Genomic DNA, 108596 nt, shown 5'->3' with positions numbered 1-108596 from the left:
GGGTGTCCGCCAGGTGCCCGGCGATCCTCCTTTTTTGTCATTTTTGGACCAACCCAAATAATTCGGGGGGGGCCCCTTTCTTCCCCGGGGGCGTTTAATAAAGGCCCACAGCACTTGGGGTTACTTGTCGTGAATGATCACGCCACGGATGTTCTTGCCGTCACGTAGATCCTGGTAGCCCTTGTTGACGTCTTCGAGGCTGTAGGTGTTGGTGATCAGTTCGTCGAGCTTGAGCTGACCGGCATCGTAGAGACGCAGCAGTCGCACGATGTCGTACTGCGGATTCATGGACCCGAACAGCGTGCCCTTGATCGTCTTCTGATTCAGCGTCAGGTCGGTACCCGACACGTGAACGGTCAGCTTGGCGGGGTCGGCGAGTCCCGTGATCACCACGGTGCCACCCTTGCCAATCACTGCCGTCGCTGCACTGACCACGTCCTCGTCGACGGTGCCGACAAGGATGAGCGCAGCGTCGGCACCCTGTCCCCACGTCAGCTCGTTGACCTTGGCAGCAGCGCTCTCGGCGTCTGCAAAAGCATGGGTTGCACCGAACTTCAGTGCGGTCTCACGCTTGAGAGCAACCGGATCGACCACAACGACGTACTTGCAGCCGGCCGAAACGGCGCCCTGGACGGCGTTGATGCCGAGACCACCGATGCCGTAGATCACAGCGGTGTCACCGGCGCGAAGGTTACCGGCATTTACTGCCGTTCCCCAACCCGAAGGCACGCCGCAGCCGACGACCACCGCTGTCTCCAAGGGAAGCCAGTCGTCGATCTTGACTACCGAGTGCTGAGAAATGGTGGCGCGCTCGGAGAACGTTCCCAACATGCACATTCCGCCGAAATCCATTCCGTTGCCGTGGAAACGGAAGGAACCGTCGGGCATCGAGCCTTCGAGGATGGTGGCACCCATGTCGCAGAGGTTCTGGCGACCGGTCGAGCAGTAGCGACAGGTGCCGCAGTTGGGGATGAAGCTACACACGACATGGTCGCCCGGCTTGACCTTCGTGACGCCTGGGCCGACCTCTTCGATGATGCCCGAGCCTTCGTGTCCGCCGACGATCGGGTAACGCGGCGGGAGATCACCGTCGGTCAGGTGCAGATCCGAATGGCACAGTCCGGCAGCGGTGTACTTGATCAGTACCTCACCCACACCCGGGCCGTCGAGGTCGAGTTCCATGATCTCGAAAGGCTTTCCGGGCTCGAGCAGTACAGCAGCTTTGGTCTTCACTGGTGATCTCCTTGATTGTCGGACGAGAGAATGAGCGATGGGGTCGGTCAGAGAGCGATGTTGACGGCCTTGGTCTGGGTGTAGAGATCGATAGCCGAAGCGCCGAGCTCGCGGCCCCAGCCGGACTGCTTGTATCCACCGAAGGGCATTGCAGTGTCGAAGCCGTTGTACTGGTTGATCCATACCGAACCGGCCTTCAAGCGCTTCGCCGTGCGGTGAGCCTTGGAAATGTCCCGGGTCCAGATGCCGGCGGCCAAGCCGTAGATGGAATCGTTTGCGGCAGTGATCGGTCCGTCGTCCCCATTGAACGGCAGCGCCGCCACGACGGGTCCGAAGATCTCCTCCTGAACGATGGAGAATTCGGGCTTGACGTCAACGAAGACGGTCGGCTCGACGAAGTAGCCCTGATCGCCCCAGCGGTTGCCGCCCGTCAGTGCACGTGCGCCGTCGGCGATTCCCTCACGCAGGTAGCCGGTCACCTTGTCGAACTGCTCCTGCGAGACCAGCGGTCCGAGCTGGGTGGTGGGATCGAGGCCGGGTCCGATCTTGACCTGGCTCGCTGCGTGCGCGACGGCCTCGGTGAACTTCTCGAAGATGGTGTCCTCGACGTACAGACGAGTACCCGCAACGCAGCACTGTCCGTGGTTGAACAGCCACGCGTTGAGCGAACCCTCCACCGCGGAATCGAAATCGGCGTCGGCGAACACGATATTGGGGCTCTTGCCACCGAGCTCGAGCGTAACCTTCTTCAGATTGCCCTTGGCGGCGTCGACGATCTTCTTACCCACCTCGGTGGAACCGGTGAACGCAACCTTGTCCACGTCGTCGTGGCCGGACAGAGCAGCACCTGCATCGCCGAAGCCGGGAACGATGTTGACGACGCCGGGCGGGAAGCCTGCTTCTTCGAAGACCTCCGCGAGAAGCAGTGCGGTGAGCGGGGTCTGCTCAGCGGGCTTGAGGATCACCGTGTTGCCGGCGGCGAGCGCGGGGGCGAGCTTCCACGACGACATCAGCAGCGGGAAGTTCCACGGCACGATCAGTCCACAGACGCCGATCGCCTCACGCAGGGTGTAGGCGTGGAACTCGCCGCCCGGAGAGAAGGGCATCGACACGTTGACGGTGCTGCCTTCGATCTTGGTGGCCCAACCCGCGTAGTAGCGGAAAACGTCTGCGGCCCAAGCCACGTCGACGGCGGTGGCGATGGCAACGGACTTGCCGTTGTCGAGAGCTTCGAGCTGACCGAATTCCTCGGCACGAGCACTGAGAATGTCGCCGACGCGCCAGATCATCCGCTCGCGCTCGTTTGCCTTCATACGTGACCAGGGGCCGTCCTCGAAAGCCGTTCGAGCGGCACGTACCGCGCGGTCGATGTCTTCGGCCTGACCGTGTGCCACGTCTGCGAGCTTCTGTCCGTCAGCCGGGTTGTACGTCGCGAAGGTCTGACCCGAAGCGGCGTCGACGAATTCGCCGCCGATGTAGAGCTTCTTCGGTCCGTTCAGGAAACCCTGTACCGCGGAACTGATGGTGTGTTCGGCTACTGCCGTCATCGGAACTCCCCTGAAGTAGTGAGGTGCGAATGTGATGCACGCCATACTTCCGCGCTTCCAGGGGTGCTAACTGTCCGAACTTTGTACAACTGAAGTCGGACAGCAAACTACACAGTGATGTCGAGCGCCCGCATCCGTGTATAGAGAGTGCTTCGGCTGATTCCGAGTTGCGCCGACGCGTGAACCTTGTTGCCGCCGCAGTCTTTCAACGCTCCGATGATCGCCTGGCGCTCGGCTTTCTCCCGCCCTGCCAACCGCGACACCTTGGTCGTGGTGCGATAGTCCTCGGGCAGATCAGCGACGTCGATGCGATTGCTCGAGCGTTCATCCGAGGCGCGATTCAACACGACGCGCAATTCGGCCAGGTTGCCCGGCCAGTTGGCCGCCGCGAGTGCTTCGGCAGCGCTGGCGGTCAACCTCAGTTCTGGCGAGATCCCCTCCAACATGACTTGTGCCAACTCGGCGATCTCAGCCTGTCGCTCGCGCAGTGGGGTGATGACAACCCGGGAGGCGCATCGTGAGAGCAGCGCGGCGATGGTCGGCGGAAGATCAACTGCCGCTCCGCTGGTCAGTACGATTTTCGGCCCCTCGGCGCTGGCGTCGATCAGGTCTGCGACCAGCGGCAACACCGAGTCAGGAAGGAGTTGTACCTGTTCGATCACGACCACGCCCGAACGCTTACGGGCTGCTCGCACGAGATCGGTGACCCACTGCTCACGGCCGTCGAACGCGATTCGCGTGGCATCGAGCCAACTCGCATCGACACTGCCGACGACATCCGATGCTGCCGAGGTTCGGCCGGATCCCGCTTCACCAGAGATCGCCACGGCGGCAGAGGTTGCCCGCGCCCGCATCAGGTCGCGCCGCAGTCGTTCGCCCGGAGACGGTGCCCGCTCGTGCGTTCTGCGGATCGGTGCCCGTTCCCGTTGGAGTGGTTCGACCAGGAAGAGCGCACCACCGTCAGCCCCGGAAATCCGGTCGGCTTGAACTCGCGCCAGAGCGCCGGACGCCAATTCGACTGTCACCAATCGTGATTGGTCCGGATTCAGGTCGGCAATCAAGGAACGGAGCGATACATGGTCTGCGGTGTCGAGCAAATCCAAAGCGGTTCGGTTGCTCAGCAGGATGTCGTCGCCGATGGCCGCGACGGCAATGTGGCGCTGATGTGAAACTCGCTGGAATGCGTCGACCAGCCGCTGCTCCGATGCTTTCGAGCCTTCGAGCAGCCGTTTCTCGATGTCCGCTGCAGCACGCGCAAGGAAGGGCGCGAACAGTGGGTTGGCCTGCGAGACAACGCCGGTCATGTCGAGAATGCCTTCGACACGACGTGTGACGGGATGCAGGATCGGCTGTCCGTAGCAGCTCAAACCCTTGAGGCTGTCGAGGAAATGCTCGTCACCGTGGATCACCACGCTTCGTCCGACCTCGAGGGGCGTACCGAGCGCGTTGGTGCCGGCGTGCTCTTCGCCGAAGCGTGAACCGTTGACGACGCCCAACCGCTCGATCGTTCGCTCGACGCGACTGTCGGAGTACACCGAAGCGACGACGCGGCATTCTCGATCGGCAAGCAGCACGCAGAAACCGGTGCCCGCGATCTGTTGCGAAACTTCGTCGAGCACGGGTGCGGCTGCCCGGAGCAGACGAGACTCACCGTCCTGCTCCTCGGTGTCCACGGCGATGGCCGACGACGGGTCGAGGCCACTGAGTCGAGAACGCTTCCAGGAGAGCGCGATCTCGGGGCGTACCGGCTCACGCTCCCCTGGGTTCGCGGACATACTCTCAGGCCTGACCGATCAATTCGATCGCCTGTTCTCGCATCGCGATCTTGCGGACCTTGCCCGTGACTGTCATCGGGAACTCGTCGACGACATGGACGTACCGCGGAATCTTGTAGTGCGCGAGCTTGCCGGTGCAGAACGCGCGGACCGAATCGGCGTCGAGATCGTCTGCACCTTCGCGCATCTGGACCCACACCATCAATTCCTCGCCGTACTTTGCGTCGGGTACACCGATGACCTGCGCATCGAGAATGTCGGGGTGGGTGTAGAGGAACTCCTCGATCTCACGCGGATAGACGTTCTCGCCACCGCGGATGACCATGTCCTTGATGCGTCCCGTGATGGCGACGTATCCGGCCTCGTCCATGACTCCGATGTCTCCGGTGTGCATCCACCGGGCAGCGTCGATCGCCTCGGCGGTCTTCTCCGGGTTCTCCCAGTATCCGAGCATGACCGAGTAACCACGCGTGCACAGTTCACCCGGCTCGCCACGGGGCACCGTCAATCCGGTTGCCGGATCGACGATCTTGATCTCGAGATGCGGCCCTACCCGTCCGACCGTTTCGGTGCGCTGCTCGATCGAATCGTCCGAGCGGGTCTGCAACGACACCGGCGAGGTCTCCGTCATGCCGTAGCAGATGGACACCTCCGACATGCCCATGCGATCGATGACCTGCTTCATCACCTCGACCGGGCAGGGCGAGCCCGCCATGATGCCGGTGCGAAGGGACGACAGATCGAAGCTGTCGAAGTCCGGCAACGCCAACTCCGCGATGAACATCGTCGGAACGCCGTAGAGGGACGTGCACTTTTCGGCCTGAACGGCTTCGAGCGAAGCACGCGGATCGAAAGCCGGACCCGGAATGACCATGGCAGCACCGTGACTGGTGCACGCAAGGTTGCCCATTACCATGCCGAAACAGTGGTAGAACGGCACCGGGATGCACACCCGATCGACCTCGCTGTAGTGGCACAACTCGCCGACGAAATAGCCGTTGTTGAGGATGTTGTGGTGACTGAGCGTCGCGCCCTTCGGGAAACCGGTAGTACCCGAGGTGTATTGGATGTTGATCGCGTCGTCGGCCGACAACGCGGCCTGGGCTGCGGCGAGCGGAGCCGGATCGCTTGCCTGCGCCGCCAAGCCGTCTGCAAGCACCGCGTCCCACTCGGGTGAACCGAGCAGGAGCACCGACGTCAGATCCGGGCACTGCGGCCGCACCGTCTCGATCATCGACGCGTAGTCCGAGGTCTTGAAGCTGGCCGCAGACACCAGCGTCGAGATCCCGGCCTGCTCGAGTACGTACTGCAACTCGTGCGAGCGGTACGCCGGATTGATGTTGACCAGGATCGCGCCGACCTTTGCCGTCGCGTATTGCGTGAACGTCCATTCCGGACAGTTGGGAGCCCAGATTCCTACCCGATCGCCCTTCCCCACACCACGGGAAAGTAGTCCGGCAGCGAGCCCGTTCACCTGCTCGGCGAACTCCCGGTACGTCCATCGTCGACCGCTGGCGTGGTCGATCAACGCATCGCGGTCGCCGTGTGCGGCAACCGTGCGATCGAGGTTGTCTCCGATGGTGTCGCCCAGCATCGGACCGTCCCATACTCCGGACGTATAGCTGGGCAGCGGCGTACTCATGTGTTCTGTCCTCTCCGGTTACCTGTTCAGGCACCTATGAGAGGGGCCGCCGCAGCGGACCCTCTCATCTACGAATTTACTCGATTCGGTGTGATGCACGACATACTTCCCGGTGCGGGGTGGCCGTAACTGTTCAGAGTCCGGACACCCCACCCGCCTGCTGTGCGCCTTTATTAACCGCCGGCGGTTAATAAAGGCGCACAGTGGTTACAGCGCGTGGTCCTTGGTCTCGACGAGCGCCCAGGTGCAGATCAGGCTCAACACACCCAGGATCGCCAACATGACTCCGATGGCCATACTCCCGTAGGCCGAGGCCAGCGGTGCGGCGATCAGCGGCGGCACTGCCCCACCGAGCACTCCGGCGAGGTTGTAGCCGAGGCCGGCACCGGTGTAGCGGTAGCGGGTCTGGAACATTTCCGGAAGCAGCGCACCGCAGGGGCCGTACGCGATTCCGAAGATCATGAGCGTGCCGAACATTCCGATGATGAACGCGATCGGCGATCCCGTGTCGAGGAGCGGGAACAGCACCAGCGCCCAGACGACGGCCAGACCACACGAGATCATGATGACCTTGCGGCGCCCGATGCGGTCCGAGTACAGAGCGGAAACGACGATCGCCGCACCGAAGACAACCGCGGAAGCGATACCGACCGACAGGACGAACGGACGGGAGAAGCCGAGGGTCTTTGTTCCGTAGCTCGTCAGGAAAGCCGTGCCCATGTAGAAAAACGCGAACAGGCAAGCCAGGGCGCCTGCCGAGAGCAGGATCTCCTTGGTCTGGAACCGCCAAGCATCCAGGAACGGGAGGGTGCGTGGTGCTTCGTTCTTCTGCTCAGCGACGCGCTCTGCCTGCTCCGCCTTGAAGACGGGAGTCTCCTCGATAGCGAGTCGCATGTAGAGGCCGACGCCGACCAACACGATGGAGAACAGGAACGGGATACGCCAGCCGTAGTCGAGGAAAGCCTGGTTGGTGTCGCCGAGAACTGCGCCGGTGATGAGGAAGGTACTGCTCGAGAGAACGAAGGCGATTGCAGGGCCGAGCTGCGGGAACATCGCATACAGACCACGTTTGCCCGGCGGAGCGTATTCCGCGGTGAGCAAGGTTGCGCCTGCCCACTCACCACCGACCGCGAAACCTTGGCCGAATCGCAAGAGCACCAAGATGATCGGGGCCGCGACACCGATGGTTGCAGCACCCGGCAGCAAGCCGATCAGGAGCGTCGAGATACCCATGAGCAGGAGCGTCGAGATCAGCGTCTTCTTGCGACCGATGCGATCACCGAAGTGTCCGAACAACATTGCGCCGACGGGCCGGGCGATGAATGCGACTGCGAAAGTCGCAAACGATGCGACAGTTCCCGCAGTGGCACCGAGCGCGGGGAAGAACACCGTCGGAAAGACAAGTGCCGCAGCGGTTCCGTAGATGAAGAAGTCGTAGAACTCGATAGTCGTGCCGATGCAACTCGCGATTGCGACGCGCCGCACACTGGTGGTGTTCTGCGGGGGCTGCGTCGCACCTGCGGCACTCGCACCCCCGGCGCCGGCGGCACTGGTGCCGCCTGTGGGAGAGACTGTGGTCACTCGATTCCTCCGTGGTCCCGTGGTGTCGCCCTGTGGGCATCACCGTCGATAGGAGGAAAGGTAGTGATGTGGCTCACCCCCGCACTACCCCCGAAAGGGGGTAGGAGTGATCTCGGTCACCACTTGTATGCAATGGTAACGAGTTTCACGACCCTCGACATGCCGCAGGCCGTCCGATTCGCTCTCACGAATCGGACGGCCCTCGAGAAACGGCGTCACGGTGCAACGCTACGGATCAAGCCTTACCGGCAGCCCCGAACAGTTCCTGACGGATCTCGCCCCACACCGTGGCGTAGGAGTCGATGATCGGTTCGGAAATCCACTTGGACTCCCCCGCTTGCACTTTCGCGAGAGCATCCGAGAAGAGATCCTGGTAACGAGACAACCGCGGAACGAATGCCGACAGATCGTCGAACAGGTTTGCCGCCCGGCGATCCAGCTCTGCAAGGGAATCCGCATCTGCGTCGTCGATGAGCGCGGCGAACTCCTCGTCCAAGGGAAGGAACGCCTCGTACACCTCACCGATGGAGTCCTCGTCGATCGAGACGCGCTCGGCGTCCAACTGATCTTCGAGTTCTGCCAAACCTTTCTCGGTCAGGCTGATGGCGTTTTCCGCTTCGACCGCTTTGCCCTGCGCGACAAGTGCGTCGTACGCAGCTTGACCGGAAGCCGAGCTGACGCCCAGGTGCTCGGCCAGGACGACCGCTCCGACCCGCTCCTTGAGACGTACTGCTTGGAGCAGTGCCAACTCGTCCACATTGCCAGCGAAGGCCATCGATTTCTCCTACTCACGTGCCGCCTCTGCGGCTCCAGCATCACAGCGGACACCCGTGGGTTTCCGCAGCCCGACAAAGGGCTCGACAGAATCAGATCACACCCCGATCGATCGTTGTGAAGTCACCGCGACAAGTCGACCGTCACGCGACGGTATCGGCCTGATCGGGGATCACGCTGCCGTCTACGCGAGTCACGGCACCTTTTGCCCCGGCCGCGTCGGTGTAAGCATCGGTCGAGCAGTGATAGGGAGCGTCCGCCCGGGACTTCGGTTCGATGAACATGGGGTTGACCAGCCATTTCCCGTCACTGTTGTCGTAGGCATTGCACATCAGTTCGGGATTGTTGCGGTTGATCACCAGGCGCGCACCGGTCGCATCTCCGAGGAACGTCACGTCGGTGACAGAATCACCGGCAGCAAATACCTGACGTCGATCGGCGGCCAACTGCTCGAACGCCGTAGGCCCTTGAACCCCGTAGACAACCTCGTTGACCTGGCACCGCTTGCCGTCGATGTACGGAATGACAGAGTCGTCGCCGTCCGCAACGCCACCACACCCACGCAGGCGCCCGGTGAGAACCCCGCCCTCGACGATGGGCCGAACTCCCATCACGTGATCGGCGTCCAATCCCAGCTGTTCCGCCCAGACTCGAACGACCGGTTCGGCCGACGCGGAGATGATCCGCACGTCGAATCCATGAGCGCCGAGGGATTTCACCAAATCTTCGATTTGCGCGTAGTACCGCACCGAGCCGTCGACTTCCGTCGTACCGACGGTCTGATCGGATCCTTCTGCAGCAGCGAGATTCTCGGCACGCGCTGCGCGGGCGTACTCGGTGATCTCGTCCTCGGTGTGCCCTGCCATCAACTGCACGGCCCACGCGTATGCGGCTTTTGTCCGGCGGTGATCGTAACCGTCGAATGCGGCCTGGCCGTCGCGAGTCTTCTCTTCGAGTACCGCAACGATCTCGTCCGCGCAGTCCAAGTCGGTGCTGGTTGCCAACGGTTGCCCCGGCGCGGTCTCGGAGCCGCACGCGGCGGAAAGTGCGGCAGCGCCGGCTGGCGTCATGAAGCGGCTGGTGGTTGCCCAGTCCCCTCCGGCAGGCTGTAACACCTTGTTGTTCTTGATCATCCAGAATGCGGTGGCGCTTCCGATGTCGTTCTTGACAACTGTGTTGTCCCAGTCGAAGAGCGCCAACGGAGCTCCGTCATCGACATCACCTGCAGCTCCACACGTTCCGAACTCCGTCATCATGGCATCCAACCTCACACGGTTGTCGCCGTACCACGCCAGACTGGGATCCAACGCAGCACAGGATGAACCACTCTGCGCCACAACTTCTTTCGGGGAGCTCTCGGCCGAACTACATGCAGTTGCACTCAACAGGACACTACCTACCGCCAACGCACACAGGGCGCGGGCATGCAGCGAACGGAACATCGATTCCCTCGTTTTCGTCGTGATTCGGGTACGACGGCATACCCGAGTGTCGATCGACCCGGGTATGCCGTGCAGTTGTCAATTAATCGAGCGTCAGCACTTCTCCCGACGCAACGGCGTCGGCGCGAGAGGTGTCCTTGAGGTCGACGCCGGAGCGGCCCAACTGGCGCGCTCCCGTCACCAATCCCAGGACGACACGAGCAGCCTGCTCGTATCCGAGTCCCTCGGGTGGGTGGACATTGGAAATGCAGTTTCGATCCGCGTCGGTACGACCGACGCGGGGAAGGTGAGTCAGATAGATCCCGACACTGTCCGCAACGGAGAGCCCTGGACGTTCGCCGATCAGGACGATCGCCGTCTGCACTCCCATCGCGGCAGCGATGTGATCACCCAGTGCCACACGGGCATTCGTGGCGATCACGGGCGGCGCGATCGAGTACCGCTCCCCCAACACCGTGACCAACGCAGACAGTAATTGCTCGCCGTGGTCCATCAGTGCTCGCGGCGAGAGTCCGTCGGCGAGGATGAACCCGATTTCCTTGTCGGAACTCGAGATCGCACCCAGGTCAGCCGGTTGGCGCCCCAGGTCGGGTCTCCGGAGATACTCACTGCGGGTGGAGACGCTGCTCGCGACCACCACCGGCGCCCCGATGCCCACCCCTTCGACCCGACTGGCAAGCGTCTCGGAGTCGAGTGGCTCGTGGACCGCGTCGCGGGCTGCGGCGTGAGCTGCCTTGAATTCGAGAACCCGTTTGGTGGGCAACGAATCTCCGGCACGCCCCAGCCCGATACGCGATTGTGTGGTCTTGCGCAGTGGACCCCAGAAATCGAGGATCGGTGCCTGATCTTCGGTCATGAGTTCACCGTCAAAGCCCGCAACGGCGACATTTCGGCGTCGATCGGAAGAACCCGACCGTTTGCGTCGGTCATCCCCAAGTTGTGTAGCCAGGTCTCGAACTCCGGGGCGGGCTGCAAACCGAGAACCTTACGCACATACAGCGCGTCGTGGAACGCCAGACTTTGATAGCCGAGCATCACGTCGTCGGCGCCGGGCACCGCGATCACGAACGCCGCGCCGGCGACGCCCAGCAAGGTGAGCAGGTTGTCCATGTCGTCTTGATCGGCTTCGGCGTGGTTGGTGTAGCAGACGTCCACTCCCATCGGCAGCCCGAGGAGTTTTCCGCAGAAGTGATCCTCCAAGCCCGCGCGAATGATCTGCTTGCCGTCGTAGAGATACTCGGGACCGATGAAGCCGACCACGGTGTTGACCAGCAGCGGTTCGAGATCACGTGCCACTGCGTATGCCCTGGTCTCGAGTGTCTGCTGATCGACCGGGGCTCCGCCGGTGCCGTAGTGGGCACCTGAGCTGAGGGCGGACCCCTGCCCCGTCTCCAGGTACATGACGTTGTTGCCGACCGTTCCGCGGTTCAAGGAGCGCCCGGCCTCGTTACCCTCACGCAGGAGCGGAATGTTCACTCCGAAACCGGAATTGGCGCCTTCGGTACCGGCAATCGACTGGAAGACGAGATCGACCGGCACCCCCGATTCGATCAGTCCGATCGTGGTGGTCACGTGCGAGAGCACGCACGACTGAGTCGGGATCTCGAATCGCTGACGGATGTCGTCGAGCAGGTGGAGCAGATCCGAGGTGGCCTGGGGTGAGTCCGTCGCAGGGTTGATACCGATGACGGCGTCGCCACATCCCATCAGGAGACCGTCCAATGTGGCCGCCGCGATGCCGCGTGGATCGTCTGTCGGGTGGTTTGGCTGGAGTCGGGTGCTCAGCCGGCCGGGCAGTCCGATGGTCGTACGGAACCCCGCGGTCACGGTGATGGCCTTCGCGACGGCGATCAGGTCCTGATTGCGCATGATCTTGCTGACCGCCGCAACCATCTCGGGGGTGAGCCCGGGACTTACGGCGGACAACCGTGCGGAAGCTTCCGGCGCCGACGCGGTCTCGAGCAACCAGTCTCGTAGTCCGCCAACAGTCAGGTGGGCCACCGGCGCAAAGGCCAGGCGATCGTGGCTGTCGATGATGAGCCTGGTTACCTCGTCGTCCTCGTACGGAACCACCAGATCTTCGAGGAACACCGTCAACGGAAGATCAGCCAGAACCCATTGAGCAGCAGCACGTTCGGCGTCGGAGCTTGCCGCGCAACCGGCTAGTTCGTCACCCGACCGCAGTGGTGTCGCTTTTGCCATCAGATCGACGAGACCGTCGAACGAGTAGTTGGTTCCGGATACCTGCTGGTGATACTTGGCCATCCCGCGACTCATCCCAATTCTTCTTCCGCCTGTGCAAGTACAGCAAACTCCTCGTCCGGCGAGTTGGCAACAAGGTGGTGACGACTGTAGAGACCGAAGTACGCCATCAGAACTCCGAAGGCGACCAACGTCAGCAATGCCGCAACGGGATCGACCAGGAAGGTGGCCACCACCGACACTGCCGCGATCACGAGCGCAAACGAGGTGGTGGCGATACCGCCGGGCGTGCGGTACGGGCGCGGCATGTTCGGCTCACGCTTACGAAGAACGATGTGACTCACCATCATCAGGACGTAGCTTACTGCCGCGCCGAACACCGCCATGTTGAGCAACATTGCACCTTCACCGGTGAGTGAGAGCGCGAAGCCGATGATTCCGGGTACGACGAGCGCGAGAGTGGGGGCCTTGCGCTTGTTGGTCACCGACAGGTTCTTCGGCAGATAGCCGGCGCGGGAGAGCGCAAACGTCTGGCGTGAGTAGGCGTACATGATCGAGAAGAAGCTCGCGACCAGACCGGCAAGTCCGATGTAGTTGACGGCCTTTGCCGCTCCGCTGTCCCCCAGAGCCTCGACGAGCGGATTTCCGGAGGTGGACAGGGCGTCTGCGCCGAGCGCACCGGTGGCGAGGAAGAGAACCGTTGCGCCTGTGACGATCAGGATCAACATGCTGATGATGATGCCGCGGGGGACGTTCTTCTCCGGCTCACGTGCTTCCTCGGCGGCCAGCGGTACACCTTCGACCGCAAGGAAGAACCAGATCGCGAAGGGCACGGCGGCCCAGATTCCGAGCAGACCGAATGGCAGGAACGACGACGATCCGACTGCGCTGGTTTCGACGGCGATATCGGTGAGGTTGGACGAATCGAAAAGGCCGACAGCCGAAACCGCGAACACGACCAGGCCGACGAGTGCAATGGCGGTGATGATGAACATCGCCTTGAGTGCCTCACCGGCGCCGGTGAGGTGAATGCCGATGAAGATCGCGTACACCGCGAGGTACACCCACCAGCCGTCGGTGATCCCGAACAGGTTCAGGGACTCGACGTACGCACCGATGAAGGTCGCGATCGCTGCGGGTGCTATCGAGTACTCGATGAGAATTGCTGTGCCGGTGGCAAATCCGCCCCAGGGCCCCATGGCCCGTCTGGCAAACGTGTATCCACCACCAGCGGCAGGAAGTGCCGACGACATCTCGGCCATACCGAGCACCATCGCCAGGTACATACCCGCGATGACAACCGCCGCGATGAGAAGGCCACCGAAACCACCTTCGGCCAGACCGTTGTTCCAGCCGGCGTAGTCACCGGAAATCACATAGCTGACACCCAACCCCGCAAGCAGCACCCACCCTGCTGTTCCCTTTCGGAGTGTTCGTTTCTCCAGATACGAATTGTCTTCCGCATGGAAGTCTGCGCCGTCGTGGTGTGCACCCGCGGCACCGGCGTTTTTGCCGGTTGCGTGGTCGGAAAGAGACATGTCCATCCTCTGAATCGGTCAAGAATGAGACGACGCACGGTGGATGCGTCGCGTGAAATGAACGGTATGTGGGCGATGTACGGAGAAGGTCGCCTGGAGATGACCGTGCTGTTAACTGGCTGTCATGTGAGCGGCCCCGAGTCTGTTCAGATCTTCTTCAGGCTGCCGTTCTCAGGATCGGGCGGCCGCGCCCGGCACCGGGCAGGCGTCGACGGCCTCGGCGACCACCTGGGGAACCGTCGGGGGCAAAGGACGCACGCCCGCTTCCCAATCAGCGCCCACGAGAATGCTCGACGCGCCGAGTGCTTCGTTTTCGTCCGGTGTGAATGCCCTTGCTCGACTGAGGAATCTGAATCCTTCAGGAGACTCCAGGCTGAATCCACTGCCGCGGCCGGGCACGACGTCCAGTACCAACTGGGTGTGCTTCCAGGCTTCGAACTGTGATCCGGAAATCCAGACCTGTACAGCGTCGGTTCCGGTGGGAAGGTCTTCGGGAGTCTCTCCGACAGCAAGTCGGAGATCGACGATTCCGAGTAGTACGTCACGGTCCCCGACGATGAATTCGCCTGAGGGATAACACATCGGGGCCGAGCCGTCGCAGCATCCGCCGGATTGATGCATCATCAGTTCGCCGTGAGTCCCGCTGAGGCGGCGCAGGAGCTCAGCCGCCCCAGCGGTGGTCACCAACCGGGGTGGAACGGCGCCGGTATCGGGTGTGTCCGTGGCGCTCATTCCAACCTCCGTGTGTTTGTGCAGGTTTCGCGTGTTGCAGTCTTGCTCACCGGCACCCGCAGCGAGGGGCTCACGGGTGCCGGTGGGTAGATCAGAAGAAGCCCTGAGCCTTCTGGGCGTAGCTGACCAGGAGGTTCTTGGTCTGCTGGTAGTGCGAGAGCATCATCAGGTGGTTCTCGCGGCCGATGCCGGACTGCTTGTATCCACCGAAAGCGGCGTGTGCCGGGTACTGGTGGTACGTGTTGGTCCAGACGCGACCGGCTTGGATGTCGCGGCCTGCGCGGTAAGCAACTCCGCCGTCGCGGGACCAGACACCGGCGCCCAAACCGTAGAGCGTGTCGTTGGCGATTTCGATGGCCTCGTCGTAGTCCTTGAACGAGGTGACCGAGACGACGGGTCCGAAGATCTCTTCCTGGAAGATGCGCATCTTGTTGTTGCCGGTGAACACCGTCGGCTGGACGTAGTAGCCGCCGGACAGGTCTCCGCCGAGTTCGGCTCGCTCACCACCGGTGATGACCTTGGCGCCTTCGGCCTTGCCGATCTCGATGTACGAGAGGATCTTCTCGAGCTGATCGTTGCTGGCCTGGGCACCGATCATGGTGTCGGTGTCGAGCGGATCCCCTTGGCGCACAGCCTTGGTGCGGATGGCTGCCATCGCGAGGAACTCGTCGAAGATGTCTTCCTGGATCAGCGAACGTGACGGGCAGGTGCAGACCTCGCCCTGGTTGAGGGCGAACATCGTGAAGCCCTCGAGTGCCTTGTCCTGGTAGTCGTCGTTTGAGGCGAGAACGTCGGAGAAGAAGATGTTGGGGCTCTTGCCACCGAGTTCGAGGGTGACGGGGATAAGGTTCTGCGACGCGTACTGCATGATCAGGCGACCGGTGGTGGTCTCACCGGTGAACGCGATCTTCTTGATACGCGGGCTGGACGCGAGCGGCTTTCCGGCCTCGACGCCAAAGCCGTTGACGATGTTGAGAACACCGGCAGGCAGCAGGTCACCGATGATGCCGATGAGGTGCAGGATCGAGACTGGCGTCTGCTCGGCAGGCTTGAGCACGATGGCATTGCCGGCAGCGAGGGCGGGGGCAAGCTTCCACACGGCCATGAGGATCGGGAAGTTCCACGGAATGATCTGGCCGACTACGCCGAGCGGCTCGTGGAAGTGGTACGCCACGGTGTCGGAGTTGATCTCCGAGAGCGAACCTTCCTGTGCGCGAATAGCTCCCGCGAAGTATCGGAAGTGATCGATGGCGAGCGGAATGTCGGCGTTGAGGGTCTCGCGGATCGGCTTGCCGTTGTCCCACGACTCGGCGAGTGCGATGGATTCGAGGTTCTCCTCCATACGATCAGCGATCTTGTTCAAGATGATCGCGCGCTCGGCGACCGAGGTCTTGCCCCAGGCCGGAGCTGCTGCGTGCGCTGCGTCGAGAGCGAGTTCGATGTCTTCTGCGGTGGAACGAGCCACATCACAGAAATTCTGTCCGGTCACCGGTGTCGGGTTCTCGAAGTACTGACCCTTGACCGGAGCAACCCATTCGTTGCCGATCCAGTTGTCGTATCGAGACTGGAAGGACATGATCGCGTCGGCGGTACCTGGGCGGGCGTACACGGTCATTGCAAGCTCCTATGTAAACGTGATCTTCCTGGGCGCACCCACCAAATCGGTGACTGCAATCCCACCCCCCGGTGGGGTGTGATTCACAACACTAGGAGTTGCAACGTTGCAAGTACGTTGCGTGCGAGAAACGCAGATGATTCTCAGATGCCCAATTGGCGGTCGAGGAGATCAATTCTAGCCTGGACCTGCGAATACAGCGGAGATTGAGGATCCAACGTGGACAGGTAGGCCTCCCACACGACGGAGTCTTCGCGGCCGTGCACCGACGTGGTCCACCGGGCCAGAAGGTTGGCGTCACCTCCACGCAGCAGAGCTGCCTGGACCCTGGTGCGTAGTTCTTCCCGCACCTCTTCGATTCCCGGGGAGGCAGAGCCCGCCAGCACCGGGCCCGAATACAGTTTCATCGCCGTCGCTGCGTCGCCTCGGTCCAACGCTGCCCGCACATCGCCGACATCTGTCGTGAACTCCGTGATGATCCGATAGGGGCGCGAAGCCAGCCGGTCGGCGCCGAAAACCTTACGAAGCCGCGACATTTCCGCGCGAATGGTCACTGCGTCGAGTTCGCCCTCGTCGAGCAGGACCGCAAGGTGGTCGGAGCTGAGGCCCTCCGGGTGTTCGGAAAGCAGAAGGAGAATCTCGGCGTGACGCTGCGAAATCGGGATGCGGTCACCGCCGCGAACCAGCGTCGGCCGGCCGGCACCGAATGTTTCGAGGCGCGGAGCCGTGGCACTGAGCGGGATGGGCGAGTTCAAGAGATGGAATCGCAATTCCGATTCGGCGGCCGCGACAGTTGCACGGATCAGTGACAGCACTTCGGGAACCGCAACCCTGGGACCACCGGTGATGTCGATGGCACCAAGGATTTGCCCAGTGGTGGGATCGTGGACGGGTGCGGCCGAACAACTCCAGTCGTGCACGGTTCGGTTGAAATGCTCGGATCCGAAAATCTGTACGGAGTGATCGAGAGCAAGCGCCGTTCCCGGCGCATTGGTGCCGACACGATCTTCGCTCCAGTCGGCGCCTTCAACGAAGTTCATGGACAACGCCTTGTCCTTGGCCGAGTTGTCACCCTCCACCCAGAGCAATCGACCGTGTGCGTCACTGATCGCGATCAGTAGTCCGGTCTCGGCAGCATCTTCCACCAGGAGTTTCCGAATCACCGGACGGATCAGTGACATGGGATGCGCGGAGCGATACTTTTCGAGCTCCAACCCTTCGAGCATCTCAGGGTTGCCGACCACATCGGGATTTACCCCCTTGTTGCGGCTCCGCATCCAGGACTCGAGTACGACCGAGCGGACATGGGAGTCGTCGGTCAGCCCCTGGCCGGGCACGCCGCGAGCATCGATGAACGACTGATGGGCAGACGAAAGTCGCCGCGCGAGTAACGCGACGTCATCGCCTGGCCTGACCGCCACCCACGGGTTGCCGGGCACAGCCTGTTCACGTGCCATATTTTGCGTTCCTCCGCTCCGTGGACCACTGTAACGCCGATCACAGCCCATAGGCGAGAACGACCATTCGGTATGACTGCCGACCCAGCCTGCTACCCCTCGCGGTCACTCGTCACCGAGCAGAATGGCGCTTGCTCGTTCCGCGACCATCACCGCGGTCGCATGCGGGCCGCGGGTCGGGATCGTCGGCAGGATTGACGTGTCAACAATACTGAGTCCTTGCGCGCCGATCACACGGCACCGACCGTCGACGACTGCGAACGGGTCCGCCTCGGCACACATCACGCAACTACCGGACATATGCAGCGACGTTCCCAAGCGGGATTCGACCCACTCATCGGTGTACTCCACGACGGGGCGATCGATCAACCCCGTCTCGGCGATCGACTCGAGAAGATTCTCGGCGATCCGCATCCCTTCCCGAATGGCAGCTCGATCGTGCGCCGACGCGACATAGTTGTACCGAATACGCGGCGCCCCAGCGGGATCCCCCGATACCAGTTCGATGCTTCCCCGGCTGTGCGGCGCCATCAGGACCACTCCGACGCCGTGGTCCATGCGAGGCACACCGGGAACCAGGTCTGTGAAAGATGCGGTGTACGGACGGATTTCGATCTCAGCGAGGTTGAGGGCTGTCTCCAGCACCGGAGTCTGCGATCGAATCGTGCGGGGCTTCGAAAAATGGTACGGCAGCAGCACTTCCGGGTGGTCGACGAAGTTCTGTCCGACGCCCGGTCGATCGAGAACGACGGAAACTCCCTGCCCTACAAGTTGTTCCGCTGGACCAACACCGGAATTCAGGAGAATGTGCGGTGTCGCCACCGCGCCCGAACACACGACCACATGGTCGGCACGAATGCGTCGGACATTACCGTCGTCGAGAACGTCGACGCCGATCGCACGGGTACCCGAGAACGCGATGCGAATGACGTTCACTCCGGATTCCACCCGCAGATTCGGCCGGTGCAACGCCGGCATCAGATACCCGATCGCCGTACTGATCCGACGATGATCCGAGACGTTCAGTGGCACTCGGCCCACCCCGAACGAGTCCGGCGCATTCTTGTCGACGTCGTCGGGAAAGCCTGCTCCGAGCGCTGCCGCATGAAACTCGCCGCTCAGTGGATGTAGTTGGTCCCACGCTCGACGCTCGACCGGGATCGGTCCGGCGGTCCCGTGGAACTCGCCCTCGAAATCACGATCCGTTTCGGACTTCTTGAAGTACGGCAAGACGTCGTCGTATCGCCATGAACTCGGCCAATTCTCGAAATCAGCACGGGTCGCGCGGGTGAAGTACGCACCGTTGACGGCTCCGGATCCACCGAGTGTCCGCCCCCGCGCAATTGTGGACGCCCGACGCGGCGTCAGTTCGACCGGATAGGTCCACGTGTATTCGCTCGCAGGTCCGACCGGCAGTCGGTACGGATCACCCAGGACGTCCGGGAGTTCGAGCGCCGATCGATATCCGCTTCCCGATTCGAGGAGCATCACCGTGGCGGATGGATCTTCACTGAGCCTGGCTGCGACCACGCAACCACACGTGCCACCACCGACAACCAGGAAATCTGCGTAGTCGGCTTCTGTCACTTGGTGATTCGAGGTTTCAGCGCCGCCCAGTCGCGGGCGTCGAATGCGCCACGCCAGAGTCCGGCCCCATACGCGATGTCGTCGGCTCGTTTGAAGAAGACGTACCGAACCGGTCCCAGCCCGCCTGGCTCACGGTGGCGATACCAGTCCACCAAACCTTCGGTGACTGCTGCAGCGACGGCCAGCCGCCGAATTCGCCTGGAGGCGATCACCGCCAGGAGCGTCACGGGCCAGTAGTGACGACACATTGCCGAGGCGAGTTGCCAGAATCCGCCGACAACTCCCTGCGCGGTGAGGATCGCCGCGATCCGGGTGGGTTGACTCAGGCCGGTGAACATCTTTCGCAGCCGGTAAACGGTAAACAGCAAAGCGCCGAGTGCGCCGGCAAGACCGGAACGGGTCAGTGTTGCGGCGGCGATACACGCGAAGAGCGTCGAGAACGACATCGCCATCGGCGGAACCGAACCCTCGTGTCTTGCAGCCAACGGCGCCGCACCCGTGCCGTAGAACGCTCTCCTGGCGAACCACTTGTCGAACTGAACTCGATGATCGTGGGCGACATGCGCAACCGGTTCGTACCTCAGTCGCCAACCCGCAGCCTGCAGTCGCCAGCAGAAATCGACGTCCTCGGCTACTTCGAGACTCTCGTCGAAACCGTTGCATTCGAGTGCCACGTCGCGCCGGACGATCACGGCGGCGCTGGGGACATAGGCGACCGGACTGCCCGACTTCACCGCAGCTTCCTTGCGTCCGAGGTCGAGAGACGATCGCATGTTCTCGTACCGCGCCAGCGCCGTCCCGTACGGATCGAGGGCGACGATGCGGGGTGCAACAAGGGCAACCCCCGGATCGCTGAAGTGGCCCAACATCAACTCGAGCCAACCGGCACGCGGTATGACGTCGGAGTCCAGAAAAGCTACGAAACGTGTTTGGGCCGAACGCAATCCCGAGTTTCTCGCTGCCGAGGGACCGCGGGCACTCTCGTGCCGGACCACTGTGATGGTGCCGGTGCCCGGGCAGGCGCGACGGGGCTCCACCGGCACTTCCGAACCGTCGTCGACAACGATGACGGTCAGATCCTTGAGGACGGGCAATAGGCGTTCGACGCCGGCCTGGTTGTCCTTGACCGGAATCACGACCGTGACATCGGCAGCGGACGGCGTCGACATCGGACGAGGATTCGCGACACCTGAATCGAGAAGGTGTCGCGCAACCGCAGCGCTCTGCTGATCGACCACCTCGAGGAAGCCGTCGCCGATCATCGCCGCAGCCGTCGGCGCCAGCTTGAGCATCCGCGTCGGAGATCCGCCGATGAGTACCCGGCCACCCGAGTACGTGCGCACCTTGGGGTCCAACCGAATGCCGAAGCCGTCGGGGAGTCTTGCTGGTCGCATCAGATGATCGTAAGGGACGTAGCCCGTCGTGCTGCAACTCGTCGCAGCCTCGAAAGCCGTCGCAGGTGGACCGTCCGCCCCCACTCGGTCGTGGTCGTCACCGAAGCCTCCCATCTGGACCAGGCTCCCACCGGGCCAGTCCATCCGTCACGCGTCCTACCAACTCACCGAAGATGTATGCGCCGTCTTCGGCGGTAGCCCCGACTGGATTGCCGAGAACGCCGTTTTGCGACACAGCGACCATACCGCCCGAACGCATTCCTGGCATCAGGTCCGCGATAGGAGACAAATTTCCTGTCTCAGCAAGGCTCATGTGCACCAAATCGGGCGAAAGGTGCAGCAATAGGCTCGTTTCAGTGTGTCCGGCATGAGCGTCGGCACCCGCAACAGCGCACGGCACCCAAGCAGCATCACGCCCCTCATACCGCAGAAGTGCCACCGCTTTGGCCAATGCGGGACCATTTCCGCCGTGGCCGTTGACGAACAGCACCCGCTTCGTCCATCGGAACGCCGACCTTCCGTATTCGACGACGACGGTTTCCATAGCCTCGGCACCGATCGAAATCGTGCCGGCAAACCCTTCGTGTTCGCCGCTCGCCCCGTATTCGATGGCCGGGGCCACGACGACGTCGGGCAGAGCCTCTGCGACTGCTCTCGCGATCCGAGTGTCGGTATCGAGAGGCAGGTGCGGTCCGTGTTGTTCAAAAGAACCGACCGGGACCACGACGGTGAGCGCAGTGCCCTCGAGCGAAGGACTCGGGATGGCAGCAAGGTCACGCGGAGAACTCATCCCCCGATCGTATTGGTGCGGGCCCCTCCCACCGCAACACTGCATGCGGATACACCGGGGCATTGTTGTGCCCCGGCGTATTCGTCAGTTGTCGCGGTTCACGCCGCTGTCGGTGGGCTGTTCCCGCCGATCGGCTGTTGATACGGATCGATCGACATCGGTGGATAGAACACTGTTTTTCGGTCGGGGCCGATCTCCACCCGCCATTCGGTGTGGTGCATCGTCCGGTGGTGATGACCGCACAACAGAATCAGATTGTCGAGATCCGTTGGGCCACCATCACTCCAGTGAACAATATGATGGGCATCGCACCACCCCGACGGAGTTCCGCACCCGGGAAACGCGCACCCACCATCCCGAACCGCAAGAGCCCGGCGCTGCGGAACGGTCGCCGTTCGCACTTCCTTACCGCAGTCGAGCGGAACACCATTCTCATCCAACAAAATTCGCGTGACGGTGCAGTCGCAGGCCAGCATCCGTGCGGTGTCGATGCTGATCGGGCCCACCCAATCCGTCCACGCGAAAGCCAGTTCCTCGGTGGACGGCAACAAATCCTTGAGCGCCTGCAGATCCGTCGTGTCTTTCGCGCTGGCCATGACCGTGACGTGCGGTTTCACCCCGCCCTCGATCGGACCCAACCCCGCCCGCTCGTACCGCCGCAACAGTTCGCAGAACCCATCCGCCCGTCGTAATCCCGGCGTACGGGTGTCCTTCACGCCGTCCTTCTCCGGCGTCGGCGCCGACAGACTCGACAACAACGTGATCAACCGGGCCCCGTTGATCGCATCCAGATCACCCTTCACAGTGACCCGCCCGTACAAGCCTTTCGAGGCGTAGAACTCGTTGCGCTCCGAATCCTCGCCGACCGGGACGCCGTCCTCGCGCTTGCCGTACTGCTTCTCGATCCGCCGAATCGCCGCCCGCACCGCATCGCAATCCGCAATGTTCTTCGACGCCAACGACAACAAAATCCCGCGAGCCTTGTCCACATCCGCCAGGGTCATGTTCTTCGGCGGATGCTGACAAAACGACGCCACCTGCCGCGCCTTCAACGCATCCACGTCACCACGGTGAAACGCATCGCCCACAACGGGTTCGAGCATCAACAACTGCGCCAACCCGACCAGCAGACTGCACTCACCGATCTCCAGATTCGTCGAACCATGCAACCACTGCGCGATCGCCCGAAAACCCTTCCCGCCGAGAACCTCACGGGAAAACATCTCCACGATCAACAACACTATCCGCGACTGCAACTCGTGCCGGGCGCGCACCAGATCGAGAACCTCGCTCTTGAGGCCCACGCCATCCAGTTGCCACGCTTCCCGACTGTCCATGCTCAAAACATACTTTCGAGAACCAGGGACAAAACGGACGACTATATCGCCAACGCGGCCCGATGCCCCTCGATGACGGCCGCGTGCGAACGCCTCGGAGACAAGGCGTCACCGATGCGAAATTTCTCGAAACAGCTTCCCTGCAAGGTGTTCCACAACTCGTCGACAGGTTCCTGCTGTGTCGCGAAGACCACCCAGTCGACTGCAACTTCCTCGGTCACACCCGTCGGAAGGTGAACCAAGCTCACGAGCGGCGAGGCCCCAGCGCTCACCGAAGTCACCATCAGATCTGTCCGTTGACCGATCGACTTCTCGAACGCTCGGCGGTTCCACCCCTCGAAATCCAGGGTGATGCTCAGGTCCTGCGCGACCACCATGCCGTTGGTCGCGATCGTGACGGCACAGCCTCGATCAGCGAGGAACTCCGCCACCGACGTACCTTGATGGAATCCCAGTTCGTCGTAGACGAGCACCGTTCCACTCGGCAGAATCTTGCCGTCGAGAACGTCTCGAACACCCACCACACGCTCTGATCCACCCGCCCACGCCGGTCGCACAGGCCGCGCTCCGGTTGCAATCACGACCACCTCGGGCGCGCGCTCCTCCACGATCGCGAGATCAGCTCCAGCATCCAACTCGATCGTCACACCGCTTCGGCGACACTCAGATTCGAGATTCCGGACGAGGTCGGCGAGCTCACGGCGAGCCGGTACCACCGAGGCGGTAAGAATCTGTCCCCCAAGTCTTCGTTCACGCTCGAACAGCGTCACCGCATGACCTCGCTGGGCCGCTGTAGCCGCAGCTTGCAGGCCGGCCGGGCCGCCACCGACCACCACCACCGTGCGGCCCCGTCGCCGCGGCATCGGCAGCGGTACCGATTCCCGACCGGCGCGCGGATTTTCGGTGCACCCCAACCAACGTCCCAGACCCATCCGCCCGACGCATTCCTGGTTGCAGGACAGGCAGGTTCGCACCTGTACCGATTGACCAGCACGCGCCTTGTTCACAAAATCCGGATCGGCGATCTGCCCGCGAACTACGCCCACCAGATCGCATACACCGTCCTCGAGTGCAGCTTCGGCTTGCTCCGGCGTCTTGAAACGGCCGACTCCGACGACTGGAAGATCGACGACCTCCCTGATCGCAGACGGGACGAAGTTGGCGTAGCCGGTGGGTACAGCCATCGATGCTTCGACCAGATGCAGTGTTTCCGTGGCCATTCCGACGGTGGTGTTGATGTAGTCGACGTGACCGTCAGCTTCGATGAGTTGGGCGGTGGTTACCGCGTCGGACAGTTCGATGCCACCCCGCGTTCCTTCGTATCCACTCAGGCGCACACCGAGCACACGATCCGGGCCGATGGCCTTACGCAGTACCCCGAGCACTTCGAGAAGGAAACGCGCACGATTCGCCACGCCCCCGCCGTAGCGATCAGTGCGCAGGTTGGTCGAGGGTGCGAGAAACGCGCGCACGATGGACGACTGCGACGCCTGCAATTCCACCCCGTCGAAGCCACCGGCAACGCAGTTGCGCGCAACAAGGGCGAACCCTGCGAGAATCTCGGCGATGTCCGCGTCGTCGACAGCCTTGGGCACCTCGCGGAACAACGGATCCGCAACGGCGCTCGGCGCCAACAGCGGCGATCGCGAATAGGTTCCAGCGCCCTGACCCCCATTGTGGTTGATCTGCGCGAGAATCGACGAACCATGCGCATGAACGGCGTCGGTGATCCGCCGGTATCCCTCGATCGCTTCCGGCCGATAGCCCGCAATCATCTTCTCGTACGGTCGATCCGAAGGATGCGTCGAGTGCTCCTCGGTGATGATCAGACCCGCACCGCCGCGTGCCCGCGCCTCGTAGTAGCTCGCGTGCTGCTCCGTCGGCAACCCGTACTCCGCGTAATTGGTCAGGTGTGCGGAGAACACGACCCGATTGCGGAGTGTCAGGTTGCCCAGGCGCAGTGGCGCGAAGAGGCGCGGGTACGGCGTCATCAGACCTTGGAGTTTCCTTGATCGAGAGCGATATGACTTGCCGTGACGGTGCGGGAACCGTCACCGGCGAGCCACAGGACGGTATCGGCGATCTCGTCAGGTTCGGCGAAAGCGATGTCCGAGAGGATCGGAGTGAAGTTGGGAAGGTACTGCGGAAACTTTGCAAATACCTCGAGAGCGCCCTGGTCGACCCCCATCGGCGTATTCACTCCGTAAGGATGGATCGAGTTGACCCTGATCTTGTACTCCCCCAGTTCCTTTGCCGCGGCCTGCGTCAGACCGACGAGACCGAACTTGGCGCTCGCGTAGTGCGCCTGTCCGGGCAGCGCCTTGAGTCCGGCCACCGAACTGACCACGATGATCGATCCACCGCGCCCACCCTCGATGATCGCCGGCACCGAGGCCTTGAGGGTTTTCCAGACTCCGGTCAGGTTGATGTCGATCAGGGTTTCCCACTGCTCGTCCGACATTTCCCAAAATCGATTCCAGTTGCAGACCCCGGCGTTGGCGACCACGATGTCGAGACGTCCGAACTGTTCGACGCCGTCCTTGACCACCGCGGTGAGCGCTGCGCCGTCACGGACATCGACCTCCCGGGCGAGGATCTTCCCGCCCTCCGCTTCCACCAGACGTATCGTCTCGGCAAAGTCCTCGGAAGTTGCTGCGTCGTAGGAATTGTCCGACGCCACCGACGCGCATACGTCGACCGCGATGATCGCTGCTCCCTCGCGCGCCATCTTGACCGCGTGCGCACGTCCTTGACCGCGCGCTGCGCCGGTGATGAAAGCAACGCGACCTTCGAGCGAACGAACTGAACCCTGTGTCATGAGATAGCCCTCTCTGCAGAATTGAAACTCGTTCTAGTAGTAAACCCTGCAAAGCGCCCTTCGCGGATGGATTCGAGAACAGTTCTCGGGGCAACCGAGTCGCCCACCTGAATGTCGGCCTCTTCCTTCAGCGTTTCGTTCGGCAGACGAGGCGAGCAGTCGATCACCACTTCGCACTCGAGCTGTGACCGCTCGCCGGTATGGACGTGTTCGACGCAGACGGCCCCTCGAGCGATTTCGGTGACACGTGACGCGAGCACCCTGGTGACCCCGGCCTGCTGGATACGCGTGTTGGCGCCGACCAGATCCCCACTCGCACCGAGCCTCGAACCGACGATGCTGTCGGGAGTCACAATCGAGACGGAGATGCCATGGGCCGCGAGTGCTTCTGCGAGCGCCACCGCGATCGGTCCACCGAGGGGATCGATCAGCGCGACCGGACCCGGCCCCACGGTGCTCAACTTCTCGAAGGCTTCCGACGCATCCAACCATCGAACCGAATCGTCGACCGGATACGTCGGCGGCCTCGCAGCACTACCGGTGGCAACGACAACAAACTCGCCCCGGCTGCGTGCGTCACCCAGGTCTTGGGCGTCGAGCGCCGCCCCGGTCCGCATCGTCACGCCGCTACGACGGCATTCGTCCTCCAACCACTGCGCGAGGAGTGCGAACCGGCTACGGCCGTCACCTCGCGCAAAAGTTCGGATCATGCCGCCGAACTGCGATGAACTCTCGACGAGTGTGACCGAGTGCCCCGCCACCGCCGAGATCCGTGCAGCTTCCATCCCAGCGGGGCCACCCCCCACGACCAGCACGGCTCCCGGTGTCGAAATCTGCTCCCGCTCATCGGGGTCCACCGTCTCGAAACCCGCGCTCGGATTCCCGACGCACGTCACGACAGGATTGCGAGGATCACGCACGAGGCACGTCTGATTGCAGAGCACACACGGCCGGGGACGATCGCCGCGCGCGGCTTTCACAACCAGGTCCGGGTCTGCGATCTGGGCCCGGGTCATCTCGACGAACTCACCTACTTCCAGCGCCGCGTGAGCGTCGGCGATGTCCACGACGCTCCCCTGCACGACAACAGGAATCGACAGAGCGGCCTTGATCTCACGGCACAGATCGAGGTTGAAGTTCGGCGGGCAGTGAAAATCGGGGCGGTACCCCTCAGACGAATAGAGTCCGCCACGAACGACGACAAGGAGATCGAGGAACGGAGACACTTCACGCGCGATACCGATGGCAAGATCGGGCGTCAGACCCGCCCATGGAGCTTCCTCGTCACAGGACAACCGCAGGGAGACAACGTGATCCGACCCGACTTCCTCGCGCACTGCCGAGATGACCTCGCGAACAAGAGCAACGCGATCGCTACCGTATCGGTCTGGCCGAGTGTTGGTCAGACCCGAAAGGAATTGTCGCAGAATGCTTCGAGGACCGGCATCGAGTTCCACTCCGTCCATTCCCGAAGCGACGGCCAGCGCCGACGCCTCACGGAAGCCGACTATCAGCTGGTCGATTTCCGGCTGCCCCATTGCCATCGGCAACTCACGCGTCGCCGGGTCGGCCACTCTTGACGGTCCCCACAGCACCGACTGGGAGTATGCGCTCGATCCCTGCATGCCGGTATGACCGAGCCCGGCCAGAACCAGCGTTCCGTACGGAGCACATGCAGCCGCGATCGACTGCCACCCCGGGCCACATTGCGACGCCAACGGCGCCCGCTCGTACGGCCAGTCGTTCTCCGATACCGAGGCCACTTCGGTGACGACGATCCCGGTTCCGCCCTCGGCGCGGCGCTGGTAGTACGCACGGTGCCGATCGGAAAGCGAGCGTCCCACAGCAAGATTGGTCTCGTGCGGACCGAAAACAACCCTGGACCGGACGAGGCGTCCGGCCAGGGTCGTGTGTTCGTCGAGTGTCAACTCACAGCTCTATCGGAGCCGTAATCTCAGCTGGCACCCAATGTGCGTGTGAAGCCTTCCGGAATCACCAGGTCCGCCGGGCTCAGTTCGGTGATGGACGAGTGGCCGAGGCCCATCAGCCCCGAGTCGATGCCCATCCGCATGAGGTCGAGCACGTTCTCGACACCGGCCTGGCCGTTGGCCGAGAGGCCCCACAGGTAGGCGCGCCCGAGCATGACGGCCTTGGCTCCGAGTGCGAGCGCCTTGACGACGTCGCCGCCGCGTCGAATGCCGCCGTCGAGAACAACTTCCACCTGATCGCCCACGGCCTCGGCAATGCCCGGGAGCACACGGATCGGCGCCGGGGTCCCGTCGAGGTTGTTACCACCGTGGTTGGAGACCGAGATAGCGGAGACACCGGCGTCGACAGCTCGCTTGGCGTCGTCGATGCGCATGATGCCCTTGAGCATGAACGGTCCACCCCACTGCTCACGAAGCCAGGCGATGTCTTCCCACGTCGGAAGCGGAGTCTGCATCCACTCGCCGTATGCGCCGAAGAACGTCGGTGCAGGCTGGCCGGGAGCCGCGAGGTTGGGGGTGGTCAGGTCCGGGATCTTGCCGGTCTTGGCGAACTCGAGCAACCACTTCGGGCGCATGATTCCCTCGGGTGCGAACTGGAACATCGCCTTGAGGTCCATCTTTTCGGGGATGGACGGGCTGCCCCAGTCGCGACCGTACGAGAAGGACCAGTCGGTGGTGATGATCAGGCCCTTGGCACCGGCAGCGCGAGCGCGCTCCATACGCTGCAGGAGCACGTCGCGGCTACCGACCCAATACATCTGGAAGAAGACCTGCGGGTTGGCCGCGGCAACTTCTTCGATGGACTTGCTGGCAAAAGAACTCAGTCCGATGGCTGTTCCCCGTGCTGCAGCCGCACGGGCTACCGCTACTTCACCGTCGGGGTGCACTGCCTGCACACCGGTCGGTGAAATCATGACGGGCAACGAAATGTCCTGGCCCATAATGGTGGTGGACATCTCGCGCTTGTCCGACAGCCCGGCAGCGTGGGGAGCGAAACCCAATTCGCTGAATGCCGCGACGTTGTCGTCGACCGTCAGCCCTTTCTCGGATCCCGCTACCAACGCCGCGTACACGGACTTGGGCAACCTCTTCTTCGCACGGCGCTGTGCTTCTGCCACCGTCTCGAAGAAAGCATTCTTAGCCATTGAACTGACCTCTCTGGGGTGCAGCTTTCGCCGCACTGTCGGTATCGCGCAGTAGTTACTGCATTCCCGCAAGCGGGTTTTCGTCACAAATCTTGGCGGGCGGACGCATCATCAGTGTCAGTGGCACCGATGCACGTGGGGTCTTACGTTGACCGGAACGGGAGTGGTCGACACTGGACTTCGGGACCTCTCCCGCCGACGCCAGTGCCATTTCACCGTTGCCGATGACGCACTCGGGGTCAGGTCCGTCCATCGGCAGTCCGGTGAAGAACTTGGCCGCCATGCAGCCGCCGCGGCAGGAGTCGTAGTGGTTGCACTTGCTGCAGGCGCCACCGGTTTGGGGCGAGCGCAGCTCCTCGAACAGGTCCGAGTGCTGCCAGACTTCCTGGAATCCACCGTCTTTCACGATGTTTCCGGCGAGGAACTGCTCGTGAATCGCGAAGGGGCATGCGTACACGTCACCGACCGGGTCGATCAGGCACACGACGCGGCCCGCGCCACAGAGATTGAGACCGGGCAGTGCATCGCCGAAGGCGGAGAGGTGGAAGAACGAGTCGCCCGTCAGGACGCCTTCGCCATTGGCGACCAGCCAGTTGTAGAGCTCACGCTGCTGCTCCGGACGCGGGTGCAGGTCGTCCCACACGTCGGCGCCGCGGCCCGAAGGACGCAGTCGAGTGATGCGCAGGGTCGCGTCGTACTTGTCCGCGAGAGCCTTGAACTCGTCGAGCTGACTGACGTTGTGCCGCGTGACGACCACCGAAATCTTGGCGTCCTTGAAGCCGGCTTCCTTCAGGTTCGCGAGAGCGCGCTCGGCCATCGCGAACGAACCAGGCCCGCGCACAGCGTCATTGACCTCAGCGGTGGCACCGTCGATGGAAATCTGCACGTCGACGTAGTCACTGGCTGCGAGGCGCGCCGCGACCTTCTTGTCGATCTTCACGCCGTTGGTGGAGAACTTCACACCAACCTGGTGGTCGGTCGCGTAGTCGACGAGCTCCCAGAAGTCGGAGCGTACCGTCGGCTCGCCGCCACCGATGTTGACGTAGAAAACCTGCATACGCTGCAGCTCGTCGATGATGGACTTGCACTGTTCGGTGCTCAGCTCGTTGGGGTCACGACGACCCGACGACGAAAGGCAGTGCACGCAGGACAGGTTGCAGGCGTAGGTGAGTTCCCACGTCAGGCAGATGGGGGCGTCGAGTCCGAGTTCGAACTGATCGACGAGGCGACCCACCTTGGCGGGCGGGGAGGGCTGTTCAAGAACTGAGGTCATGGCTGTGTCCTCGCGAAGAAATGAAGCGGGCGAACGTGCGGAAGGGCTGTTCCGCACGTGGGGGCGAGCGTCTGGCTCAGACAGGCACGATCATGTGCGAGTCGGCGAGAGTGCTCAGCGCGCGGGCATATTGGGGAGCCGCGTCATCTTCGATGCCTTGCGCACGTAGTGCGGACCGGACATCAGGATGGTCTGGCAACGCCTTGACCACCGCAACGATGGTCGTGTTCTTCAGGAACGACAGCTTGCGTGTTCCGAAGTGGTAGAGCAACGCCCCGAAAGGTTCGGGGCGAAGCGCTACCTGCGGGTGGAGTTTCCACCCCGCATCGAGATCCAAAGCAGACACGGTCAGTACACGCCGCACATGCCGTCGATGGAAACTTCCTCCACGAGGGACTCCTCGACGAGGTCGTTCTCGAGCGCCTTGTTGTCACGATCTGACATGGATTCCTCCTGCGGTCGCACTCCGTCTGGAAGTCTGTAGATCAGACTTCCAACCTGGGAGTTGGTGGTCACTAGTGGGACTTCACTGTGACTCGGTTCACCACTGTAATGGCATAGAGTGCAGAATGACACACATGGAGCGAAAAAAGTATGCGTAGCCGCAAGAAACCGTCCGCTCGGATAGGTCGTCGCCCCTCCACAACGAAGGAGGGAATCAGCACGATCGGGATCGAACTGTTCTCGACAGTCGGCTTCAACGAGGTGAGCGTCGACCAGATAGCCGACGCCGCCGGCATCGCGCGTCGGACCTTCTTTCGCTACTTCCCGTCCAAGAACGCCGTCCCCTGGGGAGACTTCGACGGACATCTCGACGAGATGCGCGAGCACCTGGATTCACTGCCCGCTGATATTCCGTTGGTCGACGCACTCGAATCCGCATTGTTGACGTTCAACACCTTCCCACCGGAAGAGACTGCGGTACATCGCAAACGGATGGAATTGATCCTCGAAGTTCCGACGCTTCAGGCATACTCTGTGGTGATGTACGAAGGTTGGCGGCAGGTGGTCGCCGACTACGTCGCACGCCGAATGAATCTCGAGCCGACCGATCACGGCCCACGCACGGTCGGCTATCTTCTGCTCGGGGTCGCGATGTCGGCGTACGAGCAGTGGCTCACCGACGATTCACTCGAGCTACCGGAACTCTTGAAAACAGGTACGCAGTCCCTGCGGACCGGTATCAGCACCTGAGAAAGCATCACCACCTGAGAAAGGCGATCATGTCCACCATCACGAACGAACCCGTCCTGGATTCCCTGGCGCCGTCGACGCCGGGCTTGTGGTCGTTCGGGCATGTCACCGTCGAACGCGTCGAGTCCGGTCCGATCTCGCTCGATCGCCGAGGCGGTCGCCTCCACGTCAGGCACTCCCTCACTCCCGCCGATCTGAGTGAGCGACTCGTCGCCGGAGTCACCTCGTCGATCCAGGACGCGGAGTTCGGTCAGGACGAATTCGAGTTGACGATGGTCGGCCTGGTTCGCTCCAGCGTGGACGGCGCTCTCGAATCCTGGACCACCTACTACCGGAACTCCCTTGCCGAACTACTGGACGGCACTGCAGATTTCGCGCCGATTCACGACAAAGCCGAAGAGCTGGTCCGCGGTTCCGTGCTCGATCTGGGTTCCTGCTTCGGTTTCCTGCCCCTGCGGCTCGCGCGCGCCGGAATGGACGTGACCGCCACGGACATCCTGCCCGGAACGATGATCCTGCTCGACGCGGTTGCCCCCGAACTCGGCATCACGATCGACACGGTGATCTGCGACGCGGGTGAAGTACCGGCACCGGACAACAGCGCCGACACCGTCACCGCGATTCATCTCCTCGAACACGTCGACGACGCAGTCGGCGAGGCCGTGATCGCGCAAGCACTCCGGATCGCGCGTCAACGGGTCGTCATTGCCGTCCCCTTCGAAGACGAAGCCACCGCGTGCCACGGCCACATCCGCACTTTCGATCTCGAGTCACTGCGTGCAGTCGGCCGGCAGAGCCGTGTGCCGTTCGAGGTATTCGAGCATCACGGCGGCTGGTTGGTGCTGGACGCATCGGCCGCCTGAAAAGAACTAGCCTTCTTTCAGTGTATGGGCGACAAGCGCATTCGCGTGCCCATGACCCATACCGTGCTCCGACTTCAACCAGTTGACCAATTCCATGTGCTTCGTGAGGTCTGAGCTTCTGATCAGCTCTTGCCATTCACCGATCGGCCGACCGTACTTCTTCTCGATCGACGGAAAATACGACGCCGGGCCTTTCACGGGTTCAGTCATGACCGGAATCTACCTCCACCGCCCGACAATATTCGCGCACCGGCGGCGCCCGCATGTCCGCACCTGCGGAATCGCTGGGTAGACACGCGACCATCGCATTATGGTCGAAGAACACCCACCCGAGAGCACAGGAGTTCAGCGATGCGACTGTCCACACGAAATCAACTCACCGGCACCATCACCGAGGTCAACCTCGGCACCGTCATGGCGACGGTCAAGGTGAAGTTGGACGGCGGGAATCAGATTGTGACCTCGTCGATCACCCGCGATGCCGCACTGGATCTCGATCTTGAACCAGGCCAAGCCGCAACGGTATTCGTGAAGTCCACCGAGGTGACGATCGGCGTCGAGTAACTGGCGAGCGATGTGATCAGGGCCGGGTGAGATGCGTGGTCATCGTGTAGTCCTTGCTCGGCCCCGTCACGGTCCAGACGACACTCCAGGTCGATCGATCTCCGGCAGTGACGTCGATTCGCCCGCGGTAGGTATCCGCACCGCACAGGTGCTCGACTTCCTCCCCCGGCGCCCAGTCGTGGAACTCTCTGCCGTCTTCGAATGTCACGGCCCACTCGAGGCCGCGCTCGGCAACGAACAGAGTTCGGAACACGGGTAATTCCAGGTCGCCGTCACGCAGCGTGCCGCTCTCGTACCAGCGCATCCGACCGTCACCGGCGTCGGAGATAGTGGTCTCGCCGAATACATGCTTGGTGGAACCGGAAAGGCGGTCGACGATGTCCCGCTCGAAGTGCCACTTTCCTACCAGCGCCCTCGGCTCGATTTTCGCGTCGTCGACCATGTGGCGATTCTAGTGACCCTGCATTGCCCGACGACACCGGAGACCGACTCGAACACACTGCGAGAGTATGTTCCGAGTACACCCGGAACACGCAGGAGATTTTCACAACCATGAACGATTCGGCCGCCCTTCACAAACGCGCAGTGTTCGCCGAGGATCTCGAGATCGGCCAAGTGATCCCATTGGGTTCGTATTCGGTGACCGAAGAGGAAATCGTCGAGTTCGCAACTCAGTGGGATCCCCAGTGGTTTCACGTCGACAAGGAAGCCGCCGAGTCCGGCGTCTTCGGCGGGTTGATCGCCAGCGGGCTGCACACCCTGTCGATCTGCCAGAAGTTGGTGGTCGCCAGTCTCTACGACCAGTGGAACGTGATCGCCGGGAAAACCATGCGCGACGTGAGCTTCCTCCGTCCGCTTCGCCCCGGTGACACCCTGAGCGGAAAGGTCACCGTCGACAACGTCGTGTTCGACAATCGCGCGCGAGGATTGGTGACCATCACAGCGAAATTGGTCGATGCACACGGCAATCGCGTTCTCGACGTGGTCACTGACGCCTACCTGCACTGCCGCTCGACTCGCGGACAGTGAATTATCGGTAAATTTCGCACCACACTGTCCGAATTGCCGTACTTTCAGTGACGTTGCGACGCAACAATACCCATCCCTGCAATCAGGAGTTCCTCACACATGAGCAGCCTCGGCGAGATCAATCCTCTCGGCATTCTTCAGATCCTCATCTACATGCTCTTCGGTGGATCGTCCAGCACTCCCGAATAGACCCTAGCTTGCCATAGCCATAGTCAGCATCTAGGGTGCTGACTATGGCAATTACTAGTCAGGTATCAGTGGCGGCCGCGCCGTCGACCGACGCAGCGCGTCATCACACCGAATTCGACTCCAGTTGGCGGAGTTTCGACGGCATCCAGGGCGGACTCGCAATTGCACGGATGCTGCGAGTGGCGGCCGACGCGTCCGGAGCCGAACCGCTGGCAGTCACGGCGCACCTGGACCGCCCCGTTCCTCCTGGGCCGGCCGAGTTGACTGTCGGCGAGATGCGGGGCGGGCGGACCGTCAGTTGCCACGTCACGCTGACCGGTTCGGGATCCGCTCTCGTTCGGTTGGCCCGCGACATAGGAGCTACAACAATGTCCGCCCCTGTCGCCGAACCGGCTCCGGCCGACCCGTCAACCCTGCCGCCGCTGGAGATCCCGGTGGATTTTGTGCCGTTCGCCCAGCACCTCGACATCCGGCCGATCAATTCCGCGAGGCCGTTCGCCGGTGGCGACTCCCCTGAATTCGACGTCTGGATCCGCCTGCTCACAGACCTCGATTTCACGGCCCAAGAGCGTGCCGCGGTCCTTCTCGACGCGCTTCCGCCCGGACTGTTCGCGACACTGACGATGCCCGTGGCCATACCGACCATCGAGTTCACCGCGCATTTCACACCGGAGCACCTCACGGCAGATCCCCGAACGCTGTCACCGTGGTATCGCCTACGCCACGGGACTGCCTGGGCGACGGACACTCTCTGTGTTGACGAATCCGAACTATTCGACTCGACCGGACGACTTGCTGCTCGGGCTCGCCAGCTTCGTCGAATTCTGAGTTGAGTTTCAGCTCTCCTACACCTGGAGGTCGCGAGCACGGAACGCAACAAGCGATGCTGTCGAAAGCACCACTGCCACAACGATCATTGCCAGCAGTGGCAGAACTGTCACCGGCTCGGCAGGGGCACCCGGCACGTGGGTGAAGGGCGACAGATCCAGCACTACCTGCGGAAGCTTCAGCAACGTGCCGAGTTGCCCGAGCACGATGCATGCCGCCAAGATTCCCCAGGAGAGCGCCGACGCGTACGTCGGAAACAGTCCGAAAGCCAACGACACTAACCCCACGACTACGAGCACCGCAGGCAGATAGGCCAACGCGGCGCCAGTCATGCGAAGTGTGTTGCCGCCGATGTCGTCCGTGACGAGCCCGAAGGCAAAACCGGTGAAGGCACCCATCAAGACGTGCGCGAGGATCACGCCGCCCACAACCACACCCAGGTGGGAAAGCATCCACCTCCACCGCGACAAAGACGTTGCCAGCAACGGTTCGAGCCGTCCCGATGTTTCCTCGCCCCGCATCCGGAGAAGACTCTGGACCGAATACGCCGCGATGACTATCGACGTGAGCCCCAGAGCAGTGGCCAAGTAGGAATCCACCAGATCCGATCCGCCGCCGCCAAGTTTCTCGAACATCTCCGCGGTCTGCTGCGACGATCCCACCATCGCGTCGATCTCGTTGCCCACAGCGCCGTACGCGAACCCGAGTATGACAACGGCAAAGATCCACCAGAACATCGTCATTCGCTGCATGCGCCACGCCAGGCCCCAGGCCGACGGTAGCCACGATGCCGCGACTGGCGGGCCGGGTCGGGGCTGAACGAGTCCCGCTCCCTGATCGCGATGGCCGATGAGAACAAAAGCCACCACCACGTGCACAGCCGCAAATCCGAGCAGCAACAACAGGATCCACCAGGCGTCGTCGTCGAAGGGTCGGATCTGTTGTGCCCACCCGATCGGCGAGAGCCACGACAACCAGCCACTGACCACGCGAGTTCCGTCGTCGACGACCGTACTGTTCACGTCGCCGATCGCCCGCAGCATGAAGGCAACGCCGATCGCGGCACCCGCCAGGCCGTTGGCCGTACGAGCACCGTCGGTGATCTGCGCCGTCACGGCTGCCACTCCGGCAAACGCGATTCCGGTCCCACCTATCGAGGCACCCAACGCGAACGAACCGACGACAGGCAAACCGACGGCGATCGATCCCAGTGCAATTCCCAGTGCCAGAACGACGTTCGCACCGACCGTTACGATCAGAGCGGAGGTCAGGAGCGCTCGTCTACCTACCACCGCTGCACCGATCATCTCGGCTCGGCCGGTCTCCTCGTTCTGTCGCGTATGGCGAACCACCGCGAGGGTGCTCATCAATGCGGCCACCAACGCGAACACGAGCACCGACTGGCTGGCGACTATCGCGCCCTGCGAATCACCGGACACGATCCCGTTGGTCGCCAGCGCGACCGGCGATACCGCGGAACTGACTGCGATGTTTCGTAATTCCTCGGGTGTCGAGTACAGCCCGGTCACACTGGCGACAACCAGCAGCATGAACAAGACGATGGAGATAACCCACACGGAGAGCTGAATTCGGTCCCGCCGCAAAGCCAGCCGAACCAGTCGGCGTGTGCCGGTAAATTGACTTGCCGAGGCCGGTACCGGTGGAGCGGCCTCGACAACAACGGTCACGGCCGTACTCCGGTCTCGGCTCGCAGGTGTACCGAAGTCTCCCTGGCCCGTTCGTCACCGTAATGCCGCAAGAAAAGTTCTTCGAGAGTCGGCGGAGTGGAAGTGAGCGCCACGATTCCGAATCCGACCAAGTACGTCATGAGTGGTCCGAGTTGCGCGCTGTCGACTTCGCAGGTGACGTGGTTACCGTCGATCACCGCGTCGTGGACACCGCCGAGTCCGTCGAGTCCACCGATCGGAAGCTGCGTCTCCGCCGCGACGGACGTGCGCGTGAGATGCCTGAGTTCGGACAGTGTTCCCTCTTCCACCGTCCGCCCGTCGCGGATGATGCTCACACGATCGCACAGCGCTTCGACCTCGGCGAGGATATGGCTCGACAGCAGTACCGTCTTTCCGGCGTGAGCCACCTCCTCGACGCAGTCCTGGAATACGGCCTCCATCAACGGGTCGAGCCCCGATGTGGGTTCGTCGAGGACGTAAAGGTCGACGTCGGACGAGAACGCGGCCACGAGTGCAACCTTCTGCCGGTTACCTTTCGAGTACGTGCGCGCCTTCTTGGTCGGGTCCAATTCGAAGCGATCGAGCAACTCGCTGCGGCGTTTTCGGTCCAGGCCACCGCGCAGGCCCGCCAACAGATCGATAGCCTCACCGCCGGTGAGGTTGGGCCACAGATTCACGTCGCCAGGCACATAGGCGAGACGCCGATGCAAAGTAACAGCGTCTCGCCACGGATCGCCGCCGAGAACGGTCGCGTCTCCGGAGTCCGAGCGGAGCAGGCCGAGGAGCACCCGAATAGTGGTGGACTTGCCGGAACCGTTCGGCCCCAGGAATCCGTGCACTTCACCCGTCGAGACGTCGAGGTCGAGGCCGTCCAGCGCGCGGGTGGTACCGAAGGTCTTGACGAGGCTTTTCACTGAAATTGCCGCACCCATGAATTTGACCGTACGCCGATTTCACAAATGTGTGAAGATAGAAAAGACGGAAAGATCGAAGGGTTCCGATGACCGACACCAGCCACACCGTTGCACCGGACGAGAGCCGACACTATGTCGAGCGACTCTCACTCGTACTGAGCGACATGGGTTTTCCGCCGATGCCCGCACGCGTCTGGGCCGCGTTGATGACCAGCGAGACACCCTCGTCCACGCCAGGAGATCTCGGATCTCGGTTGGGAGTGAGCCCCGCCGCCATTTCCGGAGCCGTCAGATACCTCCAGCAAGTCGGATTGATCGAGCGTGTGGCCGTCCCCGGATCGCGGCGTCAGCACTACTGCGTCAGCGTCGACATGTGGGCCGACGCGTTTGTCACGAAACAGTCCTCGCTCTACCAGGTCTCGGCAGTTGCGGACGAGGGCATACGAGTCCTCGGTGAAGGAACCACAGCCGGCGATCGAATGGCAGATCTGCGCGACTTCTTCGACTTCATGGCCGCGGAAATGCCGCGAATGCTCGCGGACTGGCGCTCCCGGCGAAAAGACCGGACACCTGGCAGGTAACTTCAGGTTTACCCGCAATTTCGGCTGGGTACCTCAATTCTCGTTCCAGCATGGTCAGGTGCGGTGTAATCGAGGAGTTGCTGATGAAGCTGTCGATCAGGGGCGCGAACACTTCACCGACTCCACCCTTCGCGCGTACCGCTTCACCCGAAACCTGTGAACGATCGATTTCCCTGAATCGCACCGCCGCCGAGGCATTCGCCGGTGATCACCATGCATTGTCGAAACTACTGGCCCGGTTGCACCCTCGCGTCGTTCTCTACTATCGCGCCAGACTCCTCGGGACGCCCGTCGCGACGTTCGCCGACGATCTCGCCCACCAATGCACCCTGGACGTCGTCACACGAATGTCCGACACGATCTCGGCCGACACACGCATCGAGACCTTCGCGTACGAGTTGGCCTCTCGACGAATTGCGTCAATTCCCCAGTCACGCAACATCGACGGACAATTCAAACGCCCGCGCCGCCTGACCGACGACCAACGTGAGGTTCTGGTACTACGAATCGCAGTGGGTCTGACTGCCGAGATGACCGCATCGACTCTGCGCACAACTCGTTCGAGCGTGCTCCTCCTACAGCATCAAGCGCTGCGCGCCTGGACGGTCTCCGAGCAGAGCTAGATCAGACCTTGCTTACTCGCGGCGTAGACGGCCTCTGCTCGACGGCTCACCTCGAGTTTGCGCATGATGTTGCTGACGTGAAACTTGACGGTGGTCGGTGAGATGAACAATCTCTCACCGATTTTGATGTTGGACAAGCCGTTTGCGAGGAGTCTGAGCACTTCGAGTTCGCGATCGGTCAATCGTTCTTTCGACGACGACTGCCCGTTGAGCGATCGCACGACAGCTGACGCGCTGCGCGAATCGAACGCACTCTCACCCCGCGAGACCGCCCTGATCGCACGCACCAATTCGGTGGTGTCGACGTCTTTGACGACATAGCCGCGAGCACCCGCGTGCACCGCTCGCACCACCAGTTGATCGTCGAGAAACGTGGTGAGAACCAACAGTCCGAGGCCGGGATGCGCCGAGGACAGCTGGCCACACAGGGTCAGTCCCTCGTAGTCGGAACTGGCGGAGAGTTTGAGATCCATCAGGACGATGTCCGGGCCGACCTTGTCGACCACGGCGAGTGCCTCGGCGAGGGACGAAGCCTCCCCCACGATCTCGAGATCGCTTTCGCGCTCGAGAACCGAGCGGAGCCCTTGCCGCAGAATTGCATGGTCGTCGACCAGGACGATTCGAACCAATCCCTGAACCGGCGATGCTCCGCGGGTGATGACGGGACGCGCAGTGGTCATGATTCCTCGCTCTCGATTTCAGTTGTGGAGCAAAGGTTTTCCATGCCCGAGTCGAACGGCAGTGGTAGTCGCACGAGAATCTGAATCCCACCGATCCGCGCGCGCCGTACTTCGAGCGCACCACCCAACTCGAGTGTTCGCGCCTGCATGTTCGCGAGACCGCGATGGCGGCCGTCGACGTCGTTGGTGGCTGCGAGTTTGAGGATCAGACGCATTCGCGCAGGGTCGCCGTCACCGTCGTCGGAGACCGACAGCAACACGGAGTCCGCCCGATAGGTCAGACGTAGCACCGCCCGATTCGCGTGAGCATGGACCGCTGCATTGAAGAGAGCTTCCCCCGCGATCCGGAGAAGAGCGTGTTCGGCATCGCCCGGAAGTTCGGTCGGGGTACCGCCGACGCGAACGCTCACCGCCAACTCGTCCGGCATGTGAACCACGCCGAGTTGCTCGAGCATCTCGGGCAACGACGTCCGGTCCGCGTCCGACGAATGATTGAGCGCGTAGATCGCCGAACGAAGCTGCTCGACCGCCCTCCTGGTCAAATCCTTTGCCAAGTCCAGTCTTTCACTGCGTTCAGCCTCCGGGATGTCACTCCGGCAGACCTCGATCTGCATGCCGGCCGACAACACCGCCTGTGTCACACTGTCGTGCAGTTCGCGGGCGATCCGGTGACGTTCGTCGTCGACCACTTGGTGCCGGTGCGCCACTCCGAGTTGACGCTGAGTGGACTCCAATTCGCTGTTGCGCACCGCAAGGTCGGCTGCAGTACGATTGGCCTCCGCATACGCATCTTCGGCACGCTCGAGCAGTAGTTGTCCGCGCTGATAGAGCGCCGAATTCTGCAGAGCCACAGCAGTCTGGCTGGCCAGAATGCTGAGCACGGCTCCGTCCGTCGTGTCGAGGGTTCGGTTGGCCGGCGTCCAGGCTGCAAAGGCACCTACCACGCCGCCACCGAGCACGATCGGCACAAACGCGTAGTGCGCGTCGATCACCGAGTTGGATTCGATTCTTCCGTACCGGATGTCGTCGAGGCATTCGACGACATCCTCCGGAAGTGGCGGTCCCTCCACATTGTCGACCAGAAAAGGGGTGGCGTCCGGGCCGAGAACCAGTCGCCGTGGTCCGGCGTCGGGCAAAGTTCCGTCAGCCAAGGCGAAGACAATCCAGTTGGCACTCAGATGCGCACGGGCAGCTTCCGCGACCGCGCAGACGAGGGTTTCCGGCCCCTCGACGGTGCGCACCAAAGCCCGCGAGATCAACTCCAAGGCATGCACGACGCGTTCGAGGCGCTCGGCCGCACCGCGATACTGCGGGTAGAACGAACTCTTACCCGATCGTAATCCGGTGAGCCGGGACAGGTCCGCGGTCATCGCCTGCACCAATTCACAGCGTCCCTCTTCACAGCGTCCATCTTCACAAGGCACCTCGGAACAACGCCACCATCTGTTCCTGCGTCGCTTCCCTGGGATTGGTGGACATGCAGGCGTCGAGCAACGCGAAGCTGGCGAGCCTACTCAGGTCTTCCTCGCGAACACCCAACTCCCCCAGCCCCTTCGGCACACCGACCTCCCGGGCGAGACGTTCGACACGGTCGGCCACCGCCAGCGCTGCTTCCTCCGGGGTGCCGCGCTGCTCGGGAAGACTCAGTGCCGCAGCGATGGCGACAAAGGGGGCGGCGTCCGTGGTGGAATTGAACCGGATGACGTGGGGCAAGAGAATTCCGTTGATGACGCCGTGCGGAAGGTCGAGCATGCCGCCCACCTGATGGCTCATGGCGTGCGCGGCTCCGAGTATCGCGTTGGTGAACGCCAACCCGGCCTCGAGGCTCGCCTGCGCCATCACCGATCGAGCTTCCATCTCCATCGGGTCCTGGATCGTGTGCACCAGATTCTCGGTCACGAGGCCGACAGCGCGGAGCGCGTGATGATCGGTCAACGGATTGTGCGCCAGTGAGACGAAGGCTTCGATTCCGTGCGTCAGTGCGTCCAATCCTGTTGCCGCATTGAGCCACTCGGGCATCGTCGTGAGCAACCGCGGATCGATGACCGTCACATCTGGAACCAGCGCCCGGCCGATGATGGTGATCTTGGTGCCGCGGGTCGTGTCCGTGACGATGCAGAACTGCGACACGTCCGCGCCCGTGCCGGACGTGGTGGGAACCATCACCAACGGCGGGATCGGTTTGGTCGCCTGATCTACCCCCTCGTAGTCGAGTATGTTGCCACCGTTGGCAGCGAGGACGGCTACACCTTTAGCCGCGTCGATGACCGAACCGCCGCCGAGCGCGATGATGACGTCACACTCGCCTTCCTGGTACACCTCGAAACCGGCCGCGATCTCGAAGTCCTTGGGATTGGGCGTCAGCCCTGACCACACCGTCGCCGTCAATCCCTGCTCCGTGAGATGGTCTTCGAGTTCGCTGACCCATCCCGCGTCGATCAGACCGGGATCGGTGACCAGGAATGGTCGGAACCCGCCGAACCTCAGAGTCGCGTGTGCTGCCTCGACCAGGGAACCGATACCGAAGACGATCTCGGGGGCGTGAAATTTGACCAGTCGAGCAGCAGTGCCGCGGCGATGAACACCGAGGTTCACAGCATCCGGGTATGCCACGGACACGACCCCACTCTCCTCTCGCTGCTCTGAGATCTCCGGTCGGGATTTCGCATCCGTCGCTCTCAGCGCATCAACTCCCACGTGCACAAACTGGTGTGATCCACCTTACAATCGCTGGCCCCGAGCCTACGCGGACAGCAGTCGGGGCACACCCACCGAAGGAGAGGCGCTTACCTACCCGTTCGGGCAGGTAAGGCGTCTCGGGAAAATGAATGGCGCGGCGAGAAGGTCCCGCTGTACTTTCGGTTGCGGCCAGAGTGGCCCGTAGAACCGATTCAGAAGGTGTTTATGACCCAGCCCGCGCCGAGCGCGCCTCCCGCCCCTGCACTGCCGGCAACCTCGAGGGTCACATGCTGATCCTCGAAACGTCGGACTGACAGCCGCGAGGCCCCCTCGGCCTGCTCCTACTGCTTTGTTCACTCAGCTAGGAGTTCTCCAGTGCCTCAATCACACAATTCCATCTCGAAAACCGACACCTTCTCGTGCATTCAGTGCGGACTCACAGTCATGACGTACGGCCCCGATGGTGATCGCCGAAACCACTGCCCCAGTTGCCTGCATTCCCGACACTTGTTCGACCAGGTGGAAGGTGGACCGTCGGACTGCGGAATGCGGATGGCTCCCATTTCGATCGCAGTACTGCGCAGTGGCGATTGGATGATCATCCACCGCTGCGCACAGTGCCTCGAGCTCACCTCCAACCCCGTCAGCCGAGACGACAACCAGTTGTTGTTGATGAGAATGGCAGTGCGGCCGCTCGCGCAACCGCCCTTCCCGCTCGAAGCCTTCGGCGACTTGTGAGGAGGAATCAGATGCCACGTAGGAATCCCAGCACCCGCCCGCGGCGGGCACCGCAACGGGCCAAGCACGTACTGCACGGAATCGGCGGAGAACAAGGATCGAGCTTCCGTTGTCTCACATGCCGTTTGGACATCTCCACTGCGGCGCCGGGTACCGCTCATCGGAACCACTGCCCGAACTGTCTGGCCAGCCGCCACGTGGACGGTCGCGTTCCGGGCGACCGAGCACAACAGTGCCGAGGTGCCATGGCGGCGCTGTGCCTGTCGGTCCGGCAAGACGGTGAATGGATGCTCGTTCACCAGTGCGTCGAGTGCAATACGTTGAAAGTCAACAGGATTGCCGGCGACGACAACGTCTTGGTCCTGCTGCGCTTGGCGCTACGTCCGTTGGCAGACCCTCGCCTGCGCTCGCGAGCGTTGCTAGCGCTCTGATGATTCGTCCGGTGCAATCGTGCGGTTCTGCGCACGATTACACCGGACGAACACCACGAACACGATCCCTGCGAGCAAGCCCACCGCCGTCGGTCCGAGGACCAGTCCCGAGTACAGCCACGGGGCAGGTTCTGCCGGAGAGAGGTCCATGAATCCGGGTCCGGTGTATGTCGGTTCGGAAAACGGCTCCCGATAGGATCCTCCGGTGAGAATGTGCGGTGACGCCAACGACTTCCACCACTACTGAAACACGCCGAGCGCCACAACCCCACACACGGCGCCGAGCACTGTCAGCGCCGCGATCGGTCGCCAGATCGATCCCCTGATTTCGGACATGAGATCAAACTAGTTCACGACAGATCGCGCAGTGACATCGGTGAAGTGCACTGACATCAGCGAAGTGCGTGCCCCAGCTCGGCGGCCTTTGCCATCAGTTGCGCGGCATCTCGGGCAACAACAACCTCGTCGCAGATCTCCGAATACTCCGGCATCGCGCACGATGCCTGGTTCCAGTAACGCTGTGGTTCAGGCGTGATCCATGCCAGACGGTGGACCTTTCGGCGGAGTTCCTCGAGCTTGTCCGCCTGCGGGGGCAACCCGTTGCACCGACCGTCGCCCACGATGATGACAGACGTCCGTGAGTTCAAGGTGTTTCCGTGCTCGTCCAACAATTCTGTGAGCACCCGCCCGTAATCGCTGCTGGCTTCCAGATCCAGACCCGGGTGCGCGAGTACCGCGGCCAGTGCGCCGTCACCACTACTGGCGAGAAGGGTGTCGGTCACGTCGACCGGACGATCGACGAAGGCGAGGACTTCACAACGATCTGCTCGGCGATGCATTGCCTGAGCCAAGCGCAGAGTGAACGCGGTGATGGGGCGCACGGACAGCGACACGTCGGCGATGAGAAGTAGTCGAACACGATCGGGGCGAGGAGCTTTCACGACAAGATGGAAGGGTATCCCGTCGGTGCGCAAGCTCGAACGCACCGTGCGCCGCATGTCGAGATGCCCACGAGAACGCTCACGGGGCCGAGGTCTGGACGGTCCTCTCATTCGCCGAAGCACTTCGTGGCACGCGAGTTCGATGTCGTTGTGCGTTGCGCCCGCGGCAGATTCACTGTCGGGCGCATCGGGAGCGGTTTCGGCGAGTGCAGCGGCCGAGAGTGCTTGCACGAACGCTTCGACCGCCTCGACGAGCCGGTTCAATTGTGCTTGCGTCAACGGCCCGTCGTCGGAGACATCTGCATACGCTTTGCTCGGGTCGTAGGCATCCAACCAGGCGAGGATCGACGTCGGATCGTCCCAGGACAACGAGCCGACCACTGCTGCAGCAACACTAATGCTCAGGTCACCGACCACCGCCGATGCTGCACGGTCCACGTCGACCGTGTAACTGACTCCGCGTCGACCGGTCTCCGAACCGGTATCGACCGACAGTTCGGCATCGCTCGACGTCATCGACACATCGTCGTCGTCCTTGTGCGGGTTGAAGCCCTTCTCCGCTTCCGGAGTGTCGAAGTAGTCGCCGACCTCGGCCGCACGCTCGTTGTACTCGGCGTACCGACCAACTTCTTGATCCTCGTCGATCCCCAGCGCGGTGGGCAGACCGTCCGCCACCTCGGCGCGCGAACCCATCCGCTCGCCGTGCGCTTTGCCTGCGGCCGGCCGGAACAGCGCGTCGAATGCCCGATCGAAACCGGCCTGCTCGTGAGAGTACTTGGCGCACACTGCCCGAAGACATGCTCGCAACGTCTCACGATCCGAAGCGCCGACCATCGCGAGAACACGCCGAACCTCGATGACCTCGGCCGGTGACGCGGAAACTCCGGCCGCCCTCAGCAATCGGCCGAAACTCGCGGACACCACGTCGAGAACAAACGACGGTTGCCACACGGCAAGGCCACCGAGCGTCGTCATCGCGTCGAACGGATTCCGCTGCCGCCGCGGATTCCCTGTTGATGAGGGTCACGTCCACCCGTGCCCCGGAACACGGCCGTCGTCGTGTTGGCGGGTTTGCTTGCCACCGTGGCCCGCTCGATCGGCTCGCCACCGTCACGCGACGATGATTCGAAACGCTTTCCGTCGAATCGTTCCTTGGCCAGCGTCACATCGGACGAGTACTTGAGCAACGCCGTGAGCAGGATGTCGCGCACCTTGGCGTCGGAAGCGGTGTCGAATCCGCCGGCCGCGAGCACTGTTGCCGCCCTGGCCGCGTCGATGACCTCCGAGATGGACGGACTCTTGCGCAGCGGGAGGTCACGCAGGATGCGAGCCAATTCGACGACCTCGGTGGCCGTAGCCGAATCCACCTCCGGCGCTCGGGCCGTGACGATCTCGCGTTCACGCTCCGACGTCGGATAGCCGAGATGGTAATGCAGACAACGACGCTTGAGTGCGGGCGAGAGCTCGCGGGTGTCGTTGGACGTCAGAATGACCCAGGGCTGCGAGCGGGCAACGAACGTACCGACCTCGGGAATGGTGACCTGCTGTTCGGCGAGAATCTCCAGGAGCAGTGCTTCCATCGACTCCTCGGTGCGGTCCACCTCGTCGACCAGAAGTACTACCGGATCGGGTGAGAGGATTGCTTCGAGCAGCGGCCGTACGGACAGGAAGTTCTCGGAGTACAAACCGAAATCCTGATCGGCCAGAAACTTGGACGCTTCGGCGACGCTGTCGAATTCGGAAACCTGATCGCTGATCCGGTCGCGGAGCATCTGCACGTGCAGGAGTTGCTTCGCGTAGTCCCATTCGTACAGGGCGCGATTGTCGTCCAGCCCTTCGTAGCACTGCAATCGCACCAGTTTGCGGCCCCCGATCGCAGCCAGAGACTTAGCCAGTTCCGTCTTGCCGACACCGGCCGGCCCTTCGAGCAGGAGCGGGCGCCCCAGCGCCGTCGCCAGATGAACGACTACCGCGAACTCGTCATCGGCAATGTAGTCCTGCTCTCGCAGAGCATCTTTCACTTCGATTCCGCTGGAGAAACTGCGACCGGACATGGAACACCTTTCATGGGGGGCAAGCCCCTGTGCGCCTTTTTGGTAGTGCGGGCTACCAAAAAGGCGCACGGGGCCGAAGGCCCTGCTAGAAGTACGACTTGTTGATCGCGTGATCGACAACCGGGATCATCGACTCCACGGTCACCTCACGGGGATTGCCCGGGGTGCACCAGTCGTCCTGAATGTGCTCGGAGATGGCGCGCACAGTCTTCTCGTCACCCTTGATGACATCACCACGGCCCTCGTACTTCTTGGTGTTCATCTGGTTCTTCGCGTACGAGTCGGTGCGAACCTGACCGAAGTTGTCGGGGATACCGACGTCCTTGGCCAGACGGATGGCAGCCTCGACGGCAGCATCCGCGGCCTGAACCGTGGTGAGGTTGCGAGTGTCGACACCGAGTGCGCCGGCCAACTGGGCGTAGCGCTCGTAGCGCGAAGGCAGGTTGTACTCCCACACACGCGGCAACGCGATGGCGTTGTTCAAACCGTGGTGGCTGTCGAAGAAGGCACTGACCGCGTGCGAGATCGAGTGAACGATGCCGAGGCCACCGGAGTTGAAGGCCTGCCCGGCAATGTACTGCGCGTTCATCATTCCCTCGCGGGCCTTGAGGTTGCGCGGCTCGAAGACGGCCTCGCGCAGGTTCTTCGCGACCAACTCGACCGAGTAGATCGCATTACCGAGCGAAGGTGCGAAATCGAGACGAGACACGAAAGGCTCACTGCCGTGCGCGAGTACGTCGAAGCCGCAGTACGCGGTGAAATGCTGAGGGCAGGTGTAGTAGAGCAGCGGATCGTCGATCGCCAGGGTGACGATGGTCGCCTCGTCGAAACCCACCCACTTGTGCGGGTTGTTCATGTCCGACGTGTCGGTGATGACGTACGCCCACGACGTCTCGGAACCCGTTCCGGCCGTGGTGGATACGGCGATATGGGGCGGGTTCTCCTTGTTGGTGGACTTGGCGAAGCCCTCGAACTCGTTGATGTTGCGACCGTCGTGTGCGATCACGACGCGAGCGCCCTTGGCGGCGTCGTGGCTCGAACCACCGCCGATCGAGATGATCGAGTCGCACTTCTCCTTCTGGTAGAGAGCCGCGGCCTCCATGACGTTGTAGTCCTTGGGATTCGACTCGACCTTGTCGTAGAGCACGACCTCGACACCCTGGTACTCGATCTTGCCGACGAGTTCCTCGATGATGCCCGAACCGCGCAGACCGGTCGTCATCAGAAGGGTGCGCTTGAAGCCGAGGTTCTTGGCCTCCACCCCGATGATGTCGTGAGCGCCCACACCCATCAGGGCGCGAGGGAAGGGGTGGAACTCCTTGATGGGAAAGTCCCAGATCTGGTTGAGCTCGATAGCCATCGGTATCTCCTCAGGGATGTGCACGAATGTGACTGCGGGAGGGATTCGAGCCGATTCTTTGTGACCGGCGTCTCACCTGGTTCCCACTGTGTACCGACAAACAGCCCGTGCACAGACTTCGGCAGCTCAACCGCCCGGACGCCGCCCACGAACCGCCCGTTCGGGCAGGTCGACGCCACCCCGGACTGCCAGGACGGCTGGATCAGACCGCCGTGGTTCCCGCTGATCGGGAACGTGTTGCTCGGCGACTACGATCCCCAGTAGCTTTTCATCACTGCTAACATTGAACTAGAACACGTTCTAGATGTTGCACTTCACTGACCTGCGCTTTACCCAGCTTCACGAGAGGACTAGCTTCGCGATGACGACAGTCGAGGTACCGCACAGCTCGCGATCGGCGGTACTCACCGTGTCCGGAGTCATCGAAGAGACTTCCGACGCCCGGTCGCTGGTGTTCGAGATTCCCGCAGAACTGAAGGACAAGTTCGACTACAAGCCAGGTCAATTCCTGACCCTGCGCATCCCGAGTGATCAGACCGGCTCGGTCGCACGCTGCTACTCGCTGGCCAGTTCACCCTTCACCGACGACGCCCCCAAGGTGACCGTCAAGCGAACCGTCGACGGCTACGGCTCCAACTGGTTGTGCGACAAGCTCCAGGTCGGCGACACCATCGAAGTGCTGCCGCCGTCAGGTGTCTTCACGCCCAAGTCGCTCGATCACGACTTCCTGCTCTTCGGTGCAGGCAGCGGTATCACTCCGGTGATCTCGATCCTCAAGTCCGCCCTCACGCAGGGCAGCGGCAACGTCGTGCTCATCTACGCGAATCGCGACGAGAAGTCCGTCATCTTCGGCGCCGAACTTCGCGAATTGGCAGCGCAACACCCCGGCCGCCTCACCGTTGTCCACTGGATCGAAACCGTGCAGGGACTCCCCGCCGTCTCACAGTTGGCGACACTGGCCAAGCCATTTGTCGCGTACGAGGCCTTCATGTGCGGTCCGGGCCCCTTCATGGACGCCGTCCACAAGGCACTGGCAGAGGCCGGCATGCCCCGCACGCAGGTTCACGCCGAGGTCTTCAATTCACTCGCGGGTGACCCGTTCCGTGACGTCGAGGTAGCCGAGGTCTCCGACGAGGAAGCAGCCGACGCCGCAACCGTCGAGGTCGAACTGGACGGTGAAACCCACACCCTCGTCTGGCCGCGCAAGCAGACGCTCGTCGACATCATGCTCGCCAAGGGCCTCGACGTGCCGTACTCCTGCCAGGAAGGCGAGTGCGGGTCGTGTGCCTGCACCGTCACCGAAGGCGAAGTTCAGATGGACAACTCCGAAATCCTCGACGCCGAGGACGTGGCGAACGGCTACATCCTCGGTTGCCAGGCGAAGCCGATCACCGATCACCTGAAGATCGAGTTCTGAACCCTGCTTCGATGCATGACGGCCCCTGATTCCCTGCGGAATCGGGGGCTTTGTCATGTTCGGAGTCTCCCGAGTCATCTCCCGAGTCATCTTCCGAGTCCCGCCGCGAAACCCACGCAGGCTCCGTTGTGGGCAACCTCCACAGCGCAAGAATCAGTGCGAGGGTCACGATCAGGAAACCCTCACGAAGGACCAACCCGAACGGCAGCAGGAGCGGTGACGTCTCGATGAACTGCTGCCCCATGCTCGGCCCGCAATAGACGACGGCCAACCCCACAGCGGCCGCACCGAACTGCAGCGGCGATCGAAGCCGAAAGAGAACCGTGACGGCAGCAGGCACGAGATACACCCAGTGATGAATCCAGCTGATCGGCGAAAGAATCGGCGCGCTCAATCCGATCACCAACGCCGCATCGACCGCTCGCCCGACGCGATAGACATCTCGGGCGATCCATAGCGCTACCCCCGCGCACAGCACGGTCGACGGCATCGCCAGAGACGCTGTCCATGGGCCCAGCGCGGCAAGTCCGCCCTGCAGCGAACTGTTGCCGGCACTCGCGATCGCCTGCCCGCTCAAATCCACCCGGTCGCTGAGGTTCCAGACGACGTCCGACCAGAAGGTCCAGCTGACGGCCGGGTCCACCACTGCTGCGACGGCGGTCGCCGCGGCAAATCCGATCGAACTCCAGATCGCGAGTCGCCACTGCTTCGTGACGACGAAGTAGACGATGAAGAGAGCCGGAGTCAGCTTGATCGCGGCCGCGACGCCAATCAGCAGTCCTCGCGGAAACCACCGGCCGAATCTCGAATCCTCTCGGCGAGTCACGTCGAGCAGTACGAGCACCATCAGCACCAAGTTCACCTGGCCGAATGAGATGTGCGCACTGACAATGGGAGTCACCGACACGGCCAGGACCAATGCCGCCATGACGAGCGGCCGCTTGGGGACGCGAGCGGGAGTGAACCTCGCAACCGTCCACACCAACGCCGCGATGCACAATCCCGACCACAGCAGATAGGCAGTCCACCAGTCGAAGAGGACAGTCGGCCAGAGGAAGATCACCGCGAACGGGGTGTAGGTGAACGGCATCCCTTCGTCGACGATCAACGGGCCGACGAGATTGCCCTCGTAGATGTTCGATCCCGCTGCGAACGCCTGGGCAGCGTAGCGGTAGACGAGAAAATCAACGGGTTCGACGGCTCGAACGGAGTACACGAGATAACACAGAGCTGCGACGCCGGCAGCGATCAGTGAACCGATCGTCACAATTCGAGACGCCTCGACACGGGTGGCGGGCATACCGAGAATCGTCCCACAACCTACCGAGCGGTACTTCGCTAGCGGGCCGCCCGGAAGTGCGCTCGCTCGTCTGCGGTCAGGTGTTCGCACGCGTAGCTCAGCGCCGTGCGTCCCATGTCTGCTGCATTCTTCGCGAGGAAACCGGTCAACAAATCCCGGTCCACCCGCTTGCCCACCTCGCGGAGCATCCAGCCCATCGCTTTCTGGGTCAGGTCTCGTCGATCACCCAGCACCCGCGCGGCAAGCTCGAGCGTGGTCGACCCGTCGCCGCGAGTGATGAATCCGTACGTCGTCAGCAGCGCCACCCGTCGTCGCCACAGGTCACCCGAATCGGAAAGCTCGAAGATCAGCCGGCGATCTCGGTCGTACAGCCAGCCGCCGAGGATCTGTCCGGCGGACAAATCCACGAGATCCCAATTGTTCACCCGCCCGTCCTCGACAGCGCTGAGATAGAAGTCGGCGATGCGGGAGCGACTCTCGTCGTCGAAAAATTTTGGGCGACTGACCTTTTCGAATCGAGCAACAAGGATCAACAGACCGGCCAAGCGATGCTCGTGGACGTCGCTGTCGAGAAGGAGGCGTACCTGAGGCAACTCGAGACCGACATGCTTCTTCACCACCGAACGCGTCTTCGGTACTCGCACGCCGATGAAGACGTCACCCTCGCCGTACTCCCCCGGCGCTGTCTTGAAGAACTTCTGTAGCTGGACGGCATCCGCGGGATCCGCGAGGTCGGCCAACTGTTCGATCACGTCCTGGGCACTCGATTGCGTCACCCCAGAACCTTCTCACGGGTCGTCTGTGCGGACTCTTCGATTCTCTCAGCGTCCTCACACCGTGTGCCCTGCTCGGCCACAGGTCGGCAGACGACACTCGAGGACAGTCAGTGAAAGGACCACCCATGATCACCGCCGCTATCGCATTCACCACTCTCACCCTCATGGCACTCTCGGGACATATCGCGGCCAGCGCTCCGCGCGGTCTCGTGGCAATCCGGACGAATAGTCACAAATCTTGATATTCGAGCCTCCACATCGCCTCTAACTGCAACGCGAATGCAATTGGCGGAGAGTTGATCTCGATCTGCCGCGGGCGTGTACTACAGGTGGACACACTCTCGTCTTTGGAGGTCTCGTCATGAAGTCGTGGAATCGAATGCAAGATGCCGTCGCGGTGGTTCTCGGCGTCTTTGCGGCTCTCTCGCCGATGTGGCTCGACACCACCGATCGGGCAATGTGGTCACTCGTCGTCCTGGGTGTCCTGGTTGCACTGTCGGGTCTGGCGCACATGGCACGTCCGGACATGGCCATGGCGGATTACGCGATGGGCGTTTTCGGCGTCTTGATGTTCATTTCACCCTGGGTCATGAGCTTCGACGCTCTACGCGGTGCGTCGTGGACGGCCTGGGTGGTCGGGGTCCTGACCGTTGTGGTCGCGGTGAGTGCGATGCCGGTGATGAGTGCGCGGATGCATCACGGGGGTCACGGCGGAGTAGCCGCCCATTGACAGAGCGGAGTAGCCGCCCATTGACGGAGCGGAGTAGCTGCCCATTGATGAATGGCTGGCTGCAGGCTGGATCAGGCTTTGATCGCGCCCAACAACCGCCCGGCGTCGAAGGCTTCGGCGCTGGGCGGTAGCGCGCCCGGACGTCCGCTCACGAAAACCTCGACGGTTCCCGATCCTTCACCCGCGTCACCGAGCCCGTCGATCCGCCGCAGGGTCTGTCGTGCAACGGCTTCGGCACTGTCGAAGAGTGTGACACCGGCGGGTAGCCGCGCTGCGATTTCGTCCGCGAGCAGTGGGTAGTGCGTGCAGCCGAGGACAACGCCGTTGACGTCGTCCGGCGTCCGGGCCACTGCGGATTCGATGGCTGCAAGTGCGGCTGCACGATCACCGAGGTCTATCGAATCGGCCAAGCCGTGGCACGGCACCCCGACGACTTTGGCGCCGTTGCCGAACTGTTCGATCAGATCGGCTTGGTACCGGCTGGCAGTCGTCGCGGCGGTAGCCCAGATCGCCACTGAATCGCACGCGGCGGCCGCGGGCTTGATCGCGGGCACCGTTCCGATGACCGGCACACCCGGTCCGACCAGTTCGCGGACGTGTGGGAGAGCGGTGACGCTCGCGGTATTGCATGGAAGAACGATGACCTGAGCCCCACGATCGAGGCTCCGCCGCACCGCACCGAGTACCCGGTCGACGACCCACGGCTCGGGCTTGGGCCCCCAGGGGGCGCCGTCCGGATCGAGGGACAGCACAAGATCGAGATCCGGGCGCAGGCGTCTGAGCCACGCAGAGGTAGGGAGCAGGCCCAGTCCCGAGTCGATGAGTGCAACGATCACCGCACAAATCTATCGCCTCGGAACCGGTCCTGCCTCATCCGTTCAGGCCGGTGTGGACTCCAACACGTCCGAGATGGGCGTGCCGGCTGCGATCTTCGCGCGCATCTTCATCACAGCTCCCGCGCTACCGCCGCCGACGACAGCTGCCAGCACACCGTCGCGCTCGTAGTATGCGACGAACTTTCGGCCGTCGTCCTTCACGATGTGAACGGTGTCCGTGGGTGCGACGGTCCCCAATGCCTGGATCTTGACGTCGTACTGATCGCTCCAGAAGTACGGAACCTGCGCCGGCGCGTCCGGATCACCCGTTCCGGTGATCGCTCCCGCCAGGATCTTGGCCTGGTCCCCAGCATTGGTCCAGTGTTCGACACGCTTGCGTCGATCTCCGATCTGCCAGGACGCGACGTCGCCGACCGCCCAGACGTGTTCGGTGCTGGTGCGGCCGACGCCGTCGCAGAGCACTCCGTTGTCGAGTTCGATCCCCGAACCGTCGAGCCATCCCGTGACCGGCACCGAACCGACTCCGATCGCGACCACGTCGACCGGGATTTCCGAACCGTCACTCAAGGTCGCAGCGGCAACCGCTCCGTCGCCGGACAACGAGGTCAAGCCCGTACCGACTCGGACGTCGATGCCCTCGTTCCGATGCAGACGTTCGACGAGGGCGCCGACGGTGGGGCCGAGCACCGACGCCAGCGGCGTCGGCTGGGGTTCGAGCAACACGACGTCGACGCCGTGAGACTTCATGCTCGCGGCCAGTTCGCAGCCGATGAAGCCGGCCCCGACGATCAGCGCACGCTTACCGGGAGCAAGGTCGGCGCGGAGGGCCAACGCTTCCTCGATGGAGCGCAGAACGTGCACTCCGGACAACTCCGGAAGGCCGGCGATGCGACGCGGAGTCAGTCCGGTCGCGATGACCAACTCGTCGTAGTCCAGGGTGGATCCGTCGGCGAACGCCACCGACTTGGCGACCGTGTCCACCGAGGTTGCCGGCGAACCGAGCTTGAGATCGACCTTGTTCTCGACGTAGAACTCGGCCGGACGCAAGGTCGTCTCGTCCTTGTCGCCGCGGATCACTTCCTTCGACAACGGAGGCCTGTCGTAGGGCAGATGCGTTTCCCCACCCGCGAGCGTCAATTCACCTTCGAAACCCGCTCGTCGCAGTTCCTCGACGGTCCGCAGTCCCGACAAACCCGCACCCACGATCACTATCCGTGCCACCACGTACCACCCTGTCCGACCCACGTCACTTGCAGCGCTCACTATGAACGCCGTCACTATTTGCCTCCGACTCTGCCATACCAAATGCCGGAGTAGGTGTGGTGCATCCCGCATGGTCACCTACCAGTCACTACAGTTGGAGGTACTTCAGACGCACGCACTGACACATGAGCAGGGAGCCCCCATGACCAGCGATTCCAGTGAAAAGAACAGCGTCCGATTCGGCGCCGACGGTGGCGCGGAACTAGTCAGCACCCAGGGTAAGACGATCATCGCCGACGCCGTGGTCGCCAAGATCGCCGGTATCGCGACCCGCGAGATCAACGGCGTGTACGACGTCGGCGGGGGCACAGCGCGTGCGGTGGGGGCACTTCGCGACCGCATACCGGGCGCCCGCGTCAACCATGCCCAGGGCGTGGCGGTGGAGGTAGGCGAGAAACAAGCCGCCATCGACATCGGCATTGTCGCCGAGTACGGCGTCGCACTCCACGAACTGGCGGTAGGTATCCGCCGCAACGTCATTGCCGCAGTGGAAAGCATGACGGGTCTCGAGGTCACCGAGGTCAACATCACCGTCTTCGACGTCATGCTCTTCGAGGATGCAGAGAGCGGCGGCAGTACCGATCCGGAAGCCAAGCCGAGGGTTCAGTGAGTACCGCCGACGCCGGCCGCGAGATCGACGCGGCCGAGGTAGTCGCCGACGCGGTTCTTGCCATCCCGGAAGTGGCAGATCTGCACGGAGGACAGTTCGGCGAAGTGGGAACCTACCTCCCCGGACGCCGCATCACCGGCGTCGTCGTCGACGAAAACTCCTGTGCTGTACACATTTCCGTTCACTATCCGGCAGACGTTCGCAGCGTCGCCGAACGCGTACGAGCGGTGGTGGCGAGATTGGTCGACGTACCGGTGAACGTGACCGTCGGCGACCTGTCGACAGCGGGATATCTACCCGTTGATGCCGAAAATGCAGTCACCGAGCCTGCCACCGTCACAGACATTGCACCGAACATTCGAGAAGGGAACTGACATGAACAGCACCACCGTCGGACTGCTGGTCGGTCTGCTCCTCGCACTCGCCGGAATCATGGGTGGGTTCAGCGGTTTCGTCTTCGCAGTCCTGCTCGGCGCCGCCGGTATGGCGATCGGAGCACACCGCGACGGACATCTCGACCTCGGCGCGATCCTCCGAAGCCGTGGCCGTGGCTGAGCCGTCCGATCCCAGCGCAGCGGACGATCCTGGTCTACGCGGCTCCTTGGTCATCAAGGACCGTGCGATGGCCAAGATCGCCACGGCCGCAGCGGTGAACGTCCCGGGGGTGGTCCGCCAGTCCGGTGGCTTGACTCGCCTGACAGGACGCGACCTTCCGCGAGCCGACATCTCGATGGGTAGCGACGCCGTCGCCATCAATCTCTTCCTCGCCGTGTCCTGGCCGTGTTCGGTCACCGAGTTGACCGGCCGGGTGCGAACGGAAGTCGGACGCAGCGTCGAATCGCTGACCGGGCTTCCACTCCACGACATGAACGTGATGATCGCGGCAACCGAGGGTTCTGACGACTCCTGTGTTTCCGGCGTCGAGATCGCGGAGGGCCCGGCACAGCAGGCACTCTCGGATCCGATTCCGCCGCGTGTCCCCTCTGCGAACCCGGCGGCCGCAGTTTCGGCCGTCGTCATCGCGTGTGGTCTACTCGCACTCGCCTTCGTCGTCTCGCGCGAATGGTTCATCAACCGTGGAACTTTCGAATCGGCACCCTGGATCCGAAACTCCGTGGAGTGGACGTCTCGTCTGCACTGGCAACCGTGGCTACTTCCGGTGGCAATCGCTGCCGTTGTCGCGGGTGTTGTCCTGATAATGTCGGCGATCAAACGCCGTGCGAAAACCCATGTCCCACTCGGGAACCCGAGCGCATCGACGGTGTGGATGCGGCCGACTGACATTGCACGTCTGTGCAGTAGCCACGCAGCGGTCGTTCCCGGCGTCGGCTCGGCTCACACCAGCGTCGACCGTAAACACGTCAAGGTCCACATCGAATCGACCGGTGGCGATCGAGCTGAACTTGCCGCAGCCGTCGACGCGGCGGTTCGGCCTCATCTCGCGATACTGCAGCGGCCACTGCAACTTTCGGTTGTCGTGCGAGAAACTGTAGTACGACGAAAGGACGCCTCGTGAACCGTTGGATCTCCGTGGTCGATCGGATCATCGTCCTCATCGTCGGAATCGCGTTGCTTGCAGCGGGCGCATACGCCATCGCGTGGGACGCGGGCGCGTCGCTGATTCGAACCTGGGTGTCACGCCTCGATCGGGAGGTCCTCTTCGGCCTTCCGGAGGAGCCGTGGTGGCACTGGGTACTGTCGGGCACCTTCGCCCTCTGTGTCTTCGCCGGTTTCGGGCTGTTGTACCTGAACCTTCGCCGGCGCCGCACAAGCGCAGTCACATTGCGGCACAACGAATCCGGTACCGACGTCAGCGTGGATCTCGGACCCGTCGCAGACGGCGTAGCGGCCGAACTCGCTCAGCTGACCGGCGTGCGGAGCACCAAGAGCAAAGCGACGGTCGATCGCGGACTGCCGACGCTGTCGATTGTCGTCACTGCAGATCCGTCGATCGACGTCGCCGGATTCACCGCTTCGGCCGAACGCATCGCCGGCGCAACCAGGCGCAGCCTCGACGGCTCAACCGTCGCAGTACAGGTTCTGCTGCACCTCGACAGGGTGGAAGCCAACAAGTAAGTAAGAAGCACGCAGGCACCCGATCACCGAACACTCGATCACAGGCCACTCGATCACAGACACAGAAAAGGCGCTCACTCCCCGAAGGGAATGAGCGCCTTTTCAGTGCTGTGAATCAGCTAGCGAGACAAGAGTCTCACTTGATGATCTTGGCAACCTTGCCGGCGCCGACCGTACGGCCGCCTTCGCGAATTGCGAAGCGCAGGCCCTCGTCCATGGCGACAGGCTGGATCAGCTTGACGGACATCTCGGTGTTGTCACCGGGCATGACCATCTCGGTGCCCTCAGGCAGCGTCACGACGCCCGTAACGTCCGTGGTACGGAAGTAGAACTGCGGGCGGTAGTTGTTGAAGAACGGGGTGTGGCGGCCGCCCTCGTCCTTCGACAGGATGTATGCCTGGCCCTCGAACTCCGTGTGGGGAGTCGTGGTGCCCGGCTTGACGACAACCTGTCCACGCTCGACATCTTCGCGCTTGATGCCACGAACGAGCAGTCCGACGTTGTCGCCGGCCTGGCCCGAGTCGAGCAGCTTGCGGAACATCTCGATACCCGTGACCGTGGTCTTGGTCGAGGTTTCCTTGATGCCGACGATCTCGACCTCTTCGTTGACGTTGACAACGCCACGCTCGATACGACCGGTGACAACGGTGCCACGGCCGGTGATCGTGAAGACGTCCTCGACGGGCATGAGGAAGGGCTTCTCGGTCTCACGAATCGGGTCCGGGATGGACTCGTCGACAGCAGCCATCAGGTCGAGAATGGACTGCGTCCACTTCGGGTCACCCTCGAGTGCCTTGAGTGCCGAGATCGGAATGACGGGGGCTTCCTCGTCGAATTCCTGAGCGGCCAGCAGTTCGCGGACCTCCATCTCGACGAGCTCGAGGATCTCGTCGTCGTCAACCATGTCGGCCTTGTTCAGGGCGACGAGGATGTAAGGAACGCCAACCTGGCGAGCGAGCAGGACATGCTCGCGCGTCTGGGGCATCGGGCCGTCGGTAGCTGCGACGACGAGAATAGCGCCGTCCATCTGAGCTGCGCCGGTGATCATGTTCTTGATGTAGTCGGCGTGACCCGGTGCATCGACGTGCGCGTAGTGGCGCTTTTCCGTCTGGTACTCAACATGCGAGATGTTGATCGTGATGCCACGAGCCTTTTCCTCGGGAGCCTTGTCGATCTGATCGAAGGCCGAAGCCTCGTTCAGGTCGGGGAATGCATCCGCGAGAACCTTGGTGATGGCCGCCGTCGTCGTGGTCTTGCCGTGGTCGACGTGACCAATGGTGCCGATGTTCACGTGCGGCTTCGTCCGCTCGAACTTCGCCTTCGCCACTTTGTGTCCTCCTGGACTGTTGTTGCTTGCCGTATGCAGCAGTGCGGTTGGTTGTTACTAGGTCGTGCTTCGTGCCGGAAGAAACCGAGGTTACTTGCCGGCGCGGGCTGGGGAGCTCGCTGTGCTTACTCGCCCGTCGCCTTGGCGATGATTTCCTTCGAGACGTTCGCGGGAACCTCTGCGTAGGAATCGAACACCATGGAGAAGTTCGCTCGGCCCTGGGTCTTCGACCGCAGGTCACCGATGTAACCGAACATCTCCGAGAGCGGAACCAGCGCCTTCACGACACGGGCACCACTGCGTTCCTCCATGGCCTGGATCTGGCCACGGCGGGAGTTGAGGTCGCCGATCACGTCGCCCATGTACTCCTCGGGCGTTGTGACCTCGACAGCCATGAGCGGCTCGAGAATGACGGGGCCGGCCTTGCGGGCGGCTTCCTTCAGTGCCTGCGAACCGGCAACCTTGAACGCCATTTCCGAGGAGTCGACGTCGTGGTAAGCACCATCGAGCAGCGACAGCTTCAGGTTCACGAGCGGGTAGCCGGCGAGAACACCGTACTGCATCGCGTCCTGCGCACCGGCATCCACGGAGGGGATGTACTCGCGCGGGATACGTCCGCCGGAGACCTTGTTCTCGAACTCGTAGGTAGCACCGTCTTCGCCCACGAAAGGCTCCAGAGCGATGATGACCTTTGCGAACTGGCCCGAGCCACCCGTCTGCTTCTTGTGGGTGTAGTCGTGCTTCTCGACCTTCTTGGTGATGGTCTCGCGGTACGCAACCTGCGGCTTACCGACGTTCGCCTCGACCTTGAACTCGCGACGCATGCGGTCGACGAGGATGTCGAGGTGGAGCTCGCCCATACCGCCGATGACGGTCTGACCGGTCTCTTCGTCGAGTTCGACCGAGAAGGTCGGGTCCTCTTCGGCGAGCTTCTGGATCGCGACGCCCAGCTTTTCCTGGTCGGACTTGGTCTTGGGCTCGATGGAGACCTGGATGACCGGCGCGGGGAACGACATCGACTCGAGGACGATGGGGCTCGCCTGATCGCACAAGGTGTCACCGGTGGTGGTGTCCTTGAGGCCGATCATTGCGTAGATGTGGCCGGCTACGGCCTCGTCTACCGGGTTCTCCTTGTTGGCGTGCATCTGGAAGAGCTTTCCGATGCGCTCCTTCTTGCCCTTGGTTGCGTTGAGCACCTGAGCACCCGGATCGATACGACCCGAGTACACGCGGACGAAGGTCAGCTTGCCGAAGAACGGGTGAGCAGCGATCTTGAAGGCGAGAGCCGAGAACGGCTCGTCCTTGCTCGGCTTGCGAGTGATCTCTACTTCTTCGTCACCGAGCTTGTGGCCGATGACCTCGCCGATGTCCAGCGGGTTCGGAAGGTAGTCGATGACAGCGTCGAGCATGGGCTGAACGCCCTTGTTCTTGAACGCGGAGCCACAGAGAACCGGGTACAGCTCGGAGGCGACCGTCATCTTGCGGATGGCGCCCTTGATCTCCTCGATGGTGAGCTCTTCGCCGCCGAAGTACTTCTCCATGAGAGCTTCGTCGGACTCTGCAACCGTCTCGAGCAGCTTCTCGCGGTACTCGGCAGCCTTCTCGACGAGATCCGCGGGGATCTCCTCGATGGTCGGAGCGGTTCCCGTCGGGACCACGCCGCGCCAGGTGATGGCCTTCATCTCGACCAGGTCGACGACGCCGTCGAAGTCGTCCTCAGCGCCGATGGGCAGCTGGAGAACGAGCGGCTTCGCGCCCAAGCGGTCGATTATGGTCTGGACTGTGAAGTAGAAGTCCGCGCCCATCTTGTCCATCTTGTTGACGAAGCAGATGCGCGGAACGTCGTACTTGGCAGCCTGACGCCAAACCTGCTCGGACTGCGGCTCGACACCCTCTTTACCGTCGAAGACAGCAACTGCGCCGTCGAGCACGCGCAGCGACCGCTCCACCTCGACCGTGAAGTCGACGTGGCCGGGGGTGTCGATGATGTTGATCTGGTTGTTGTTCCAGAAGCAAGTCACGGCGGCAGACGTGATCGTGATGCCGCGTTCCTTCTCCTGCTCCATCCAGTCCGTCGTCGACGCACCGTCGTGCGTCTCACCGATCTTGTAATTGACACCGGTGTAGAACAGGATGCGCTCGGTGGTGGTGGTCTTGCCGGCATCGATGTGCGCCATGATGCCGATGTTGCGGACCTTGTTCAGGTCAGTCAGCACTTCCTGTGCCACAGGTTTCTTCCCCGCTCGTTGCTTGGTTTTCGGGTGTCGGCCTTATCGGTGTGTTCCACCGTCAGGGCCATGGTCTTTCAATTATGTCTCTGCCGAGGCGAACCTGGCCACCTGCGTCCGGAATCCGTCGCGATGATCAGGCCGCCAACGGCGACAAGCGTCGGAGCCCCACCCGATGGCAGTTGCTCCGACGCTTTACATCACCAGCGGTAGTGGGCGAATGCCTTGTTGGCTTCGGCCATCTTGTGAGTGTCTTCGCGACGCTTCACAGCTGCACCGAGGCCATTGCTGGCATCGAGGAGCTCGTTGGCGAGACGCTCGACCATGGTCTTCTCACGACGTGCACGCGAGAAGGTGACCAGCCAGCGCAGTGCCAGCGTGGTGGAACGACCGGGGCGAACCTCGACCGGCACCTGGTAGGTAGCGCCACCGACGCGGCGGCTACGAACCTCGAGTGCAGGCTTGACGTTGTCCAGGGCGCGCTTGAGGGTGACGACCGGATCGGTGCCGGTCTTCTCGCGTGCCTGCTCGAGAGCCTGGTACACGATTCGCTCTGCGGTGGACTTCTTGCCGTCCAGCAGGATCTTGTTGACGAGCTGCGTCACCAACGGGGAACCGTAAACCGGGTCGTTGATGAGCGGGCGCTTCGGAGCGGGGCCCTTACGTGGCATTAGCTCTTCTCCTTCTTGGCGCCGTAGCGGCTGCGTGCCTGCTTGCGACCCTTGACACCCTGGGTGTCGAGGGAGCCGCGGATGATCTTGTAACGGACACCCGGGAGGTCCTTCACACGACCGCCACGGACGAGCACCATGGAGTGCTCCTGAAGGTTGTGACCTTCACCGGGGATGTACGCGGTGACCTCGACCGAAGTCGTGAGGCGAACACGTGCGACCTTACGGAGCGCGGAGTTCGGCTTCTTGGGGGTGGTGGTGTATACGCGAGTGCACACGCCACGACGCTGCGGGCTGCCCTTGAGGGCTGCCGTCTTGACCTTGGCGGTCTTGTCGCGGCGACCCTTGCGGACCAGCTGGTTGATGGTTGGCATTTACCGGCTTTCTTGTGACGAACAGACTGCTCGAGCGAACTCGGGCCGTTCGAAAACGTGGCTGTTCTGAAATTAGGGATCTAGCAGTTGGAGCAAGAGAGCTGCTGCTCCTCACCCACCTCAGAGTCTGTACTCAGCACTTTCATGCCGCGCACTGCCCCCGAGGTCGGGCGTGTCGCATACCCCCACACAGGCAGCCGGATGCTCGTTCATCAGCAGTTTCTGCTCGAACGCGCGCACGGCAATACCTAGCTAGGCACACAGATCGGCCCGGGCATGCCGGACACGACCCATAACGATACCTGTCGGCGCGCCACGAGGTCAAAGCGAGGCCACGGTGATAGTGACCTCACGCTCTGACCAGAGACTCTGGCTGCACACTCAGACCACGCAGCCGGACCGGTCGCGATCAGATGCTGCGGTTCAACGTCAACGCGCCGAGCTTTGCCGCAGCCTCGCACGGATCCGCGCCGCCTTGCGGCTCGGTGACCCACCAACCGAACACTCCCCCGGCCGGTGCGCTCGCGCTCACCCCGCAGCTCTGCGGATCGGCCGGCTGGCGAACCTGGTACCCGCCACTGCCGTTGATGTCGATTTTCGCCACCACGTATCCCAGGTGCTCGAATGCAGCGCGCTCGTGATCGAGGGTGCCCGTCTCGAACCAGTTGAAGGTGATCTTGATCGGACCCGCGGCTCCGATGCCGTCCCAACGGCAGATAGCGCCGAAGAACCCACGCCCGACGGCGTCGGCACCCACTGCGCCGGCGATCTGCTCGTCGGTGACGGCTTCGCATTCTTGGAGGACGTTCGCGAATTCCTGGCTGTCACTACCGCCGTAGCTGCCCTCCGCACGAGGAGTCCCGGTGACCACGGAGCCGCACCCCGTGAGTAGAACCAGCGACCCCGCCAAGGCGAGCCCGATCCTTACGCGCTTCACGGCGCCCTCGAACTTCACTGTGCCCTCGAAACTGTTTTTTCCATCAGATCCCGCGCCACCGTGCATGGATCCGCGGTCGGTGGCAGCAAACCGTAGGTGATCGACCAGTGCACGAAGTCTCCGCCGAACGCGATACCCAACTCGCACAACGAACCTGCCGTGGACGCGATGAAGCCCTGGTGTCCACCGATCGTGATGTCGTCGGCAGGACGTCCGAGCAGGTCGGACCCGGCCCGTTCGCGGCCGATCGGGCTACCGCGGTACCAGGAGAAACTGACGCTCGGGCCGTTCGAACCGGCGACTTCCCACTGGCAACCGACGCCGTTGCGCGTCGTCGTCGCAAAAGCGCCGAGATTGAAGGCGTTGACAACTTCCTCGTCGGTCACCGAGCCGCATTCGGCGAACATCGGGCCCGGATCCGTAGGTGCGAGTGCCTGCGAACCCGCACCGTCGCCCGGCTGATCGACGGACCCGTCGCCGGAGCTGCAGCCGACCACGGCCGAGAGCACGGCAGCCGAGACCAATACCGAAGTCCCGATCGAAGTGAGAGTGCGTGCGGCCATGGAGCCGACTGTACTTCTCGGTGGCCCCCGACACACGCCACGTGCGCGTCGAGAGCACCGGCGCCGGCCCCGCCGCTACCGATTCAGGGAGTTGCCACCGGTACCCGAACAAGCGTGGAATCCAATTGCGCCGCCCACTGTTTGACCACCTCGGTGCGTCGGCGCGAGTCGTCTGTCAAGACATCAGCCAGCCCCAGCCCGCGGGCCAGGTCCAGGGTCGCCTGTACCAAGCGGTGCGTCACCGGGTCGGAGTCGTCGACACCCAGACTCTCGACGGCCATGCGGTGCGCGATGCGCCCGAATCGTTCCTCGAGGGGCAGTACGCGGGCACGCAGGTCGGGGTCGGAGGCAGCGGCCGTCCACACCTGCAGTGCTGCTTTGAACAGAGTCCCGGTGTAGTACTCCACCAACCGCGAAATGATCGCCTCGGTTCGTCCGGCACCCACCGGAAGGTCGGTCGATTCCTTTCGTGCCTGATCCATCCGGGCGTCGAACATCACCTCGAGCGCCGCGGTGATGAGGTCCTCGCGGGTCGGGAAGTGATGCTGCATCGCGCCTCTGGACACCCCGGCACGCTGCGCGACGACGCTCATCGTCGTTGCGCTCCACCCGAGTTCGGCGAGACACTCCACAGTCACTTCGAGCAGGTGGGAGCGCGTGACTCGACTTCGGTCCTGCTTGGGCTCTCGAGTCATCGCGCCGCCATCCCTTCTACTTCTGTGTTCCAGCGCTTCTGTGTCCCAGCTGCGCAGTTTCTACTGCGCCCAGGCCGCTGGACGCTTCTGCAAGAAAGACATCATGCCCTCACGAGCCTCGTCAGAGGAAAACAGCCGAGCCGACTGCGCGATCATCTCCTCGCCGTCCCGGTCGAATCCAGCCAGGACCGAACGCGTCGTGATCCACTTCGATTCGGCAAGTCCCTGCGGTGAACATTGGCGCAAGGTGCCGAGCAGTTCGGTGATCGACTCCTCCGTGTCCTGCGACGCGGAGGTGACGAGTCCGATGGATTCGGCCTCGTGCTGGCCGAACTTCTCGCCGGTGAGCAGATAGCGGCTCGCAGATCGCTGGTCGAGCCTCGGCAGGACCGTGAGCGAGATGATGGACGCCGCCAAACCCAACCGTGATTCCGTCACCGCGAAGGTGCTCGCCGGTCCGGCGACGACGATGTCGCACGCCCCGACAAGACCCATGCCTCCGGCCCGGACGTGACCGTCGATCCGCCCGATCACCGGCTTGGGAAGCTCGAGAATGCTGCGCAAGAGTGTCAGCATCCCCCGTCCTCGCTCCTTGACGGCGTCCTCCGGTGATGCGGACGAACCGGAGGCCTCACTCAGATCGGCTCCCGCACAGAATGTTCCACCGGTGTGGGTGAGTACCACCGCTCGAACTGCCGGATCGGCGGCAGCCGCCGTCAACCCAGCCTGCAACTCCGTGACCAACCGCGCCGAAATCGCGTTGCGGTTGTGGGGTGAGTCGAGAGTGATCGTGGCAGCACCGCCCGATACTTCGTACCGTACGTATGGCTTGTCCTGATCCGTCATGAGTCGCCTCTTCCTAGTAGGACCGTGGCAGACCGAGGGAATGCTGTGAGACGAAGTTGAGGATCATCTCGCGGCTCACCGGCGCGACGCGGGCGATACGAGCCGCACCGAGCATGGCGGCCAGTCCGTATTCCTTCGTCAGTCCTGCGCCGCCATGCGTCTGGATCGCCTGATCGAGCGCCTTGATGCTGGCTTCGGCGGCGGCGTACTTTGCCATGTTCGCGGCTTCGGCAGCACCGAAATCGTCACCGCTGTCGTAGAGCACCGCGGCCTTCTGCATCATCAGCTTGGCGAGCTCGAGTTCGATCTTCACCTGCGCGAGTGGATGCGAAATACCTTGGTGCGCACCGATCGGCGTCTTCCACACCGTGCGCTCGTTGGCGAACTTCACTGCGGCGTTCAGGGCGTAACGGCCCATGCCGATGGCCATCGACGCACCCAGGATGCGCTCGGGGTTGAGGCCGGCGAACAACTGCATCAAGGCGGCATCGGCTTCGCCGACCAGAGCGTCGGCCGGCAGACGGACGTCGTCGAGGAAGAGGATGAACTGGTGGTCCGGCTCGATGATGTCCATCTCCATCTGCGTCTTCACGAATCCGGGAGAATCCGTGGGGACGATGAACAGAGCAGGCTTGAGCTTGCCCGTCTTGGAGTCCTCGGTCCGCGCAACGACGAGGACCGCGTCAGCCTGATCGACACCCGAGATGTAGATCTTGTTGCCGCTCAGGATCCAGTCGTCGCCATCCCTGCGTGCCGTCGTGGTGATCTGATGAGAGTTGGAACCAGCGTCGGCCTCGGTGATTCCGAACGCCATGATCTTGGAGCCGTCGGCGAGGCTGGGTAGCCACTGCTGCTTCTGCTCCGCCGTGCCGTACTTGCCGATGATGGTGCCGCAGATGGCCGGGGATACGACAACCAGGAGCAGACCGGCACCCTGCGCCGCCAATTCCTCCTGCACCAGCGCGAGTTCGTAGATGCCTGCACCGCCGCCGCCGTATTCCTCAGGCAGGTTGACGCCCAGGAATCCGAGTTTGCCCGCCTCGTTCCACAATTCGGTGAGCGGCTCCCCCTTTCGCGCCTTGGGCAGCACGTAGTCGACGTAGTTGAAGCGCTCACCCAGTTTGGAAACGGATGCCCGCAGTTCCTTCTGCTCTTCGGTTTCGATGAAACTCATCATGCTTCCTCTTCTGTAGCGGGTTCTTCCACACGTGCGAGTACCGATCCGACCTCGACCTGCTGGCCGACGGCAACCGGAAGTTCCACCAGGACACCGGCAGTCGGCGCGGTGACGGTGTGTTCCATCTTCATGGCCTCCAGCCACAGAATCGGCTGGCCGGCGGTGACGGTGTCACCGAGTGCGGCACCGAGGCGGATGACCGATCCCGGCATCGGAGCGAGCAACGAACCGGCGGCGACTTCTGCCGACGGATCCACGAAGCGCGGTGCTGCCGTCAACGCGACGGGTCCGAGCGAGGAGTCGACAAAAATCTCACTCCCGTAGGCCGCAACGTCGAACGAGCGCTGTACTCCGCTCTGCTCGAGCACTACCCGGGTCGCAGTTGCCGATACCAGGCGCACGTCGTCGAAGCCTTCTGCACTCAGCACGCCGCTTCGGCTCAGGGAGTAGCGGACGTCGTACTCGCCCGACGCAGTGGAGTAGCTCTTGCTCTGCGGCTGCGACGGGAGGTTGCGCCACCCGCTGGGCAAGCGGCCGATGACGCGGGCCGACGCCCGGTTGTGCGCGGCATCGGCAAGTGCCGCCGCCAGCGCCGAGAGTCTTTCGGCGGCGGTATCGACCAAGGGCGTAGACAGCTTCTCGAGGTCGTGAGTCTCGAAGAAGGCAGTGTCGGTGTCTCCGGCAATGAAGGCGGGGTGGGCCAGGACGTTGACGAGCAGGTCGCGGTTGGTGCGCAGCCCGTGAATCCTGGTGCGCGCCAGCGTCGATGCGAGCAGCCGGGCAGCTGCGGTCCGCGTCGGCGCGTACGAGATGACCTTGGCCAACATCGGGTCGTAGTGGACGCCGACAACACTGCCGTCGACGACGCCGGAGTCGAGGCGAACGCCCTGCTCACGCAGAACACTGAATTCTTGCGGGTCACCGGGCAACTCGATGTGGTGGACGGTTCCGCTCTGCGGCTGCCAGTTCTTGGCGGGGTCCTCGGCGTACAGGCGCACTTCGATCGAATGCCCACGGATCTCCGGCTGATCGTCCGGAAGTGCTTCACCTGAAGCGACCTGCAATTGCAGTTCCACCAGATCGAGTCCAGTGGTGCACTCGGTGACCGGATGCTCCACCTGCAAACGCGTGTTCATTTCGAGGAAGAAGAAGTCGCCCTTCTCGTCGGCGAGGAACTCGACGGTTCCTGCGCCCTCGTAACCGATGGCGTTGGCTGCGAGCCGCGAGGCGTCGAACAGCCTGTCGCGCATGGCGGGGATGCGTTGCACGAGCGGCGACGGGGCCTCTTCGACCACCTTCTGATGCCGACGCTGGATCGAGCACTCGCGCTCCCCCACCGCCCACACCGCACCGTGGCGGTCGGCCATGACCTGGACCTCGATGTGCCGACCGGTCTCGAGGTAACGCTCACAGAAGACTGTCGGGTCGCCGAAAGCGGACTGCGCCTCACGCCGCGCCGCTTCCAGTTCGCCGTCCAGCGCCGACAATTCACGAACGACACGCATTCCGCGTCCGCCGCCGCCCGCCGACGCCTTGATCAGCACCGGCAGATGAGCCTCGGTCACCGCGGCGGGATCGAGTTCGGAGAGCACCGGCACTCCGGCGGCGTCCATGATCTTCTTGGACTCGACCTTCGACCCCATGAGCTCGATGGATTCGACGGGCGGGCCGATCCACGTCAGTCCCGCGTCGATGACGCTGCGCGCGAACTCCGCGTTCTCGGAGAGGAATCCGTATCCGGGGTGAATCGCGTCGGCGCCCGAAGCCTTGGCGGCGGCGATGACGAGCTCACCCCGCAAGTAGGTCTCGGCAGGCGTGTTACCCGGCAGGCGAACCGAAGCATCGGCTTCGGCGACGTGCGGGCTGTCGGCATCTGCGTCGGAAAATACCGCGACCGTGCCGATTCCGTTCTTGCGGCAGGTTGCAAAGACACGGCGGGCGATTTCGCCACGATTGGCGACCAGTACTGAAGTGATTGTCACGGCGTGCCTCACATACGGAAGACGCCGAAGTTCTCGGTGCCTTCGATCGGGGCGGTGGCGATGGCCGACAGGCACATTCCCACCACGGTGCGGGTGTCTCGGGGATCGATGACGCCGTCGTCGTACAGACGACCCGACAGGAACATCGGAAGTGACTCGGCCTCGATCTGGTTCTCGATCATCGCGCGCATGCCGGCGTCGGCCTGCTCGTCGAATACCTGGCCGCGGGCCTCGGCAGCAGCGCGTCCCACGATGGAGATGACGCCGGCGAGCTGCGCACCGCCCATGACGGCGGACTTGGAACTGGGCCAGGCAAAGAGGAACCGCGGATCGAACGCGCGTCCGCACATGCCGTAGTGACCGGCGCCGTACGACGCTCCGAGCAGGATCGAGATGTGCGGAACCTTGGAGTTGGCAACCGCATTGATCATCATCGATCCGTGCTTGATCATGCCGCCCTCCTCGTATTCCTTACCCACCATGTAGCCGGTGGTGTTGTGCAGGAACAGCAACGGCGTGTTGGAACGATTGGCGAGCTGGATGAACTGCGTGGCCTTCTGTGATTCCTCACTGAAGAGCACTCCACGTGCGTTCGCCAGGATGCCGATCGGGTAGCCGTTGAGCTCTGCCCACCCGGTCACGAGGGAGGAACCGTAGAGCGGCTTGAACTCGTCGAAGTCGGAACCGTCGACGATACGGGCGATGACCTCACGCGGATCGAACGGGATCTTCAGGTCGGCCGGAACGATGCCGAGCAACTCTTCCGGATCCTCGAGCGGTTCGATGATCTCCGCGCGCGGCGCCGGCCCCTTCTTGGTCCAGTTGAGCCGCTTGACGATCGAGCGCCCGATGCGGATCGCGTCCTGCTCGTCGGCGGCGAAGTAGTCGGCCAACCCGGACTTGCGAGCGTGCATTTCGGCGCCGCCGAGTGCCTCGTCGTCGGATTCCTCACCGGTGGCCATCTTGACCAGCGGCGGGCCTGCGAGGAACACCTTGGAGCGTTCCTTGATCATCACGACGTGGTCGGACATGCCCGGGATGTACGCACCGCCGGCCGTCGAGTTACCGAAGACCAGTGCAATGGTGGGGATTCCGGCTGCGGACAGCTGAGTGAGGTCACGGAACATACGCCCGCCCGGGATGAACACCTCTTTCTGCGTCGGCAAGTCTGCGCCGCCGGACTCTACGAGGGAGATCACCGGGAGTCGGTTCTGCATGGCGATGTCGTTGGCGCGGAAACCCTTACGCAGCGTCCACGGGTTGCTGGTGCCGCCGCGCACGGTGGGATCGTTGGCGACGATCAGGCATTCGACACCTTCGACGACGCCGATACCGACCACAGTGCTGGCGCCGACCGGGAAGTCACTCCCCCACGCAGCGAGGGGACACAGTTCGAGGAACGGTGAATCCTGATCGAGCAGGAGTTCGATCCGCTCGCGTGCCAGGAGCTTTCCCCGCTTGTGATGCCGCTCGGTGTACTTCTCGCCGCCACCCGCCAACGCCTTGGCGTGCTCGACCTCGATCTCGGCGAGCTTGGTGTTCATGGTCGAAGTTGCGGTCTTGTACACCTCGGAATTGGTGTCCAGTGTTGACCGGATGACACTCATGACTGATACCCCAATCGCTTGGCCGCGAGGCCGGTGAGGATTTCGGTGGTTCCGCCACCGATTCCCAGAATTCGCATGTCCCGGTACTGCCTCTCCACTTCGCTTTCCTGCATGTATCCGAGGCCGCCGAACAGCTGAACAGCTTGGTTCGCAACCCATTCGCCCGTCTCGACTGCCGTGTTCTTCGCAAAGCAAACCTCGGCGATCAGATCGCCGTCACCGGCCATGTACCGCTCGATCACCGAGTGCGTGTACACCTTGGCGACGTCGATCTTGCGGGCCATCTCGGTGACGGTGTTCTGGACGGCCTGCCGACTGATCAGGGGGCGACCGAAAGTCTCACGGGCGCGGCACCATTCGAGCGTCAGCTCCAGGCAACGTTCTGCACTGGCATACGCCTGCGCGGCGAGCGCTACCCGCTCGGAGACAAATGCCTGGGCGATCTGCGCGAAGCCGCTGTTCTCTGCACCGACCAGATTCTCCACCGGAACCCGGGCGTCGACAAAGGAGAGTTCCGCGGTATCGGATGCGCGCCAGCCCATCTTCTCGAGTTTGCGCGAGACGGTGAATCCCGGTGTGCCCTTCTCGATCACGAGCAGTGAGACACCACCCGCGCCGGGACCACCGGTGCGCACCGCTGTAACGACGAAGTCCGCTCGAACGCCGGAGGTGATGAACGTCTTGGCGCCGTTCACGACGTAATGATCGCCGTCGCGCTTGGCTGTAGTTGTCAGGTGCCCGACGTCGCTGCCTCCGCCGGGCTCGGTGATGGCGAGCGAGCCGATCTTGTCGCCGCGCAGGGTCGGCTTGACCCACTTCTCGATCTGCGCCTCGTCGCCGGCCGCGATCAGGTGCGGCACCGCGATGCCGCAGGTGAAGAGCGATGCGAACAGCCCGCCCGACGCACCTGCCTGATGCATCTCCTCACAGATCACGATGGAGTCGACGGCGTCGCCGCCCTCACCACCGGCCGATTCGGGTGCGCTGGCCCCGAGGAGTCCGAGAGCGCCTGCCTTGCGGTGCAATTCGCGCGGAATCTCGCCGTCTCGCTCCCACTGCGTCAGATGCGGCAGAATCTCCTGGTTCACGAATCCGCGTACGGTCTCGCGAAGCGCAAGCCTTTCCGGTGTGGTCCACACGGTCACCGTGAATCCTCTTTCTCGTCAGTTACGGGGAGTAGCGAAATCGGGATGTCGATGTGGCGCGAACGCAGCCATTCACCAATTCCCTTGGCCTGCGGATCGAACCGCGCCTGCGAGGCGACACCCTGACCGAGGATTCCCTCGATCACGAAGTTGACGGCACGAAGGTGCGGAAGCTGGTAGCGAGTGACGTTCAGGTCTGCTGCTTCCGGTAGCAGTTCCTTGAGCATCTCGACGGTCAGTGTGTGCGCCAACCACTTCCACTGGTCGTCCGTGCGAACCCAGACGCCGACGTTGGCATTTCCACCCTTGTCGCCACTACGGGCACCGGCGATCGTGCCGAGTGGTACCGACAGCGACGTCTGTGGCGGCAACGGCTCCGGACGCTCCGGTTCGTCGACGGGTTCGAGGTCCTGCGTCAACGTGGATGGAGCGATGTCCACGCGCGTGCCGTCCGGCAGTACGGCCACGTGCGGCACCGATCCCGCGTCGACGTAGCCGGGGGTGAACACTCCGTACGGTTGGCCGTTGCTCGGCGGAGCCGTCAGCGAGAAGCCGGGGTAGCTGGCAAGTGCCATTTCCACCGCAACCGCGGAGAAAGGACGACCGATCACCTTGGGGTCGGAATCGCGAACCACGCAGCGCAGCAACGCACTCGCGGTTTCCTCGGTGTCGGAATCCGGATGATCCGTGCGAGCGAGAGTCCAGACCAGTTCGGCGGGCTTCTTCGTCAGCCAGGATTCGAGCTGAGTCTTCGCCAGATCGGCCTTGGCCTCGATGTCGAGACCGGTGAGAATGAAAGTGGCCTCGTTGCGGAACCCGGCCAGCGTGTTCAGCGAGACCTTGTACTGCGGCGGCGGAGCCTCGCCCGTGACGCCGCTGATCAACACCCGGTCCGGGCCTTCCTGGGTGAGCACTGCGTTGTCGATGCGGGTCGTCACGTCCGGGCCTGCATAGCGTCCACCGGTGATCTCGTACAGCAGCTGCGCCGTCACCGTGCCGACGCTCACCTCGCCGTCCGTTCCGGCGTGCTTGGTGATGACCGAGGTTCCGTCCGCGTTGATCTCGGCGATCGGGAAGCCAGGCCGGCCCAGATTGGGAATCTCTGTGAAGAACGCGTAGTTGCCGCCGGTGGCCTGGGTTCCGCACTCGATGACGTGGCCCGCCGCGACAGCACCGGCAAGCTGATCGAAATCATCTCGCTTCCAACCGAAATGGTGAGCGGCCGGACCGACGATCACCGACGCATCGGTGACCCGTCCGGTGACCACGACATCGGCGTCGGCCGACAATGCTTCGACGATGCCCCAGGCGCCGAGGTACGCATTGGCCGTCAGTGGGGAGCCGAGTCCGAGTTCGTCTGCCCGAGAGATCAAATCGTCGCCCTCGACGTGGGCGATCTTCGCGTTCAACCCCAGCTTGGTGTTGACCTCGCGCAACGCGTCGGCCAGTCCGGCGGGATTGAGACCGCCTGCATTCGCGACGATCTTCACCCCCTTGTCGAGCGCAAGGCCGAGCGTGTCCTCCACCTGCCGCAGGAACGTCTTCGCGTAGCCGAGCGACGGGTCCTTCATCCGATCCCGCCCGAGGATCAACATCGTCAGTTCGGCCAGGTAGTCGCCGGTCAGGTAGTCGAGTTCGCCGCCCTCGAGCATCTCGCGCATCGCCGAGACGCGGTCGCCGTAGAACCCGGAGCAGTTACCGATCCGTACCGAACTCATTTGCCCACCTTCGATGCTCGTCCCTCACCGCTGGATCCGACGGCGGCTCGTCCCTCACCGCTGGGTCCGGCAAAGGCCTGCGCGAACCCGAGCCACTCGTCCGCATCGGCACCCACGGCGACCAGATCGAGATCGGCGCGATTGGCACGCTGGGTGACCAGCAAGCAGAAGTCCAACGCCGGCCCGGTGACCTTCTGCGGCGCATCTTCCGGCCCCCAGGTCCAGAGCGACCCGTCCGGCGCGGTCAACTCAACCCGGAAATCGTCGGCGGGCGGCGTCTTCTCGTTGACCGAGTACGCGAAGTTTCGCGTCCGCACACCCAGGTGAGCGATGTTCTTGATGCGCGCCGTCGGAGCGCGTTCGACGCCGAGTGCGTCGGCAACGTCCTGCCCGTGCGCCCACGTCTCCATCAGTCGCGCGGTAGCCATGGAGACACCGCCCATGGGCGGGCCGTACCAGGGGAACTTGGTTCCGGCCGGGGCGGCGGTGAGCGCCTCGACGAGAGCGGTGCGCCCCGCTCGCCAATCGGCGAGCAACTCCGCCGGCTGGCGGGCCGCCTGTTCGGCAGCACCGTCGTCGACAAACCCTGCCGGGTTCACGAACGCCGCCTTCAACTGCTCCGCGAAACCGTCCGGGTCGGTGATCGCCAGGATCGCTGCACTGTCCGTCCAGTGCAGGTGCCCGATCTGATGTGCGATGGTCCACCCTTCCGCAGGCGTCATTGTCGCCCACTTCTCCTCGGGCAGATCCGCAACCAGGGCGTCTAGGCTCTCGCCTTCGGCCCGCAAGTCATCGATGAACGTCTGAAGTTCGGCCATGCGACCAGCATCACACCCACATCCATAAAAATCAAGCACGAATGATTGTTATTGCGAAATCCTGTGGTGAGAGACTGAGTTCAACTGCCATCGACAACCAGGAGCACCCATGAGCGACGCCGTACTGATCTCGCGAACCGGCGATGTGGTCACGTGGACCCTCAATCGCCCGGACACCCGCAATGCGATCTCCGAGATCGACATGATCGAGGCCCTCGAAGACGCAGTCACCGCGGTCAACCGAGATCAGAGTGTGCGCACGGTCATTCTGACGGGGGCCGGATCGGCCTTCTCCTCCGGCGGCAACGTCAAGCACATGCGAGACAAGGAGGGCATGTTCGGTGGCGCACCCGGCGAGATCCGCCAGGGCTACCGGCACGGCATCCAACGCATCCCGCTCGCGCTGTACACGTGTGAGGTGCCGACCATCGCGGCGGTCAACGGCCCGGCCATCGGAGCGGGCTGCGACCTCTCACTCATGTGCGACCTCCGCATCGCCTCGACCGCCGCAGTCTTCGCCGAGAGTTTCGTCAAGGTAGGACTCATCCCCGGCGACGGCGGAGCGTGGCTGCTCCCGCGCGCGATCGGCAACGCCCGCGCGGCCGAGATGGCGTTCACCGGTGAACCGATCGATGCTGCGAGAGCACTCGACTGGGGTCTGGTCTCGCAGGTGACCGAGCCCGAGGAATTGCTTTCCGCTGCGCACGCTTTGGCGGCTCGAGTAGCCGCCAATCCCCCGCAGGTACTCCGCATGACCAAAAAGCTCCTCCGCGAGGGCCAGCACCAGAGCCTCGAGAGCTTGCTCGAACTCTCCGCCGCCATGCAGTCGATCGCCCACCACACCCGAGATCACCACGAAGCCGTCGCCGCGATGCTCGAGCGTCGAAGTCCCGAGTTCACCGGAGAATGAAGGCGGGCAGTCAGCTACTGCCGGTCGGAGCAGTCCTCACCTCGATACTGTCGCTCCAGTTCGGAGCGGCATTCGCGACGACACTGTTCTCGCAGATCGGACCGGCCGGCGCCACGACCCTGCGACTGACGATCGCCGCGATCATCCTCGGCGTCATCGTCCGCCCGCGATGGAGCAGATGGTCGAACCGGCAGCGCAAAGGCATCTTCGCGCTGGGCATCGCCCTCGCCGTGATGAACGGCGCCTTCTACCTCGCCCTCGACACGGTGCCCATCGGAACGGCCGTCACCATCGAGTTCCTCGGACCGCTCACCCTGGCCGCAGTTCTGTCTCGTCGGTGGGCCGACGGAGCATGGGTGCTGCTCGCCTTCGGCGGAGTGTTGCTGCTCGGGTTGGGCGATCACGGCGAATCCGGTTTGGACCCGATCGGGGTGATGTTCGCGTTGATCGCCGCTACTGCGTGGGCCGGATACATCGTGGCCGGTTCCCACCTGGCCGCGACGCTCCCGAGCGCCGACGGGTTGGCAGGCGCAAGCATCGTCGCGGCCGTATTGACGCTGCCCTTCGGCGTCGTCTCGGGAGGAAGTGAACTGCTGGATCCGACGATGCTCGCCGCAGGCGCAGCCGTCGCCGTCCTCTCGTCCGTCATCCCGTACAGCTTGGAAATGTGGGCGCTGCGCTCTCTAGCCAAGAAAGTCTTTGCCGTCCTCATCGCCCTCGAACCCGCAGCGGCCGCACTGGCCGGAGTCCTCGTGATCGGGCAAACGCTCGACGCGTTCACACTCGTGGCCATCGCACTGGTGGTGACCGCGGGCGTCGGCACAGTCGTCATGAATCGAAAACCCACAGCGAAGTAGTCCAGGTACCGTCAGAGCACGTCATTCCAACGCACAGGAGAACCATGACCAACCCGATCATCGCCACCGTTCTCGGTAACACCCCGCAGATCGACGAAAGTGCGTTCATCGCACCCAACGCCACCGTTGTCGGCGCGGTGACCATCGCTGCGGGAGCCAGCATCTGGTACGGCGCGGTTATCCGCGGCGACGCAGAATCGATCTCCATCGGCGCTGACACCAACATTCAGGACAACTGCACCGTGCACGCCGACCCGACGTTCCCCGCAGTGCTGGGCGAACGAATCTCGGTCGGCCACAACGCGGTGCTGCACGGGTGCACCGTCGAAGACGACGTTCTCGTCGGCATGGGTGCCGTGGTGCTCAACGGCGCACACATCGGCTCGGGGTCACTGATTGCAGCCGGCGCCGTCGTGTCTCAGGGGATGCAAATCCCGCCTGGATCACTGGTCGCCGGCGTGCCCGCCAAGGTCAAACGTGAACTCTCCGAAGGCGAAAAGGCCGGTATCACCGCCAACGGCGCCGGCTACATCATGCTCGCGAAGGCTCACCAGGACATCGAACAAGCCTGATCGAAACGACGCTCGCGGCCGGTAGCAGCAAGAGCAACGACTAGCCTCGGGGCCGCAACGTACTGTTCGGCAACTCGGGTGCCGGGAGCGCCGGACCGTCGTATCCCGGCACGACGCCGAAACGCCGGTCCGGGACGCTGCCGTCGAATCCGGAGGCAAGCTCGGCCTGCCACTTGCGTCGATACTCGACGATCTCTTCGTGTGTACGGCCCATGAAGTTCCACCACATGATGACCTGCTCGCCCAACGGTTTCCCGCCGAGAAGTAGCAGTCGAGCCGGTTCGGATCCCGGATTGCGCAAAGTCAGTTTTCCGAAACCCGGTGCTTGATAACCCAACTCGGCCCAGCCGACAGTGGTACCACGCAGAACAACCGATCCTTGATCGACGATCACGCCGTGCTCATGTGAACGATCGACATCGAGGGCGATCTCGGCCCCAGGATCGAGAATCACCTCGGCACCGAGTAATTCGGTGAAGGTAGACACCGGAGACGTTTCACCGGCGAGCGAACCGAGGAACACACTGAGCGTGACACCATCGGTGGTCACCGGCTCCGGTCGATAGTGAACGAACGCGGGTGCGGTATCGCGCGCCGCATCCGGCAGCGCCACCCACAACTGCATCCCGTGCAGAACCTTCGTATTCGGCGTCGACACCTCGGAGTGCGCGATCCCACTCCCGGCCGTCATCAGATTCAGTTCACCCGGCCGCACCATCGCATGGGAACCGATGCTGTCACGGTGCTCGATCTCTCCGGTGAACAGCCAACTCACCGTCTGCAAACCGGTATGCGGATGCGGCGGCACATGCATGCCCGGTCCTGAGCCGACGTCATCCGGACCGTAATGATCTGCAAAACACCATCCCCCGATCAGCGAACGCTCGCGTTGCGGGAGGGTGCGTCGCACTCGCATGGCCCGCGGGCCACCGAGCGGTACGTCGCGCGGGGTGAGGATCTGAATCTCGCTCTCCGCCGGATGGCCTTCGCATTCCTGCTCGACGGGCTGCGCTTCGAGGTTACTCATATCGTCCATCCTGCCTCCAGTCATGACTGCGCGAGACGCAGACGCGTGCACAATTCGGCCAACAGTCGAAGTTCATCCGCGTCCAGGGCCGGTCCGACGTGGCGGCGGATGCTCGCGGCATGACGGCGACCCACTGATTTCTGCAGCGCTGCACCCGTTTCGGTGAGTTGCACGATCGTCCCGCGGCGATCCTGTGGATCAACACTTCTCGTTACCAGACCTTCGCCCTCCAACCGTTCCACCAGGCGACTTAGCGAAGGCTGGCTCAGCAATATCTCCCGATTCAGGTCATGCAGGCGAAGGGAACTACTCGGCGCAAGACTCAGCGTGAACAGCACGTCGTACTCGCGCATCGACACCTGATCCCAGACGTCGTCGGCAGAGAGCCGCCGCAGCACCGACACCTGGGCGCGAAACAAGGCTTCCCAGGCGTCGGTGGCGAGTTCGGTGGTGCTGACCGGAACCTCAGGCGGTTGCTCGTCAGGCAGTGACACTGCTTGCCTCACGAGCCGCCTTCATCGACGCGTGAGTGGGCGGGTTGTCCGGCACATGTGCTGGCCGCCTGGCCGCGAACTCACGGCGCAGAACCGGAACAACTTCCTCACCGAGCAGATCGAGCTGCTCGAGCACCGTCTTGAGCGGCAGCCCGGCGTGATCCATCAGGAACAGCTGGCGCTGGTAGTCGCCGAAGAAATCGGCAAACGCCAACGTCTTCTCGATGACCTGCTCAGGGGAACCGACGGTCAGCGGCGTCTGCTCGGTGAACTCTTCGAGTGAGGGCCCGTGGCCGTACACCGGAGCATTGTCGAAATACGGACGGAATTCCTTGACCGCGTCCTGACTGTTCTTGCGCATGAAGACCTGACCACCGAGACCGACGATCGCCTGATCCGCGGACCCGTGGCCGTAATGCTCGTAACGCCGGCGGTAAAGATTGATCAGCTCGATGTAGTGCTCTTTCGGCCAGAAGATGTTGTTCGCGAAGAATCCGTCGCCGTGATACGCCGCGATCTCCGCGATCTCGGGGCTGCGGATCGAGCCGTGCCACACGAACGGCGCGACGCCGTCCAGCGGGCGCGGTGTGGACGTGAATCCCTGGAGTGGAGTGCGGTACTCCCCTTGCCAGTTCACGACCTCCTCGTCCCAGAGCCGGCGAAGAAGTTGATAGTTCTCGAGCGCCAACGGGATACCGGCGCGAATGTCCTTGCCGAACCACGGGTACACAGGCGCGGTGTTTCCGCGACCCATCATCAGATCGACGCGCCCCTCGGCGAGGTGTTGAAGCATCGCGTAATCCTCGGCGATCTTCACCGGGTCATTGGTGGTGATCAGCGTCGTGGACGTGGAGAGCGTGATCTTCTCGGTCTGGGCCGCGATGTATCCGAGCATCGTGGTCGGAGATGACGGCACGAACGGCTTGTTGTGATGCTCGCCGGTCGCGAAGACGTCGAGACCGACTTCCTCGGCGTGCTTGGCGATGGTTGTCATGGCCTTGATGCGCTCGTGCTCTGTCGGGGTCGCCCCCGTCGTGGGATCAGTGGTGACGTCACCGACCGTGAAGATTCCGAATTGCATGGTTGCTCCTCCGCGAACTAGATCCATGCGTTTGCATGTAACTGATCAAACATTCAACCATCCAGCTGTATTCCACGGCAAAAAGATGAGGGCGGCACACAAGATGTGTGCCGCCCTCACCTGGACGAACGATCTACCGAAAAGCGGTCAGTGCATAACGATCGGCGTTGCCGTCTCGCCCTCGGCCACCGGCCTGGTGGTCTTGCTCCGCGGCAGGAAGAACGCCGGGATGAGGGTCAGGACGATCAGCACAGTGGCAACGAGGAAGGTGTTACCGAAGGCATCCGACGCCGCACTGAGAATCGAATTCGCGGCAGACTCCTGCGGGCTTCCCGGTTCGGTCGGAATGTGCGAGGCCGCACCGACCATCGTCGTGTCGAGGCCACGATCGAGAAGCTGGTTGGTCAAGACCACCGACATCACGGCGGTACCGATCGAACCTGCGGTCTGCTGAACGATGTTCATCAGGGTGGAGCCGCGAGCAATCTGCTCGTTGGAGAGCGTCACGATAGCTGCGGTCATCAGCGGCATCATGGTGCAACCCATACCGAGGCCCATGACGAACAAGGCACCCATCAGCAGCCACGTCGGGGAATCCGAGGCAACCTGTGTGAACACACCCAAGCCGATCAGAATCAACGGCAAACCGGTCAGGACGATCTTGCCCGGGCCGATCTTGTCGACCAGTCGACCAGCGATCGGCATGGTGACCATAGCGCCGAGACCCTGCGGAGCCATCAACAATCCGGCAGCGAGCGTGGTGTGACCGCCGACCTGGATGAAGTAGCTCGGGAACAGCAACCCGGCGCCCATGAAGGCGACGATGAACAGCGACGTCGTGATGACGGCGGTGGTCAACTGACGGTTCTTGAACAGGTGCAAGTCGATCAGCGGGTGATCCTTGTTGAGCGCGTGGAACACGAAGGCGATGATCAGCGCCAGACCGATACCGGCCGACACCAGAACCCGAGCCGACGCAACCGTTCCCACCTCAGGGATGGACGACACACCGAACAAGAACAGCGCGAGGCCGGGTGACAGCAGGATCATGCCGAGGAAGTCGAAGGACTCCGAAGGCTTCGCCTTGTCGGACGGCAGAATGATGAATGCTGCTGCCAACGCGATGATGCCGATCGGCAGGTTGATCAGGAAGATCCAGTGCCAGCTCGCGGCCTCGATCAGCCAACCACCGAGGATCGGGCCACCGATGGGGCCGAGCAGCATCGGGATTCCGAGAACTGCCATGACGCGACCGACGCGGTCCGGACCGGCGGCCCGGGTCATGATGGTCATACCGAGCGGCATCAACATGCCGCCGCCGAGGCCCTGGAGCACACGGAAGCCGATGAGCGAGGTGATGTCCCACGCCATCGCACAGGCGACCGAACCGAGCACGAACAGCACCAGGGCAGTCATGTAGAGGCGCTTGGTGCCGAAACGGTCGGCAGCCCAACCGGTAACCGGAATGACCGTCGCCAAAGCGAGGGTGTAGGCCGTCATCGTCCACGCGACGGTGGCGTACGAAGTTTCGAAGTCCTCGGCAAAGGTGGTGAGCGCGACGCTCACCACGGTTACGTCGAGAATCGACATGATGGCGCCGAGCACCACCACGGAAGCGATCTTGAGGACCGCCCCGTCAAGTTTGTCGGACGCCGGTGCCGGCGCGTTCGGCGATGTCATCGCGAAGTCTCCTGGTTAAGTGCTCGCAGATAGTCACCCGCGAGAATGGGCTTGAGAGCCTCGAACAAACGAATCCGCTCTGGCTCAGGAACACGCGACGCGAATTCGCGAAGCTGGCCGCGCTTGCACTCGATGTGGTTGGTCGTCACCTTACGACCGGCCTCCGACAAGGAAACCCGCTTGACGCGTCGGTCCCGCTCGTCTTCACGGCGATCGACCAGACCCATGTTCACGAGCTGATCGATGTTCCGCCCCGTAGCTGCCACCGAGAGCCGAAGCTCGTCGGCAACCTCGTTGATCGGGATCGCCGCATCACGTTGTGCAAGTACGAACAGCACACGCACCTGAGAGAACGAGAGATCCAGTTCGATCAACGCATCGATCGACTCCGAATCACCGGCGCTCATCAGGCGAGTGAACAACTCGTCGAGTGCTCCATACAGGTCATCAGAATCGGAAGCGATCACCTGGCAAATGGTAGTGCGGTTGCAACTATTGCCCAAATGAAAACATGTTGCAACTTATTATTTGGTGACCACCATCACGTTGCGAAGAATCATTCCTGCAGCAAGATGGCCTTTCCTAGAACTTTGCCGCTTTCGAGATCAGCCAGGGCAACTGCTGCGTCGGCAAGCGGATACCGTGCCTTGACCAGCGGACGCAAGCCGTTTCGGACGTGTTCTACCAGCGATGCGTGTACCTCGGCTACCGCCTCGGGATTGGTACGCGTGAACTCACCCCATGCCGCGCCGACAATGCTGATATTGCGAAACAGCACCCGGTTCACCTTTACCTCGGGAATACCGCCGCCGGCGAATCCGATCACCACGAGTCGTCCTTCGGGTGCCAGAACCCGGACCGCGTCGTCGAACGCATCGCCGCCCACCGGATCCACCACGATCTGAGCGCCGACGCCGTCGGTCAGTTCCCGAATCCGCTCTCCCCATCCCGGAGCCAGCGCGACCACCTCGTCGGCACCGAGCTCACGCAAGAAGTCATCGACGCCCTCGCGTCGTACCACGGCGATCACCCGGGCACCGTGCGCCTTGGCCAGCTGGATGGTTGCCGTTCCGACTCCGCCTGCAGCGCCGAGCACGACGACAGTCTCCCCCGCGACGATCTTCGCGCGACGAGCGAGCGCGAACTCCATCGTCTGATAGTTGATGATCAGCGAGGCCGCCTCGTCGAAGGCGAGTCCGTCCGGAATTCGGAGTACCTGCGCCGGGTTGACGGCAATCCGCTCTGCATACCCACCCAGATACGCGGCCGCGAGAACACGATCGCCCGGAGCGAAACCCGACCCTTCCGGCGCGGAGACCACGACGCCCGAGATCTCCGCGCCGGGAATGAACGGCGGTTCCGGGCGGATCTGATACTTGCCGTAGGTGATGAGCAGGTCCGGAAAGCAGACGCCACTTGCCTTCACATCGATGAGAACAAGACCTTCGGCTGCGGGCTCGGGAACCTCCTGCGCGACAATTCCTTCGGGACCGGACAGTTCCGTAACCACCATGGCGCGCACAGAAAGCTCCTCTTCGGGACATCTGAAGTCTGGACCGGTAACCCGGTTTTCTCGACTTTAACCCGGTACTCACGTCAGATCATCGTTCGCTCCCGATGTGCAGACGTTCGAGTCCGTCGAGAATCAGATCGAGACCGAAAGCGAATTCGGCGGCGTAGCTGTATCCCGGAGCAAGGACGTGCTTGGTGGTCAACTCGGCCAGGTGCGGATACTGACCGCTCTCGAATGAGCCCATGATCGCCTTCGCCAGTTCCGTCGTTTCCTGCGCTGTTTCGAACGGCAAGCTCACTTCTTGCAGCACGAAGCCGTAGATGTACGCATCCATGATCGAAAAGGCATGCGCAGCAAGGGCGACGGGAAAGTCGGCGGCGCGTAGCGTTCCGATGACGGCATCGTGGTGGCGCAGGGTCGCGGGACCAGGCGTCGTTCGGGACTCCATCAACGGAGTTGCCCACGGGTGCCTCCCCAACACTTCCCTTGTCGATACCGCTCGCACGTGAAGTTCCGTGCGCCACGGGCGTCCCGGCGTCGGCAGATCGATCTCCGCGAAGACCGCATCGACCATTCCGTCGAGCAGATCCCCTTTGTCCGAAACATGGTTGTACAGAGACATCGCTTCGACGCCCAGTTCGGTGCCCAGCTTCCGCATGGTCATCGAATCGATTCCGACGGAATCGGCAAGCGCGACAGCAGCGTGTACGACGTCGTCTCGGGTCAATCTTGCGCGCTTCTCCACGTTGACAGAACTTACACCGTAAGTGCAATACTTACGCTGTAAGTATTCGACGAACGGAGACTCGCATGCCGAAGGAACTGATGACCGCCGTCGTACAGGATCGCTACGGCGAGGCCGACGTTCTCTACCTCGACCACATTCCGCGCCCCACTGTCGCCGACAACGAAGTGCTGATACGCGTCGAGGCCGCGTCCGTCGACCGCGGGGCATGGCATCTCATGGCCGGACTGCCATATCCGTTGCGCCTCGCGGGTTTCGGGCTGCGCAGACCTAGGAACCGGGTACGCGGACTGGACGTATCCGGCCGAGTCGAGGCCGTCGGCAGTTCGGTGACCCGCGTGGCAGTCGGCCAGGAGGTATACGGGATCGCGGTCGGTTCGTTCGCGGAGTACGCACGCGCACTCGAGACGAAGATTGCCGCAAAACCTGCCCGGTTGTCGTTCGCGCAAGCAGCAGCGGTGCCGGTCTCCGCCCTCACAGCGTTGCAAGCCGTGCGCGACCACGGCCGCGTGCAGGCGGGCCAATCCGTCCTCGTGCTCGGCGCATCCGGTGGCGTCGGGATCTACGCGGTGCAGGTGGCAAAAGCCATGGGCGCTCACGTCACCGGCGTGTGCAGCACCTCGAAAACCGATACCGTCCGCTCCATCGGTGCCGACGAGGTTCTCGACTACCGCGTCGACGACGCCACCGACGGATCGCATCGGTACGACGTCATCATCGATACCGGCGGCAACCGCCGACTGCGAGATCTTCGACGGGCGCTCACACGCACCGGAACGCTGGTGATCGTCGGCGGCGAGAACGGCGGACGGTGGCTCGGCGGAACCGATCGCCGAATACGCGCACAGTGCCTGTCTCCGTTCATATCTCAGAAAATGGGCACCTTCATCGCTTCGGAGAACGCCGACGATCTGGAGGTCCTGACGCAGATGATCGACGCAGGTGACATCACCCCGGTGATCGACTCCGTTCATCCCCTTGCCGACACCGCCGTCGCCGTGGCACGAATGGTCGACGGCTCCGGCTGCGGAAAGCAGATAATCGCCACTCGCTGAAAAGCCTGACAGAATCGGCTCACTCCAGCGAACAGGAATCTCACGTGAACCCAGATCTCACGCTCGCGCAACAGCCGGACCGAGGACCGATCTTCGTCAAGTCCCGCCCGGTCCGCACCGGCGACATCGACGTCGCCAAGCAGGTCAGGCTCGACGCCGTCGCCCGCTACCTGCAGGACATCGGCAACGACAACATCGAGGCCGCGGGAGCCATCGACACCCATCCGCTCTGGATAGTGCGTCGTACGGTCGTCGACGTCGTACGCCCGGCGATCTGGCCGGAAGAGTTGACGATGACTCGCTGGTGCTCCGGCTTCTCCACGAGATGGGCGAACATGCGTGTGCGCTTCGACGGCAGCAACGGCGCGCTGATGGAAACCGAAGGCTTCTGGATCAACATCAGCGCCGAATCGGGCATGCCCACGCGGATGAGTGACGACTTCATGCGGCCACTGGAGGAATCCACCGACGAGCATCGCCTGAAGTGGAAGCGTGTCCTCGCCGAGAACGCACCGGAGGCGGACGACGCCGGTGTTCTGGACACGCCGTTCGCTCTGCGCGCCACGGATATCGACCCGTTCGACCACGTCAACAACGCCGTCTACTGGCAGGCAGTCGAAGAGGTCCTCAGCGCTCGCACCGAACTACGGACAGTTCCGCATCGAGCACTGATCGAGTACCTCTCCCCCATCGTCTCCAGCGACGACGTCGTCCTGCGCAGCCGCGTCGACGACAAGACCGTCACGGTCTGGTTCCTGGTCGGCGAAGCGCTCCGCGCAGTTGCGCAGGTGAGCGCCCTCTAACGCAGTTTCTGGGTCGCGACAGCCGCGACACCGAACACCAACGCAAGAAGAATCGCGGCCCAGAAACCGAAGAGCCACCACACCACGCCGAACACGACCACTGCCGGGGCAACGGTGATGAAAGCGATGGTGGGGCTTTCGCGTACCACCTCGAGTGCAGTTCGGGCATTAGTTCGATCGAGCTTCTTACCGGCCATCGAAAACCTCCTTCAAGGTCCTGACCATCCAGAGTAACCGGACTGACGGGCACAAAGCGGATACCGTGAACGCATGGCCGACCACCGCACCCTCGTCCTCATGCGACACGGCAAGTCCAGCTACCCCGAGGGCATCCGTGATCACGAGCGTCCGCTCGCCGAACGGGGCCTGCGCGAGGCCCGCATCGGCGGCGAATGGATCCGTGAAAACGTCCCGCCCGTCGACGCCGTTCTGTGCTCCACCTCCCGGCGGACCGTCGAAACCCTTGCCTCGACGGGAATCGAAGCTCCCGCCGGGTTCGAGAAGTCCATCTACGGCGGCTCACCCGCAGACGTCATTGCAGCTGCGCGAACCACGTCCGACCACGTCAAGACGCTCCTGATCGTCGGACACGAACCCGGAATTCCCTGGACTGCACTCGATCTCGCATCGAACGAAAACTCCGAAGCGGCCCAACGTATCCGCGACAAGTTCCCGACTTCGGCGATCGCCGTCCTCTCCGTACCGGTGCCGTGGACCGAACTCGACGACTCCGTCGCCACTCTGCTCGAGTTTCACGTGCCTCGTTAGATCAACCACACCGCTAAACCACCTCACGTAGCAGGCGGTCCGAAAGTGCAAGCGCGTCACGGTCGTACGTCGATGTCGACGCCAACACTTCGTCGGCACCGGTCCGTTCGGCGAGAGAGTGAAGTTGCTGTTTCACCTCGACGGGTGTGCCGTGCAGCGCCGAAGCCGTGAACGACTCGATGCGCCTGGCGTTTCGATCACTGCGCGGGGCGCGCCTGATCTCGTCCGGCGACACGAGCGGCGGAAACTCCCCTGTCCGTGACGATTCTGCGAGCGCGTACGCCTCCGGGATCAGCAACTCACGGGCCGCCTCGGTGGTATCGGCAACCGCCACCTCGAGGGAAACCACCACATAGGGTTCGGGGTGTGTGTCGGTGGGCTGGAAAGCTCGGCGGTACTCGTCCAACGCATCCACCCGATCGGTGCTACCGATTCCCAGTATCGGCCCACCCACGACCACCGGAAGCCCCAGCTGCGCTGCCACTTTCAGACCTGTGCGCGTCGCCAGCACGAAGATCGGGACTCCAGTCTGCGACGCCGGCCGTGCCGTCACTGCGGCGGAACCGTCCAGATAACGCCTCACCTCGTCCAGGTCCGACACAAACGTGTCCGGAGCGTCCTTGCTGCGTCGTAGTGCCTGACGTACGGGCTCCGTGAATCCCAGCGATCGGCCGAGGCCGAGGTCGATTCGCCCCGGGTAGAGAGCCTCCAGCATCAGGAACTGCTCGGCGACGATCAGCGGTTGGTGATTCGGCAGCATGACCCCACCGCTGCCGAGTCTGATATCGCGCGTATGCGCGCCGATCGCGGCAAGCAGTACTGCCGGCGACCCGCTCCCGATCCCGGGCACCGCGTGATGCTCGGCGACCCAGAACCGGTGGTAGCCGAGAGCGTCGGCGTGCGCGGCACGTTCGACGGAATGCGTCAGAGCTGCGGAGTCGGGGTATCCGCTCCTGGTTCGGGATCGGTCGAGCAGTGAGAGAAGCACCCTCGGAGCAACAAGGAATTCGGAAAGTTTCATCCGGACGCCGAACGAGGACCGTTTCTGACCGCAATACCCGCAACACTGGACCTGTCGCCGGAATTCACCATCACATGAAGGGCACGTCATGGACATCAAGCTCGAACTGGTCGCCATTCCCGTCACCGACATCGACCGCGCCAAGGACTTCTACGTCCGCCTCGGATTCAATGCCGACCACGATCACACGGTCAGCGAAGACCTGCGATTCGTCCAGCTGACCCCTCCCGGTTCGGCCTGCTCGATCTGCATCGGCAAGGGAATCACCGACGCCGAGCCCGGCTCGGTCGTCGGCATGCAGGTAGTGGTCAAGGACATCGAAGAGGCCGAGCGCGAGTTCAAGAGCCGCGGCATCGACATCAGCCCGATCGACGACCAGGCCTGGGGGCGGTTCATCTACTTCGCCGACCCCGACGGGAACAAGTGGGCCGTCCAGGAGATCGTCATCCCGGACCTCAGCGGCAGCAACTCCTGAAAACGTCCCACTCCTGACATGAAAAATCCCCCCACCTCTTTCGAAGTGGGGGGATTTCTACGAACTAACGCTTAGCGGTAGTCGTTGCTGAAGCCGTAGTCGTCCAGCGGAACTGCAGCACCGGTGTTCTGGCCGAAGCCGTCCGGGCTGTAGTACTGGTCGTCGTACGACGGCACGGCGTAAGCAGCGGCGCGTGCCTCTTCGGTGGGCTGAACCTGGATGTTGCGGTAACGGTTGATACCGGTACCGGCAGGGATCAGCTTGCCGATGATGACATTTTCCTTCAGACCGATCAGCTTGTCCGAGCGGCAGTTGATAGCCGCGTCGGTCAAGACACGAGTGGTCTCCTGGAACGATGCCGCGGACAGCCACGAATCCGTCGCGAGCGACGCCTTCGTGATACCCATGAGCACCGGACGGCCGGCTGCGGGCTCGCCACCCTCGGCGACAACGCGGCGGTTTGCCGACTCGAACTCGGCGCGCTCGGTGAGCGAACCGGGCAGGAACTCGGTGGCACCGGAATCGATGATCGTCACGCGACGAAGCATCTGGCGCACGATGACCTCGATGTGCTTGTCGTGGATCGACACACCCTGGCTCCGGTACACCTCCTGGACCTCGTTGACCAAGTGGATCTGAACCTGACGCGGACCCATGACTCGCAGGACCTCGTGGGGATCGGCAGCACCTTCCATGAGCTGCTGTCCGACCTCGACGTGGTCACCGTCAGCCAAGAGGCTTTCGCGACCGTCGGCATGCTTGAAGACGCGCAGACGCTGACGCTTGCTGAGCTTGTCGTAGACAACCTCTTCGCCGCCGTCGTCCGGAACGATGGTGATCTTGTAGAAACGATCGCCGTCTTCGAGCTGTACCCGACCGGTGACGTCCGCGATAGGAGCCTTGCCCTTGGGCACACGTGCCTCGAACAGCTCCTGGACACGCGGCAGACCGCCGGTGATGTCATCTCCTGCGACACCACCCTGGTGGAAGGTACGCATGGTCAGCTGAGTACCGGGCTCACCGATCGACTGTGCGGCGACGATACCGACAGCCTCACCGATGTCGACCAGCTTGCCGGTGGCCATCGAGCGGCCGTAGCAAGTGGCGCAAACGCCGGTGCCGGTGGTGCAGGTCAGGACCGAGCGGACCTTGACCGTCGTGATGCCGGCTTCGAGCAGAGCATCGATCGCGGGGTCACCGAGATCGTGGCCACGCTCGACGATGACGGTGCCGTTCGCGTCGACTGCATCGGCCGCCAAGGTACGGGCGTACGTGCTGGTCTCCACGTGAGCATCGCGGATCATCGTGCCGTCGGCCTGCTTCTCGGCGATCGTGGTGACGATGCCGCGCTCTGTTCCACAGTCGACCTCGCGGACGATGACGTCCTGCGAAACGTCCACCAGACGACGGGTCAGGTAACCCGAGTCGGCGGTGCGGAGTGCGGTATCGGCCAGACCCTTACGAGCACCGTGCGTGTTGATGAAGTACTCGAGAACGGTCAGGCCTTCCTTGAAGGAAGACTTGATCGGACGCGGGATGAACTCACCCTTCGGGTTTGTCACCAGGCCCTTCATACCGGCGAGCGAGCGAACCTGAGTCATGTTGCCGGCTGCGCCGGACTTCACGATCATCGGGATCGGGTTGCTGTCGGGGAAGTGAGCCTCCATGGCCTTGCCGACCTTGTCGGTCGCTTCCTGCCAAATGGTGACCAGAGCGCTGTTGCGCTCCTTCTTGTCCAGAGCACCACGCTGGTACTGCTTCTCGATCTTGTCGGCCTGAGCCTCGAAGTCCTCGATGATGGCAGGCTTCTCCGGCGGCACGAGCACGTCGGAGATCGAGACCGTGACACCCGAACGGGTGGCCCAGTAGAACCCGACGTCCTTGAGCTTGTCGACGGTCTGAGCAACCACGATCATCGGGTACCGCTCGGCGAGATCGTTGATGATCGTCGCCTGGCGCTTCTTCGGCATCTGCTCGTTGACGAACGGGTAGTCCGCCGGAAGCAGCTCGTTGAAGAGCACACGGCCGAGTGTCGTGGTGGCGGTCCAGCCGTCACCGTAGTTCCAGCCCTCGGGGAACAGTTCGTTCTCGAGGTCGCGCGGCGGACGCTGCTGCGTCAGACGCACCTTGATCTGAGCCTGAACCGAGAGCGCGCCGCGGTCGACTGCCATCTGAGCCTCGGCGGGCGAGGAGTACACGCCCTGCTCTGCCTCGTCGTTGGTCGGAGCAACGAGCTCACCGGTGACACCCTCGTCTAGACGGGTCAGGTGGAACAGACCCGTGACCATGTCCAGACGCGGCATGGCGAGCGGGCGACCCGAAGCAGGCGAGAGGATGTTGTTCGAGGACAGCATCAGGATGCGTGCCTCGGCCTGTGCCTCTGCCGACAGCGGGAGGTGAACAGCCATCTGGTCACCGTCGAAGTCGGCGTTGAAGGCCTCACACACCAGCGGGTGGAGCTGAATGGCCTTGCCCTCGACGAGCTGCGGCTCGAATGCCTGGATACCCAGACGGTGCAGCGTAGGTGCACGGTTGAGCAGCACGGGGTGCTCGGCGATGACCTCTTCGAGGACGTCCCACACCTGGACGCGCTTGCGCTCGACCATGCGCTTTGCCGACTTGATGTTCTGCGCGTGGTTCAGATCGACCAGACGCTTCATCACGAACGGCTTGAACAGCTCGAGAGCCATCAGCTTGGGCAGACCACACTGGTGCAGCTTGAGCTGAGGACCGACGACGATGACGGAACGACCCGAGTAGTCGACGCGCTTACCGAGCAGGTTCTGACGGAAGCGACCCTGCTTGCCCTTGAGCAGATCGCTCAGGGACTTCAGCGGGCGGTTACCCGGTCCGGTGACCGGACGTCCACGACGACCGTTGTCGAACAGGGCGTCGACCGACTCCTGCAGCATCCGCTTCTCGTTGTTGACGATGATCTCGGGAGCACCGAGGTCGATCAGTCGCTTGAGGCGGTTGTTGCGGTTGATGACGCGGCGGTACAGGTCGTTGAGGTCGGACGTCGCGAAACGTCCACCGTCGAGCTGAACCATCGGGCGAAGCTCCGGCGGGATCACCGGAACAGCGTTGAGGACCATGCCCATCGGCGAGTTGCCGTTGGTCTGGAATGCCGCAACCACCTTGAGGCGCTTGAGTGCACGCAGCTTCTTCTGGCCCTTGCCGCTGCGGATGGTCTCGCGGAGAGACTCTGCCTCGGCGTCGAGGTCGAAGTTCTGCATCAGGATCTGGATGGACTCTGCGCCCATCGCACCCGTGAAGTACTCGCCGTAACGGTCGACCAGCTCGCGGTACAGGAGCTCGTCGATGATGAGCTGCTTGACGCTCAGCTTGGTGAAGGTGGTCCAGATCTCGTCGAGACGATCCAGCTCACGCTGCGCGCGGTCACGGAGCTGACGCATTTCGCGCTCGCCGCCGTCCTTGACCTTGCGGCGGACATCGGACTTCGCGCCCTCTGCCTCGAGCTCGGCGATGTCGGCTTCGAGCTTCTGCGCACGTGCCTCGAGATCGGCGTCGCGCTGATCTGCGACGGTCTTCTTCTCGACCTGCATCTCGGCTTCGAGGGTGGACAGCTCGTTGTGACGGAGCTCCTCGTCGACACCGACGATGACGTAGGCAGCGAAGTAGATGATCTTTTCGAGATCCTTCGGAGCCAGGTCGAGCAGGTAACCGAGACGGCTCGGAACACCCTTGAAGTACCAGATGTGCGTGACCGGTGCGGCCAGTTCGATGTGACCCATGCGCTCACGACGAACCTTGGCGCGAGTGACCTCGACGCCACAGCGCTCACAGATGATGCCCTTGAAGCGGACACGCTTGTACTTACCGCAGTAGCACTCCCAGTCCCGAGTGGGGCCGAAGATCTTCTCGCAGAAGAGGCCGTCCTTCTCGGGCTTGAGCGTGCGGTAGTTGATGGTCTCCGGCTTCTTGACCTCGCCGTAGGACCAATTGCGGATGTCCTCTGCACTGGCCAAGCCAATGCGGAGTTCATCGAAGAAGTTGACGTCGAGCACGTAACTTCCTTTCCCCGTTGGGGTTACGGTTGCCGGTCACCCGGCAACCTGACTGCCAATTCAAATGTGAACTACGCCCCCGGGCCGCTCTTTCAAGAGCAACCCGGGGACCGAAACCTAGTTCGCGAGGTCGTCGACCGTCGCAGCTTCGTTCCTGGACAGGTTGATGCCCAGGTTCGCTGCGGCCCGCTCCAAGTCCTCGTCGTCGCCGTCCGCCATCGTGATGGCCGCGCCGTCCGAGGACAGCACCTCCACGTTGAGGCAGAGCGACTGGAGCTCCTTGAGGAGCACCTTGAACGACTCGGGGATGCCGGGTTCGGGGATGTTCTCGCCCTTGACGATGGCTTCGTACACCTTGACTCGACCGACCACGTCGTCAGACTTGATGGTCAGCAGTTCCTGCAGCGTGTAAGCCGCGCCGTAGGCCTGCATCGCCCAGCACTCCATCTCACCGAAGCGCTGGCCACCGAACTGGGCCTTACCACCGAGAGGCTGCTGCGTGATCATCGAGTACGGACCGGTCGAACGAGCGTGGATCTTGTCGTCGACCAAGTGGTGCAGCTTGATGATGTACATGTAACCGACCGAGACCGGGTACGGGAACGGCTCGCCGGAGCGGCCGTCGAACAAGGTGGCCTTTCCGTCGGGTCCGACCATCTGCTCGCCGTCACGGTTCGGCAGCGTCGCGCCGAGGAGACCGGTGAGCTCGTCTTCCTTCGCACCGTCGAACACCGGGGTGGCGATGTTCGAGTCGGCCGGAGCGGACAGCATCTCTTCCGGCAGGGTCGCAGCCCAGTCGGGACGAGAGCCGTCGGACGCGATCTGAACGTTCCAGCCGGTCTTGCCGATCCACCCGAGGTGGGTCTCCAAGACCTGACCGATGTTCATACGACGCGGGACGCCGTGCGTGTTCAAGATGATGTCGACAGGCGTGCCGTCCGAGAGGAACGGCATGTCTTCCTGCGGCAGGATCTTGCCGATGACGCCCTTGTTACCGTGGCGGCCGGCGAGCTTGTCACCGTCCTGGATCTTGCGCTTCTGTGCCACGTAGACGCGGACCAGCTCGTTGACACCGGGAGGCAGATCGTCGTCTTCGTCACGCGAGAACACGCGGATTCCGATGACCTTGCCGGTCTCACCGTGAGGAACCTTGAGGGACGTGTCACGAACCTCGCGAGCCTTCTCACCGAAGATGGCGCGAAGGAGGCGCTCTTCGGGGGTCAGCTCGGTCTCGCCCTTCGGCGTGACCTTTCCGACCAGCACGTCGCCGTCACGAACCTCGGCACCGATACGGATGATGCCGCGCTCGTCGAGGTCGGCGAGGACCTCGTCGGAGACGTTCGGGATGTCGCGAGTGATTTCCTCGGCACCGAGCTTGGTGTCGCGGGCATCGATCTCGTGCTCCTCGATGTGAATCGAGGTCAGGACGTCCTCTTCCACGAGACGCTGCGACAGAATGATCGCGTCCTCGTAGTTGTGGCCTTCCCACGGCATGATCGCGACGAGCAAGTTCTTGCCCAGCGCCATCTCACCGTTCTCGGTGCAAGGGCCGTCGGCCAGGACCTGGCCGGCCTCGACACGCTGTCCCTCGTCCACGATCGGACGCTGGTTGGCGCACGTGCCCTGGTTGGAACGCGCGAACTTGCGCATCCGGTACGTCTTGCGGCTTCCGTCGTCAGCCATCACCGTGACGTAGTCCGCGGAGATCTCCTCCACGACACCGGTCTTCTCGGTGATGATGACGTCGCCGGCATCCACAGCTGCACGCAGCTCCATGCCGGTACCGACGAGAGGTGCCTCGCTGCGAACCAGCGGGACAGCCTGACGCTGCATGTTCGCGCCCATCAGGGCACGGTTTGCATCGTCGTGCTCGAGGAACGGAATCATCGCGGTTGCGACGGACACCATCTGACGCGGCGAAACGTCCATGTAGTCGATGTCGGAGGACGCGACGAACTCGACCTCGCCACCCTTACGGCGGACGAGAATCTTCGAGTCGGTGAAGCGACCCTCGCGGTCGATGGCCGAGTTGGCCTGCGCGACTACGTGGCGGTCTTCTTCGTCAGCGGTCAGGTAGTCGACCTCGTCGGTCACCTGTCCGTCGACGACGCGACGGTACGGGGTCTCGATGAAACCGAACGGGTTGACGCGGGCGTAGACCGACAGCGAACCGATCAGGCCGATGTTCGGGCCTTCCGGGGTCTCGATCGGGCACATGCGGCCGTAGTGCGACGGGTGAACGTCGCGAACCTCGAGGCCGGCGCGCTCACGGGACAGACCACCCGGGCCGAGGGCGGACAGACGACGCTTGTGCGTCAGCCCCGACAGCGGGTTGTTCTGGTCCATGAACTGCGACAGCTGGGAGGTTCCGAAGAACTCCCTGATCGCAGCGACGACGGGACGGATGTTGATCAGCGTCTGAGGCGTGATTGCCTCGACGTCCTGTGTGGTCATGCGCTCACGAACCACACGCTCCATGCGGGACAGGCCCACGCGGATCTGGTTCTGGATGAGCTCGCCGACGGTACGCAGACGACGGTTGCCGAAGTGGTCGATGTCGTCGACCTCGACGGGAACCTCGACGCCGCCCGGAGCCGTCATCGAGGTGTCACCTGCGTGCAGACGCACGAGGTACTCGACGGTGGCGACGATGTCTTCTTCGGTGAGCGTGGATGCAACGATCGGCTGACCCGCGTTCAGGCCGAGCTTCTTGTTGATCTTGTAACGACCCACGCGAGCGAGGTCGTAGCGCTTGTCCTTGAAGAACAGGTTCTCCAGCAGGGTCTGCGCGCTCTCCTTGGTGGGGGGCTCGCCCGGACGCAGCTTGCGGTAGATGTCGAGCAACGCCTCATCGGTGCCGGCGGTGTTGTCCTTCTCCAGCGTGGCCATGAGGATCTCGGAGAAGCCGAAGCGCTCCGTGATCTGCTCGGTGGTCCAGCCGAGTGCCTTGAGCAGGACGGTGACAGGCTGACGACGCTTGCGGTCGATACGGACACCAACGGTGTCGCGCTTGTCGACGTCGAACTCGAGCCATGCGCCGCGACCCGGGATCACCTTGACGCTGTGCAGATCCTTCTCGGTGCTCTTGTCGACGCTCATGTCGAAGTACACACCGGGGGAACGCACGAGCTGCGAGACGACCACACGCTCGGTGCCGTTGATGATGAAGGTGCCCTTGTCGGTCATCATCGGGAAATCTCCCATGAAGACCGTCTGGCTCTTGATCTCACCAGTGTTGTTGTTGATGAACTCCGCGGTGACGAACAACGGCGCCGCGTAGGTCATGTCCTTGTCTTTGCACTCGTCCGTCGAGGCCTTGACCTCGTCGAATCGAGGGTCGGAGAAGGACAGCGACATAGTGCCGTTGAAATCCTCGATCGGAGAAAGCTCCGCGAGGATGTCCTCGAGACCACCGGACACTGCATTGTCGCCGAGTGCCGCTGCTCGTTCACGCCAACTCTGCGCGCCGATCAGCCACTCGAACGAATCTGTCTGTACGTCAAGAAGCCCGGGAACTTCGAGGGGTTCGCGAACTTTCGCGAACGAAACCCTCTTCGGGGCTCCGGGGATTCCGGAAACTGCCTTGGTCTGGCTAGAGACTGCCAAGATGCGTCCTTCCAGCACCTCACGCGGGCCGCTCCGTGCTGTTGCGACCGCCGCTGTATCTGCTTCGAATTTCGCTGGTTACAACCCGAACGAAACCCGTCGCAGAAAGCAAGAAGTACTTGACTTCGCAGCGGTTGAGACGAGGGGTGGACAGGAGGCAGCCAGCGCAACGTCCAAAAGTACACCCTTACTCTGGAAATGTCGAGTCGGGTGTAACTGAGGGTCGAATTCAGATACTGACGTGAGACTGCCGATCACTCGTCCGTGCATGTTCACCGATCAGAGTGGACCTTGCGGACCGCTCCGTCAAGGGCGAGAGCGCGTGTCGCAGCATTCGAACATTCGTGACGCGCATTCGAACACTGCCACCGGGAGTGTAGCCAGCAACGGCGTCACATACGAAAAATCTGGACCGACATCGTGCGTCGATCCAGATCTTCGCGCTGGTGCGCAGGTGCTACTGGTCGCGAATCTCCGAGATCAGCCAGTTTCCGTCCTGCTTCTCCAGACTCACGATGACCATTCCGGAGCGAGAGTCTGCCGCCACGCCGTTCTGCGTCGAGCTGACGTTCAGTTGGGCGAGCAACTGTGCTCGGTCCTTCTCGAGCCGTGTGATCCCGATCAGCGGGACATCAGCGGTCGTTGCCGTCTGGGTTTGTTCGACGCCGGCCTTCTGCGTGTCCTTGTACTGCGTCAGCTGATCGCGCATCGACTGGTTCAAGCCCTGGACACCCTTGTCGAAATCGGCGTCGAACGTGTCGGGAGAGAACGTGAAGACTGCAGCCAACGCCGACGGCGTCACACGAAGAACCTCAGCCGTGGCGCCTTCGTCCACCCAGGCGATGTCGTCCGTCTTCGCGCCGACTTTGAAGATGGCGATGCCGGCGAGGATCGCGACGATGACCGCTGCGGCCCCCAGGATCGCGACCAGGCGCCAACCGGCCTTGGATTGTGTAGGTGTTGTCGCCGACTCCCCCGCGCCCGTCTCCGGGGTAGCAGGGGCCTTGGGCTCGTCTGCGACGGTTTTCGCCGGTTTGGTCAGATCGGGGCCTGGTGTGGATTCCGGAGCGTCGGTTTCCGTCTTCGGCGGCTCGATTTCTCCGGACTCGGCCTTCGTGAGCGTCGGCTTCGCAACCTCCGGCTTCACAGCCTCCTGTGTTTCTTCTTCCGGCTGTTCGATCGTGGGCTCGACCGGATCCGAATCGGACGTCCCCGCGGGGACGTTGAGCGAGCGAGCGCTTCCCGCGATCTTCGGCCGACGGTTCTGCGGGGAGGACGGTCCGCCGGTACGACGTTTGGGTGGCATTACGCGCTTCTCCTTCGAGGGATGTCGGTGTGCAGGTTCGACGAACTACTGGCCACCGGAATCACCACCCTCGGTTGTCGGTGCGGGAGCACCGGAGGCAGGTGCCTCGGTCCCCGAACCGGGTGCGGGCGTTGCGTCAGGAGCAGGCGTGGAGCCGTCGGTGGCCGGCAGGGTGCCGGAGCCGAGATCGAGCCGAGAGCCGATCGGATCAGCCGACTGAGCCTTCCAGACCCCGTCGACCTCGACCATGCCCAGCCGCATGCCGAGCTGATTCTTGACGAACTGGTTGCCCTGGGTCGTGGTGACTCGAACGACGACCAGTGCCGTGGCGGTCCGGTCATCGGTATTGAGCTCGGTCAGCGCGGACTGAACGACTTCGGTGTCAGCCTTCGAGCCCGAGTTACGCAACTCGTCGGTGATGGAATCCTGAACGGTCTGCAGATACGTCGTCATCTCGTCACCGGTCACCGAAGAACGCATGTTCTCGATCGACTGGTCGAGATTGGCCGAATCCGCGTTGTTGAGGTTGATCGCGACTTGCTGCGCACCGATAAGCGCGTCGTCACGCATCTCGGCGGTGGTGCGGTCGGTGGTGAGCGCCCGAACGTACGGGACGCCGAACACACCGAGCACAACCACGGCCGCCAGAAGCAGGACACCGACCGCAATCAGAGACGCTGTCAGCCCCTTCGGTCTACCGGTTGTCGGCGCTCCCGATTCGACTTGCTCGGGCCCGCCGGACTGCGGGGAACTGTTTCTCTGAATCACACTCACTACCCTACTTACCTGTTTTGCCCAGCCTCTGGCCGCGAATCGTCAACTGCCACAACTCAGTAGCCTGAACTGCACAAACTCGACCACATTCGGATCGGTCTACTTCGGTGTCACTCCGAGCAACGGCGCCAACTGCGTCGCGATCGGGTTGAGGTTCAACTTGTCCGGATCGACCTTCGGCTTGAAGTCCCAAGGCTGGATCGTGTCGGGATCGGCGTACACCACGCGGTTGGCACTGCGGACGCCCGTCTCGCTGCCCAGCGGCGTCTCACACGACGCGGCGGTGTTGAGCGGGAAGTCCTGCTGGGTGTCGTCGAAATTGGGATTCTGACGCTTCATCTCGTCCAGGATCGCCATGGTGCCTTCGTAACCCACCGTGCACGAGAGCGGATTGTTGGTCTCCAGCACCAAGCCCTGATGGACCGTTCCGTCGCCGGGAGCAACCGTCGGTGCGGCAGCGGCCAGGCCGGGAAGGAAGATCAGGAACGGCTGCAGCGCGATCGTTCGCGGCGCAAGCGTCTTGGTGGTCGCGGCAAGATTGGTCAGGTCAGTCGTCAGGCTCGGGCCCGCCTCGTTGATGAGAGCACCGATCTGATCGCTGGCCGGGATGCCGTTGTCGATCAAGCGACGGATGTCCGGATCACTGGTCCGCAACTGCGCCGTGACAGCATCGAGATCGGTACTGAACTGCTTGATCGCGGAGGACTGATCCGACTGCGTCGTCAATACCGTCTCACTGTTCCGAATCAGCGCGAGCGTCTGAGGCAGAGTGTCGAGCCCGGACTGCGAGAGGCCGGACAGCGAATCGGCCAGGACCTGAATGTCCTCGCCCTTGCCGTTGAACGCTGCACCGAGTTCGACGGCGACGGTGTGGAGCGCGTCGACGGGCACGGACTTGACCAAGCCGTTGGCACTGGTCAGCACATCCTCGATCGGGATCGGAGTTGTGGTGTCCCCCACCGCGATCACCGAGCCGTCCTCGAGAAACGGTCCCTGGTCGGTATCGGGCTGAAGGTCGACGTACTGCTCACCGATGGCGGAGCGGTTGGCCACGACGGCACGGGCCGACGCGGGAATCTCCGGAGCACTGTTGTCGATCTTCAGGTCGACCTGAATTCCGTCCTCGGTCAACGACATGTCGCCCACTCGCCCGACCGGCACGCCGCGATACGTCACCTCGGCGTTGGTGAAAATTCCACCGGACGTGGCCAATTCGGTCTTGACCGTGTACTGACCGAACCCCATGAGGTTGTCCAGGCGCACGTACTTGGCGCCGACGTAGATGAGACCCAGGAGCGCAACCACGACAAAGCCGACGAGCTGCCATCTGACCAGAGCTGATCTCACTGTCCATCACCGCCGATTCCGAACTGTTCCAGCATTCCCTGGATGGGGTTGAGTGGGTTCGCCGCGGGCGCCGGCGTTGCCGGGTCACCCGCTGTTGTGGCGGGAAGGCCGGCGACAACGGGAACCTGCGGCAGGATCGGAGCGATCGGCAGCAGTGACACTGTCGGCCACCCCGGTCGCGGCCCGTTGCCGTTGTAGTACGGGTTGGAGGGGTCGACCACCGGCTTGGGATTGCCGAACTTGGGCTGGCGGTATTCCGGTTCTCCCTGCCCGACACCGAGACCCGAGAGTGTATTGCCGATCTGCAGGTCGACACTCAGGAAGAGGTTGACGGAACCACCCTGTGCAATCTTCTCGACACCGTCCGGGAACGGGAACGTCGGAAGGAACGGAAGTGCCCCCACGAAGTCGTCACCGGAGTCTGCGAGCGCCTGCAGCGTCGGACGCAGAGCCTGAAGATCAGCGATCAGATCGTCCTTGGACTGTGTGAGGACGTCGGTTCCCACTGTTCCGAGTCGATCCACCTGAGCGAGCATCTGCGTCAGCTGCGGACGCTGCTCGTTGAGAACCTGTGTCGCAACGGGGAGTTCCTCGAGAATCTTCCCGATCTTCTCGTTCTGATCGTTGACGCGAGTCGAGAGCACATCCAGGCCGTCGAGGGCGCGTGTGATGTCGTCACGCTGCTCGTTGAGTCCACCGATGAGTGTGTTCGCCTGCTCCAGAAGACTTCTCGTCTTGCCTTCGCGACCGTCGAACGCGGCACCGAGTTCTTCGACGATGGGCTGCAACTGGCCCACACCGCCGCCGTTCAGCAGCAGCGACAATGCGCCGAGAACCTGCTCGATCTCCGTGGCGTGGCGAGTGCGATCCAGCGGAATGAGGTCACCGTCGGCCAGCTTCGCAGAGTCCGGTCCGGACGGCGGGGCCGACAGCTGGATGAACTTCTCGCCGAGCAGGTTGGTCTGCTCGACCGCGGCAATTGCGTTGGCGGGCAGATCAACCGACGAGTCGAGGATGATTCCGACGTCCGCGGTCCATCCGTCCGGTCCGACCGACACGTCGTCGACTCGACCGACGGGAACGCCGTCGACCTTCACAGCGGACTGCGGAACCAAGTCGAGCACGTCGTCGAACTGAATGGTCAAGTGCATCGGATCGGAACCCACATCAGGACCGCCGGGAAGCGGGACAGCGTAGATCCCCTCGGACGAGCAGGCGGTTGCCGAGATCAGGACGGCGCACAATCCGGCGCCGACTATCAATGAACGCTTCACTCGCCCTCCCCGTTTCCACTGGTCAGTCGCGGTGACACGACGCCGGGCACAGTGCCCGGAACTACCTGCATCTGTCGTTCGGAACCGGCAAGGATGCCGAAGGGAAGGTTCAGGCCTGCAGCCTGATTGGCTGCGTCGGTCATCGCAGCGACGTTTGCGCACTGGTCGATAGCCGGTTGCATCTGCCTTCCCAATGCCTCGAACCGCGGATCACCGGGCAACAGCTTGCCGAGGTCCATCAACTTGCAGAGCACGCCGGCCGGGTTCTGAAGATCAGGGAACGCCAGACGTGAAGCCAGCACACCTGATTCGGCGTCGTACGAGTTGACCAAGTTGGAGATCGCCAGCGGAAGCATGGTGAGCGTGTTGGCCAGTGCTTCCTTGTTGTTCGCCAATGTCTGTGTCGGTTCGACGAGACCTTCGGTTGTCTGGACCAGTTGATCGCGGTTGTCGGCCACGAACTTCGCGACGTCGCCGAGCGCAATCGAGAGCTGGTTCAGAGCGGCACCGAGATCGTCGCGCTCACCTGCCAGGAATCCGGTCAGGTCCGACAACTGCGTGTTGAACTGGCGCACCTGCTGATCGTTGGCCGCGAGAGCGCCCACAAAAGTATCCAGGTTCTTGATGGTGAGCGAGATGTTGTCACGCGAATCGTTGAGCGTCCGTGCGGCATCCGAGAGGTTGGTGATGCTGTCTCCCAACGCTTCACCGTTGCCCTCGAGGTTGGCCGCACCTGTCTCGACGAAATCGGACAGTGCTCCGTTCTTGTTGGCACCTTCAGGACCGAGAGCCGACGCGAGTTCGTCGATGCTGGAGTACAACTGGTCGACCTCGACGGGCGTCGCCGTCTTCTCGATCGGAATGACTGCACCGCTGGCCATCTTGTCGCCGCCGGTGAAGACCGGTGTCAGCTGGATGTAGCGGTCGGCAACCACCGACGGCGTGATCTGAGCGGCACTGGCACCCGCGGGAATGTCGATCCCACGATCGACACGCAGCTCGACCTTGACCTGATCTCCCTGGGGTTCGACGGATTCGACGGTGCCGACCTTGACACCGAGAACACGAACGTCGGAGCCGTCGTAGATACCCACCGACTTGTCGAAGTAGGCGGTGATCTTGGTGGTACCGGCGCGAGTGAACACCCACCACAGCGCGCCACCGATTACGAGTAACCCGATCAGAACAGCGGCGATGATCGCGACCGAGCGCTTCTTGGAGCCGCTTCCGGCTTCGGCAGTATCAGCCATCAGTTGCCTCCCAACGTACGAACGGGGTCACGGTAGCCCGGAATGTCCGGCAGACCCGGCGGAAGGAGGTTCACGACGACCTGGTCGAACCAACGGCCGTTGCCGACCACGTTGGCGTACAAGCGAATGAAGGGTTCGTAGAGCTTCAGTGCCTTGTCCAAGTTCTCGTTGTTGGCCTTCAAGATGTCGATGACGCCGTTGAGCTGCGTCAGCGCCGGCCCGATTGCCGCCTCGTTGTCACGAACGAGACCGGTGAGCTGCTGAGAGACGCGCTGAGTTCCGGTGAGCAGCTGCGAAATCGCTTGCTGGCGATTGTTGAGTTCCTGCACCAAAAGTCCGCCGTCACGGATCAGCTGGGTGAATTCCTTGTTGCGGTCAGCAAGAATCTGCGACGTCTTCCCGGTGGCGGCGAAGAGCTTCTGCAAGTCCTGATCGCGGCTCGCGATCGTCTGCGACAGCCGACTGACACCGTCGAGCGAAGCGCGGACATCGCCAGGTGTCTCGGAGAATGCCTGGGACAACGTCTCCATGCTCTTCGCCAACTGGTCGGTGTCGATGTCGCCGACGGTGTCCGCCGCGGCCGAGAAGGCCTGAACGACGTCGTACGGAGAGGTGGTGCGCTCGAGCGGAATCCGATCCTTGGGATCGAGGTTGTCGGTTCCGCGCGGATCTAGGGCGAGGTACTTCTGTCCCAGAATGGTCTTGATCTGAATGGACGCAGAGGTTTGATCTCCCACCCACGCGTCACTGACCTTGAAGTCGACGAGAACACGGTCACCGTCGAGATCGACGGAAGTGACCTTGCCGACCTTCACGCCGGCGATACGAACCTCGTTACCAGGCTTGAGACCCGCGGCTTCGGAGAATTCGGCGGAGTAGGACGAGCCTGCTCCCACGAACGGAAGCGAATCGAGGAAGAACGCGGACAAAGTGGCCAGCAGCACCACGAAGATACCGATGGCTCCGGCCATTGCCGGACTGCGACGTTTACTCATCGACCTTGCAACTCCCTCATACCGTCTTGAGTGCATCGCGTGGCCGCGTTGGTGTAAATCGGCTGATTGACCGTCGGCAGGCCGGTGGGCAGATTCAGCGAGGCAGACTGTCCTGGACCGGCAACGATGTCGATTCCGCACAGATAGAACTGGAACCAGGAACCGTAGCTCGCTACGCGTGCGAGCTTCTCGAGCTTGACCGGCAAGGTCTCGAGCACCGCGTTGACGTCGTCACTCCGACGATTGAGTGTGGTCGCCAGCGTGTTGAGTGCCGTGATCGAGCCCTGAATCGACGGCCGCGTCGGCTCGAGCAGGTCTGCCGTCGCGTCGGTCAGGCCGGCGAGTGAGGTGACGGCCGAACCGACCACTCCACGCTCGTTGGCCAACCCGGTGACGAGTTGCTGGGTGTTGACGATCAGTGAATCGAGGTTCTTGTCGTTCGCGTTGACGGTGTCGAGAACGTCGTTGAGGTTCTTGATCACCGCGCCGATGACCGCGTCCTTGTCCGCGACGGTGTTGGTCAGGCTCGCGGTGTTGCGCACGAGCTCACTGATGGTGCCCGATTCGCCTTGGAAGACCTGGATGATCTGGTACGACAGCTTGTTGACGTCGTCCGCGCTCAGGGTGGTGAACAGCGGCTTGAAGCCGTTGAAGAGTGTCGTGAGGTTGACTGCCGGGCGCGTCTGAGACAGCGGCAGGGTATCGCCGCCGGTGATCTTCTTGCCTTGGCTGCCTTCACCCTGCGAGAGCGAGATGTACCGCTGCCCCACCAGGTTGCGGAACCGGATGGTGGCGATGGAACTGGCCGGCAACCAATCACGGTCGGATACCGAGAACTGGACCTCGGCCTGGTTGTCGTTGACGATGGCAATCTTCTCGACCTGGCCGACACGAACACCGGCAATGCGAACCTCGTCGCCCTCGTTCAACGAAGTGACGTCGGAGAAGACGGCGTTGAACTTGGTGCCGCCACCGCCGCCGAGATTGGCGATACTGGCTGCCAGCAGTCCTGTCGCCAGGACCGTCACCACAACGAAGATGATGAGCTTTGTCAGCGGAGCTGCGAGTCCTCTCATTGGACGCTCACCTCCGCACCTGCGAATGCCGGAGCGCTGACCATCGTGGTCCACGCCGGAACATCGTCCGGCGCAACACCGTTGGCCTGTCCGTAGATCACCTTCAACGTATCCTCTTCGAGTTTCGAGCCCGCGTAGCCGGCCTGCTGAGCCGGACCGCTGTTGTTGGTCGAGAACAACTGAGGTCCGGAGCCCTCGGGTGCAGGCAGGAATTCCATGGTGGCGGGACCTGGATTGCGGGAAGGAACCTGGTAGGAACCGTCACCGTACGAACCGCCGGGGTACTGCGGGAACGGACGACCGGGCTCGGTGACGTTGTCGTAGCAAACCGGGCCGCGGTTGTCGACGAGCCGTGGCTCGTCCTGGTTGGGCAGGTAGCGACCCTTGGGGTTCACGATCTGAATACTCGCACGCACACCAGGATTGGGCGCGTCGGTGGACAGGATCTTGGCAGCTTCCGGAGCGGTGTCCGAGAAGCCCTTGAACGTGCACCCGAAGGTCGGAGAGTACTGGGCCAGAAGCTGGAGAGCTTCCTTCGAATCCGCAGCGAGCGTGATGATCGAGGACGAGTTCGCTTCGAGGAAGGCTGCGGTGTCCGACGATGTCACGGTGAGCGACGCCAGCAGTGTCCGCAACTGGTCCTGCTTCTGCACCACCGTGTTACCCGTGGTCCGCAGATTGTCGAGAGCGTTGATCAGATCGGGCGCAGCGTCCGAGTACGTCTGGGAGAAGTCCGCGAACTTGCGCAGATCCTCTTGCACCGCGGGCAGTTCGGTATTGACGCCGCGGAAGATCTCCTCGAGACGATCGACCGTCAGACCGAGCTCGGCGCCGCGTCCCGTCAGACCCTGCGCGAGAGAACCGAGAGTGTTCGCCAGATCCTGCGGCGGAATCGCCTGCAGAAGTGGGAGCAGTCCGTCCAGAACGTCGCCGACCTCGACAGCATTGCCGCTCTTGTCCTGGTGGATCACCGTTCCCGCGGAAATCGGGGTCGCGGTGGTTCCCTCCGGAATGATCAGGGAGACGTAGCGCTCACCGAAAAGCGTCTTCGGGAGCAGACGCGCCGTGACGTTGGACGGAATGAGATCAGCCTTGTCCGGCTCGATCGCGAGGACCGAGGTGACCTGGCCGTCTTTCGTCGACGCGGATCGCACCTCGCCGACCAGCAGCCCACGGACCTTGACGTCCGCGTTGGGTGGCAACGCATTTCCGACTGTGTCGGTCACGAGGTCGATCTTCACGACGTCCTTGAACGTCTTGTTGAAGGTTCCGATGGTGAAGGCCAGGAACAATGCCAACACCACGAAGAACACGAGTCCGAGGACACGGCGGCGCAGGACTGACGGAGCCTCGATCATCCGGCCACCCTCACTGTCGTCGTGGTGCCCCAGATTGCGAGGCTGAGGAAGAAGTCGAGAACGGCGATCGTCACGATTGCGGCGCGAACAGCGCGGCCGACGGCCACACCGACACCTGCGGGACCACCTGAGGCATGGAACCCGTAGTAGCAGTGGATCAGGATCAGCACGAAGGCGAATACCAGGACTTTCGCAAACGAATACAGCACGTCCTGCGGTGGCAGGAACAGGTTGAAGTAGTGGTCGTAGGAACCCGTCGACTGCCCGTTGAAGACCGTGCTGATCACTCTCGAGGCGAGGTACGCCGCGAGTAGACCCACGATGTACAGCGGAATGACGGCGACGAAGCCGGCGATCATGCGCGTCGTGACCAGGAACGGCACCGACGGAACTGCCATGACCTCGAGCGCGTCGATCTCTTCGGAGATTCGCATGGCACCGAGTTGGGCGGTGAAGCCACAACCAACCGTGGCCGAGAGCGCAAGAGCCGCAACGATCGGAGCGATCTCACGGGTGTTGACGTATGCGGAGAGGAAGCCGGTCAGGACCGAGCTACCCAACTGCTCCAGAGCGGCGAAGCCCTGGAGGCCGACGACGACACCCGTGAATCCGGACATCATCGCGATGACGCCGATGGTTCCGCCGATCACTGCGAGCGCACCGCTACCGAAGGTCACTTCGGCGAGTAGTCGAAGCGTCTCCTTCCGGTACCGATGCAGGGTGCGCGGGGTCCACGCGATGGCGCGCGCGTAGAACGACATCTGCTCGCCCGCGCGGTCCAACGCGTTCACTGGAATTCTGGCTACTTTGCGACTCTTCAGCAGGAACTGATCGCCGCGGCCTCGTGCGATGGTCATTTAGGTCAAGATCCCTTCGCCGGCACGATCTGGAGGTACACCATCGTCAGAATCAGATTGGCGAAGAACAACAGCAGGAACGTGATGACGACAGCCTGGTTCACCGCCTCACCGACGCCCTTCGGGCCACCGGACGGGTGGAGTCCCTTGTACGCGGAGATCACACCAGCGATGACACCGAACACCGCGGCTTTGATCTCACCGCTCCAAATGTCCGGTAGCTGCGCAAAAGCTGAGAACGACGAGATGTAGGCACCGGGGTTACCGCCCTGCAGGATCACGTTGAAGAAGTAACCACCCGCGATACCGACGACGGACACCAGTCCGTTGAGCAGAACAGCGATCAGCACCATCGCGAGGACACGCGGAACCACCAGGCGCTGAATCGGATTGATTCCGAGGACTTCCATCGCGTCGATCTCTTCACGGATGGTTCGAGAACCGAGATCGGCCGTCACGGCCGATCCGGCCGCACCGGCGACCAGCAACGCTGTCACCAGGGGGCTACCCTGCTGGATCACCGCCAGGACGCTGGCAGCGCCAGTGAACGATTCTGCACCCAACTGCTTGATCAGCGAACCGGTCTGCAGTGAGACGACGGCGCCGAAAGGGATGGCTACCAATGCCGTCGGCAAAATTGTCACGCTGGCGATGAACCAGGCCTGCTCGATGAACTCACGGAACTGAAATGGACGCCGGAACGTATTCCTGACGACGTCGACAAACAGTTCGACGATGTTTCCGGCCTGAGTTAATGCTCCGTTGACCGGACTCAGAACCGAGTTGCGGGTAACCCCCATCCGATATGCCTACCCTTGCCCGTGTGTCGTGTTTCCGTAGGGATCGCCCTCGTATGCAGGAATGACCTGCGTGTCTTGCGAGTTGTCGTTCCACTCCCCCTGATAGCCGCTCGCTTCGGCGTACTGGGGATCGTACTGCCCAGTTCCGTCAACCTCGTCGAGGCTGTCCTGAATCGCCGCCTGTGCGTTAGCTGGGAGGGTGTGCATGATCTGACGGACGCGCTCCTGGCGACGACGAACAGCCTGACGCTCCGGGTTTCCGGGGGTGGCCTTCATCTGCGGCACGATGCCCTCGACGTCGTCGACACCACCGGCGTGGTGACCGGCATCGACGAGCGCCTGCTCGTGCGCCATCTGAGCCTCGTCCTTCTCCTCCGACATACCGATCGGACCGATCATCGTTCCGTTGAGGAACTGCTTGACGACGGGCTCGTCCGAGGTGAGCAGCACCTCGCGAGGACCGAACATCACCAACTGACGACGGAAGAGCATGCCGATGTTGTCCGGCACCGTGCGTGCGAGGTTGATGTTGTGCGAGACGATCAGAATCGTCGCGTCCGACTGGGCGTTGATGTCGATCAGCGTTTGGCTGATGTACGTCGTACGCACCGGATCCAGACCGGAGTCGGGCTCGTCGACGAGGATGATCTCGGGATCGAGAACGAGTGCACGCGCCAGACCGGCACGCTTGCGCATACCGCCGGAGATCTCACCGGGAAGCTTGTCCTCGGCGCCGACCAGACCCGTGAGGTCCAACTTCTCCATCACGATCTTGCGGATATCGGATTCCGACTTCTTGGTGTGCTCACGAAGCGGGAAGGCGATGTTGTCGTACAAGTTCATCGAGCCGAACAGTGCGCCGTCCTGGAAGAGAACGCCGAACAGCTTGCGGATCTCGTAGAGCTCCTTGGAGGAGCACTGCAGGATGTCCGTGCCGTCGATGACGATGGAGCCTTGTTCAGGGCGGAGCAGTCCGATCAGGGACTTCAGGAACACCGACTTACCGGTACCCGAAGGCCCGAGCAGTGCGCTGACCTCACCCGCGGGAAGTGTCAACGACACGTCCTGCCAAATCCTCTGCGACCCGAAAGACTTTGTCAGTCCTTGTACCGCTACCTCGACTCCCACCATTACCTCCGCGACGTCCGTTGCATGCATGCACCCGTGTGGGTTGGGTCACTCTATCGCATGGGAGTGGTACCCGTGACTGCGAATACTACTAACGAGTAGGGAAGAAGCATAATTCAGATCACAGCCTAGTTCGGACACCCCTCCCACCTGCATGAATTCCGGCATATCACCCGCGAAAAAAGTTCAAAAAAAGAGGGCCACTCCCCGTGGGGAGTGGCCCTCTTCGTTACTACTCGCGAAGAGCAGCGGGAAAACCGTCTTACTTGATGACGATCTTTGCGCCGGCAGCTTCGAGCTTTTCCTTGGCAGCCTCTGCGGCGTCCTTGGCAACCTTCTCGAGGATGGCCTTCGGAGCGCTCTCGACGAGATCCTTGGCTTCCTTCAGGCCGAGGCCGGAAACGACCTCACGGACGACCTTGATGACCTGGATCTTCTTGTCGCCAGCCGACTCGAGGACGACGTCGAACTCGTCCTGCTCTTCAGCAGCTTCTGCGCCGGCAGCCGGTGCGCCTGCAGCGGCGACGGCGACGGGAGCAGCAGCGGTGACCTCGAAGGTCTCCTCGAATGCCTTAACGAACTCCGAGAGCTCGAGGAGGGTGAGCTCCTTGAACTGGTCCAACAACTCTTCGGTGCTGAGCTTCGCCATTGTGGCGGTCCTTCCTGTAAGTCCCATGTCGCTGATCCGCGACCGGGCGGGGTTATAGCAGTGATGCGCGGGTGCGGATCAGCTTTCGGCTTCGGCCTCGGCCGGAGCCTCGGTGGCAGCCTCTGCGGGGGCCTCTGCGGCTCCGCCTTCTGCAGCCTTCTTCTCCTGCAGGGCAGCGGCCAGACGGGCCATCTGCGAAGCGGGAGCATTGAACAGGCCTGCGGCCTTCGCCAAGTTGCCCTTCATCGCGCCGGCAAGCTTTGCCAACAGGATTTCGCGGGATTCGAGATCCGCGATCTTGTTGACCTCTTCCACGGACAGCGCAGCGCCGTCCATGTAGCCGCCCTTGATGATGAGCGCCTTGTTGTCCTTAGCGAAGTTCTTCAGAGCCTTCGCAGCGTCGACCGGTTCGCCCTTGATGAATGCAATGGCGGTCGGACCAACGAACAGGTCATCAAGGCCCTCGATGCCAGCCTCTGCGGCGGCACGCTTGACCAGGGTGTTCTTGGCGACGGAGTAGGTGGCACCTTCTCCGAGAGCGCGTCGCAGTGTCGTGATGTTGCCAACCGAAAGGCCACGGTATTCCGTGACCACAGCGGCGGTCGAACCCTTGAACTGCTCGGTGATTTCCGCAACTGCGGAAACCTTCTCAGGCTTTGCCATACTTCGCCTCCTCTCGTGACAGTCGTTGTCCCACTCAGGAACCGCTGCACCTCATCGGGGTGAACCCGAGAAGACACAGTCCGCGACATGCAAAACGCCCCGGCGCAAGCGCACGGGGCGTACAGAGGAAACATGAAGAAGAGGCTTACGAATCAGCGTAACGATGCAAAGCGAGGCAGTGCATAACCAAGCAAACTGTAGAACCACTACATCAAGCTATCCCCCTACCTCGTTCACCTACGTGGGCCGCCGGGCACTCCCGGACTTTCAACCACACCCATCACTGAGTGCAATCACCAACGGTCTTGGGTAGAACATGATTTTGGGGTGAAGTTCATATCCAGCACTGAACTCCGCCTCGAAGACTACCTGACTGCTCGCTGCACAACCAAATCGGGTTCGTCACGCACCCGATTCCTTCAAGCACCGATAGCCCTGGCGATCTTGTGTTCGATTGCTGCCCGAGCTCGGTCCGGCAACACCAGCAGTCCATCGAGTTCCTTGTGGGCCTTCCGGTACGCACTCTGACGTTCCTGTGGCGTCGCGCCCTCGTCCATGGCCAGTCGCAGCAGACGTTGCGCCCGTACCAGGCGCTCCTGTTCGTCGAGGGTGAATCCGCTCCGTCGGCGGCGCTTCGCCTCAGCTTCCGCGATTTCGAAGGCGATCGAGTAAGCGTGCACCGCCTCGCGGTACTCGGTTTGTGCCTGCTGGTTGCCGATCATCGTCTCCGGATTGCCTGGGCGAAGCAGATCGGCACGATATTTGGCTCGATGAAAATCGGCGGTCAAAGGCTCGCGCATGTCCGTCATCATCGGGGTGTCGAGCAGTGTGACCGGATCGAGCTCATACGAGAACCATCGGGCGTCGACCGCATCGTGCTGCTCGATTGCCTTGGCCAGCTCTCGGCGCTGTGTTTCTTCGTCGGCGTGATGTTGTGCGTTGGCCTGCGCGATGGCGACCTTGGTCTGCTGCTTGAGCCGGAAGCGCTCTTGCCGGCGCTCGATCCGCCTTTCGTTGGCAACCGCGACACCCTTCAGCGCCCCACCGATGGTGCCGCCGAAAACGAAGATCAGCCACCAAAAGTTTCCGAGGAACTGGAACGCTTCGTGCATACCCCGATGATGCCACCGTTAGATCGATACCACCGATGGACCGATACCACCGGCAGGGATCACCCTCTCCCGAAACGACAAGAAGGCCGGCAGGGAGTGATCCCTGCCGGCCTTCTTGTTCGTATGCGGACTGCTTACGCGTCTGCAGCATCCTCGAGGAGGTTGCGAGTACGGTTCGGATCCACCGGGATGCCCGGACCGGTGGTGGTCGAGACCGTGATCTTCTTCACGTAGCGACCCTTGGCCGACGAGGGCTTCGCACGCAGGATCTCGTCCAGGGCTGCGCCGTAGTTCTCCACCAGCTTCTCATCGTCGAACGATGCCTTGCCGATGACGAAGTGCAGGTTGGCCTGCTTGTCGACGCGGAAGTTGATCTTTCCGCCCTTGATGTCGTTGACAGCCTTGGTGACATCCGCCGTGACGGTGCCCGTCTTCGGGTTCGGCATCAGGCCACGGGGTCCGAGGACACGGGCGATGCGGCCGACCTTGGCCATCTGATCAGGAGTCGCGATTGCGGCGTCGAAATCGACCCATCCACCCTGGATGCGCTCGATCAGGTCTTCTGCACCGACTACGTCAGCGCCTGCAGCCTCGGCTTCTGCTGCCTTCTCGCCAACAGCGAACACGATGACGCGAGCGGTCTTACCGGTTCCGTGGGGCAGGTTGACCGTTCCGCGGACCATCTGGTCAGCCTTACGGGGGTCGACGCCCAGACGAACTGCAACCTCAACGGTTGCATCCATCTTGGTGGACGACGTCTCCTTGGCGAGCTTTGCAGCCTGAAGCGGGCTGTAGAGCTTGTCTGCGTCGATCTTCTCAGCGGCGGCGAGGTACGCCTTGCTGCGCTTTGCCATTTGTTCTGTCCTTACTTGTCACTGCAGCGAATTACCTGTGCAGTGGTGAATGGTTCAGTTGTGGTCGGGGCCTGGCCGGCCCTCCCACGTAATGCTGTGGAGCGGACTATCAGCCCTGGACCGTGATGCCCATGGAACGAGCGGTGCCGGCGATGATCTTCGCGGCCTGCTCGATGTCATTGGCATTGAGGTCTTC

The 108596-nt window shown here is 62.7% G+C and carries 102 protein-coding genes (1 of these 102 cut by a window edge); 23 read left to right on the top strand and 79 right to left on the bottom strand.

The window, feature by feature from the left end:
* Positions 1 to 120: 120 nt before the first annotated feature.
* The 24 genes from PCS43_RS22350 to mftA all read right to left on the bottom strand — a co-directional run bounded on the left by PCS43_RS22350 (position 121) and on the right by mftA (position 30314).
* The gene (locus tag PCS43_RS22350) at positions 121 to 1233 is read right to left on the bottom strand and encodes an NDMA-dependent alcohol dehydrogenase (protein WP_003942086.1); all 1113 of its coding nucleotides are present in this window, start codon (positions 1231 to 1233) and stop codon (positions 121 to 123) included.
* Between the two features lie 47 nt (positions 1234 to 1280).
* On the bottom strand, positions 1281 to 2780 hold the full coding sequence (locus PCS43_RS22345) for an aldehyde dehydrogenase family protein (protein ID WP_007730174.1): 1500 nt from the start codon (positions 2778 to 2780) through the stop codon (positions 1281 to 1283).
* 107 nt (positions 2781 to 2887) lie between these two features.
* A complete protein-coding gene (locus PCS43_RS22340; RefSeq protein WP_003942072.1) occupies positions 2888 to 4555 on the bottom strand; it encodes a sigma-54-dependent Fis family transcriptional regulator in 1668 nt (555 codons plus the stop codon).
* A 4-nt stretch (positions 4556 to 4559) separates the two neighbouring features.
* Entirely contained in the window at positions 4560 to 6197 is a 1638-nt protein-coding gene (locus PCS43_RS22335) for an AMP-binding protein (protein WP_039973143.1), read from the bottom strand.
* 207 nt (positions 6198 to 6404) lie between these two features.
* Positions 6405 to 7682: an MFS transporter gene (locus PCS43_RS22330; RefSeq protein WP_209911534.1), complete on the bottom strand. Its 1278-nt coding sequence runs from the start codon at positions 7680 to 7682 to the stop codon at positions 6405 to 6407.
* A gap of 331 nt (positions 7683 to 8013) precedes the next feature.
* The gene (locus tag PCS43_RS22325; protein WP_007730168.1) at positions 8014 to 8553 is read right to left on the bottom strand and encodes a hypothetical protein; all 540 of its coding nucleotides are present in this window, start codon (positions 8551 to 8553) and stop codon (positions 8014 to 8016) included.
* A 142-nt stretch (positions 8554 to 8695) separates the two neighbouring features.
* Positions 8696 to 9994 carry an HAD family hydrolase gene (locus PCS43_RS22320; RefSeq protein WP_007730167.1) on the bottom strand — a complete coding sequence of 433 codons (1299 nt, stop codon included), beginning with the start codon at positions 9992 to 9994 and terminating at the stop codon, positions 8696 to 8698.
* 82 nt (positions 9995 to 10076) lie between these two features.
* Positions 10077 to 10850 (bottom strand): ethanolamine ammonia-lyase subunit EutC, encoded by a 774-nt coding sequence (gene eutC / locus PCS43_RS22315; RefSeq protein WP_007730164.1) that lies wholly within the window; start codon positions 10848 to 10850, stop codon positions 10077 to 10079.
* A complete protein-coding gene (locus PCS43_RS22310) occupies positions 10847 to 12271 on the bottom strand; it encodes an ethanolamine ammonia-lyase subunit EutB (RefSeq protein ID WP_007730162.1) in 1425 nt (474 codons plus the stop codon). The genes eutC and PCS43_RS22310 overlap by 4 nt, the downstream gene beginning before the upstream one ends.
* On the bottom strand, positions 12268 to 13740 hold the full coding sequence (gene eat / locus PCS43_RS22305) for an ethanolamine permease (RefSeq protein ID WP_085998902.1): 1473 nt from the start codon (positions 13738 to 13740) through the stop codon (positions 12268 to 12270). Before eat ends, PCS43_RS22310 begins: the two co-directional genes overlap by 4 nt.
* Before the next feature lie 165 nt (positions 13741 to 13905).
* Complete coding sequence (locus PCS43_RS22300; protein WP_209908034.1) at positions 13906 to 14466, bottom strand: DUF779 domain-containing protein; 561 nt, start codon at positions 14464 to 14466, stop codon at positions 13906 to 13908.
* A gap of 91 nt (positions 14467 to 14557) precedes the next feature.
* The gene (gene adh, locus PCS43_RS22295) at positions 14558 to 16081 is read right to left on the bottom strand and encodes an aldehyde dehydrogenase (RefSeq protein ID WP_007730158.1); all 1524 of its coding nucleotides are present in this window, start codon (positions 16079 to 16081) and stop codon (positions 14558 to 14560) included.
* 143 nt (positions 16082 to 16224) lie between these two features.
* Positions 16225 to 17538, bottom strand: coding sequence for a helix-turn-helix domain-containing protein (locus tag PCS43_RS22290; RefSeq protein ID WP_007730155.1), 1314 nt, complete (start codon positions 17536 to 17538; stop codon positions 16225 to 16227).
* Positions 17539 to 17643: 105 nt separating this feature from the next.
* Positions 17644 to 19125: a mycofactocin dehydrogenase MftG gene (mftG, locus tag PCS43_RS22285; protein WP_209908032.1), complete on the bottom strand. Its 1482-nt coding sequence runs from the start codon at positions 19123 to 19125 to the stop codon at positions 17644 to 17646.
* Positions 19122 to 20519, bottom strand: a complete 1398-nt coding sequence (gene mftF / locus PCS43_RS22280; RefSeq protein WP_007730153.1) for a mycofactocin biosynthesis glycosyltransferase MftF — start codon at positions 20517 to 20519, stop codon at positions 19122 to 19124. Before mftF ends, mftG begins: the two co-directional genes overlap by 4 nt.
* Before the next feature lie 97 nt (positions 20520 to 20616).
* Positions 20617 to 21309 carry a mycofactocin biosynthesis peptidyl-dipeptidase MftE gene (gene mftE, locus PCS43_RS22275; RefSeq protein ID WP_007730152.1) on the bottom strand — a complete coding sequence of 231 codons (693 nt, stop codon included), beginning with the start codon at positions 21307 to 21309 and terminating at the stop codon, positions 20617 to 20619.
* 98 nt (positions 21310 to 21407) lie between these two features.
* The gene (locus PCS43_RS22270; RefSeq protein WP_209908030.1) at positions 21408 to 22646 is read right to left on the bottom strand and encodes an HNH endonuclease signature motif containing protein; all 1239 of its coding nucleotides are present in this window, start codon (positions 22644 to 22646) and stop codon (positions 21408 to 21410) included.
* Between the two features lie 41 nt (positions 22647 to 22687).
* Positions 22688 to 24637 (bottom strand): mycofactocin system FadH/OYE family oxidoreductase 2, encoded by a 1950-nt coding sequence (locus PCS43_RS22265; RefSeq protein WP_007730150.1) that lies wholly within the window; start codon positions 24635 to 24637, stop codon positions 22688 to 22690.
* Complete coding sequence (locus tag PCS43_RS22260; RefSeq protein WP_003941966.1) at positions 24637 to 25464, bottom strand: mycofactocin-coupled SDR family oxidoreductase; 828 nt, start codon at positions 25462 to 25464, stop codon at positions 24637 to 24639. Before PCS43_RS22260 ends, PCS43_RS22265 begins: the two co-directional genes overlap by 1 nt.
* Positions 25461 to 27392: a mycofactocin system FadH/OYE family oxidoreductase 1 gene (locus PCS43_RS22255; RefSeq protein ID WP_007728304.1), complete on the bottom strand. Its 1932-nt coding sequence runs from the start codon at positions 27390 to 27392 to the stop codon at positions 25461 to 25463. Before PCS43_RS22255 ends, PCS43_RS22260 begins: the two co-directional genes overlap by 4 nt.
* Positions 27393 to 27418: 26 nt before the next feature.
* Entirely contained in the window at positions 27419 to 28597 is a 1179-nt protein-coding gene (gene mftD, locus PCS43_RS22250; RefSeq protein ID WP_003942047.1) for a pre-mycofactocin synthase MftD, read from the bottom strand.
* 55 nt (positions 28598 to 28652) lie between these two features.
* Entirely contained in the window at positions 28653 to 29870 is a 1218-nt protein-coding gene (gene mftC, locus PCS43_RS22245; RefSeq protein WP_003942089.1) for a mycofactocin radical SAM maturase, read from the bottom strand.
* 76 nt (positions 29871 to 29946) lie between these two features.
* Positions 29947 to 30234 carry a mycofactocin biosynthesis chaperone MftB gene (gene mftB / locus PCS43_RS22240; RefSeq protein ID WP_007728309.1) on the bottom strand — a complete coding sequence of 96 codons (288 nt, stop codon included), beginning with the start codon at positions 30232 to 30234 and terminating at the stop codon, positions 29947 to 29949.
* Entirely contained in the window at positions 30219 to 30314 is a 96-nt protein-coding gene (gene mftA, locus PCS43_RS22235) for a mycofactocin precursor MftA (RefSeq protein ID WP_063836238.1), read from the bottom strand. The genes mftB and mftA overlap by 16 nt, the downstream gene beginning before the upstream one ends.
* 150 nt (positions 30315 to 30464) lie before the next feature.
* On the opposite strand from mftA, the gene mftR reads away from it, so the two are divergent.
* Together mftR and mftM are read left to right on the top strand one after the other, a co-directional pair.
* A complete protein-coding gene (gene mftR, locus PCS43_RS22230) occupies positions 30465 to 31064 on the top strand; it encodes a mycofactocin system transcriptional regulator (protein ID WP_007728311.1) in 600 nt (199 codons plus the stop codon).
* Between the two features lie 29 nt (positions 31065 to 31093).
* Positions 31094 to 31927 carry a mycofactocin oligosaccharide methyltransferase MftM gene (mftM, locus tag PCS43_RS22225; protein ID WP_007728312.1) on the top strand — a complete coding sequence of 278 codons (834 nt, stop codon included), beginning with the start codon at positions 31094 to 31096 and terminating at the stop codon, positions 31925 to 31927.
* A 6-nt stretch (positions 31928 to 31933) separates the two neighbouring features.
* On the opposite strand, the gene PCS43_RS22220 is transcribed toward mftM, so the two are convergent.
* Entirely contained in the window at positions 31934 to 32137 is a 204-nt protein-coding gene (locus PCS43_RS22220; RefSeq protein ID WP_007728313.1) for a DUF4287 domain-containing protein, read from the bottom strand.
* Between the two features lie 141 nt (positions 32138 to 32278).
* Here PCS43_RS22220 and PCS43_RS22215 point away from each other — a divergent pair, with 141 nt between their 5' ends.
* A complete protein-coding gene (locus tag PCS43_RS22215; RefSeq protein ID WP_003942061.1) occupies positions 32279 to 32491 on the top strand; it encodes a TOBE domain-containing protein in 213 nt (70 codons plus the stop codon).
* A gap of 16 nt (positions 32492 to 32507) precedes the next feature.
* Here PCS43_RS22215 and PCS43_RS22210 read toward each other — a convergent pair whose 3' ends face one another.
* A complete protein-coding gene (locus tag PCS43_RS22210; protein ID WP_007728314.1) occupies positions 32508 to 32933 on the bottom strand; it encodes a DUF6314 family protein in 426 nt (141 codons plus the stop codon).
* Positions 32934 to 33043: 110 nt separating this feature from the next.
* Between PCS43_RS22210 and PCS43_RS22205 the strand changes: the two genes are divergently transcribed.
* Together PCS43_RS22205 and PCS43_RS22200 are read left to right on the top strand one after the other, a co-directional pair.
* Positions 33044 to 33520, top strand: coding sequence for a MaoC/PaaZ C-terminal domain-containing protein (locus PCS43_RS22205; RefSeq protein WP_007728315.1), 477 nt, complete (start codon positions 33044 to 33046; stop codon positions 33518 to 33520).
* A gap of 233 nt (positions 33521 to 33753) precedes the next feature.
* Positions 33754 to 34542: a thioesterase family protein gene (locus PCS43_RS22200; protein WP_065352149.1), complete on the top strand. Its 789-nt coding sequence runs from the start codon at positions 33754 to 33756 to the stop codon at positions 34540 to 34542.
* Positions 34543 to 34554: 12 nt separating this feature from the next.
* Here PCS43_RS22200 and PCS43_RS22195 read toward each other — a convergent pair whose 3' ends face one another.
* A complete protein-coding gene (locus PCS43_RS22195; RefSeq protein ID WP_007728318.1) occupies positions 34555 to 36225 on the bottom strand; it encodes an ABC transporter permease in 1671 nt (556 codons plus the stop codon).
* Positions 36222 to 37157, bottom strand: coding sequence for an ABC transporter ATP-binding protein (locus tag PCS43_RS22190; RefSeq protein WP_007728320.1), 936 nt, complete (start codon positions 37155 to 37157; stop codon positions 36222 to 36224). Before PCS43_RS22190 ends, PCS43_RS22195 begins: the two co-directional genes overlap by 4 nt.
* A gap of 68 nt (positions 37158 to 37225) precedes the next feature.
* Here PCS43_RS22190 and PCS43_RS22185 point away from each other — a divergent pair, with 68 nt between their 5' ends.
* Both PCS43_RS22185 and PCS43_RS22180 read left to right on the top strand, forming a co-directional pair.
* Complete coding sequence (locus tag PCS43_RS22185) at positions 37226 to 37720, top strand: GbsR/MarR family transcriptional regulator (RefSeq protein ID WP_007728322.1); 495 nt, start codon at positions 37226 to 37228, stop codon at positions 37718 to 37720.
* Positions 37721 to 37803: 83 nt separating this feature from the next.
* Positions 37804 to 38343 (top strand): hypothetical protein, encoded by a 540-nt coding sequence (locus PCS43_RS22180; RefSeq protein WP_007728324.1) that lies wholly within the window; start codon positions 37804 to 37806, stop codon positions 38341 to 38343.
* Here PCS43_RS22180 and PCS43_RS22175 read toward each other — a convergent pair.
* Genes PCS43_RS22175 through PCS43_RS22165 form a run of 3 tightly spaced genes read right to left on the bottom strand, consistent with a single transcriptional unit; the run spans position 38340 to position 41642 of the window.
* Complete coding sequence (locus tag PCS43_RS22175) at positions 38340 to 39023, bottom strand: MadR family response regulator transcription factor (RefSeq protein ID WP_003942005.1); 684 nt, start codon at positions 39021 to 39023, stop codon at positions 38340 to 38342. The two genes, PCS43_RS22180 and PCS43_RS22175, sit on opposite strands and share 4 nt — an antisense overlap.
* Positions 39020 to 40393 carry a MadS family sensor histidine kinase gene (locus tag PCS43_RS22170; RefSeq protein WP_003941844.1) on the bottom strand — a complete coding sequence of 458 codons (1374 nt, stop codon included), beginning with the start codon at positions 40391 to 40393 and terminating at the stop codon, positions 39020 to 39022. Before PCS43_RS22170 ends, PCS43_RS22175 begins: the two co-directional genes overlap by 4 nt.
* Positions 40394 to 40436: 43 nt before the next feature.
* Positions 40437 to 41642, bottom strand: coding sequence for an iron-containing alcohol dehydrogenase (locus PCS43_RS22165; RefSeq protein WP_007728329.1), 1206 nt, complete (start codon positions 41640 to 41642; stop codon positions 40437 to 40439).
* A 435-nt stretch (positions 41643 to 42077) separates the two neighbouring features.
* Between PCS43_RS22165 and PCS43_RS22160 the strand changes: the two genes are divergently transcribed.
* The gene (locus tag PCS43_RS22160; RefSeq protein WP_003941922.1) at positions 42078 to 42440 is read left to right on the top strand and encodes an RNHCP domain-containing protein; all 363 of its coding nucleotides are present in this window, start codon (positions 42078 to 42080) and stop codon (positions 42438 to 42440) included.
* Positions 42441 to 42451: 11 nt separating this feature from the next.
* Positions 42452 to 42871, top strand: coding sequence for an RNHCP domain-containing protein (locus tag PCS43_RS22155; protein WP_037129880.1), 420 nt, complete (start codon positions 42452 to 42454; stop codon positions 42869 to 42871).
* A 392-nt stretch (positions 42872 to 43263) separates the two neighbouring features.
* Here the strand turns inward: PCS43_RS22155 and madC are convergent, their stop codons facing one another.
* The 3 genes from madC to mdo all read right to left on the bottom strand — a co-directional run bounded on the left by madC (position 43264) and on the right by mdo (position 47226).
* The gene (madC, locus tag PCS43_RS22150) at positions 43264 to 44787 is read right to left on the bottom strand and encodes a MadC family VWA domain-containing protein (protein WP_007728356.1); all 1524 of its coding nucleotides are present in this window, start codon (positions 44785 to 44787) and stop codon (positions 43264 to 43266) included.
* Positions 44784 to 45866: a MadB family AAA-type ATPase gene (locus PCS43_RS22145; RefSeq protein ID WP_007728360.1), complete on the bottom strand. Its 1083-nt coding sequence runs from the start codon at positions 45864 to 45866 to the stop codon at positions 44784 to 44786. The genes madC and PCS43_RS22145 overlap by 4 nt, the downstream gene beginning before the upstream one ends.
* Positions 45867 to 45951: 85 nt before the next feature.
* The gene (gene mdo, locus PCS43_RS22140; RefSeq protein WP_003942095.1) at positions 45952 to 47226 is read right to left on the bottom strand and encodes an NDMA-dependent methanol dehydrogenase; all 1275 of its coding nucleotides are present in this window, start codon (positions 47224 to 47226) and stop codon (positions 45952 to 45954) included.
* Between the two features lie 361 nt (positions 47227 to 47587).
* Between mdo and PCS43_RS22135 the strand changes: the two genes are divergently transcribed.
* Positions 47588 to 48643, top strand: a complete 1056-nt coding sequence (locus PCS43_RS22135; RefSeq protein WP_003941851.1) for a ferredoxin--NADP reductase — start codon at positions 47588 to 47590, stop codon at positions 48641 to 48643.
* On the opposite strand, the gene PCS43_RS22130 is transcribed toward PCS43_RS22135, so the two are convergent.
* Positions 48615 to 49943 carry a glycosyltransferase 87 family protein gene (locus PCS43_RS22130; protein WP_007728378.1) on the bottom strand — a complete coding sequence of 443 codons (1329 nt, stop codon included), beginning with the start codon at positions 49941 to 49943 and terminating at the stop codon, positions 48615 to 48617. The two genes, PCS43_RS22135 and PCS43_RS22130, sit on opposite strands and share 29 nt — an antisense overlap.
* Before the next feature lie 38 nt (positions 49944 to 49981).
* Entirely contained in the window at positions 49982 to 50719 is a 738-nt protein-coding gene (locus PCS43_RS22125; protein WP_209908028.1) for a DNA alkylation repair protein, read from the bottom strand.
* A 361-nt stretch (positions 50720 to 51080) separates the two neighbouring features.
* Here PCS43_RS22125 and PCS43_RS22120 point away from each other — a divergent pair, with 361 nt between their 5' ends.
* Positions 51081 to 51449: an SPW repeat domain-containing protein gene (locus PCS43_RS22120; RefSeq protein WP_003941901.1), complete on the top strand. Its 369-nt coding sequence runs from the start codon at positions 51081 to 51083 to the stop codon at positions 51447 to 51449.
* A 71-nt stretch (positions 51450 to 51520) separates the two neighbouring features.
* Here the strand turns inward: PCS43_RS22120 and PCS43_RS22115 are convergent, their stop codons facing one another.
* Together PCS43_RS22115 and PCS43_RS22110 are read right to left on the bottom strand one after the other, a co-directional pair.
* Complete coding sequence (locus PCS43_RS22115) at positions 51521 to 52285, bottom strand: glutamate racemase (RefSeq protein ID WP_003941981.1); 765 nt, start codon at positions 52283 to 52285, stop codon at positions 51521 to 51523.
* A 42-nt stretch (positions 52286 to 52327) separates the two neighbouring features.
* Positions 52328 to 53506 carry an NAD(P)/FAD-dependent oxidoreductase gene (locus PCS43_RS22110; protein WP_238592553.1) on the bottom strand — a complete coding sequence of 393 codons (1179 nt, stop codon included), beginning with the start codon at positions 53504 to 53506 and terminating at the stop codon, positions 52328 to 52330.
* Positions 53507 to 53690: 184 nt separating this feature from the next.
* On the opposite strand from PCS43_RS22110, the gene PCS43_RS22105 reads away from it, so the two are divergent.
* From PCS43_RS22105 to PCS43_RS22085, 5 genes are read left to right on the top strand one after another with little or no spacing between them, the layout of a single operon-like run.
* Entirely contained in the window at positions 53691 to 54158 is a 468-nt protein-coding gene (locus PCS43_RS22105; protein WP_003941912.1) for an Asp23/Gls24 family envelope stress response protein, read from the top strand.
* A complete protein-coding gene (locus tag PCS43_RS22100; RefSeq protein ID WP_042453130.1) occupies positions 54155 to 54532 on the top strand; it encodes a hypothetical protein in 378 nt (125 codons plus the stop codon). Before PCS43_RS22105 ends, PCS43_RS22100 begins: the two co-directional genes overlap by 4 nt.
* Before the next feature lies 1 nt (position 54533).
* Positions 54534 to 54713, top strand: coding sequence for a hypothetical protein (locus PCS43_RS22095; RefSeq protein ID WP_003942043.1), 180 nt, complete (start codon positions 54534 to 54536; stop codon positions 54711 to 54713).
* Positions 54700 to 55674, top strand: coding sequence for an Asp23/Gls24 family envelope stress response protein (locus tag PCS43_RS22090; RefSeq protein WP_007728390.1), 975 nt, complete (start codon positions 54700 to 54702; stop codon positions 55672 to 55674). Before PCS43_RS22095 ends, PCS43_RS22090 begins: the two co-directional genes overlap by 14 nt.
* The gene (locus tag PCS43_RS22085; RefSeq protein ID WP_042453127.1) at positions 55671 to 56234 is read left to right on the top strand and encodes a hypothetical protein; all 564 of its coding nucleotides are present in this window, start codon (positions 55671 to 55673) and stop codon (positions 56232 to 56234) included. The genes PCS43_RS22090 and PCS43_RS22085 overlap by 4 nt, the downstream gene beginning before the upstream one ends.
* Before the next feature lie 136 nt (positions 56235 to 56370).
* On the opposite strand, the gene tuf is transcribed toward PCS43_RS22085, so the two are convergent.
* The 14 genes from tuf to PCS43_RS22015 form a co-directional block, all read right to left on the bottom strand.
* Positions 56371 to 57561, bottom strand: a complete 1191-nt coding sequence (tuf, locus tag PCS43_RS22080; RefSeq protein ID WP_003941926.1) for an elongation factor Tu — start codon at positions 57559 to 57561, stop codon at positions 56371 to 56373.
* 125 nt (positions 57562 to 57686) lie between these two features.
* Entirely contained in the window at positions 57687 to 59789 is a 2103-nt protein-coding gene (gene fusA / locus PCS43_RS22075; RefSeq protein ID WP_007728394.1) for an elongation factor G, read from the bottom strand.
* A gap of 200 nt (positions 59790 to 59989) precedes the next feature.
* A complete protein-coding gene (gene rpsG / locus PCS43_RS22070; RefSeq protein WP_003941856.1) occupies positions 59990 to 60460 on the bottom strand; it encodes a 30S ribosomal protein S7 in 471 nt (156 codons plus the stop codon).
* Positions 60460 to 60834: a 30S ribosomal protein S12 gene (gene rpsL, locus PCS43_RS22065; RefSeq protein ID WP_003941908.1), complete on the bottom strand. Its 375-nt coding sequence runs from the start codon at positions 60832 to 60834 to the stop codon at positions 60460 to 60462. The genes rpsG and rpsL overlap by 1 nt, the downstream gene beginning before the upstream one ends.
* Before the next feature lie 409 nt (positions 60835 to 61243).
* Positions 61244 to 61789, bottom strand: a complete 546-nt coding sequence (locus PCS43_RS22060; RefSeq protein WP_042453122.1) for a DUF3558 domain-containing protein — start codon at positions 61787 to 61789, stop codon at positions 61244 to 61246.
* The gene (locus PCS43_RS22055) at positions 61786 to 62334 is read right to left on the bottom strand and encodes a DUF3558 domain-containing protein (protein ID WP_003941874.1); all 549 of its coding nucleotides are present in this window, start codon (positions 62332 to 62334) and stop codon (positions 61786 to 61788) included. Before PCS43_RS22055 ends, PCS43_RS22060 begins: the two co-directional genes overlap by 4 nt.
* A gap of 83 nt (positions 62335 to 62417) precedes the next feature.
* Positions 62418 to 63029 (bottom strand): TetR/AcrR family transcriptional regulator, encoded by a 612-nt coding sequence (locus tag PCS43_RS22050; RefSeq protein WP_003942008.1) that lies wholly within the window; start codon positions 63027 to 63029, stop codon positions 62418 to 62420.
* A 60-nt stretch (positions 63030 to 63089) separates the two neighbouring features.
* On the bottom strand, positions 63090 to 63875 hold the full coding sequence (locus PCS43_RS22045) for an enoyl-CoA hydratase family protein (protein WP_042453118.1): 786 nt from the start codon (positions 63873 to 63875) through the stop codon (positions 63090 to 63092).
* Positions 63876 to 63888: 13 nt separating this feature from the next.
* Positions 63889 to 65049 carry an acyl-CoA dehydrogenase family protein gene (locus PCS43_RS22040; protein ID WP_003942033.1) on the bottom strand — a complete coding sequence of 387 codons (1161 nt, stop codon included), beginning with the start codon at positions 65047 to 65049 and terminating at the stop codon, positions 63889 to 63891.
* Entirely contained in the window at positions 65049 to 67034 is a 1986-nt protein-coding gene (locus tag PCS43_RS22035) for an acetyl/propionyl/methylcrotonyl-CoA carboxylase subunit alpha (protein WP_042453612.1), read from the bottom strand. The genes PCS43_RS22040 and PCS43_RS22035 overlap by 1 nt, the downstream gene beginning before the upstream one ends.
* An 8-nt stretch (positions 67035 to 67042) precedes the next feature.
* Positions 67043 to 68641 carry an acyl-CoA carboxylase subunit beta gene (locus PCS43_RS22030; protein WP_003941989.1) on the bottom strand — a complete coding sequence of 533 codons (1599 nt, stop codon included), beginning with the start codon at positions 68639 to 68641 and terminating at the stop codon, positions 67043 to 67045.
* Positions 68638 to 69786: an acyl-CoA dehydrogenase family protein gene (locus PCS43_RS22025; protein WP_007728404.1), complete on the bottom strand. Its 1149-nt coding sequence runs from the start codon at positions 69784 to 69786 to the stop codon at positions 68638 to 68640. Before PCS43_RS22025 ends, PCS43_RS22030 begins: the two co-directional genes overlap by 4 nt.
* Entirely contained in the window at positions 69783 to 71504 is a 1722-nt protein-coding gene (locus tag PCS43_RS22020; protein WP_209908026.1) for an acyclic terpene utilization AtuA family protein, read from the bottom strand. The genes PCS43_RS22025 and PCS43_RS22020 overlap by 4 nt, the downstream gene beginning before the upstream one ends.
* On the bottom strand, positions 71501 to 72322 hold the full coding sequence (locus PCS43_RS22015; protein ID WP_003941918.1) for a TIGR03084 family metal-binding protein: 822 nt from the start codon (positions 72320 to 72322) through the stop codon (positions 71501 to 71503). Before PCS43_RS22015 ends, PCS43_RS22020 begins: the two co-directional genes overlap by 4 nt.
* 109 nt (positions 72323 to 72431) lie before the next feature.
* On the opposite strand from PCS43_RS22015, the gene PCS43_RS22010 reads away from it, so the two are divergent.
* Genes PCS43_RS22010 through PCS43_RS22000 form a run of 3 tightly spaced genes read left to right on the top strand, consistent with a single transcriptional unit; the run spans position 72432 to position 74661 of the window.
* The gene (locus PCS43_RS22010; RefSeq protein WP_003942035.1) at positions 72432 to 73232 is read left to right on the top strand and encodes a crotonase/enoyl-CoA hydratase family protein; all 801 of its coding nucleotides are present in this window, start codon (positions 72432 to 72434) and stop codon (positions 73230 to 73232) included.
* Positions 73229 to 74089 carry an EamA family transporter gene (locus PCS43_RS22005; RefSeq protein WP_042453112.1) on the top strand — a complete coding sequence of 287 codons (861 nt, stop codon included), beginning with the start codon at positions 73229 to 73231 and terminating at the stop codon, positions 74087 to 74089. The genes PCS43_RS22010 and PCS43_RS22005 overlap by 4 nt, the downstream gene beginning before the upstream one ends.
* 44 nt (positions 74090 to 74133) lie before the next feature.
* Entirely contained in the window at positions 74134 to 74661 is a 528-nt protein-coding gene (locus tag PCS43_RS22000) for a gamma carbonic anhydrase family protein (protein ID WP_003941993.1), read from the top strand.
* A 40-nt stretch (positions 74662 to 74701) separates the two neighbouring features.
* On the opposite strand, the gene PCS43_RS21995 is transcribed toward PCS43_RS22000, so the two are convergent.
* The 7 genes from PCS43_RS21995 to PCS43_RS21965 form a co-directional block, all read right to left on the bottom strand.
* The gene (locus PCS43_RS21995) at positions 74702 to 75688 is read right to left on the bottom strand and encodes a pirin family protein (RefSeq protein WP_039972959.1); all 987 of its coding nucleotides are present in this window, start codon (positions 75686 to 75688) and stop codon (positions 74702 to 74704) included.
* A gap of 20 nt (positions 75689 to 75708) precedes the next feature.
* A complete protein-coding gene (locus PCS43_RS21990; RefSeq protein ID WP_042453108.1) occupies positions 75709 to 76182 on the bottom strand; it encodes a MarR family winged helix-turn-helix transcriptional regulator in 474 nt (157 codons plus the stop codon).
* A complete protein-coding gene (locus PCS43_RS21985; RefSeq protein WP_007728412.1) occupies positions 76169 to 77263 on the bottom strand; it encodes an LLM class flavin-dependent oxidoreductase in 1095 nt (364 codons plus the stop codon). The genes PCS43_RS21990 and PCS43_RS21985 overlap by 14 nt, the downstream gene beginning before the upstream one ends.
* A 147-nt stretch (positions 77264 to 77410) precedes the next feature.
* The gene (locus PCS43_RS21980; protein ID WP_003942006.1) at positions 77411 to 78943 is read right to left on the bottom strand and encodes a DHA2 family efflux MFS transporter permease subunit; all 1533 of its coding nucleotides are present in this window, start codon (positions 78941 to 78943) and stop codon (positions 77411 to 77413) included.
* Entirely contained in the window at positions 78940 to 79410 is a 471-nt protein-coding gene (locus tag PCS43_RS21975; RefSeq protein WP_003941890.1) for a MarR family winged helix-turn-helix transcriptional regulator, read from the bottom strand. Before PCS43_RS21975 ends, PCS43_RS21980 begins: the two co-directional genes overlap by 4 nt.
* 89 nt (positions 79411 to 79499) lie before the next feature.
* A complete protein-coding gene (locus PCS43_RS21970) occupies positions 79500 to 80465 on the bottom strand; it encodes an NADPH:quinone oxidoreductase family protein (RefSeq protein ID WP_003941986.1) in 966 nt (321 codons plus the stop codon).
* A gap of 79 nt (positions 80466 to 80544) precedes the next feature.
* Positions 80545 to 81201, bottom strand: coding sequence for a TetR/AcrR family transcriptional regulator (locus PCS43_RS21965; protein ID WP_039972951.1), 657 nt, complete (start codon positions 81199 to 81201; stop codon positions 80545 to 80547).
* 65 nt (positions 81202 to 81266) lie between these two features.
* Between PCS43_RS21965 and PCS43_RS21960 the strand changes: the two genes are divergently transcribed.
* Both PCS43_RS21960 and PCS43_RS21955 read left to right on the top strand, forming a co-directional pair.
* Complete coding sequence (locus PCS43_RS21960; protein ID WP_064443324.1) at positions 81267 to 82256, top strand: NAD(P)-dependent alcohol dehydrogenase; 990 nt, start codon at positions 81267 to 81269, stop codon at positions 82254 to 82256.
* Positions 82257 to 82300: 44 nt separating this feature from the next.
* On the top strand, positions 82301 to 83059 hold the full coding sequence (locus PCS43_RS21955; protein WP_007728423.1) for an acyl-[acyl-carrier-protein] thioesterase: 759 nt from the start codon (positions 82301 to 82303) through the stop codon (positions 83057 to 83059).
* Here PCS43_RS21955 and PCS43_RS21950 read toward each other — a convergent pair.
* Entirely contained in the window at positions 83056 to 83256 is a 201-nt protein-coding gene (locus PCS43_RS21950) for a hypothetical protein (RefSeq protein ID WP_003941897.1), read from the bottom strand. The two genes, PCS43_RS21955 and PCS43_RS21950, sit on opposite strands and share 4 nt — an antisense overlap.
* 73 nt (positions 83257 to 83329) lie before the next feature.
* Here PCS43_RS21950 and PCS43_RS21945 point away from each other — a divergent pair, with 73 nt between their 5' ends.
* Positions 83330 to 83827, top strand: coding sequence for a SixA phosphatase family protein (locus PCS43_RS21945; protein WP_007728426.1), 498 nt, complete (start codon positions 83330 to 83332; stop codon positions 83825 to 83827).
* Positions 83828 to 83840: 13 nt separating this feature from the next.
* On the opposite strand, the gene PCS43_RS21940 is transcribed toward PCS43_RS21945, so the two are convergent.
* Entirely contained in the window at positions 83841 to 84848 is a 1008-nt protein-coding gene (locus tag PCS43_RS21940; RefSeq protein WP_054827492.1) for an LLM class flavin-dependent oxidoreductase, read from the bottom strand.
* Positions 84849 to 84936: 88 nt separating this feature from the next.
* Here PCS43_RS21940 and PCS43_RS21935 point away from each other — a divergent pair, with 88 nt between their 5' ends.
* Positions 84937 to 85323, top strand: a complete 387-nt coding sequence (locus tag PCS43_RS21935; protein ID WP_003942070.1) for a glyoxalase superfamily protein — start codon at positions 84937 to 84939, stop codon at positions 85321 to 85323.
* A gap of 71 nt (positions 85324 to 85394) precedes the next feature.
* Here the strand turns inward: PCS43_RS21935 and PCS43_RS21930 are convergent, their stop codons facing one another.
* The 18 genes from PCS43_RS21930 to rplK form a co-directional block, all read right to left on the bottom strand.
* Positions 85395 to 89351 carry a DNA-directed RNA polymerase subunit beta' gene (locus PCS43_RS21930; RefSeq protein ID WP_003941914.1) on the bottom strand — a complete coding sequence of 1319 codons (3957 nt, stop codon included), beginning with the start codon at positions 89349 to 89351 and terminating at the stop codon, positions 85395 to 85397.
* A 117-nt stretch (positions 89352 to 89468) separates the two neighbouring features.
* Positions 89469 to 92975 carry a DNA-directed RNA polymerase subunit beta gene (gene rpoB / locus PCS43_RS21925; RefSeq protein WP_003942068.1) on the bottom strand — a complete coding sequence of 1169 codons (3507 nt, stop codon included), beginning with the start codon at positions 92973 to 92975 and terminating at the stop codon, positions 89469 to 89471.
* Positions 92976 to 93414: 439 nt separating this feature from the next.
* On the bottom strand, positions 93415 to 94263 hold the full coding sequence (locus PCS43_RS21920; protein ID WP_204856322.1) for a hypothetical protein: 849 nt from the start codon (positions 94261 to 94263) through the stop codon (positions 93415 to 93417).
* A 45-nt stretch (positions 94264 to 94308) separates the two neighbouring features.
* Positions 94309 to 95037: a hypothetical protein gene (locus PCS43_RS21915; protein ID WP_204856321.1), complete on the bottom strand. Its 729-nt coding sequence runs from the start codon at positions 95035 to 95037 to the stop codon at positions 94309 to 94311.
* 99 nt (positions 95038 to 95136) lie between these two features.
* Entirely contained in the window at positions 95137 to 96384 is a 1248-nt protein-coding gene (locus tag PCS43_RS21910) for an MCE family protein (RefSeq protein WP_003942085.1), read from the bottom strand.
* Positions 96381 to 97658 (bottom strand): MCE family protein, encoded by a 1278-nt coding sequence (locus PCS43_RS21905; RefSeq protein WP_003941859.1) that lies wholly within the window; start codon positions 97656 to 97658, stop codon positions 96381 to 96383. The genes PCS43_RS21910 and PCS43_RS21905 overlap by 4 nt, the downstream gene beginning before the upstream one ends.
* On the bottom strand, positions 97655 to 98908 hold the full coding sequence (locus PCS43_RS21900) for an MCE family protein (RefSeq protein ID WP_003941941.1): 1254 nt from the start codon (positions 98906 to 98908) through the stop codon (positions 97655 to 97657). Before PCS43_RS21900 ends, PCS43_RS21905 begins: the two co-directional genes overlap by 4 nt.
* Positions 98908 to 99903 (bottom strand): MCE family protein, encoded by a 996-nt coding sequence (locus PCS43_RS21895; protein WP_003942053.1) that lies wholly within the window; start codon positions 99901 to 99903, stop codon positions 98908 to 98910. The genes PCS43_RS21900 and PCS43_RS21895 overlap by 1 nt, the downstream gene beginning before the upstream one ends.
* Positions 99900 to 100979, bottom strand: a complete 1080-nt coding sequence (locus PCS43_RS21890) for an MCE family protein (RefSeq protein ID WP_003941932.1) — start codon at positions 100977 to 100979, stop codon at positions 99900 to 99902. Before PCS43_RS21890 ends, PCS43_RS21895 begins: the two co-directional genes overlap by 4 nt.
* A complete protein-coding gene (locus PCS43_RS21885; RefSeq protein ID WP_003942007.1) occupies positions 100976 to 102337 on the bottom strand; it encodes an MCE family protein in 1362 nt (453 codons plus the stop codon). The genes PCS43_RS21890 and PCS43_RS21885 overlap by 4 nt, the downstream gene beginning before the upstream one ends.
* Positions 102334 to 103194, bottom strand: a complete 861-nt coding sequence (locus PCS43_RS21880; protein ID WP_003941894.1) for an MlaE family ABC transporter permease — start codon at positions 103192 to 103194, stop codon at positions 102334 to 102336. Before PCS43_RS21880 ends, PCS43_RS21885 begins: the two co-directional genes overlap by 4 nt.
* 5 nt (positions 103195 to 103199) lie before the next feature.
* Entirely contained in the window at positions 103200 to 103994 is a 795-nt protein-coding gene (locus PCS43_RS21875; protein WP_003942038.1) for an MlaE family ABC transporter permease, read from the bottom strand.
* Between the two features lie 9 nt (positions 103995 to 104003).
* Positions 104004 to 105125 carry an ABC transporter ATP-binding protein gene (locus PCS43_RS21870; RefSeq protein ID WP_007728450.1) on the bottom strand — a complete coding sequence of 374 codons (1122 nt, stop codon included), beginning with the start codon at positions 105123 to 105125 and terminating at the stop codon, positions 104004 to 104006.
* Between the two features lie 259 nt (positions 105126 to 105384).
* Positions 105385 to 105771: a 50S ribosomal protein L7/L12 gene (rplL, locus tag PCS43_RS21865; RefSeq protein ID WP_003941857.1), complete on the bottom strand. Its 387-nt coding sequence runs from the start codon at positions 105769 to 105771 to the stop codon at positions 105385 to 105387.
* A 78-nt stretch (positions 105772 to 105849) separates the two neighbouring features.
* Positions 105850 to 106434 (bottom strand): 50S ribosomal protein L10, encoded by a 585-nt coding sequence (gene rplJ / locus PCS43_RS21860; RefSeq protein WP_003942074.1) that lies wholly within the window; start codon positions 106432 to 106434, stop codon positions 105850 to 105852.
* 419 nt (positions 106435 to 106853) lie between these two features.
* Positions 106854 to 107546 (bottom strand): hypothetical protein, encoded by a 693-nt coding sequence (locus tag PCS43_RS21855; RefSeq protein WP_042453090.1) that lies wholly within the window; start codon positions 107544 to 107546, stop codon positions 106854 to 106856.
* Between the two features lie 134 nt (positions 107547 to 107680).
* The gene (gene rplA, locus PCS43_RS21850) at positions 107681 to 108400 is read right to left on the bottom strand and encodes a 50S ribosomal protein L1 (RefSeq protein WP_003941982.1); all 720 of its coding nucleotides are present in this window, start codon (positions 108398 to 108400) and stop codon (positions 107681 to 107683) included.
* A 109-nt stretch (positions 108401 to 108509) separates the two neighbouring features.
* Positions 108510 to 108596: the 3' portion of a 50S ribosomal protein L11 gene (gene rplK, locus PCS43_RS21845; protein WP_003941896.1), read on the bottom strand. It continues 348 nt past the right edge of the window; 87 of the gene's 435 nt are visible here — the last part of the coding sequence; its start codon lies beyond the right edge, outside the window; its stop codon occupies positions 108510 to 108512.

This window comes from Rhodococcus sp. C-2 (assembly GCF_027854095.1).
Classification (GTDB): domain Bacteria; phylum Actinomycetota; class Actinomycetes; order Mycobacteriales; family Mycobacteriaceae; genus Rhodococcus_F; species Rhodococcus_F qingshengii.
This window is presented reverse-complemented; position numbering and strand designations above follow the sequence as displayed.

What these genes read in the sequence shown, in the direction of transcription:
- PCS43_RS21875 (WP_003942038.1), bottom strand. Translation starts at nt 103,994, where the DNA reads ATGGGGGTTACCCGCAACTCGGTTCTGAGTCCGGTCAACGGAGCATTA.
- PCS43_RS22320 (WP_007730167.1), bottom strand. Translation starts at nt 9,994, where the DNA reads ATGTTCCGTTCGCTGCATGCCCGCGCCCTGTGTGCGTTGGCGGTAGGT.
- PCS43_RS22045 (WP_042453118.1), bottom strand. Translation starts at nt 63,875, where the DNA reads ATGACGGATCAGGACAAGCCATACGTACGGTACGAAGTATCGGGCGGT.
- rplJ (WP_003942074.1), bottom strand. Translation starts at nt 106,434, where the DNA reads ATGGCAAAGCCTGAGAAGGTTTCCGCAGTTGCGGAAATCACCGAGCAG.
- PCS43_RS22290 (WP_007730155.1), bottom strand. Translation starts at nt 17,538, where the DNA reads ATGGCACGTGAACAGGCTGTGCCCGGCAACCCGTGGGTGGCGGTCAGG.
- mftR (WP_007728311.1), top strand. Translation starts at nt 30,465, where the DNA reads ATGCGTAGCCGCAAGAAACCGTCCGCTCGGATAGGTCGTCGCCCCTCC.
- PCS43_RS21920 (WP_204856322.1), bottom strand. Translation starts at nt 94,263, where the DNA reads ATGCCACCCAAACGTCGTACCGGCGGACCGTCCTCCCCGCAGAACCGT.
- PCS43_RS22120 (WP_003941901.1), top strand. Translation starts at nt 51,081, where the DNA reads ATGAAGTCGTGGAATCGAATGCAAGATGCCGTCGCGGTGGTTCTCGGC.
- adh (WP_007730158.1), bottom strand. Translation starts at nt 16,081, where the DNA reads ATGACCGTGTACGCCCGCCCAGGTACCGCCGACGCGATCATGTCCTTC.
- PCS43_RS21945 (WP_007728426.1), top strand. Translation starts at nt 83,330, where the DNA reads ATGGCCGACCACCGCACCCTCGTCCTCATGCGACACGGCAAGTCCAGC.
- PCS43_RS21890 (WP_003941932.1), bottom strand. Translation starts at nt 100,979, where the DNA reads ATGAGAGGACTCGCAGCTCCGCTGACAAAGCTCATCATCTTCGTTGTG.
- PCS43_RS22310 (WP_007730162.1), bottom strand. Translation starts at nt 12,271, where the DNA reads ATGAGTCGCGGGATGGCCAAGTATCACCAGCAGGTATCCGGAACCAAC.
- PCS43_RS22050 (WP_003942008.1), bottom strand. Translation starts at nt 63,029, where the DNA reads ATGACTCGAGAGCCCAAGCAGGACCGAAGTCGAGTCACGCGCTCCCAC.
- PCS43_RS21950 (WP_003941897.1), bottom strand. Translation starts at nt 83,256, where the DNA reads ATGGCCGGTAAGAAGCTCGATCGAACTAATGCCCGAACTGCACTCGAG.
- PCS43_RS21885 (WP_003942007.1), bottom strand. Translation starts at nt 102,337, where the DNA reads ATGATCGAGGCTCCGTCAGTCCTGCGCCGCCGTGTCCTCGGACTCGTG.
- PCS43_RS22030 (WP_003941989.1), bottom strand. Translation starts at nt 68,641, where the DNA reads ATGAGTGTCATCCGGTCAACACTGGACACCAATTCCGAGGTGTACAAG.
- eat (WP_085998902.1), bottom strand. Translation starts at nt 13,740, where the DNA reads ATGGACATGTCTCTTTCCGACCACGCAACCGGCAAAAACGCCGGTGCC.
- PCS43_RS22180 (WP_007728324.1), top strand. Translation starts at nt 37,804, where the DNA reads ATGAAGCTGTCGATCAGGGGCGCGAACACTTCACCGACTCCACCCTTC.
- mftF (WP_007730153.1), bottom strand. Translation starts at nt 20,519, where the DNA reads ATGCGACCAGCAAGACTCCCCGACGGCTTCGGCATTCGGTTGGACCCC.
- PCS43_RS21855 (WP_042453090.1), bottom strand. Translation starts at nt 107,546, where the DNA reads ATGCACGAAGCGTTCCAGTTCCTCGGAAACTTTTGGTGGCTGATCTTC.
- mftA (WP_063836238.1), bottom strand. Translation starts at nt 30,314, where the DNA reads ATGTCAGATCGTGACAACAAGGCGCTCGAGAACGACCTCGTCGAGGAG.
- rpsL (WP_003941908.1), bottom strand. Translation starts at nt 60,834, where the DNA reads ATGCCAACCATCAACCAGCTGGTCCGCAAGGGTCGCCGCGACAAGACC.
- PCS43_RS22335 (WP_039973143.1), bottom strand. Translation starts at nt 6,197, where the DNA reads ATGAGTACGCCGCTGCCCAGCTATACGTCCGGAGTATGGGACGGTCCG.
- PCS43_RS22220 (WP_007728313.1), bottom strand. Translation starts at nt 32,137, where the DNA reads ATGACTGAACCCGTGAAAGGCCCGGCGTCGTATTTTCCGTCGATCGAG.
- eutC (WP_007730164.1), bottom strand. Translation starts at nt 10,850, where the DNA reads ATGACCGAAGATCAGGCACCGATCCTCGATTTCTGGGGTCCACTGCGC.
- PCS43_RS22200 (WP_065352149.1), top strand. Translation starts at nt 33,754, where the DNA reads ATGGCAATTACTAGTCAGGTATCAGTGGCGGCCGCGCCGTCGACCGAC.
- PCS43_RS21985 (WP_007728412.1), bottom strand. Translation starts at nt 77,263, where the DNA reads ATGCAATTCGGAATCTTCACGGTCGGTGACGTCACCACTGATCCCACG.
- rplA (WP_003941982.1), bottom strand. Translation starts at nt 108,400, where the DNA reads ATGGCAAAGCGCAGCAAGGCGTACCTCGCCGCCGCTGAGAAGATCGAC.
- PCS43_RS22170 (WP_003941844.1), bottom strand. Translation starts at nt 40,393, where the DNA reads ATGACCGCGGACCTGTCCCGGCTCACCGGATTACGATCGGGTAAGAGT.
- PCS43_RS22105 (WP_003941912.1), top strand. Translation starts at nt 53,691, where the DNA reads ATGACCAGCGATTCCAGTGAAAAGAACAGCGTCCGATTCGGCGCCGAC.
- PCS43_RS22095 (WP_003942043.1), top strand. Translation starts at nt 54,534, where the DNA reads ATGAACAGCACCACCGTCGGACTGCTGGTCGGTCTGCTCCTCGCACTC.
- PCS43_RS22215 (WP_003942061.1), top strand. Translation starts at nt 32,279, where the DNA reads ATGCGACTGTCCACACGAAATCAACTCACCGGCACCATCACCGAGGTC.
- PCS43_RS22340 (WP_003942072.1), bottom strand. Translation starts at nt 4,555, where the DNA reads ATGTCCGCGAACCCAGGGGAGCGTGAGCCGGTACGCCCCGAGATCGCG.
- PCS43_RS21995 (WP_039972959.1), bottom strand. Translation starts at nt 75,688, where the DNA reads ATGAGTAACCTCGAAGCGCAGCCCGTCGAGCAGGAATGCGAAGGCCAT.
- PCS43_RS22190 (WP_007728320.1), bottom strand. Translation starts at nt 37,157, where the DNA reads ATGGGTGCGGCAATTTCAGTGAAAAGCCTCGTCAAGACCTTCGGTACC.
- PCS43_RS22000 (WP_003941993.1), top strand. Translation starts at nt 74,134, where the DNA reads ATGACCAACCCGATCATCGCCACCGTTCTCGGTAACACCCCGCAGATC.
- PCS43_RS22155 (WP_037129880.1), top strand. Translation starts at nt 42,452, where the DNA reads ATGCCACGTAGGAATCCCAGCACCCGCCCGCGGCGGGCACCGCAACGG.
- PCS43_RS22185 (WP_007728322.1), top strand. Translation starts at nt 37,226, where the DNA reads ATGACCGACACCAGCCACACCGTTGCACCGGACGAGAGCCGACACTAT.
- PCS43_RS22205 (WP_007728315.1), top strand. Translation starts at nt 33,044, where the DNA reads ATGAACGATTCGGCCGCCCTTCACAAACGCGCAGTGTTCGCCGAGGAT.
- PCS43_RS22345 (WP_007730174.1), bottom strand. Translation starts at nt 2,780, where the DNA reads ATGACGGCAGTAGCCGAACACACCATCAGTTCCGCGGTACAGGGTTTC.
- mftC (WP_003942089.1), bottom strand. Translation starts at nt 29,870, where the DNA reads ATGACCTCAGTTCTTGAACAGCCCTCCCCGCCCGCCAAGGTGGGTCGC.
- mftE (WP_007730152.1), bottom strand. Translation starts at nt 21,309, where the DNA reads ATGAGTTCTCCGCGTGACCTTGCTGCCATCCCGAGTCCTTCGCTCGAG.
- PCS43_RS21980 (WP_003942006.1), bottom strand. Translation starts at nt 78,943, where the DNA reads ATGACATCGCCGAACGCGCCGGCACCGGCGTCCGACAAACTTGACGGG.
- PCS43_RS21880 (WP_003941894.1), bottom strand. Translation starts at nt 103,194, where the DNA reads ATGACCATCGCACGAGGCCGCGGCGATCAGTTCCTGCTGAAGAGTCGC.
- PCS43_RS21870 (WP_007728450.1), bottom strand. Translation starts at nt 105,125, where the DNA reads ATGGTGGGAGTCGAGGTAGCGGTACAAGGACTGACAAAGTCTTTCGGG.
- mdo (WP_003942095.1), bottom strand. Translation starts at nt 47,226, where the DNA reads ATGGCTATCGAGCTCAACCAGATCTGGGACTTTCCCATCAAGGAGTTC.
- PCS43_RS22145 (WP_007728360.1), bottom strand. Translation starts at nt 45,866, where the DNA reads ATGTCCGGTCGCAGTTTCTCCAGCGGAATCGAAGTGAAAGATGCTCTG.
- PCS43_RS21940 (WP_054827492.1), bottom strand. Translation starts at nt 84,848, where the DNA reads ATGAAACTTTCCGAATTCCTTGTTGCTCCGAGGGTGCTTCTCTCACTG.
- PCS43_RS22210 (WP_007728314.1), bottom strand. Translation starts at nt 32,933, where the DNA reads ATGGTCGACGACGCGAAAATCGAGCCGAGGGCGCTGGTAGGAAAGTGG.
- PCS43_RS22010 (WP_003942035.1), top strand. Translation starts at nt 72,432, where the DNA reads ATGAGCGACGCCGTACTGATCTCGCGAACCGGCGATGTGGTCACGTGG.
- PCS43_RS22130 (WP_007728378.1), bottom strand. Translation starts at nt 49,943, where the DNA reads ATGCCCGCCACCCGTGTCGAGGCGTCTCGAATTGTGACGATCGGTTCA.
- PCS43_RS22040 (WP_003942033.1), bottom strand. Translation starts at nt 65,049, where the DNA reads ATGAGTTTCATCGAAACCGAAGAGCAGAAGGAACTGCGGGCATCCGTT.
- PCS43_RS22325 (WP_007730168.1), bottom strand. Translation starts at nt 8,553, where the DNA reads ATGGCCTTCGCTGGCAATGTGGACGAGTTGGCACTGCTCCAAGCAGTA.
- rplL (WP_003941857.1), bottom strand. Translation starts at nt 105,771, where the DNA reads ATGGCGAAGCTCAGCACCGAAGAGTTGTTGGACCAGTTCAAGGAGCTC.
- PCS43_RS22020 (WP_209908026.1), bottom strand. Translation starts at nt 71,504, where the DNA reads ATGAGTTCGGTACGGATCGGTAACTGCTCCGGGTTCTACGGCGACCGC.
- PCS43_RS21900 (WP_003941941.1), bottom strand. Translation starts at nt 98,908, where the DNA reads ATGGCTGATACTGCCGAAGCCGGAAGCGGCTCCAAGAAGCGCTCGGTC.
- PCS43_RS22175 (WP_003942005.1), bottom strand. Translation starts at nt 39,023, where the DNA reads ATGACCACTGCGCGTCCCGTCATCACCCGCGGAGCATCGCCGGTTCAG.
- PCS43_RS22260 (WP_003941966.1), bottom strand. Translation starts at nt 25,464, where the DNA reads ATGACACAGGGTTCAGTTCGTTCGCTCGAAGGTCGCGTTGCTTTCATC.
- PCS43_RS22005 (WP_042453112.1), top strand. Translation starts at nt 73,229, where the DNA reads ATGAAGGCGGGCAGTCAGCTACTGCCGGTCGGAGCAGTCCTCACCTCG.
- PCS43_RS22300 (WP_209908034.1), bottom strand. Translation starts at nt 14,466, where the DNA reads ATGAGCGCCACGGACACACCCGATACCGGCGCCGTTCCACCCCGGTTG.
- PCS43_RS21935 (WP_003942070.1), top strand. Translation starts at nt 84,937, where the DNA reads ATGGACATCAAGCTCGAACTGGTCGCCATTCCCGTCACCGACATCGAC.
- PCS43_RS22265 (WP_007730150.1), bottom strand. Translation starts at nt 24,637, where the DNA reads ATGACGCCGTACCCGCGCCTCTTCGCGCCACTGCGCCTGGGCAACCTG.
- PCS43_RS22055 (WP_003941874.1), bottom strand. Translation starts at nt 62,334, where the DNA reads ATGGCCGCACGCACTCTCACTTCGATCGGGACTTCGGTATTGGTCTCG.
- mftM (WP_007728312.1), top strand. Translation starts at nt 31,094, where the DNA reads ATGTCCACCATCACGAACGAACCCGTCCTGGATTCCCTGGCGCCGTCG.
- PCS43_RS21895 (WP_003942053.1), bottom strand. Translation starts at nt 99,903, where the DNA reads ATGAGTAAACGTCGCAGTCCGGCAATGGCCGGAGCCATCGGTATCTTC.
- PCS43_RS22270 (WP_209908030.1), bottom strand. Translation starts at nt 22,646, where the DNA reads ATGGACAGTCGGGAAGCGTGGCAACTGGATGGCGTGGGCCTCAAGAGC.
- PCS43_RS21960 (WP_064443324.1), top strand. Translation starts at nt 81,267, where the DNA reads ATGCCGAAGGAACTGATGACCGCCGTCGTACAGGATCGCTACGGCGAG.
- mftD (WP_003942047.1), bottom strand. Translation starts at nt 28,597, where the DNA reads ATGGCTAAGAATGCTTTCTTCGAGACGGTGGCAGAAGCACAGCGCCGT.
- madC (WP_007728356.1), bottom strand. Translation starts at nt 44,787, where the DNA reads ATGACGACGCTCGGTGGCCTTGCCGTGTGGCAACCGTCGTTTGTTCTC.
- PCS43_RS22135 (WP_003941851.1), top strand. Translation starts at nt 47,588, where the DNA reads ATGACGACAGTCGAGGTACCGCACAGCTCGCGATCGGCGGTACTCACC.
- rpsG (WP_003941856.1), bottom strand. Translation starts at nt 60,460, where the DNA reads ATGCCACGTAAGGGCCCCGCTCCGAAGCGCCCGCTCATCAACGACCCG.
- PCS43_RS22015 (WP_003941918.1), bottom strand. Translation starts at nt 72,322, where the DNA reads ATGGCCGAACTTCAGACGTTCATCGATGACTTGCGGGCCGAAGGCGAG.